Origin of the sequence: Paraburkholderia sp. USG1 (assembly GCF_031570135.1) — a bacterium.
In the GTDB taxonomy this organism is placed as follows: domain Bacteria; phylum Pseudomonadota; class Gammaproteobacteria; order Burkholderiales; family Burkholderiaceae; genus Paraburkholderia; species Paraburkholderia dioscoreae.
In genome coordinates, this window is sequence record NZ_JAMWXW010000018.1 from 1 (window position 1) to 114,864 (window position 114,864).

The following is a 114,864-nucleotide window of genomic DNA, read 5'->3' on the forward strand; positions in this document are numbered from 1 at the left end:
GTTGTGGCGGCGCTGGTCGTGGCGGGGGCGTGGGTCGTGCCGGCGCTGGTCGTGCCGGCGGCGGAGGTCGTGCCGACTCTGCTAGTGCCGGCACTGGTCGTGGCGGAGTGGGCTGTGACGGCGCGGGCCGTGGCGGCACTCTTGATGCCCGCTCCCTTGATGACAGCTGGCTTATCGGCGTCGTCCCTGGTGGCGGCCGGCGCGGTATTGGAGCCCGCCACGCGAGCACCCGACCCATTTCCGCGACCACTAAACACCGGCCAAACCGCAATCGACAGAACAGCGCCAACGAGCCCAAAACCGAGCCATCCCATCGCGGGCCCGTACCCATCCGCCACCGTGACCAGCAGGCCCGTTCCGACGATACCCGCGCCCGGCCCCGTATAGATCACCCCGCTCCACTCAGGCGCGCCGAGTTCGGCGAGCCGCCGCAAGCCCCACTGCGATGCGAAAACGAACGTCATCGCACTGACCGCCCCGGCGAGGAAGCGCACGGCGGCCCACACCCAGAACTGCCCCGTCACGCCCATTGCCAGCGTCAGCAGCACTGTCGCGGCGAGCCCCACGCGCACCATGCGCGCCGGTTCGATCCGCAGCGCCGCACAGGCGACCGCGCCGACGAAATAACCGGCGTAATTGAACGACGCGAGCCAGCCGCCATGCTGAATGTCGATCTGCGGCTGGCCGAATGCGCTGCCATGAAGCATCAGCGGCAGGAGCGGCGTGAACGCAAATCGGCCGATGCCGAGCGCGACCGCCAGCGTGACCATGCAGGCAAGCGCGGCGCGGCGGGCGGCGTGGCGTCCCGCAAGGCTGCCGTGGGCGAGGGAGGCTGATTGATTCATGAGCAGGCGACGATGGATTCAGTCAACGAGTGGGATGGCTGAATTCATGGTAACTTGACCTTTCAATCACGAAAAATGAATAATTCGGATACCATCCATCGCCAGGAGAGAATCATGGATCTGGCCGCCCTGACCATTTTTCGCGCGGTCGTGCGGGAAAACGGCGTGACGCGCGCTGCTGCCAAGCTCAATCGCGTGCAATCGAACGTCACCACGCGCATCAAGCAACTCGAAGAGCAACTGGGCACCGACCTGTTCATCCGCGACGGCCGCCGTCTCGTGCTGACGCCCGCCGGCGAGACGCTGCTGCCCTACGCCGAGCGCCTGCTCGCGCTCGCGGATGAAGCGCGTCATGCGGTACGCGAGGATCGCCCGAACGGGCGCCTGCGTTTGGGCACGATGGAAAGCGTCGCGGCAACGCGTCTTCCTGCGCTGCTCGCGCGCTATCACCAGCAGTGGCCCGCAGTCGCGCTGGAACTGGAGACCGGCACGACCGGCAAGCTGATCGAGCGGGTGCGCGAATTCGAAGTGGATGCCGCGTTGGTGGCGACGCCGTTGGACCCCGCAGCGCTCGGCGAATTATTCGAATGGGTGCCGGTGTTCACGGAGGAACTGGTAATGCTGACGCCTCGCGGGCACCGGCCGATTCACGACGTTCAGGACATTGCGCTGTCGACGCTGATCGCGTTCGAGCGCGGCTGCGCTTACCGGGCTTATATCGAGAAGTGGTATCTGGAGCACGGCGTGAGGCCGGCGCGAGTGCTGGAGCTGGGCTCCTATCATGCGATCGTGGCTTGCGTGGCCGCTGGCGCGGGCGTGGCGGTGGCGCCACGATCAGTGCTGGATCTGCAGGCCGACGCCAGCAATATCGCGGTGCATGAACTGCCCGATATCGGAATGGTCGAGACGCTGCTCGTCTGGCGGCGCGGGCATTTTTCGTCCGCACTGAATGCGCTCAAGCAGGCGATGGTGGCACCGGAAAATGCCGCGAATTTGCCCGAACTCGCCGCTGCGGCGGAAGGGTCTTCCTGATCTGAACTCAGGCCACGCGGCGCGCCCACACTGCCGGCGCCCCGCGTGGCCCGATCATGCCCGAATCAAAGCTGGCTTTCGACCCAGCCCTTGACGCCGGCCAGTGCCGCCGGCAGATTCGCCGGCTCGGTGCCGCCAGCCTGCGCCATATCCGGACGGCCACCGCCCTTGCCGCCGACTTGCTGCGCCACGAAGTTGACCAGTTCGCCCGCCTTGACCTTCTTGCTTGCGTCTGCCGTGACGCCGGCAATCAGGCTCACCTTGCCGCCTTCGACCGACGCCAGCACGATCGCCGCGCTCTTGAGCTTGTCCTTCAGCTTATCGACGGTTTCGCGCAGCGTCTTGACGTCCGCGCCTTCGAGCGTAGCCGCCAGCACGTGCACGCCGCCGACTTCGATCGCCTGACCAGCCAGTTCGTCGCCCTGGCTCGACGCCATTTTCGACTTCAGCGCGCTCAGTTCCTTTTCGAGCGACTTCACCTGGTCCTGCACCTGCACGATGCGCTGCGTCAGCTCCGACGGCTGCGCCTTCAACACAGCGGCAGCCGCGTTGATGCGCGCGTCGAGGTCCTGCACGAAGCGCACGGCGTTGTCGCCCGTAATCGCTTCCACGCGACGGATGCCCGCCGCCACGCCGCCTTCCATCACGATCTTGAAGAGGCCGATGTCGCCGGTGCGATGCACGTGCGTACCGCCGCACAATTCACGCGAGAAGCCCAGGTCGAGCACGCGGACTTCGTCGCCGTACTTCTCGCCGAACAACGCCATTGCGCCGCCCTTCACTGCCTCGTCGAACGACATGACGCGCACGATGCCCGGCGCGTTCGCCAGCACCTCGGCGTTGACGATTTCCTCGACACGGCGGATCTGCTCGTCTGTCAACGGCGCGTTGTGCGCAAAGTCGAAACGGGTCTTGTCCGCGTCCACGAGCGATCCCTTCTGCTGCACGTGCGTGCCGAGTACTTCGCGCAACGCCTTGTGCATCAGGTGCGTGGCCGAGTGGTTGCGAGCCGTGCGGGCGCGGCGCACCGCGTCGATTTCCGCTTTGACGACGTCGCCCACTTTCAGCGTGCCCTGTTCGAGCGTGCCGTGATGGCCGACCACGTCGGCCTGCACCTTCAGCGTATCGCTCACCGCGAAGCGCACGCTCGCGTTGGCCAGCACGCCCTGGTCGCCGACCTGGCCGCCCGACTCCGCATAGAACGGCGTGTGATCCAGCACGACGACGGCCTGCTGCCCCTGGCTTGCCTGCTGCACCGAAGCGCCCTCCACATACAACGCGATCACCTTCGCGTCGTCGAAAACGATTTCGTCGTAACCGTGGAACGTGGTCTTCTCGCCCGAGTATTCGAGCCCTTGCGCCATCTTGAACTTGCCTGCCGCGCGAGCCTGTTCGCGCTGACGCGTCATGGCCTCGTCGAAGGCGGCTTCGTCGACCGTCACTTCGCGCTCGCGGCACACGTCTGCCGTCAGGTCCAGCGGGAAGCCATACGTGTCGTGCAGCTTGAATGCGAGTTCGCCGTCGAGCGTCTTGCTGCTCCCGGCTTCGAGCTCGGCGAGCGCGCCTTCGAGAATCGACATGCCGTGTTCGATGGTTTCAAAGAAGCGCTCTTCTTCCTGACGCAGCACGTCGGTCACGCGTTGTTCGGCGTCCTTCAGTTCCGGATACGCGGCGCCCATTTGCGCGACGAGGTCGGCCACCATGCGGTGGAAGAACGAGCCCTTCTTGCCCAGCTTGTAGCCGTGACGGATTGCGCGGCGCACGATACGGCGCAGCACGTAGCCGCGGCCTTCGTTGCCCGGAATCACACCGTCGACGATCAGGAACGAGCACGCGCGAATGTGGTCGGCAATCACCTTCAGCGAGTTGTTGGTCAGATCGCTCACGCCGGTTTCACGCGCGGCCGCCTTGATGAGCGCCTGGAACAGGTCGATCTCATAGTTGCTGTGCACGTGCTGCAGCACCGCGGCGATACGCTCCAGACCCATGCCGGTGTCGACGCACTGCTTGGGCAGCGGCGTCATGTTGCCTTGCGCGTCGCGATTGAACTGCATGAACACGAGATTCCAGATCTCGATGTAGCGGTCGCCGTCTTCTTCAGGAGACCCCGGGGGGCCGCCCCACACGTCCGGGCCGTGGTCGTAAAAGATTTCCGAGCACGGGCCGCACGGGCCGGTGTCGGCCATCTGCCAGAAGTTGTCCGACGCGTAGCGCGCGCCCTTGTTGTCGCCGATGCGGATGATGCGCTCGACCGGCACGCCCACTTCTTTCGCCCAGATGTCGTGCGCTTCGTCGTCTTCGTGATAGACGGTGACCCAGAGCTTGTCTTTCGGCAACTGGTACACGCCCGTCAGCAGTTCCCACGCGTAGTGGATCGCGTCGCGCTTGAAGTAGTCGCCGAACGAAAAGTTGCCCAGCATTTCGAAGAACGTATGGTGACGCGCGGTGTAGCCGACGTTTTCCAGGTCGTTGTGCTTGCCGCCGGCGCGCACGCTGCGCTGCGCGGTCGTGGCGCGCGAATACGGACGCGACTCCGCGCCGAGGAACACATCTTTGAACTGCACCATTCCCGAATTGGTGAAGAGCAGTGTCGGGTCGTTGCCGGGCACAAGGCTCGACGAGCGAACGATCGTATGGCCCTTCGATTCGAAGAACTTGAGGAATTTCTCGCGGATTTCGGCGGCTTTCATAGCGTGCGGGGGACGGGTTTGCCAGTTCCCTGGCTGTTACCGGCGGCATCGTGAGATGCGCCAACTGTTTGTTTCTTAAACGACTGATTATACGGGATCGGCGCCCTCGCGCGGCAGCGCGCCCTGCATGGTTGGCCGTTCGGCCAGGTTTGGCCGGGCCGCGCCGTTGATTCCGCAGAGCGTTGTTTGTCCTATGTCGTTCGGCTGACTGCGCCCGCGTGCCGGAATCGCTTAAGATTGCCCCCATTCGCGGCGTCTTGCGCGCCGCCTGGCTACCTAGGAGACATCTACGAACATGGGCGCTCTCAGTCATATCCGCGTGCTGGATCTCACACGCGTGCTCGCCGGCCCCTGGTGCGCGCAGACCCTCGCCGATTTCGGCGCCGACGTGATCAAGATAGAGCGCCCGGAAGTCGGCGACGACACCCGCCACTGGGGACCGCCGTACCTCAAGACGCCGGACGGCGCGGATACGCACGAGGCCGCGTACTACCTCGCGGCGAACCGCAACAAACGCTCGGTCACCGTGGACATCGCGTCGCCCGAAGGCCAGCGGATCATCCGCGAACTGGCCGCGCAGAGCGACGTGGTGCTGGAGAACTACAAGGTCGGCCAGTTGAAGAAGTACGGCCTCGACTACGCGTCGCTCAAGGAAGTGAAGCCCGACCTCATCTACTGCTCGGTAACCGGCTTCGGGCAGACCGGGCCGTATGCCCAACGCGCCGGGTACGACTTCATCGTGCAAGGCATTGGCGGCTTCATGAGCATTACCGGCGAGCGCGACGGCCAGCCGGGCGGCGGCCCGCAGAAGGCCGGCGTGGCGATCGCCGACCTCATGACCGGCATGTATTCGACCATCGCCGTGCTCACCGCCCTCACGCACCGCGACCGCACGGGCGAAGGCCAATACATCGACATGGCGCTGCTCGATGTGCAGGTGGCGATGCTGGCCAACATGAACTCGAACTACCTGGCGAGCGGTCAGCCTCCGGTGCGCTGGGGCAATGCGCATCCCAACATCGTGCCGTACCAGACTTTCCAGACGAGCGACGGCTGGATCATCGTCGCGGTCGGCAACGACGGGCAGTTCCGCAAATTCGTCGAAGCGGGCGGCCGTCCGGAACTGGCAATCGACGAACGGTTCGCCACCAACCCGGCGCGCGTGCGGAATCGTGACATCCTCGTGCCGATTCTCGCGGACATGGTCCGCCTGCAGGGCAAGCAGCAATGGATCGCCGCGCTCGAAGCGGCAGGCGTGCCGTGCGGGCCGATCAACGATCTCGGCGAGGTGTTCGAGAACGAGCAGGTGGTGGCGCGCGGGTTGCAGGTCGATCTGCCGCATCCGTCGGGCGCCACCGTCAAGCTGGTGCGCAATCCGATCAGGATGAGCGGCACGCCGCCCGAAGCGCTGGCGCATCCGCCCACGCTCGGAGAACACACTGCGAGTATCTTGCGCGACGTGCTCGGATACGACGAAGCGAAGATCGCGGCGTTGCGCGCGCAGTCGGTGATCTGAGCGGGCCGGCGGCGCAGTTCAGGCCTTCGGGCCTTCAGGCCGCCGCGCCGAACGACGCCAGCCACTTGCGCCCTTCGTCCCAATCGCCAAGGCCGCTGTCCGCATTGATATGGCCGCACGCGCCGATATCGATCCAGCGGCTGCCCCACGCATTCGCGCAGGTCCGTGAAAACGGCACGCCGCCGTAGGGGTCGTCGCTGCTGGCCACGACAATGGTCGGAAACGGCAGGCGCACGAGAGGCACAGGCGCGAAACCGCGCGCGTCCTGCGGGAAGTGGGCCCCGGCGGGATCGGGCGGAGCGACTAGCAAAGCGCCCGCCACCTTCGCAAGCTGCGCGGCGCTCGCGTACTGCGACGCCCAGAAGGCCACCGTCAGGCAGCCGAGACTATGCGCGGCGAACACCACGGGCGCAGCGGCGGCGGCTACGGCTTCATCGAGCGTGCGGCACCAGGCGTCGCGTTCGGGGTGATCCCAGTCCGGCATCTGCACGCGTTCGAATGACGGATTCAGCGCTTCCCAGCGCGTCTGCCAGTGGCCGGCGCCCGAATTCTGGTAGCCCGGCAACACCAGCGTTCTCAATCGTTCCTGTACGCTCATCGCGTTCCCCGTCGTTGGTCGTTGTTCGCAGTTTATTGTTTTCGACCGCGGTTTTGGCCTGCGGTTTTGGCCCACCCCGCCGGCCCCTTCAATGCATCACGCGCGCCACGCCCACGCCGCGAGGGTCCGCCGCCGGTTCGGGCGTCGTGCCCTCGATGCGGATCATCTGCACGTCACCGTTGAACGACTGCCCCTCGAGCGTGTAGCCCTTCGCTTGCAACTGCTCGGCCAGTTCCCCCGTGATCGGACGATACGGCTCGAAATAGATCGTCTTCTGCGGCAACAACTGATGGTGAAAGCGCATTGCGGCGAGCGCGTCGGCGGGCGGCATATTGAAGTCGTACAGGTCGGTCATCACCTGGAAAATCGACGTCAGAATGCGCGAGCCGCCTGGCGTGCCGATCACGAGCGACACCTTGTCGTCCTTCAGCAGAATGGTCGGCGTCATCGACGACAGCGGGCGGCGGCCGGGCGCCACCGTGTTGACTTCGGCGCTGCCCGCACCCGACGGGCTCGCACCGGCCGGTTTGGTGACGAAGTCGTCCATCGCATCGTTCAACAGGAAGCCGCCGCCATCCACCACCACGCCTGAACCAAAGTCGCCATTTAACGTGTACGTGTTCGACACGGCATTACCCCACTTGTCGACCACCGAAAAATGGGTGGTTTGCGCCTTCTCCGGCGCGGCGCCGCCGAGGCCAGGCTTCACCGGCGCCGCGCCCGGCACTTCGTCGGGTTTGACTTCGTCGGCGCGTTGCGCGAGGTAGGCGTCGTCGATCAGTTTGTCGACCGGCACCTTGAACGAATCAGGATCGCCCAGGTATTGCTGCCGGTCGGCGAACACACGGTCCTCGATCTGGGCGATCAGATGGATATACGGCGCGGAATTCAGGTCGAGTCCGTCGAACGCCGGCTTCAGATCGGCTTTCATCTTCAGCATCTGGATCAGCCCGACACCGCCCGAACTCGGCGGCGGCGCAGTGACGACCCGATAGCCGTTCCACTCGGCGGTGAGCGGCTGACGCCACACCGCCTTGTATTGAATCAGATCCTGCTTCGTGACGAGGCCGTGGCCGTACATCTGCTGGGCGATCAGATCCGCGGTGCGGCCCTCGTAGAATTCGCGCCCGCCGTCGCTCGCAATACGCGACAGCGTCTGTGCGAGTTCCGGCTGGCGGTACGTCACGCCCGCCTTCAGACCGGAAAAGTAGGCGTCGAAATTGGTCTTGCCGGCGAAGCTTTTCGTCGCCGCGTCGCGGCGCTGCTGCAACCACGGCTCGACCTGGAAGCCGTCGGTCGCATAGCGGATCGCGGGCGCCAGCACCTGCTTCCACTTCAGCTTGCCGAAACGCTGCTGCGCCTGCCACATGCCCTCCACCGTTCCCGGCACGGCTACGGCGCGATGGCCGACGGCGCTCATGCCCGGCAGCAGATTGCCCTTGTCGTCGAGGTACATGTCGCGAGTCGCCTGTTGCGGCGCGCGCTCGCGATAGTCGAGGAAGTAGGGTTTGCCGTCCATGAACACGGTCATGAAGCCGCCGCCGCCGAGGTTGCCCGCGTCCGGACAGGTCACGGCCAGCGTGAAGGCGATTGCGACCGCCGCATCGACTGCGTTGCCGCCAGCCGCGAAGATCTGCTGCGCCGTGTCCGCGCTGTAGCGGTCCGGCACGGCCACCGCCGACGCGTCGAATACAGCCTTGGGCGGCGGCGTTTTCGCGAGCGCGGCCGTGGGCGCGAGCGCGCCGCCGGTGAACGCGGCAAGCATTGCCGACACCGTCAGGATCCGGGCGAAACAAAGCGAGGCGAAAGGCGCGCGAAGCGCGCCATGTGTCGGGACAGACATCCGAGAAACTCCGGCAACTGAGGGCGCCATGTTGCACGAACCGCAGGAATTCGCGCAAGGCGACAAAGGAATGTACGGCCTGAGTACGGGAGGCACACGACCCGGTGCGGCGCCAGAAAGCCTAACGCAGGCATAGCGCGCGCGAGCAGACGAGGCCGCGCCGCTCGCATCGTATGTCGGCCGCGAACGCAGCAACAAACCGTTTTACCTCCTGTTACAGCGCCGGCCCGGCCGCGGAATTTGCCTCAAAACCGCTCAAACGTTGGCGGCATGCCGCACTCGCCTGCCGCAACGGGGCTCGTCAGGTAGAATTGTCGGATAAGAGGGCGCATTGCGCGCCCCCGACAGACTTTCACCTTCTCGCATGAATACCGAACGCAACGACGCGCCAGCGGCATCCAATTTCATCCGCAACATCATTGACGAAGACAACCGCACCGGCAAGTGGGGCCAGCGCGTCGAAACGCGCTTTCCGCCCGAGCCGAACGGCTATCTGCATATCGGTCACGCCAAGAGCATCTGCCTGAACTTCGGCGTGGCGCGCAGCTACGGCGGCGTGTGCCATCTGCGTTTTGACGACACCAACCCGGAAAAGGAAAGCGTCGAATACGTCGACTCGATCATCGACGCCGTGCGCTGGCTCGGCTTCGAGTGGGAAAAAGACGGCAAGGAGCAGCTCTACTTCGCGAGCGACTACTACGACAAGCTGTACGAATTCGCCGAACTGCTGATCCAGCGCGGCAAGGCGTACGTGGACAGCCAGTCGGCCGAGGAAATGCGCGCGACCCGCGGTTCGGCCACGGAGGTCGGCACGCCCTCGCCGTTTCGCGAACGTTCGGTGCAGGAGAACCTCGACCTGTTCCGCCGCATGAAAGCCGGCGAGTTCAAGGAAGGCGAGCACGTGCTGCGCGCGAAGATCGACATGTCGTCGCCGAACTTCAACATGCGCGATCCGGTCATCTACCGGATCCGCTTCGCGCATCACTACCGTACCGGCGACAAGTGGTGCGTGTACCCCATGTACGACTACACGCACTGCATCTCGGACGCGCTGGAAAACATCACGCATTCGCTGTGCACGCTCGAGTTCGAAGATCATCGTCCGCTGTACGACTGGATCCTGAACGAGCTCGCCGAAGCCGGCATTTTCACGCGCCCGCTGCCGCAACAGATCGAATTCTCGCGCCTGAACCTGACCTACGCGATCACCAGCAAGCGCAAGCTGTTGCAACTCGTGACCGAGGGCCATGTGGACGGCTGGGACGATCCGCGCATGCCGACCATCGTCGGCGTGCGCCGGCGCGGCTTCACGCCGGAAGCGATCCAGTTGTTCTGCGAGCGTATCGGCATCACCAAGGTCGATTCGTGGATCGACATGAGCGTGTTCGAAGGCGCACTGCGCGACGATCTCGATGAGAAAGCGCCGCGTACCGCCGCCGTCCTCGATCCGGTCAAGCTGATCATCGACAACTTCCCGGAAGGCGTAACCGAGCCGTGCAACGCGCCGGTCCACCCGCATCATCCGGAAATGGGCGTGCGGGAGTTTCCGATTTCGCGCGAACTGTGGATCGAACGCGACGATTACAACGAAACGCCGCCGAAGGGCTACTTCCGCCTGTTCCCGGGCAACAAGGTGCGCCTGCGTTACGGCTACGTGATCGAATGCATCGGCGCCGACAAGGACGAGAACGGCAACATCGTCGCGGTTCACTGCAACTACTTCCCGGACAGCAAATCGGGCACCGAAGGCGCGAACAACTACAAGGTGAAGGGCAACATCCACTGGGTCAGCGCGGCAGCCGCGTGCCCGGCCGAAGTGCGTATCTACGACCGTCTGTTCAAGGAGCCGCAACCGGACGCCGGCGGCCGCGATTTCCTCGAAGCGCTGAATCCCGATTCGAAGCGCGTGGTCAACGCCTACCTGGAACCGGGCGCGCGCGAGGCGCTGCCGGAGCAACGCTATCAGTTCGAGCGCCACGGCTACTTCGTTGCCGATCGCGTCGATTCGAAGCCGGGCAAGCCCGTATTCAATCGCATCGTCAGCCTGCGCGATAGTTGGGGCAAGCCGGCGTAAGCCGGAGCGCGAGCTTGCGTAGCGCAGTTGACGTTGAATACGGCGTGCGTCCTGTCAGAAAGATGCACGCCGTTTTGTTGCATCATGTTCCATCGACAGTGACGGCGCAGTGTTTGCGAGCGCCAGTCCCGGAGGTCCGATGAAAGTTGCAGCCCGCCACAGGGCAAGTATCGAGCACACCACGCCGACCTCAGCGCAGCCCGCAGCAGGGCACGCAACGGGCAGTACCGCGCGTGCCACGCGCGGCAGCGCCTGTGGTGCGCGTGGCGCACTCATGGCGCTGGCCGCGTTCGGCGCGCTGTCGCTGGCCTGCTCCGCGCACGCGGACGAACTCACCGGCACGCTGAAGAAAATTCACGACGACGGCGTAGTCGTACTCGGCGTGCGTGAAGCGTCGATTCCGTTTTCCTACTTCGACGGCCAGGGCACGGTCGGATACTCGCAGACCATCGCGCTGCAAATCGTCGACGAGATCAAGAAAACGCTCGGCATGCCGCAACTGAAGGTGCACGAGATCACGGTCACCTCGTCGAACCGTACGCCGATGCTGCTCAACAACCAGATCGATCTGGAATGCGGCTCGACCACGCACACGGTGGAACGCGAAAGTGTGGCCGCGTTCTCCAACAGTTTCTTCCAGTACGCCGTGCGCATGATCGCGCGCAAAAGCAGCGGCATTACGGATTTTCAGGATCTGGCCGGCAAAACGGTCGTGACGACGGCGGGCACCTCGGATGAACGTCTGCTGCGCCGTCTGAACACCGACAAGCACCTGAACATGCGCATCACCAGTGCGCGGGATCACCTCGAAGCCTTTGGCGCAGTCAAGGACGACCGGGCGGTAGCCTTCGTGATGGACGAGCCGATCGTGTACGGCTTCAAATCGACCGATTCGCGCCCCGACGACTTCGTGGTGACCGGCACGCCGCTTGGCTATGAAGTCTATGCGTGCATGTTCCGCAAGGGCGACGAGCCATTTCGCAACCTCGTGAACGGCGTGATCGCGCGCGGCCAGACTTCCGGTGAAGCGGAGCGTCTGTACAGGCAATGGTTCACGCAGCCCATTCCGCCGCACGGCATCAATCTGAATTTTCCGCTCTCGGAACAGAATCGCGCCCTCTTCGCCCATCCCAACGACCGCGCACTCGACTGAGCCGCCAGGCGGCCTATGCAGTCGCCGGCTTTCCCGTTATAGCGACCGGTGCAATTCCGCGAGCGACAGCGTGGTCTGAAAGAGCTGCGTGAGACTGCGGCTCGCATACCTGTCGACTTCGTCCGGCGCAGTCCAGCGGTAGGCATCCATTTCCGGAATCAGCGTGCCGTCGGAGCGGCGTGGAAAGAGCGACGTGCAGGTGCACACGCTCAGGTCGAGTTCGTCGGCGGTGGCACGCGCGCCGAACAGATGCAGATCCTTGTCGCGCCGGTAGACGAACAGGCCAAGATCTTTGAGGCGCGCGGGCTCGATGGCGATACCGGTCTCCTCGACCATCTCGCGCAGCGCCGTGACATGCGGCGCCTCGCCTGCTTCGCCGTGCCCTTTCGGAATGTCCCAGTGCGATGTCTCGGTGGCGTGCGCGAGCAGCACGCGGCCGTCCGGGTCAAGCAACACGATGCCGCATGAGATCACCCGCGCGTTCATTGCGACACCGCTTCAAGCGAACGCGAACCCAAGCTCAAACGCACGCGCAAGGCTTCGAACCGCTGCGGCAGAAAGCGGACACGCGCCGCATTGACCGCCTGCATGCTCAATGCTTTTTCTGCAATTGCCAGGTGCCGCTACCCTGCTTGCAGAATTGCGGGCGCAGGTTCATGGATTGTCCCTTGGCACTCAGCACGACGCCGACGTCACGGCAGGTGCGTTCGCCGTCTTTGGCCGTGCTCGCGACCGTGATCGCCGCGTCGATCTTCACGCTATTGCCGGTGCCTTCGTTGACCCAGTTCGTGGTTTCCCCGTCCTGCTTGCCGTTCAGTGCGGAGACGACCGCCTTTTTCACCGAGTCGATGTCGCGCTGTTTCATGTAGCTAAGCGGCGTGTCGTTCAGAAAGCCGAGGTTCGCTGCCTGCGCGCCGATCGCGCCGGCCAGCAACAGACTACCGGCGCTCAGGTGACACAGGGCACGGGTTCTCATCGACATGAAGGGTTCTCCTCGAAAGTGTTCGGACGGTCTCGAGCGCACTCATGGCGTCTCGTGATCTGGACCCCAAAAGCATAGCATGTCGCCCCCAGAGCGACAGTGAGAAACGGCTGAGCTGTGAGCCAGGGCAAGCCCCCGTGAACCGGGCATGCGTACCGCACCGCTCGCCGAATCATGCGCTGGCGCCGATGGGCGACCAAACCCCATTTTAGGACGTCTCCCATTCCGGGCAGCAGAAAGCTTTCTTAAGATGGCCTGTCGCGCTTCCGCAGCGATCGAAACACGCTCAAGACCTCTCGCCATGCACATCCTGCCCGCCCTGGAACTTTTCGCTGCCGCGCTGGCGCTGCTTTGTGTCGCGCTCGTGCCGGTGGCTATCCGTCGCGATCCAGGGCTCGCGCGGCCCATCGTGCGAATGGACGCGTTGCCTCGCGCTCGCTGGCCCAATCTGCTGATGCGCGGCGGCATTGCTTGCCTGCTATTGTCCTTCGCCTGGCTGCTCGTCGGCTGCTATTACTTGCTGGCGAGTGCAGGAGATTGAGCGTGGCTTGAGCGGCGGACCATGCCGGCGCCGTAGCCGTCGCCTCACCTTCGGCCACGCCTTGATTCGCTTCGTTCCGCTTCATTTCGCGGCTAGTGAATTGGCCGATCCGCCACCCGCCTTGTATCCGTCCGTCAGCGTGTTCAAAAACGCGACCACGTCCTTGATTTCAGCTTCGTCGAACACCGGCTTGTCGCCCGGCTTGCGGTCGAACGGCGGGTCGGTATTCAGATTGGCCCAGTACTTCTGCGGCAGATCGTCGAACTTCTGCACCTTGCCTTTCGACACCGAATAGAACTTCTCAGGGTTCGTGTCGCGCGCCGCATAGAAGCGCACCACCTGATCGAGCGAATGATAGATGCCGTTGTGGAAGAAGCTCTTTTTCAACGCCACATTGCGCAGCGTCGGTGTGCGGAAAATGCCGCAAAACTCGGCACGGCCCTTCAGATCGGTTCGCTCCGGCCCGCACGCGCCGAGGTCGTAGAAATGCGGATCGCGATTCACGGGCAGCGCGCGATTGCGCGGCACGCCGATCGCAATCAGACCAAAGTCGCTGAACTGCGGTGGCGCACCGTCCCTGGTGCGCTGGCTGATGTGGCAGCTCGCGCAATTGCCTTTCTGTTCGTCGTTGAAGAGCTGCAGGCCGCGAAGCTCGGCTTGCGTCAACTGTGCGTTGCCCGCGAGATACGCGTCGTACTTGCTGGTGTACGGATAGAAGATCTCGGGCGTCTGCTCGAAGGTTTCGAGCGCTTGCAGCACAGCCTTGAAGGTGGCATCGTCGCTATCGAAAACGTGTTCGCCGAAAGCCGTGCGGAAAGCGTCGGCGTACGGCGCGGCCTTGACCGCCGCGGCGACCTTGGCCGGCGTACTGCCCATCTCGAACGACGACAGCAGCGGAATACGCGCCTGGTCAGCGCCGCGGTCGACCCGGCCGTCCCAGGTCAGCCCGCCGGTCGGTCCCGCGTCCACGCTTTCATCGCCTTCGTCATCCGACTCGTGATAGTGCTCGGCGAACGCCGGCACCGATTGCAGATACTTCAGCGTCGGCGCGGCGCGCATGCCCGTGCGGTGCATATCGCTACCGCCCAGTTGCACCGATAACGCGTTGGCTGGCGAAAACGCATGGTCCGGACTATGGCAGGACGCACAAGCGAGCTTGCCCGAGCCGGAGAGCGACGCATCAAAAAACAGCTGCTTGCCGAGCGCTGTCATCTGCCGTACGGATTCGTAGACCTGCGCGCGTGTCTGTCCCGCTTGATGGGCAGCGGCCGGCACCGCCGCTACCGGCACGGACGCATGCGATGCGCCAGCGCCCGTGCTCGCCGCTTCACTCGCGACGGCCGCCGTATCCGGCGCGCCCGCATCACACGCGGCAAGGCTCATGGTCATGGCCGTCAGCGCGAACGCCGCCGCGAGCCGCACGCGCATCGACGTGCGCCCGGCACAACGCCGCACCTCGACTCCAGCGATTATTTTTCGAATTCCCGACAGACCTGGCCGCATAGGAAAGATGTGAGTTTGCGATAGTGAAGTCGGCGAGCGTATTTCATTAGCATGTCTTTAAAATGACATGTAGCCAACGGAATCTTCATATCAGAAGCAATTCGTAATTAATTACATCTTTCTGTCAAATTGCCTGGCCAAACTTTCTCTGGCGGCCGTCCGTGTAAGGAATACACGCGGCCCGTCCCCAACGCGAGAGAGAGAAACCACATCAAATGAACAAGAAACTGATCTGCGCGACGCCTATCGCAATCGCAGCAGCGCTTAGCCTTTATGCCTGCGGCGGCAGTGAAGTCACGCAGCCGGACATCACCTCGATCAAGACGGTCGTGGTGATTTACGCGGAAAACCGCAGCTTCGACAACCTGTACGGCAATTTCCCGGGCGCGAACGGTTTGCAGAACGTGACGACGGCGAGCGCCACGCAGGTCGACCGCAACGGCACGCCGCTCGCGACGCTGCCGCAGGTGTGGAACGGCCTCACGCAAACCGGCGTGACGCCGGTGGTCACCCAGGCGATGACGGCGAATCTGCCGAACAGCCCGTTCGCGATCGACGACCCGAAGGGCTTCAATACGCCGATCACGGCCACCACACGCGACCTGTATCACCGTTTCTACGAGAACCAGATGCAGATCAACGGCGGCAAGAACGACAAGTTCGCCGCGTGGGCGGATTCGGGCGGTCTCGTGATGGGTCACTACACGCTCGATGCCGACAAGCTGCCGCTGTGGAAGATCGCGCAGCAGTACACGCTCGCCGACAACTTCTTCATGGGCGCGTTCGGCGGCTCGTTCCTGAACCACCAGTGGCTCGTGTGCGCGTGCACGCCGACCTATCCGAACGCAGACAAGAGCCCGGCGGCCGGTTCGATCTCGTCGGTGGAAAGCGACGGCGTCACGCTGAAGGTCGCGGGCAACTCGCCGGCTTCGGCGCTGAGCGGCCCGCCGAAATACGTGAATTCGGGCAACCTCACGCCTGACTTCTACGCGATCAACACGATGCAGCCGCCGTATCAGCCGAGCGGCAACAAGGCGGCAACGGGCGGCGACGCGAATCTCGCCGATCCGACCCAGGCCACCACCCTGCCCGCGCAGACGCAGCAGCATATCGGCGATCTGCTGAACAATGCGAAGGTGTCGTGGGCGTGGTACGGCGGCGCGTGGGGCGCGGCGGTGTCGGCGGCGCAGAACGGCACGTCGAATGTGATCTACGGTGCGAATCTGACGGCGCCGAACTTCCAGCCGCATCATCAGCCGCTCAATTACTTCGCCGATCTTGCGCCTGGCACCGCGAACCGCACGCAGCATCTGCTCGACGGCGGCCTGGCCGGCTCCGAGTTCATCAAGGCGATCGACACCGGCACGCTGCCGCAAGTGTCGTTCTACAAGCCGCAGGGCAACCTGAACGAACACCCGGGCTATACCGACGTGGCTTCGGGCGATCAGCACATTGCCGACGTGATTTCGCATCTGCAGAAGAGTCCGCAGTGGAACAACATGCTGGTCGTCGTGACCTACGACGAGAACGGCGGCTTCTGGGATCACGTGGCGCCGCCGAAGGCCGACCGCTGGGGTCCGGGTACGCGCATCCCGGCGCTGATCATCTCGCCGTACGCGAAGAAGGGCTACGTCGACCACACGCAGTACGACACCACCTCGATCCTGCGCTTCATCACGCACCGCTTCTCGCTGCCGACGCTGCCGGGTATCGCGGCGCGCGACGCAGCGCTCGTGAGCAACGGCAGCAAGCCGATGGGCGATCTCACAGGCGCGTTGGACATCCGGCCGTAAGGCAACGCGCGGTCGGTATCGGGCGGTCGGCGTTGAGCGTCAAGCAACAACACGCCGCCTGAGGGGAAGACTTTGACGGGCAGCTTCGGCTGCCCTTTTTTATGCCTGCCGCGCGGCGTCCGACGCATTTTCACGAGCGGCGTATGCTTCGACCCAAGACGCGATCGTCTCGTCGACGGCGGCTCAATACTGTCCGCCAGACATTGCAGGCTTGTTCACCCATTCAGGAGTTCGACAGCATGGCTGAAAAAACCATCAAGGTGCCCGGTCCCGATCATCCGATCACGGTCGAACCGGCCAAAGCGCGCGTGGTCGTGACAGTCGCCGGCAAGGTGATCGCCGACACGCAGAAGGCGCTGGTGCTGCGCGAAGCGTCGTATCCGGCGGTGTATTACATTCCGCGCAACGACGTGGAGATGACGCTGCTGGAGCGCACCGATCACGCGACCTATTGCCCGTACAAGGGTGATTGCGCGTACTACAGCATTCCGCTCGGCGGCGAGCGGACGCTGAACGCGGTGTGGACTTATGAGTCGCCGTACGCGGCGGTGAAGGAGATCGCGCAACATCTCGCGTTCTATCCGGACCGCGTCGATTCGATCGATGTGAAACCGGCAGCCTGACAGCAGTTGCCTGGCGAGGGGCGCGCGGTGTGCGGCTCCCGCTGAGGAGTGCCGGCGCGAGCCGCAGCAGGCCACGCGGCGTTGCGTGGCCTTGCTCACTCGCAAACATGAAAAGTACGGCAGGAGGGACTCGAACCCCCCACCCTCGGCTTAGAAGGCCGATGCTCTATCCAGCTGAGCTACTGCCGTAATGACGTGAGGCGATGCAACAACGCACAGCATGCATCGCCCGCAATGAGAACCCGCTTCCGGGCATTGGACCCCGTGCATCAGCAAGCCACAAGGTTCGCGGAATACCGAAATTCTAACTGACCGGGCCGGAGACGGGAAATCCACACTCGCGCCGGGCAGACTACGCGAACCGGCGCGAACGCCGCCGCAAGTCATGGTCCTCAAACAGACGGGCCCGGCAGGTTGAGCCGGGCCCGGATTATAACCGATCGCTCCCTGCCCGCCAGCACGCAACGGACATGGCGAACGCCATCAGACCGGTTGCGGATGCAGCAGGAACCAGCCGAGGAACACGATCCCCGCAATCACGCAGTACACGCCGAACGAAGCCAGACGTCCGCGGCCTTCGAAATAGCGCATCAGGAAACGCACGCTGAGATACGCGGCGATCGCGGTCAGCACGCCGCCGAGCAACGCGTCCGCGAGTTGGCCCGGTGCATGGAACAGCTTCGGCAGTTCGAGCACACCGGCTGCGAAGATGATCGGCGTGCCGAGCAGGAACGAGAACTCCGCCGCCTTCTCCGCCGTCAGGCCGGCCGCATTGCCGGCGATCATCGTCAGACCGCTGCGCGAGAAGCCCGGAATCAACGCGCCGATCTGCGCGAGACCAACGAAAAACGCCTGACGGAAAGTCAGCTTCTCCGGCGCCTGATGCGCACGCGTACGTTGCAGGCGGTCACCGAACCACAGCAGTACACCGTTGACGATCAACGCGATCGCGACGATCCGCAAATCGTGAAAAATCCTCTCGAGCCGCTTTTCCAGCAGCAGTCCGACGAGACCCGCCGGAATCGTGCCGATGATCAGCGCCCACATCATGTGCGCGTCGTCGTTACGGCGCCCGCCGAACGACGCGAAGAAACCGCGCACCAGCGCGCACCAGCGCTTGCGGAAGTACCACAGCAGCGCGAACGCCGTGCCGAGATGCAGTGCGACGAGGAACGGCAGCAATTGCGGCGCGTGTTTGTCGATATGCATACCGAACAATGCGGGCACGAGCAGCGTATGGCCGAGGCTGCTCACCGGAAACAGTTCGGTGACGCCTTGCAGCACGCTCAGGAAAATGAGAAACGACAGGTTCACGCGGCAGATCCTTGTAAGGAGAATGTCGGGGACTTGCGCGCCGGACAAGGAATCTGCGGGCGCGTCAAAAGCGCACCGATTATGCCTGGCTGCAATGCCAGCGCCAAGCGTTTGCGCCGCGATAGGGGAAATATTGTGCGCCGCGTCACAACTCGAAACCGTTGTTACGCGGCGGAAAAAGAATAGGCGCCGTGAGTGGCTGCCTTATGTGGTCTGCAGAACGATTTGCCTGATGGGACGCTCAGCAGGCGGGTCGCCTGCCGGGCGCTTCTTGATGAGCGCACCGCGCAATATGGCGACTGCGGATCAGCGTTCGAGCTGGTAAAAAAAGTAGACCGTGCTTGCTGCGAACATGCCGAATAAAGCCACACCCATTGCCATTGCGAGATCCATACAGCCTCCTGAGCCGGTCTCGCCCGGTCGTCGAAGAAACCGGGCAGTCAGACGAATTATCAGAAGGATGGCCTTCCGGCGACACCCGCAATTTCCCCAGAAGGGTTTCCCCGTAGCGGAAAGCAGCGCAAAATCGTTCTTCTCGCGGCTCGACGCGCGGCGATTTCCGACGTTCAACAGCGCTCGCAGCGCCGCGATTGCACCGCCGGCGGGTCACCGTCCGCCCGCCTTCAACCTCTTACTGATCAGCCCATCGACCATGCCCCTCTCCCCGCAACAGGACATTCTCGAGATCGACCAGGACGCCTCCGTGCTCCGTTTCGCGCCGCAAGCCGGTGGCCGTCTGATGTCGTGGACGATCGACGGCGAAGCGGTCATCCATTGGCCGGAGCACGCCGACTGGAGCCAGCCCGCGCGGATTCGCGGCGGCAATCCGCTGCTGTTCCCGTTTCTCGGCCGGCACAGGGTGGACGGCAAGATCGGCTACTGGCGCGACGCCAAAGGCGCCGTGCGCGAACTGCCGATGCACGGCTTTGCCCGCGACCTGCCGTTCGAAGCCCACGCCGACGTGCACGGCGCCGGCCTGCGCATGACCCTGACCGACAGCAAGGCGACCCGCCACGGCTATCCGTTCGGCTTCCGGTTCGAGGCCGCTTACTGTCTCGCGGATGCGCGCACGCTCGACGTCACCTTCACCACCACCAATACCGGCGACGCACGCCTGCCCTCGCGCCTGCCCTATTACGCCGGGCATCATTTCTACTTCACGCTGCCGCACACGCAGCGCGCCGCGACCTCGCTGGAGTTGCCGCGCACCGAGCGGCGCTATCAGCAGGACGACGGGTCGATCAGCGCCGCCGAACCCGGCGAAGCGCGCTATACGCTCGACGAGGCGCGCATTCACGATCGCTTCCACTGCCTCGCAGGCACGCCGGATCAACCCGTGCGGCTCATCGCGCCGGGTCTTGACCGGATCGTCACGATCGACCTGCAGCGGCCCGACTCGATACCCTGGTACGCCGTGACGACGTGGACCGAAGCCGCGGAATCGGACTTCTACTGTGTCGAACCCTGGCTCGGCCTGCCGGACGCGATTCACAACGGCATGGGTTTGCGCTGGCTCGAACCGGGACAAACCGAGGTCGCGGCGCTGCGCATCACCGTCGACAAACTGGGTTGATCGCGGGAATCCACACGTAGACTCGGCGCCGGATTTGAAGCGGGTTTTTGGGATCAGGTTCGCAGCGGGTTTCATCGCATTTCGTCGCATTTCGTCGCACATCGCCCCGCGCGAGCCTGCCGCGCTGCCCGCTTTTCGTCTGCTGCAACGCAAAACCGTTAGAATCGGACGCTTTGTATCCATCTGCCGCGTGATCGGGATCGGCGCGCGGCAGCGCTTTGCGAGGTCCAATGCTCAGCAGAAGAAAAATGATGAAACGGCTCGCCTGCGCGTCGTTGGTGGCACTGCTCGCCGCGTGCGGGTCAGCACCGGTGGGGCCGGGCTTTTATCGGGTGGAACGGGGCGATACGCTGTCGAAGATCGCGCGCAGTAACCGGCAATCGGTGCAAAGCATCGTGCGCTGGAACAATCTGACCAATCCGGACAGCATCGAGGTCGGCCAGGTTCTGCGCGTCGCGCCGCCGGGCGGCGCTGTGCGCAGCAGCGGCAACGGCAGCGCTTCGCCGGCACCGCGCCCGGCGCCCGCGGACAGCGCGCCGCCCGCGGCGCCGGCTTCGACGATCTCGCTGGTATGGCCGGCCGACGGCACCGTCATCCGGCGTTTCGACGGCAGCAATTCGAAGGGCATCGATATCTCGGCCGCAGCGGGCACGCCCGTGGTCGCGGCGGCGCCCGGTACGGTGGTCTACGCGGGCAATGGCTTGCGCGGCTACGGCAATCTGCTGATCCTCAAACACAACGCCGAGTATCTGACTGCCTATGCGCACAACCGCGTGTTGCTGGTCAAGGAAGGCCAATCGGTCACGCGCGGCGAGAAAATCGCCGAGATGGGCGACACGGATACCGACCGCGTGATGCTGCACTTCGAACTGCGTTATCAGGGCCGTTCGATCGATCCGTCGCGGGCGCTGCCGCCTCGCTAAAGGTTGTCATCGAAGCGTGGACTGGCGGGCGGCTCGCCAGTCCCGATCGGGCTTGCGCCGTCCCTGTGCGCCCATGAAGCGCGCGTCGTCCCGTGTCTGGCACGCGCCGTGCAAGGCGGCCTTGGGAACCCGGCGTGCTATAAAACGCCCAATCAGGACATGACGTGGCCTCAGTCCACGCCCCTCTCCGTCATTTGTAAGGAACCTCTATGAAGAGCGTATGTGCGTCCGCCGCGGCGGCTGCGGCGATCGGTCTCGGCCTGCTGACGCTCGGCAGCCTTGGCGCCTGCTCCAGCACCACCACCATGACCTACCTGCCGAGCGGCGACACCGGCTTCGCAATCAACTGTAGCGGCAGCGACGCAAGTTCGAGTTGGGCTGAGTGTTACAAACGCGCGGGCGAAGTCTGCGGCAACTACGGCTACGACGTCGTTTCGAAAGATGTCGACAACGGCGCGACTTCGGGCGGCACGGTCGGTGGGATCTTCGGCGCCAACGTGAAGAACCGGTCGATGGTGGTTCGCTGCAAGCAATAAAAAAAACGCAGCGCGGCGCGCAGGCGCGACCGCGCGGCCTAACGGCGGCGCCAGCGTCCCGAGCGCGGGTCGATGCGCGCGGCGAAGGCGAGCAGCACGCCGAGCGCGATCGGCCAGATGCCAAGGAAGATAAATAACCCTGTCATGCTCGGATAAGGAAGAGTAAGTTTTCATGATCCGCCGCACGTGTGAATCCGCAGTGACTCGGGCGTGAATCCGGCGAAAAAAAGCCCGGCACGGGGCCGGGCTAACGGGGGTTCGGCGCATATCGGCAAAGGACCGGTTCACCATGCGCCAGAACGAAATCTAACAACCCGCTTTTACAAGCGCAATATATTAATTTCGCATGCAATGTGATGCGGCGTACGGATTCCGCGCTACGTGAACGGGAGAAGTCGGAAATAAACAGGCTCGATGCGCCCGGCGTTTCAACTGGAACGCCAGTAATGCGGCAACTCTCAATCGATGAATTGCCCGGCGCGCCGCATAGCGCCTGCATCTGGCCGAAAAACGCCGGCAAAAGCCTGAGGAAAGGCCGCTGACCGATTTCGACTAACCCGTCCAGCATGTTTCGGACGCTTTGCGTCTTGCGTAGCTTTAGTGCGCCAACGCACTCTTTCCGGCAATTGACGGTAATCGACAGATATTGGCCAGATCGAATAAATCAGCCGACTTCTTCACAAAAAAATTCGCGAATAGCGAAAATAATAAAAATCCAGAATCCACCGACAGATTGCGCGCCGGTAAATCGACTGGCATTAATCGCTCGACCAGTCGAATCATAATCACGGGCAGCAAATCGTTCAAGCTGGCCGAATGGCTAAAAAGCGGCAGCTCGGAACGCGCGTCTACATGACGCGCAAACCCAATTCGGTAACGAGCACGGCCGCCTGGGCATGCGAGATCGTCGCGCCCTTGAAGAGCGCTGCATCGACGAGCCGCACGCCGCTCAGGTCGGCTTCGCGCAGATCCGCGCCGTCGAAGCGCGCGCCCTTCAGATGCGCGTCCTTCAGGCTGCCGCCGTCGAAGATCGCCTCGCGGAAATCGACCCCGGCGAGGTCGGCGTCGGAGAAATCCAGCTGATGCAGGGTGGCTTTGCGAAACGACAGGCCGCGCAAATGTGCGCCGACCAGCAGGGTTTCGACGAAGCTCAAACCCAGCGCCGCACATGCTTCGAAATTGGCGCCGGTCAGCTTGCAACCGTGAAACGACGCCGAGGCAAGCTTGGCACGCCGCCAACTGGTGTTGTTCAGGTCACTTGACTGAAACTGCGCGTCGACCAGATCGGCCGACGCGAAATCCGCCTCGCGGCCACGACAGCGTACCCAGTGGGTATGCGAGAGGTTCGCGCCGAAAAACGAAGTCTCGACGATCGTGCAGCGATGAAACCCGGCGCCGCGCAGATCGAGCCGCGACAGATCCACGCCCTCGAAATCACAGTCGGTGAAACGGAGCGGCGCCTGATTGCCGGCGCCGCTCGCCGCGATGAGTTGCTCCACCTCGGCGCGCGTGAGCGTGGCGTCGGCCACGATCGGAGCTTGGGCACCCGCAGCCGGCGCCGTTGAATCGAAAGACATGAAGGTTAGAATCAGTTCCGGGAACCCCATAGCCTACCGGAACGGGCGCCGCGCTGGCGGCCCGCGCTGATGGTTTATAGTAACGGCCCCGTCAGAACATGCTTACGATGACTTCCAACGACGCCACCCATAGCCCGCTGTACGCCAAGCTGCTGGCCGAAACCGCCAAGATCGGCTGGCCCGAACTCGAACGCTTTTTTGCGCGCGGCATGCTGTTGCGCGTCGCGCGCGACCTCGACCTGGTGAGCGTTGCCGAAGCCATCGCCAGCGACGACACCACACAGGTCGCGCAATGGCTGTCCGCCGGCCTCGTCGAGCGTGTGCAGGCGGAAACCGCCGCCGACTTCGCCGCACGCGACCCGGATCTCTGGGCGGTCGTCGTCTCGCCGTGGGTGTGCGTGCAGGAACGCAATTGAGCGACGCCGCGCACGACGCGGACACGTCGGCAGCGGCGCCCGCCGTTCCCGTGCGCTGGCACCGCCGGGTGCTGGCGCTGGCTTTTCCCATCGTCCTCGCCAATCTGACGCAGCCGATTCTCGGCGCGGTCGACACGGCCGTCGCCGGTCATCTGGACGGCGCTTCGTATCTCGGCGGTGTGGCGCTCGGCGGCCTCTTTTTCAACTTCGTGTTCTGGGGCTTCGGCTTCCTGCGCATGGGCACCACGGGTCTGGTCGCGCAAGCGCACGGCGCGAACGACCGGGCCGGGTTGCGCAACAACGTCGTACGCGCGCTGCTGCTGGCGGCCGCGATCGGCGCCGTGGTGCTGGCGCTGCAAATGCCGCTGATCGATTACGCGTTGCGCGTGATCGGCGGCAGCGACGCGGTGCAACGCAACGCACGGCTCTATTGCCACGCGCGCATCTGGGCGGCCCCGCTCGCGCTCGGCAACTACGTCGTGCTCGGCTGGCTGCTCGGCACGCAGCAGGTGCGGCTCGCGTTGCTCTCGCAGGTGTTTATCAACAGTGTGAACATCGTGGCGGTGCTGCTGTACGTGTACGTGTTCGATCGGAGCGTGGCCGGCATCGGCGCGGCCACGGCCACCGCCGACGCACTCGGCTTCGTGCTCGGCGCCGCGCTGTTATGGTACGGCAGGCCGCGCGGCCTGCCCGCGCTGAACCGCGCCGCGTTGTTCGACGCGGCCGCCCTCAGGCGGCTGGTGGTGCTCAACCGCGACATTTTCATACGCACGGTGTGTCTGCTCTCGTCGTTCGGCTGGTTTGCGCATCTGGGCGCGCGGCAAGGCGACGCCACGCTCGCCGCCAATGCGCTGCTGCTCAATTTTCAGACCTTCATGGCCTACGGACTCGACGGCTTCGCGCATGCCGCCGAAGCGCTGGTCGGCGCGGCGATCGGCGCACGCGACCGGCATGCGTTCACCCAGGCGATCAAGGTGACTGCGCTGTGGGCCACACTCGGCGCGCTGGGGTTCTCGCTGGTGTATTGGGGCGCGGGCTCGTGGATCGTCGAACGTCTGACGGATCAGGCCGCCGTGCGCGCGACCGCAGAGATGTATCTGCCGTGGGCCGCGCTCTCGCCGGTGGTGTCCGTGTGGGGCTTTCTGCTCGACGGCGTGTTTATCGGCGCGACCCGCACGCGCGAACTGATGACGTCGATGGTGGTGTCGTTTGCGCTGTTCGTGGCGGCTTCGTGGGCCTTGCTGGCGCTCTACGGCAACCACGGCTTGTGGGCCGCGATGCTGCTTTTCATGGCGCTGCGCGGTCTCACGCTCGGCCGCTATGTGCCTGCTGTCGTACGCGGTATGGCCGGTGCAGCGGCATAAACGCTGCGCGTTTCGCATCGCGGCAACCAGTTACGGCTTGAAACAAGCGCACACATATCCGGCGCAGCGCTCGCCTAGAATGACTTCAGCCCGCGCTCTCCGCGCGAACAGTCTGCGCGGGTCAGAGGTGCCGGCGTGCCCGCGCCGGTGCTTCGCCTTTACCAGCCGGCAGGCTCGCCATGTCGTTTCCGGTCGGCGCTCAAGGCGTGACCGGCGCAGGCACCATCGCGGGCGGACGGGTGTCGGTGGGCACGCCGTGATAGTCGACGGGGTCGCGCGGCGGCGGTCCGCCGTGGTGGCCGGACGGGTCGTTCGCACAGCCGGCAAGGCCGGCAATCAGCAGCAACGCAGTCATCGGAATGCGGATCATAAACAGTGGTCTCCCGGTGCAGAACGAAAAGCGGCAGCTAGCCAGTGAGCCTGCTGCCGCGGGCGCCGAGAGTCTACCCGCAAAGCGCGTTCCGCGATGCCGCGGCAGGCAGGGGGCTCCTCCCATTTTGTCGTGCGTGACCTACTATGAAGTCACCGCCGCATGTCAAAGGAGGCTGCCATGGACGCTGAAACGATCGCGGGTCTGATCGGACTCGCAATAGGCCTGCTCGTGCTACTCGCACTGTCGATTTTCGAAGCGAGAACGTATCGGCGCGAACACGACGGCGAAGGCATGGTGCATCACTGGCTGACGCATCAGCATATGCCGCATTGGATGCGTCGCCGGCACTGAACGGGAATTGGCCGCCTGGCGATAATGCAGGCAGCGGTCTTATCGTGGCAGGCGGGTTTGATCGCACCAGCGCGCTTGAAGCGAGCGCGGTGGTCATGCTTTGACACATTGTGCGATGACGGCCGCCATCGCCATCGCCACGCGAGTTTTTCCTGTGCGCCATTCGTGCTGTTGCGTCGTCTCCCGGCGCCCGCACGCACCGCACGCCCCTTTTCCCTTTCGTCCCTTACCACCCTTTAGGCACACGCCTTGCTGATCTTCAGCCTGCAAAGGCGCGCAGGCTGCGCGTGGAGCGTCCCGGCGTGAATGCGCCGAACCAACCAGACTAACTGGCTTTAAAAGCTGGATAAGGAGAACCAGAATGACCATCGGAACCATACTGCTCATCGTGCTCATCCTCCTGCTGATCGGCGCGCTACCAAGCTGGCCTTACAGTAGCGGCTGGGGCTACCGCCCAACCGGAGTCCTGGGCGTCGTGCTGATCATCGTGATCGTATTGCTGCTGATGGGCCGCATATAACGCGGCCGAACTGCGCATTCGAGTGTTCGTTCCGGTCCGGCGCAAATCGTGATTGACTCTGGCACCCAATGCCACGTAGAATCTCGGATTCGTCGGAGCGTAGCGCAGCCTGGTAGCGCATCTGATTTGGGATCAGAGGGTCGAAGGTTCGAATCCTTTCGCTCCGACCACGAAAAAAGCAGTAAAAACAAGGGGTTACGCCTAAATCGCGTAGCCCCTTTTTTCATTTCTACGCCCTGCATTCCTGCCGTGTCCGAAGGGTGTCCGAAGCCGTTCCGGTGTCCGGGCATCGTTGCATCGGCCCGTTGTCATCAAGCTACACGCGGGCGAAAAAATTCTGGCGGGCGTCAGGCGACCTACCCCGACACGCTACGCAATTGATTGCGCGGTGGCCCCTGCCCGCGCGACCACTATATGCCAAAAGAATGTTCACCCAGCCAGATATACGCCAAACGATAAGAAGGTATTTTCGGGTCGATTTAGGTGGTTTTTTATCGAGTTGAGATTTTCCAGCGATTTTGCATTAGCGAACGCAAGTCTTAATATCGTTATATGCAGTTCAGTAACCATACTACTTGCGGAGAATCTAATGGAATCCCTAGAAGCCGGTACTACATGCCTTAAACTGCCTTTCGTGCTCAAGCAACGAATGGGCGAGCGCAGCCGGAAATCCGGTGTGAATCAGTCTGAAATCATCCGGCGCGGTATTGCCATGTATCTGGACGATGCTGACAGGATCGAACAACAGATTGCGCAATTGATTGCGCCAACCAGCGGGGGTGACAAATGAGCGGACTAAAGAAAACGCTGGTGGCTTTCCTGTTGACGCTGTTAGCAGAAGCGCTGGCCGTATGGATTGCACTGGCTCTCACTGGAAGTTTTACGGCTATTACGATGCTGTTATCAGCAATCGCAATCCTGCTGTTTATGGGCGTGGTGGCCGTGGTTTATGTGGGCAGACCGGTAGCCGGTCATGTTCGCAGCTAGAGTAGTTGCTGGTGTTTTACCTTTGCCGTTGCGAGAATTAGCCCCCGAAATCAGGGGGCATTTTTTCCACACTGAATATTGAGACGGCGTAATAATCACGTAACGGCATCGGCAACCGTTAAGTGCGTGGAAGTAACAGAGAAACCCCGGATAGAGTTTTTTGAGGGTGAAAGTTGGTGCGATCCTCCCCACGTATGGATTGCATCATGGCTTGCCAAAGCCCGCCCTCAAAATGCTTTACTGGGGTTTTTGCATTCTGGCAGCACAAAGAAAAACGCCGCTGGCCCCGGAGAAGGACTTAGCGGCGTAAAAAATATATCAGGTGACTGGATTATAACGTCACCTCACAGACTAGGTAAAGGACTTTTACTTAAACCTTGTCAAATATCAGGTGAAGCAATGAATACCAGTTTCGCAGAAAATCTGGCCGTCGCCAGCACCGCGCAATCAATTGCGCAAACTCCCGATCTTAATATCCACCGACAGGACGACACGCGCTGTTTTTCGATGGCCGATGTTCGCGCATGCGGTGGTGATCTTGAATCCGCCATTGTGCTGGGCCAGATTCGCTACTGGTGGCCGAAAAAAAATGCCAAGCATCGGGGCGTGAAGAAAAGCTATGCAGACTGGAAAGCCGAACTGGGCATGTCTAAAGAGAAAGTGCAGCGTATCAATGACGTGCTGATGAAGTGCGGCATGGTCGAAATCTATTTCGATACGTGGGGCCACTACAAAAGCAAGGCTACGTTCTACGTTCTCACTGCCAAAGCACTGGCGGTAAAGGCACAGGTGGGAAACTCACCTATGGTATCGGTAGCACAGGTGGAAAAGTCACCTATGGTTTCAAAAGCACAGGTGGGAAACCCGCCTATAACAGAGAGTACTTATAAACCTACAGAGAAAGAAGAAACAAAAGCAGTGGACGAAAAAACGCCCACGTTACCCGTCAATTCTCAGACGCTTTCAGGCAAAGGCAAGTCAACCCCGAAAGAACCCCTGAAAGCGTTCGAAGTCTGGAAGAAAAACGTAAAACAACATTTCCCTGAAAACTACATTGAACCGCAGGCGACCGATATAAAGAACCTTGGTCCGAAAATGCGACGATTGTACAAATCGGGCGTAACTGATTATTTGGCGCTTCTCGAATGGATCACGACCGAGGAAGGGTTCGACCACGTGCGTTACGAATGGAACGGCATTTGGGATGGTGACGTTAACAAGCTGGCGAATCCGCCCATGTGGCCTAACCTGCCTTTCCTGCTGAATGAGCGCAATCTGGCCGTGGCCGTTGCAATCTACCGGCACGTGACGAAGCCAGCACCGACAGCCGAGCAGCAACAGCAGGAACAGGCGGCGTACGAAGCCGAGTATCAGGCGCACAAGGCCGAACAGCAGGCAGCAATTGCCAAGGCCAATGCGGAAATCGAAGCACTGCAAGCCGAGAAAGCCAAAACGACAGTGCCGAAGAAACCTAGCAGCATCGTGCAGGCCGTGCAGCAGATCACCACGCCCGCCGTTGAGCCGGTGGTGTTGCACGTGCTGACAGCGGACGATTACGAGCCGTGCGACGAACCGCCAGACGACTATGTAAAGGCCACGCCCACGCAAAAAGAATTGCTGGCCGCAGTAGCCGCGCAGCAGGCAGCGAAGCAGGCCGCGAAGAACAAAGCAACGATGTTCCAACCCAAGCACGTGAAGACCAGCGCGACCGCGTAGGCGGGTTTTGTCCGGCCTGCTGCATGGTGGCCGGTGTGGTTGTGAGGGTGCGCAGCGTCAGGCCGTCACAGAGGCGGAATTCGAATGTGGTTGTGCGCGCAATCAATTGCGCAGAGGCGGCGGATAAAAAACATTTGACAATCCTAACGATTGCGTGTCACTGAATTGTGATCCGCGTAAACTTCACTTAACAACTGTCAATCACGCGGACTACAGCCATGAGTGAAGCAGTCACACCCCGCAGACTCACGCCGGATTCGGTGGTTATCGGAATTCTTGCGGCGGTGGCAACGGGCCTGCCTTTGGACGTTGCGTGCAGGAATGCAGGAACAACCCGCCAGAGTTTTTACACGTGGATGCGAGACGAACCGGAACTGGTGGACCGCTACGCACACGCTGTACAGCAGCAGACTCACAACCGTTTCGCTAGGAGCTAACCATCATGGCTATCCGTTCTAAATTTTGGGAACCGGCACCGCGTGATCCAATTTTCGATGGGCCTTTCGACAAGCCGAAACAACGACTCACAGCAGCGGGCGAGGCGTTCGTGCGCCAGCACCGTTGCATGCCACCGTCCGAGGACGACACGCGCGCCGATGCCGCAAACGTTGGCAGTGGCCTGAAAATGACCGAGACGTTGGACGGCGCAAATCGACCGATCCGCACGTTTACGAACACTGGCAACAAAAAAATGTGGATGCGCGACTTCATGAGTCCCGCTTACGAGATGTTGAGGCTTTGCAGCAACCCGCAAACACCCCAACAAAATGCAGCATGGCTCGCGCGACGTGTAACGCCCGAGCAATTGGCATCAGGAAATTTCACCCTGCCGGAGTTTTAAGCCATGAGCGCTCACCAGAACCCCGCAGTAACCGCCGAGTACGAACGCGTAACCGCCGAGTACATCGCGCCTGTTCAGATCGCTGGCCTAGGTGTGGGCCTTCTCGACATTGTTAGGGACAATTCCGCGACGCCTGACGCATACCGCCGCGCGTTGACGCGACAGCTACAGCACACGCTACCGCGCACCGTGTCTGCCTCAGTGCGTGCCGATGCCAGCAGTGCGCCCGCCGCCGAGTTCACCAAGACAGAGCAGCGCGTGAAGGCCGCCGTTATCGAAGCCGCGCATGAGTCGGAAACGTTGCGGCCTGTGCTTACGCGTGATCGCAGTGGGCGCGAATGCACCGAGTTTTTCGGTAAAAAAACATGGATGCGCCCATACCAAGCGCCCGCCATGCTGGCGAAAACCATCGGCGGTGAGCCGGTGCGACTGCCGGTAGTGCTTTGAATTGATGGTGGCCGATCATGATTAAGCCGCTCACCAAAAAATGCTCGACATGCAGGCAGATCAAGCCGCTAGTCGCATTCGGTCAATGCCGCGCCCGCGCAGATGGATTGCAACCGCAATGCCGTGAATGCAGGATTGAACTGGCCGCAGAGTACTACGCGAAACATCGCACCGAGATTCTGGCGAAGCACGCGCAACGGCAAGGGAGCAAGTCATGAGCGCACGATCACGTACAGGCTGGCCGCAACCGATACCGCGCCAAGCAGTTAAACCGCGCCGTGTCGAACCCGCGCCGGGTAGGTCATTTGATCGGTTGTTCGCGCCCGGTCGTGCTGGTGTATCAGTGGCGGAATTCTGGAAGAAACGAGGTGTGAAATGACGGCACTCGACACGGCGCAGATTGCTGCACTTTGGAATGTCGCGGTAGATATTGCTGGCGAACGCATCCCGGCTTTCTATGCGCGATACGGCGCGGGCGCGGAAGTGGAACAGAACGTTATCGGTATGATGCGCGCGGCGCTCGATTGCATGGAGCGCGCTACCGCGCTGGCTGTTGCACACGAACCGACCCGCGCGGCAATGGAAAGACGTGTACAGAGAATGCGCGACCATATTGCAGAGCATGAAGCGCAGCTTGCGGCGTGGCTCGACGTGCCGATGCTGATTGCGATTGATGAAGCGGAACACGCAACCAAGCATTGAGCGACAGACAGATAGCCTTAGTGCATCAGCAACCGGATTGCTAGAATTTAGGAGTGCAACATGGCTGGTGAAGGAAACGGGAAGAAAATTCTGGAAATTCCGATTGACTCAAGTCAGTGGGACGCGTTCGTTACGTCTTTCCACAATTGGCAAGGCGAGTTAGAAAAGCAAAACGGCGCATGGGCCGGAACCAACCGGGGTATCAAAGAAGTAAAGACCGCCTTTGATGACGTGGAAAGCACGTTCTCTGCACTTGTCGATAAGTCCATCAACCCCAAGTTTATAAAGTCGTTCGGGGTAGTTGAAAAGACCTCGAAGGAAACCGCGAAGTCATGGCAGAACATCGCGCGTGATATCGAAAAGACTACGCGCGGAGTAAATGCCATTGCGCGTGGCAATCTGGGTGCGCTGGTGAGCGGGGCCGGTGGTGTGGCCGGATTGCTTGCAGCACTTGCCGCAGGCGCGTACGGGGTCACGCGTGAGACCGCCGCTGACGTTGCACAGCAGAACCGTTCAGCCGGTGGCCTTGGGCTTGAGATTGGGCAGGAACAGGCATTCGAGCTATATGGCAAAAACAGCGGCCTTGACCGTGACACACTCGAAAAGATCGAGAATGCAAAGGGCGACGTAACGCTACAGACGCCGTTTATCAATGCTGGCATCAGTCAGTATCAGATGCAGAATGAGGCCGCGCCTGACCTCGCGTTTGACGTTGCCAAGGCGATGGGCCAGCAGTTTGCGCAGTGGCAGAAAACCAGCCCTGCATTCGCGTTGAATCAGGCGCAAGCGTATGGGTACACCGATGTTTTCAGCCCCGATGAACTGCGTTTGCTGGCGAAGCGCACCGCCGATGGTTCGCTTGATAAAGAGCATGCACAGTACGGCCAGAACTGGCAAAAGATGGGCTTGGATCAACAGGCCGCAGATCACCTATCGGACTTCGATGAACACCAGCGCGCGAACTGGAAAGAAATTTCCACCGCGTGGGATAAGGACGTAGAGAAACTAACGCCAGCACTCGACCGGTGGAGCACCGCCGCAACGAATCTGGTAACCAGCTTTCTCGACAAGGCCACCGACACCGTTGCAGACCTCGATACCGCAGGCCAGAATCCGTTTCCACCGGGCACGGAACCGCCGCCCGCAAAACCGGATGACTATGGCGCGCGCATCACGCGCGGGGCAGCAATCGCGGGCCAGTGGTTGCAGGCGCATGGGTTTAACAACCCGTTCAACGGAACAGGCACGCAAGGGGGCCAACAGGGCTTCACTGCTGACCCTGACAAAGACACGCACATGGCAGCACTCGAAAAGCTGGCGGGCATGCCCAAGGGCTTTTTGATGGCAGAGGAAAACATTGAAAGCAGCGGAGGGCGTAACAACATCAACCCGAATAATCCTAACGTACTGGGTGCATTCCAGTTTGATGAAGCGACGGCGAAGCGCTACGGTGTAGACCGGCACGACGAGTACAGCAGTACCGTGGGCGCTGCACGCTACCTTGCCGACCTAAAAAAGAAATATGGGTCATGGGATAAAGCCGCCGCCGCGTACGATGGTTTTGGTGGGCTTGATGCCGATATCAAAAAGTACGGCGACGACTGGAAAAAACACATCAGCGAATTCCAGAAAAGCGGCGAGACCGAAATGTATTTGCGGAAACTCGCATGGCAGGGGATCGACCTTAACAGCAGTCAACCGGCCACGCCGTTTAACGACAGCAAGGCCATGAAAGCCGCGAAGGATGCAGACCGCCTGAACACCGACCCGCAGATTGTGCCGTTCGATAGCGTAGATCAGCACGCCGCAGATACCCAACCGCAAACGCATGCCCAAGGAAATCAGGACTACGTATCAGGGTCGCTGACCGACCGGCTAACGCGGGCGGCTGGCGTAGTTAGTGGATGGTTTGATGAGGGCGGTGGTGCGGCCTTGCGTACTCCCGATAGTCCGACCAAAACGACACCCGGCACGCAGCATGGGCCGTTTAATATCAGTGTCACCGTCACCTCACCGACTGGCAGCGACGTGCAGGTAACGGGCGCAAGCCTGGCCCAATAGAGGACATGCGATGCGCTATTACCAGATCACCGTAACCGATCAGGATGCAAACGTGCTGGTGCAGAGTACGAACCCGCGCGATGGGTTCTCTTTGTCTCAAGACCTTCCCGCCAGCACGTGGACTAGCCTGAATGCCGGAATGTCGGTCGATCAACTGGGATCAACCAACTACGCGGCGCAACGCATTGAAGTGGATTTGACGGCAACGCCGCTGCATGCACCCGATGCGAAGGCAAAGCCGTACGTGAAGATTCACGGTGTGACGTTGCCGCAGATCAGTTCAGCCAGTAACCTGAATGGCAAGTTTGTTGCGATTTACGGGGGCATGGCAAAGGGCTTGCCGCTGGCAAATCCCCAGCAAGCGGGCCTGCTGGTGGCCGGTCAAATTCAGCAATGCATTGGCAACTGGATTGGCGTAGAGCAATCGCTAACGCTGTACGTTATCCCCGGTGGCAGCGCGAGCGCGTACAACCAAGCCGCGAATGGTCAAACGCTCGATACACCGGTTACGCCAACGTCACCGGCCAATCTGATTTTCCAGTGGAGCAAAGGCCAATCGCTGGTAAGCGCTATCCTGCAAACGCTCAACAATGCCTTTCCTCAACTGGGCATTGCCGGGGCAATCAGCACGCAACTGGTGTGGGGCAGCGACGTACCGAAAACCGCGTATTTCCAGACCTTGCAGCAGTTCGCGCAGTTCGTGCATGAGACAAGCGTATCCGTACTTGCTGGCCCAGCGCCCGCAAACAACACATATGGTTTCTCGATCAATACGCCGTATCAGGGCGTGACGATGACCCTACAGGGCGGGATTATCACGTTGTTCGATAGCAGCACGCAGACCAACCCGATACAGATTGGCTTTAACGACATGATCGGCCAACCGACATGGGGCGCACCGGGCAAAGTGCAGCTAACCACGGTCATGCGTGGTGATATCAGTGTGGGCGATTTTGTGCAGCTACCGCCGACCGTGGGCGTTACGTTGCAAGGCGCGTACAGCCAGAGTGGGGTAAGCCCATTCAACACCCCGTTTCAGGATAACAGCGCATTTGCAGGTGTGTTTCTGGTGCAGAAGTGCCGCCATGTTGGCGACAGCAGGAACGCCGATGGTACTGCATGGGTAAGTGTTTTTGAACTGGCATTCCAACAGCCTGCACAACAGACCGTAGCGGGGTTTCCATCTATCTACAAGGGTGCGGGCAACGTGTACGGGTTCAAGTCATGAGCAATCTAACGCACCTGAAAACACCGCTGGTTACCACCCTGCCATTCGGTGTGCGCGGGCAGATTGATGACGCGCTGCAATTGCTGGGCAAGGGCTTGCCGTGTCACGTGATAGAGGCCGCTGGCCCGTTGATTACCGTTGCATTCGACGTGACAAGCCTTTTCACGTTGCCACAGATCACGGTTCCACTTTTTGGGCCTGAATATATTCGTTATCCTATCCAACCGGGCGATAAGGGTTACGTGATTCCTGTTGAGTGCCCGGTGGGATTCAGCAGTGGGCAGGCCAGCAGCCCGCCTGACCTGAGCGCACCGGGTAACCTCGAAGCGCTTTATTTCCAACCTATCGGCAACGCCAAATGGCAGACTGTAGACGGACAGGCCGTAGTGATCTATGGGCCGAACGGTGTAACGCTGAGAGACACGAACAGCGGGGCCGTGATTGTCCTGCATCCGGCTGAGATTACGGTAACCATCGGTAGTTGCACGATCACTATGGACGCCAGCACCATCAGCATGAACGCGCCTAGCAAAATCACGCTGACAGCGCCGGAAATTGAGCTAGATGGACAGATGACACAAGGCACCAGCGCGGGCGGATATCCGGCCACGTTGCAAGGCCCGGTGACTGTTGTTAATGACGTGACAGCGGCGGGTACATCGGTACACGGTCACGTACATGGTGGAGTAACCACAGGTGGCGACGACACCGGCACGCCGGTTTGAGTCACGCAATCAATTGCGCAGAGGCGAGAAATGAACGTGCATGAAATCCGATACGAAGGCCGGGAAAGAACGGACAAAGATCGGCTTGATTTTGCAGAGGGCACCTTGATAGGCGCGCTGAAATTGCTAGTGCGCGTGCGTTTTGGCTGTAGTTCAGAAGTGCGCGGTAATTGCCGGTGCATCGCAACGTGGTTGCGCGCGGTAGCGCAACAGATGGACGAACTAGCAGAGAAACACGAATAGCAGCACCGACGATCAACAGGCATGGAGGCCACCGACATGAATAGAGGGGTGAGCCGTGCCTGTGAAGTTTACGAACAAGCCCGCGCAATCGCAGATTGCCACGCAATCAATTGCGCAGAAGCCGGAAGCGCAGAAGGCTAAGAAGTCGCGCAAGCGCATCACAAATGTTGGCTATGACGATTCCGTCTTTGAACGGATTCTGCATTTCGTTGCAGCAGGCGAGACAGTAGCGGAAGCGTGCAGGCGTCCGGGTATGCCTCACCCGGTTACGCTACGCCGCCGCCTAGCCGTTGATGACGCGCTGGCCGATAAATTCCGTACGGCAGAAGGTATCAAACTCCGTGGAATGGTTGAGGGCATCCAAGGTGCGGGGGCACGTGCGATTGCTGAGGCCGAAAGAAAAGGCCAGAAGGTTAGCACGGCAGATCGTGTAGCAGCGGCGAAACTCGACACCGATACCGTTAAATGGGCCGCGCAAAAACTGCTGCAAGAATACCAAGGCTTTGAGGATGGCGGCGGTACGGTCACGCTGAATATCCTGAATGCACCTGACGCACTGCCAGCCGGTGCGCCCGCCGCACCCTATGTGCCAGCCGGTGCGCCTGTGCTAAAGATCGTAGGCGGGCCGAAGTCTGACGACAGCGAGGCAGTACATGGCTGACGTTCGTTTGATGCCGCTGCATGCGGGCCAGCGTGAAGTCTATAGCGGGTTGAGCAAGCGCACGGTGTTGCGTATTGGCCGCCGTTTTGGCAAGACTGCCTTGCTTGAGGTTATCGCAGAGTACGCGGCTTTGCGTGGTGAGCGTATCGGGTTTTTCTTTCCCGACCTCACCCGCGCCCAGCCGGTGTACGCGTCTATCGTCAACACGCTGAAACCTGCCATCAAGTCACAAAACAAAACCGATTTGATGATCGAGTTGATTACGGGCGGGCAGATTGAAATGTGGACCTTGCAGGATGAGCATGCAGGCCGGTCCCGCTGGTATCACAAGGCGCTGATTGATGAGGCTTCGCTAGTACCTGACCTCGAAAGCATTTTCAATCTTTCGATTGCACCGACACTGCTAGATAGAAACGGCGATGCGATCATTGCAGGTACGCCACTAGGCGCGGACGATACCGCATTCTTTTACAAGGCATGCACGATCAAAGAGCCGAACGCGAAATGGCCGGTGATATGGAAAGAGTTTCACAAGCCTACCTCCTCGAATCCGTTGCTCAATGCCGATGCAGTGGCCGCGTTGAAATTGCAATATCCGCCGCTGGTGTATCAGCAGGAATATGAAGCGGAGTTCGTTAGCTGGGCCGGTGAGTCTCTATTCAAGTTGCCTTCTCTGCTGGTGGACGGTCATGGGTGTGCAATACCACCCGTCTGCGAAATGGTGTTTGCGACGGTGGACACCGCAGTCAAAGACGGCGCGACGAACGATGGAACGGCAGTGATTTTCTGGGCAATCAACAAATTCGGTGGCGGCGCACCACTCATTGTGCTGGATTGGCAAATTGAACAGATCACCGCTGATATGCAAGTCAACTGGATGCCGAGCATCTTTAAGCGGCTTGAAGTACTGGCGAAGGAATGCCGCGCACGCTATGGCTCGATTGGCGTTTTTATCGAAGACAAACAGACAGGCAGCATGCTATTGCAACACGGTGAGAAAGCAGGATGGGATACGCACGGCATACCGGGCGAGCTAACGCAGATTGGTAAGAGCGGACGTGCATCGCTTTCTAGCGGGCCGGTGTTTCAGGAACGCGTAAAGCTATCTCAATACGCGTTCGACAAGGTGACCGAGTACAAGGGCATCACGCGCAACCACCTGATTACGCAAGTCACGTCTTTCAGCTTAGGTGATAAAGAGGCATACAAGCGCGCGGACGATCTAGCCGATGCGTTTTTTTACGGGGTACTGGTGGCGCTGGAAGGTGAAGCGCCTTTGTTTGATTAAATTTATCAGTAGTACTACATGGAGAGCGTCATGAGTGACACCTATATCTGTAGCACCAACGTACCGTTTCCGCCTGCACGTTGCGCAGTTCCCTATGAGCTTGCGGCGGGTACGGTCACCAAGGTTGAGTGCAATGGGCCTTGCAGTGCAAGCGTATTCAACGCTCAAGGCGCGCTGCTTTTGGCAATCGAAACAGCAGGGAAATTTAGCTGGCCGGTTAGCTGGGCCTTCACCGGGGGTGCGCCGTATGTAGTACAGCAGACCCCTAGCGATATCACTTTCACTATCACGGAGTAAATCATGAGTGACAAATCGTCAGGCCGTAACCCGGCAACCAACAGCGGTTCCGATTCGGCAGTACATCACAAGGGCACTGCGCACAGCCAGTACAGCGACACCGCCAAGGTAGAGCGTAGTACGCCGGTCACCAACCGGCATCCAAACGGTGCGGTGGGCAATGGCAAGCCCGGTAAATCGAGTGATCGCAGCGACGTGCGGAGCTAGACATGTCTACTCCGTTTGTATCAGGGCCACCCGGTACGGCCAGCTTTACGTACTTCGATGGTGCGGCGAGCCGGTTGCTAAAGACCGGGCCGGGTAGCTTGCGAGCCGTGATAGTTGGCGTGCCCTCAGTGAGTGGGGAAGTCACGTTGTATGACGGACTCGACACGTCCGGCAAGGTGATTGCCGTACTCGACGCCACCGAAGGCCGCAACGTTGATTTTTCATGCGCGTTTTTCACCGGCCTGTATGTGGTGGTGGCAGGCGCGACTAACACCACCATCAGTTTTTTCTAAGGAGCAGACCATGACTAATTACGTAGCATACGTTGCAGGGCCACCCGGCACGGCCAACTTAGCGTTCATCGACACCGCAGGCACCATGTTGTTAAAGACCGGCCCCGGCTCTTTGAAAGGGGTTTCCATCGACGTACCAGCAGCCAGCGGGACCGTCACGTTGTATGACGGCATAGACGATACCGGCAAGGTGATTGGCGTGTTGGATGCCAGTGTGGATGTGTATTTGGATTACGGTTGCCAGTTCAACACCGGCTTGAACGTGCAGGTGGTGGGCAACCCTGAGGTAACCATCTCGTTTTTCTGAGAGCAGAAAATGCGCCGAGAATCGATTTTGAGTATAGCCACCGCTGCACGCCGTAGCGGAAAAATCACGGTGGTGGTGGGCAAAGAAAACGATCGTATCGACTGCGAACACCACGCAGACCGTAACGAATTCCGCTGGTGGTGGAATGGCTTTCCTACGCCCTGCCACAAAATTTCTTTCCTGCTGGATGACGCACAAGGGAGCAGACCATGAACGGTTTTTTGTATTCGGTTGATGAAACCATTGATGCACTACTGGCTATCGCGCGTGCGCGTGGTACGGCAATGGTGGCTGTTCATCCTATCTGCGCGGAAGTGGATTTTGTACGGGGGGAGACCCATTGGTATCTCGACGGCGACCGAGCGACCGAGCAGCAGGTACGGGAAGCATGGGCGAAGGCCAGAGCAGCGCGAGCAGTGCCCGCGTATGAACGCCGCGAACGCGCAGCGCGCTAACAGCGCAGGGGCCAGCGATGGAACAGACACGCATGCACGTTGTGCAATCAATTGCGCGCGCACGGCTAGTGCAGTTCGATGGACAGCCCGTAGCACCGTGGACGACCGGACAAGGCCAATCACTACCCCCGCCGCCCGACAAGCCAAAGAAATCAGGGAAGAAGATTAAAGCGACGACAGCAGAGGCAGAAGCAAGGGCCGTTCAAATGCGGGAACTGCTGGCGCAAGGGCTATCAACGAAAGCCATCGCAGATGCACTAGGCTTTAGCGATTGCCAGACCGTGTACAGCATAAAATCAAAGCTAAAGCGTGCGGGCCTGCTGGTGGCGTCAGAAACAGAAGTACAGCAGCTAGTGCCAGCAACAGCGCGACAGCCCGTAGTAACGCCTGTGCGCCTGCCACGCGCGCAAGAGCCACAGCGCACGCACGTACTCGACTGGGCAGCACGGTTAGCCCGTATGGAATTTGATGGTGAACCGGGAGCGGGTAAGCCCGTGCGTGCGAAGTCGCGCAGCAAGTGCAGCAGGGCAGATTTTAGAAGCGTCTACCCATGCCCCTATGTATCCGCGCCCGCGCGCATCAACCCTGTTCGCGCAATCAATTGCGTAGCACCAGCGCGCCGCTCACCATTCGATTGAACTGTAGACCCGCTAAACCCCGCATATACCACCCATATTGACCAAAATTTTGCGGGGGCGGCGAAGCCGCGAGAGAAGGTTTTGACGTACTACGCTATAGCGTATTAGAAGGACTTAAGCACGTACAAACGCATGGGATAGCGCGCACGGTGCAAACACCAGCACGCGCCCGTACGAATACCGCATGTGCTGTTTCACCAGCGATTGATAGCCCGTACGCGGCACCGGCACCACTCGCCCCCTGTAGTACGTCCACGTGTAGCGAAGTCGTTCGTTATTCAATCCCGCCGTTAGTGGACCACCCCCGCGCGTCCGCGCTGGAAAATTTTCAGCCCGCCACCAACCGGATGCACACCGCCGTCACCGCATACCTATCAGTTTGATAGGTGGGCGAAAACGACCATATGCGCCCACGTATATAGATGCTCGTTGAGTATGGGCTAAATATAGGGTTTTCTACTTTCGCACATGGGCTATACTATGTACTCGTATTAGCCCAGTAGCACAGCCAACGGAGTGAATCGTGGTCACCAGTAGCTATTTCTCCAAACCAGCGGGCCAACTGCCCACGCTCAAGCCCACTGAACTGCATGTGTACCCCGGTCACATCATGTTTGAAATGGGTATCACGCAAACCGAATTGATCGGCCTGATAGAGGCTGGCAAATTTCCCCCGCCTGAAGGGCAGGATACGGTAGGGAGTGACGCTAGTGGCTACTGGTGGCGCTTTCAGACGGTCGCACAAGCCATCCTTGATAACCTGCATGGAAGTCCATCATGAGCCGCGTATTCTGTTATTGCCGGGTTAGCACCGCCGATCAGCACCCGGAGAACCAAGTGGCCGAAATCAAGGCCGCTGGGTTCGATATCAAGCCCTCGCGCGTGATTACCGAACATATCAGCGGTAGCACACCCGCACGTGAGCGCCCGCAGTTCGCGCTGCTGCTGCAAAAGATCGAAGCGCAAGACGTGCTGGTGGTGACCAAGCTAGACCGGCTGGGCCGCAATGCGATGGACGTACGGCAGACCGTGGAGACGCTGGCAGGCGCTGGCGTACGAGTCCACTGTCTGGCGCTGGGTGGAGTCGATCTAACCAGCAGCGCGGGTAAGATGACCATGCAGGTACTGTGCGCCGTGGCCGAGTTTGAACGGGATTTGCTGATTGAGCGGACCAACAGCGGATTAGCCCGCGTGAAGGCCGAGGGCCGCAAGCTGGGCCGTCCATCCGCGCTGACGGACGAGCAGCAGGCACAGGTACTGCGCAAGCTGGCTGAGGGAGCCACGGTGTACGCGCTGGCCCAGCAGTTCAACGTAGACCGCCGTAGCATCAGGCGCGTACGTGATAACTCCACTGCTGACGCTTGATCCTCACGCAATCAATTGCGCAGCTATGCCACTCCGTTGCGCGCTGTCGCCACCACGTGTGCGTAGCTACCGGCAAGTCAGGTATATGGCAGACCCAGTGCCCGCCTACGTGCTCGCCACGCCTTACACCATGCGCTGTAACGTTCGCGGTTTTCCTCACGCCATTTGCGGGCGCGTGCCCTACGCTGTTCGGGGTGCGTGGCTTCGTACAGCTTGGCTAGTTCCGCACCACATGCCTTGCAGCGCGCGTAATACCTGCCCGCATTCCTGCCAGAGCAGTATATGTAGTAGTCCGATAGCGGCTTGACCACGCCGCACCGGCTACAGGGCTTGCACAGCACACCACCTGCATAGCTGTATGTGATTGTCATGGCTACACCTCTAGCGCGTCATACACGGCGAATACGCGCGTTTCCACCGCCAGCGGTAACACCGTGGGCGCGCGCTGTACAGGCCAGTACTCAAAGGGGTCTACCTGTTGCCCTAGCGTGGCCTGTGCCGTTGATCCTGTGCGGCCCAGCGCAACCACCGTACCGGGGATAGACGGCCATGCGCGTGCGCTGGCTGTACTGCCTGTGCCTGCACGCGCTGCTACGGCAATTGATGCCCGCAAGTCCGCACGCGCTGCATTGCCCGCACTACCGCTGGCCTTGAATAGCTGCTGGCCTATCAGATTGGCACGTGCGCCGCTGGCGTTGCCTGCACTGGCCCGCGCATTGATTCCGCCGCCAAGGGCCGCACGCGCTGCGCTACCGGCACTGCTGGCCCCGCTGGTGGTAATCGACGTACGCAACGCCACAGCAGCAGCAACGGACATTTCAGACAACCGCGCTACCAGCGGGATATCGGTAGACAGCGCCGCGCTGGCCTGCACGCGCACCGGGCCTTGCGCAATCAATTGCGTAGACGTACCGAGGGCCGCGCGTGCTGCGTTCGACGTACCGCCACTGGCCTTGAACAACTGCTGGCCGACGAGGTTAGCGCTGGCCGTACTGCCTGCACTGCTGCTACTGCCTAGCACCGTATCGGTATCGAGCGACGCACCCGCACTAGCGCCTGTGCTACCCGCACCCGCAACAGGAATGGCCGTATCGAGCGCAGCGCTGGCGCTGCTAGTCATGTGCGCTGCTGCACGTGCCTTGATAGACGTACTCAGGGCCGCACTGGCATCGCTCGCCGTACTGGCTGGCTGTGCAAACAGCGGTTTCGGGATAACCAGCGATGCACTGGCCGCGCTGTATGCCGATGCTGGCTGTAACATCAAGTCATTGGCAAGCGTCGCACGCGCGCTGCTGCCTGTGCTGGCTTGCGCCGGGAACAACGGGAATGGTGTATCGAGTACCACGCCCCCGGTCTTTAAAGAAAAACCGTGGACTAGCCAGCACGTGTACCAGCGCATACGACAGCGGCAACAGCACGCACCACCATGCAATCAATTGCGTGGAGTTCATTGCACACCCCCACTCAGGTATGCGCGCAACGTCTCGACACGCCAATACACCATGCCGCCGTCCCGACCATCGGGTTTTGGGTAACGACCTGTTTTAATACCCTGATAAAACGTCGATTTAGATACGCGCAACAGCCCAATCACGTCTTTAGCGCGTAGACGCCCTATAGCGTTCAACTCAATAGAGATAGCCATAATCCGATCCAAAACGGACGCAGTAGCGCCTATTAATGAACCGGCGTAATCCGCAAGGGGATATGTTGCGCCGGAGTGCAGCCGACCCATTGCGGGACAACCTAGGCTTACGCCTTACGCACTCCATTGCGATAGGATTCCATTATAGGACGGTTTTGTCCGATACGGTCAAGATAATCAGGCCGACTGTGCGAAATTACCGACAATCACATTATTGCCAAGCAATGCATCCAGCTTGTCACCTAGGGCACACCATGCGGCTTTCATGTCATCCTCATATTCAAACAGCAAATACACGGCATCCAGCTTATTAATCGGTGCGTGGTTCAGACAGCGATGCACGATTTCCGGCTTAATTCCGGCGACTTGCATTTGCGTTGCCCCGGTACGCCGCAAGTCATGACATTTCCATGTTTCCGGGTTAGCAAGTTTCAGCGCGTCCGTCTTTTCGGTGCGCCCTTTGATCGGTTCACCGTCACCCCGCTGGCGGTCGGCAAGGGCTTTGCCCACGGTCTGACTATTCAGTGGCTTTGCGCGGTCAGTGCGAGACGGGAATACCCAGTCACTACGTTTTTCAACGTCCAGTTTTTCGCGTGAAACCCATAGCGCCTTAAACTGCCGCAGCACAAAATCTGACAGGTGGACCACGATAGCGGTTTGAGTCTTTGTGTTTTCTTTCGGAATTGACCAAGTGCGGGCCTGCAAATCGACGTGCTCCCAGCGAGCCGCTACAGTTTCGCCCACACGCGTCATGCAACCCAGCATTACCCATATCGCGGCCTTGACGACAGTAGTTAATCCGCTGTCTGGCATCTTGTCACGTAACAACACGATTTCCTCTGCACTGAGAACGCGCGTGCGCACGTTGTTATATTCGCCGTGAATCACATCCTCGTCGTCAATCGACAAAATGTCAGACTCACTTAGCAACCGTTTATAAGGCTGATTCTTTTCACCGTAGCGAAACATCTGCTTGGTGTCGCGCAGGAGCATTACCGCCAATCTATTGTGGCCCCGGTCACTAACACGTCGAATTGCTGCAAGCACATCGTTTTTTGTGATTTGGGTCAATAACGTCTTTCCAATGAACGGCAGTACGTCTTTTTCGAGTGCCCGCGTGGTTTCTCTGCCACCATCACCGCGCCCCCTCTTTCCACGTTTTACAGATATTTCGCCAATCCAGATGTTGAATAGGTCTTGAACGGCGAGGGCTTCAGTTAGTGCCTGAATGTGAGCCTTTTCTTTTTCCATGCGGGCATCAACGAGTGACGCCGGGTAATCGATACCTTGGCGTGCCAGCGCCTGAATATGCGCAGCGCGGGCCAGTGCGTCTTTCAATGACAGGTAACCATCGCCACTGCCGTAGTTTTCAGGCAACCGGTATTGCTGTTCTTTCCCGCCCTTGACGGTGAAGCGCACCAGCCATGATTTGCCGCCGTCTGTCGCCACCCGTAATTGCAAGCCGTTGCCTGCCATGATCTTATAGGGCTTGTCGCGCGGCTTGGCTTTTCTGAGCATTGCGTCCGATACCGCTTTATCGCCGCCCAAGCTTTCAACTGCTTTCATTGTAAGGTTTCCCATTTGTCCGCTCTCCCGTGTCCGAACCGTGTCCGAAAAAAGTCTGGATTTCAGTGTAACGAGATGGACAACATGGGACAACACAAATCGGCTGTAATCCTTGCCAGTACTGGGATAGCGGGAGTTTATTGGAGCGTATCGGACAGCATCGGAAGCGTTGTTTTTTTGCTTTGGGATCAGAGGGTCGAAGGTTCGAATCCTTTCGCTCCGACCACGAAAAGCAACATGAAACCCGCGTAGCCTTCGGCTTCGCGGGTTTTTGCTTTTTGGGTTCGCCCTTGCGATATGCGGTGGCGCTTGCAGGCGGTGGCGCTTACAGTCCTCCCAAAAATACGTCCGCCTGAATGATTCGCCTGAACCATCGCCTTGCGGCCGCACGACGCCGCATGCGACAGTGATCGAAACCCGGCGCATGCCTGAGCAGGCTCAAGCGCCGCAACCAGAGTCAAGGAGACACGCATGGATCTGATTCTCTGGCGTCACGCCGAAGCCGAAGACATTGCCAGCACCGACCTCGCGCGAGCGCTCACCACCCGGGGCCGCAAGCAGGCGCAAAACGTCGCCAAATGGCTGCGCACGCGGCTGCCCGACGACGCCCTCGTGCTCGCGAGTCCGGCTGTGCGCACCATCCAGACCGCCGAGACCTTGAGCGACCAGTATCGCGTCGTACGCGAACTCGCGCCCAACGCGAGCGCGGACAATGTGCTGGACGCAGCCGGATGGCCTGGAGGCGTCGCGCAAACGGTGGTGATAGTCGGCCATCAACCAACGCTCGGCCATGTTGCCGCGCGTCTGCTCGGCAATAGCGAAGCAAGCTGGCCGCTCAAGAAAGCCGGCGTATGGTGGATTGCAAGCCGTGAACGCGACGGCGACGACCAGGCCGTGCTGCGCGCCGCGATAAGCCCCGATCTGGTCTGATCCGGTTCAACCGGGCCTGCGCCAGCCCACACGGCGCACGAACGCTGCCGCGCCGCTCGCATCGGTCAGGCACCTCATCTCACTGCGCCGGGACCACATCGTCCCGGCGCTCCAACCGCGCCGGACCAGCGCGCCACTCCCCGCCTTTCGCGCGGGAACAACACTTGCCGACACCAGTCGCGAGATTACAAGCCGCAGGCACGCAGCTTACGCACAGTCATCCAATCGTCATGGCTTTGCCATGCGAGCGTCACCAGGCGTTACTACATTGGCGAAAAAAGAAATCTCCCTTTTTTCGACCAGGATCCCCCATGCGAGAACTGCCGACGCCTACCCTGCCCCTCGCTTCGATCTTCGAGTCGCGCCGTCTGCCGCGCGCCGAAGAAACGGTCACCGCCCAGCATCGTCTGCAGGTTACGTGGGCGCGTACCGACGAAGAACTGCGCGAGGCTCAGCGTCTGCGCTACCGCGTGTTCGCCGACGAAATGGGCGCACGCCTGACGGGCCCTGCGGGGCTCGACGTCGATCCGTTCGACTCCTACTGCGATCACCTGCTGGTGCGCGATCTCGACACGCTGAAAGTGGTCGGCACGTATCGCGCGTTGCCGCCGCATCAGGCCGCGCGCATCGGCCGCCTGTATGCGGAAAGCGAATTCGACGTGTCGCGCCTGACGCACCTGCGCGCCAAGATGGTCGAAGTGGGCCGCTCATGCGTGCATCCCGACTATCGCAGCGGCTCGGTGATCATGTCGTTGTGGGCGGGCCTTGCCGCCTACATGAAGCACAACGGCTACGAGACGATGCTCGGCTGCGCGAGCGTCGCGATGGTCGACGGCGGCCACTATGCGGCGAATCTGTATTGCTCGGTGCGCGACAACGCGCTGACGGCGCCGGAATATCGCGCGTTCCCGCACACGCCGCTACCGGTGGATGAATTGCAAACGGGTGCCGAAGTGGCACCGCCGCCGCTGGTGAAGGGCTATCTGCGGCTCGGCGCGAAGATTTGCGGCGCACCGGCATGGGATCCCGACTTCAATACCGCGGACTTTCTGACGCTGTTCCGTTTGTCCGATATCAATGCACGTTACGCTCGCCATTTCCTCGGCGACGCCTTGCCGCGCTGAACGGGCTAACGGCCGTAAAAAAAGCCCGGCGACATGCCGGGCTTTCTCATTCATGCGCCTCGCACGAGGCTTTAAGCGGCTTCAATCGTCCGTATAGACCACACGATACGGAATGCCAACCTTTTCCCACTCCGCGGCCTCCTGAATCAGGCTGTAGTCGGTAAGCGGATTGTTGCCCACCCACTCGTTCGGCAAACGCGCCTCATAACCATTGTTGACCTGTGCCACCGAAATTCCCGGCAAGCCGACATCGGCACGCCGACGGCACAGCAGCGCCGCGAGTCGCAGGCAGAACAATAGCGGCCACTCCACTTCGCGCGTTTGCGAGAGCTTGCCGAGTTTGCCCGCATGGCCGAGCACGAGCGCGGCGAGCCGCGCCTGGTCGGTGCGCGAAAAGCCTGGCATATCCGCGTTGCTGGCAATGTAGGCCGAATGCTTGTGATACGCGCTATGCGAGATGGACAGACCAATTTCGTGCAACGCTGCCGCCCAGCCGAGAAACATGCGGTTTTCCGCACGGCGCTCCTCGTCGGGTTCCGCGAACTGATCGTAAAAGCGCACCGCGAGTTCGCCGATACGCCCCGCCTGCGCCCGATCCACGCCATAGCGGCGCATGAAGCCCTCCACCGTCACCGTGCGCATGTCTTCGTGTTGCGAGCGGCCCAGCAGGTCGTACAGCACGCCCAGACGCAGCGCGCCGTCCGTGGTGTCGACGTATTCGACGCCCAGTTCGTCGAACACCGCGATCATGATCGACAGGCCACCGGCCAGCACCGGAATGCGATCGCCCTTCAGCGCGACGAGCTTCAGCCGATTGACGTTCTCCGCCTTGATCAGCGCGCGTTTGAGCCGTTCGAGCCCACCGCGCGAAATGCCGTGCGTGATGCCCGCGTCGTTGAAGCCGTTCGCCTCGACCAGTTCAGCGAGCGCGCGCGCCGTGCCCGACGAGCCGATCGCCTGCTCCCAGCCGGTTTTCTTGTACTCGGCGGAAATGATCTGGATTTCGCGCCCCGCGGCAAGCTCGGCCTGGCGCATGGTGTATTCGTCGACATTGCCGGCCGGGAAAAATGCACGGCTATGGCTCACGCAGCCGATATACAGGCTCTCCATCTTGATCGGCGTGTAGTGCGAACCGATGATGAATTCCGTCGAGCCGCCGCCGATATCGACCACGAGGCGTTTGCCGGGACTCGCGGGCACGGAGTGTGCGGCCCCTGCATAGATCAGGCGCGCTTCTTCACGTCCGGCGATCACTTCGATCGGGAAGCCGAGCGCGGCTTGCGCCTCGCCGAGAAATTCGCCGGCGTTCTTGGCGATGCGCAGCGTATTGGTGGCGACCGCGCGGACGTGATCGGGATGAAAGTCGCGCAGACGCTCGCCAAAGCGCTTGAGCGCGTCCCAGCCGCGCACCTGCGAAGCGCGGTCGAGCATCTTGTCGCGCGACAGGCCAGCGGCAAGACGGACCGGTTCGCGCAAGGCGTCGACCTGATAAATCTGGCTGCCCGCGTCGGTTTCCTCGACCCGGCCGACGATCAGCCGGAAGCTGTTCGAGCCGAGATCGACGGCAGCGAGGAGTTGTGGCGTAGTGACCATCGAGTAAGCGGACTCCATGCGCGCAAGCGCGGCGGCGGTGGATGCATTGGGAGCCGGATGTCCATTCGACGCCCTGGACGCCTTCTGGCCGGCCGCGCTGTTCAAAGACGCCATTCTAAGCGTACCGGACCTCACGATGTCACCTCGCAGCGTTGGGGGGAACTATGGTCCCATATGAACTGCGTCATATTGACGACACGCAGCGAATCCGGCGTAAAATTTAAAAGATCGAGAATGTCATAACAACGTCATCATACTGTGAGAATTTCCGAGCGTCTTTCCGCCTCTCTTCCTGACATTCCATTCTCGCTGCCGATGTCCATCCGCTACCCCTTATTGAATCGCGAGCTGGGCATTCTGGGTTTCAACGAGCGTGTGTTGGCACAAGCTGCCGACCCAGCCGTCCCTTTGCTCGAACGCCTGCGCTTCATCTGCATCACCAGTAGCAATCTCGACGAATTCTTCGAAGTCCGCATGGCCGGACTGCAGGAGCAGATGCGCGACAACCCCGGCGCGCTGTCGCCGGACGGCATGTCGCTGCAGCACGTGTACGACCTCGTGGTCGAACGCGCGCAGAAGCTCGTGCATCGTCAATACACCATGCTGCACGACACGGTGCTCACCGCGCTCGAAGCGGAAGGCATCTATTTTCACGGCACCGAAGCGTGGAACGAAGCGCAGACCGAATGGGCGCGCAACTACTTCTTCGACGAACTGTTGCCGGTGCTCACGCCGATCGGTCTCGATCCGGCGCATCCGTTTCCACGCGTGCTCAACAAGAGCCTGAACTTCGTGGTCGAACTGGAAGGCAAGGACGCGTTCGGCCGTCAGGCGATGATGGGCATCGTGCAGGCGCCGCGTGCGCTGCCGCGGCTCGTGCGCATGCCGCAAGAGCTATCCGGCTACCCGCATGGCTTCGTGCTGCTGAGTTCGCTGTTGCAACGCTTTGTCGGCGAACTGTTTCCGAATCTCGTCGTGCGCAGTTGCAATCAGTTTCGCATCACGCGCAACAGCGAACTGTTCGTCGACGAAGATGAAATCACCAACCTGCGGGTCGCGTTGCAGGGTGAGTTGCCGGCTCGGCATCTAGGCAACGCGGTGCGGCTCGAAGTGTCGGCGGAAACGCCCACACATGTGGTGCGGCGCCTGCTCGACGAAAGCAGCCTTTCCGACAAGGACTGCTATTACGCCGACGGCCCTGTCAATCTGGTGCGGCTGATGCAGTTGCCGGAGATGGTGGACCGCCCCGATCTGAAGTTCGTGCCGCACATTCCCGCCATTCCGCCGCAGATCGCCAACAGCGCCAGCATGTTCGACGTGATCGATCAGGGCGACGTGCTGCTGCATCATCCGTACGAGAGTTTTCAACCGGTGCTCGAACTGTTGCTGCAAGCCGCCAAAGATCCGAACGTGGTGGCCATCAAACAGACCATCTATCGCACCGGCACCGATTCGCCGCTGATGGACGCGCTGATGCAAGCCGCGCGCAACGGCAAGGAAGTCACGGTGGTGGTCGAACTGCTCGCGCGCTTCGACGAAGAAACCAACATCAACTGGGCCTCGCAGCTCGAAGCGGTCGGCGCGCACGTCGTGTACGGCGTAGTCGGCCACAAGTGCCACGCGAAGATGATGCTGATCGTGCGGCGCGTGTCGACCGGCGGCAAGACCACGCTCAAGCGTTACGTCCATCTCGGCACCGGCAACTATCATCCGCGTACGGCGCGTCTTTACACCGACTTCGGCCTGATGACCGCCGATCAGAAAATCTGCGAAGACGTGCATCACGTATTCCAGCAACTGACCGGCATTGGCGGCGAACTGAAGCTGCACGAGTTGTGGCAGTCGCCGTTCACGCTGCATCCCAAACTGGTCGAGGCGATTCGCGCCGAAGCCGAGCATGCGCGCGCCGGCAAGAAAGCGCGCATTGTCGCGAAGATGAACGCGCTGCTCGAACCCACGGTGATCGCCGAGTTGTATGAAGCCGCGCAGGCCGGCGTGAAAATCGATCTGATCGTGCGCGGCGTGTGTTCGTTGCAGCCGGGCGTGGCGGGCCTCTCGGAGAACATCACCGTGCGCTCGATCGTCGGGCGCTTTCTCGAACATCACCGCATCTTCTACTTCTACGACGACGGCCGGGAACAGGTGTATCTGTCGAGCGCCGACTGGATGGACCGCAATTTCTTCCGGCGCGTGGAAGTCGCGTTCCCGGTCAACAACCGGCGCCTCAAGCGGCGTGTGATCGCCGAAGGTCTGTCGGCATTTCTCGGTGACAATCAGTCCGCCTGGCTGATGCAAAGCGACGGCCATTACCGGCGCCGCCGACCGGGCAAGTCTTCGCGCAACGCGCAGATGAGTCTGCTGGGGAAATTCTGTTCGTGATGATCAGGCTCGCTTCGGCGAGTTGTGAGTTGGCAACAACACTCGCCACACGCCGTCGAGCACGTTCCTTCCCGCGCTTTGAAAGGAGCTTTCCCGGCGGCGGGCAACGTCAGCCCCAAAATCACCTGCATGCGGCAATTCAGGACGGAGATGGTATCCGCTCATGATTTGAGTCGATTAAACGCTCAATCGACTCACGGTGGGCTACGCGAGCATACCGACGAACCAATGCAAACGATACATGGGCGCTCAAACCGGCGCCGGTTGCCGGCGCGCCGTGCGATACACCGGAAAGCGCACCGTGAACGTGCTGCCGCGTCCCTCTTCGCTCTTCACGTCGAGCTGTGCGTCGTGACGCTGCAGCACATGTTTGACGATCGCAAGACCGAGACCCGTGCCGCCGGTGTCGCGTGAACGGCTACGATCGACGCGATAGAAGCGCTCGGTCAGCCGCGGAATGTCCGCAGTGGGAATCCCCAGTCCACTGTCCGTCACGGAAAACACCGCATTGCCGCCTTGTGCGTGCCACGACACCCGGATCGCACCGCCGTCCGGTGTATAGCGGATCGCATTCGTGACCAGATTGCCGAATGCACTGAGAATTTCCGTTTCAACGCCCGTGACGGTGAGTCCTTCGTCGACATCGAATACGATCTTGTGATGATCGCTCGACAGGCTCTGCGCGTCGTCGCGCAGATGCCGCAACACCGCGCGCATGTCGATCATCTGATCGCTCGGCGGCTTGTTGTCGCCTTCGAGTTTGGCGAGCACCAGCAGATCGTTGACGATATGGCGCATGCGCGAAGCCTGTTGCTCCATCAGTTCGAGATAGCGTGAACGTTCACCCTCGCTCAGCGGCAACTCGCGCATGGTCTCCAGAAAACCGGAGAGCACGGTGAGCGGCGTCTTCAACTCATGCGAAACATTGGCGACGAAGTCGCGCCGCATCGCGTCGGTCCGCTCGAGTTCGGTGATGTCTTGCGAAAGCACCAGCTTGCGGTTCTCGCCGTACGGAAACACCTGCACCGAGAGCACGTTCTGACGCTTGTCGCCCATGCCGCGCATGATCAGCATCTCTTCGTACCGATGCGAATTCAGGTAACGGACGAAATCGGGCTGACGCACCAGATGCGTGATGTGCTGGCGCAGATCGCGCTTCGCATCCAGCCCGAAATGGAGTTCGGAGATGGCGTTGCACCACTCGATCTGGTCATGATCGTCGAGCATCGCCACGCCGTTCGGCGAAGCCTGGATCGCCTGGATGAAACGCGAATGCTGCTGCTCGACCTGGCGCACCTGGGCGTGCCAGCGCTTCGCGAGCTTGTGCAAACGGTAGTAGATTTCGCCCCAGATGCCGGGAGCGCTCGGCACTTCGCCGTAGACTGGCGCGTCGAGCAAACGCCACAGACGCTGTTTATGGAAGGTGCTGAAGACGCTCTGCGCGAGCAGCATGATAATCGCAAGAACGAGCGCTGTCTTGACGTTCACGAGTGCGCCGACCACCACGCACAGAACAGCCAGCAGCACGACCGACACGATGGAGCGCGCCCAGATGATGTTCATGGTCTAGCGATCGAAGAGAAAAGCCCATGCACCGGAATGTGAATCACGGCGCCTGACATTGCGAAGGGTGACAAAGCGTTGCGACGATGACGTATCCGGCGCGTGCGGCCCGCACGCCGCAACCGTGAACGTCGCTCAGGCGCTCTTCGCGAGCCGGTAGCCGCTGCCGCGTACCGTCTCAATCATAGCATCGCAGCCGGCCGGCTTAAGCGCTGCGCGCAGACGCTTGATATGCACATCGACCGTACGCTCTTCGACGAATACGTGATCGCCCCACACCTGATCGAGCAATTGCGTGCGGCTGTGCACGCGCTCCGGATGCGTCATGAAGAAATGCAGCAGACGGAATTCGGTCGGGCCGAGATCGAGCTTGATCTCGCTGCCTTCGGCATGCGCGGCCACACGGTGGGTTGCCGGATCGAGCTTCAGACCGTTGATCGCGACCACGTCTTCGGTCAACTGCGGAGCACGGCGGCGCAACACCGCCTTGATGCGCGCCATCAGCTCTTTCGGCGAGAACGGTTTGGTGACGTAGTCGTCGGCACCGATTTCGAGGCCGAGCACCTTATCCTGCTCGTCGCCGCGCGCGGTCAGCATGATGATGGGGATATGCTTCGTGCGCTCGTTGTTGCGCAGATCACGCGCGAACGCAATGCCCGATTTTCCCGGCAGCATCCAGTCGAGCAGGACGAGGTCGGGCAATACGTCGCTGATCAGGTTCTGCGCCTGCTCCGCGTTGTACGCGCGAATCGGGCAGTGTCCGGCGTGTTGAAGATTGACCGAAATCAATTCGGAAATGGCGGGCTCATCTTCAATGACGAGAATGCTGCTGGGCATCGGCACCTCTGGTCCTTATATCTGGATTAACTGAGTGCTTCGCGTTCGAGCGCGTCGCGTGACTTGTGCCGCACGTCCGTACCCTTGACGATGTAAATGATGAACTCCGCGATATTCTTCGAATGGTCGCCGATCCGCTCGATCGCCTTGGCGATGAACAGAAAGTCGAGGCCCACCGAGATCGAACGCGGATCTTCCGTCATGTACGAGATCAGCTTGCGCACGAAAGCGCGGAACTCTTCGTCGATTGCCTTATCGTCGCGCACGATCTGCGCGGCGGCGACCGTGTCGAGGCGCGCGAACGCGTCCAGCGCGCGGCGCAGAATCGACACCGCCATTTCGCCCGACAGCTTGATTTCCGCGATGTTGATGGTGCGCGAAGCGCCGTCTTCCATCAAACGCTTGGTGCGCTTGGCGATCTTTTCGGCCTCGTCGCCGGCACGCTCGAGATTCGTGATGGTCTTCGAAATCGCGATCAGGAGGCGCAGGTCACGCGCGGCCGGCTGACGGCGCGCGATGATGTTGCTGCACTCTTCGTCGATTTCAATTTCCATTGCGTTCAGGCGTTCTTCCGCGGCGATCACCTGTTCGGCGACGTCGAGATCGAAATCGTTGAGCGCCTGCATGGCCTTGACGATCTGCGATTCGACCAGGCCGCCCATTTCGAGCACCTTGGAGGAAACCAGATTCAGGTCGGCGTCGAACTGGCTGGACAGGTGTTTGTCGGACATGTCGTACTCCCTTTTTTAGCTCGGCGACTTAGCCGAAGCGGCCAGTGATGTAATCCTCGGTTTCCTTGCGGACCGGCTTGATGAAGATCTTTTCGGTGTCGCCGAATTCGATCAACTCGCCGAGGTACATATAGGCAGTGTAGTCCGAACAGCGTGCCGCCTGTTGCATGTTGTGCGTGACGATCACCACCGTGTAATCGCTCTTCAGTTCGGCGATCAGCTCTTCGATACGGCCCGTGGAAATCGGGTCCAGCGCCGAACACGGCTCGTCGAGCAGCAGCACTTCCGGACGGATCGCGATTCCGCGCGCAATGCACAGACGCTGCTGCTGGCCGCCCGACAGACCGTAGCCGCTCTGGCCGAGCTTGTCCTTCACTTCATTCCACAACGCGGCCTTGGTCAGCGCCCACTCCACACGGTCGTCCATTTCCGAGCGCGGCAGCGTCTCGAACATCTTCACGCCGAACGCGATGTTGTCGTAGATCGACATCGGAAACGGCGTCGGCTTCTGGAACACCATGCCGATCCGTGCGCGCAAGAGCGAAATATCGCGCTTGGTGGTCAGCAGGTTTTCGCCGTCCATCAGGATCTCGCCTTCGGCGCGCTGCTCCGGATAGAGCGCGTACATCTTGTTGAGTGTGCGCAACAACGTGGACTTGCCGCAGCCCGACGGACCGATGAAGGCGGTCACCTTGCCTTCGGGAATCTGCAGGTTGATGTTCTTCAGCGCGTGATACTTGCCGTAGAAGAAATTCAGGTCGTTGATCTCGATCTTCGGGCGCGACGGCGCTTGCGATTGACCGCTCTGGGCGGGGTCGAAACCGGCGGGCGCGGTGGGACGCGCGATCGGATTGAGTTGAGTTTCTGCCATATTCATCGGATTACACTCCGCCCTTACTTGTTCGTGAAGATCGTGCGCGCGAGGATGTTCAGTCCCAGCACCGCGAGCGTGATCAGGAAGACGCCGGCCCACGCGAGCGATTGCCACTGCGCGAACGGGCTCATCGCAAACTTGTAGATCGTGACCGGCAGGTTCGCGACCGGCTGGTCCATGTTCAGCGAGAAGAACTGGTTCGACAGCGCCGTGAAGAGCAGCGGCGCGGTTTCACCCGCGATACGCGCCACGCCGAGCAACACGCCGGTGACGATACCCGCGATCGAAGCCTTCAGCGTGATCGACAGCACCATCTTCCACTTCGGCGTGCCGAGTGCGAAGGCTGCCTCACGCAACGCGTTCGGCACCAGTTTCAGCATGTTTTCCGTGGTGCGGATCACGATCGGAATCTGCAGCAACGCAAGCGCGAACACGCCGGCCCAGCCGCTGAAGTGGCCCATCTTCGCGACAACCAGTGCGTACACGAAGAGACCAACTACGATCGAAGGCGCCGACAGCAGAATGTCGTTGATAAACCGCGTGAAGCTCGCGAGCCAACCCCTCTGGCCGTATTCGGCGAGATACACGCCGGCCAGAATGCCGATCGGCGTGCCGACGAACGTGGCGAGCCCAACCAGCATCAGACTGCCGACGATCGCATTGGCGAGGCCACCGCCGTCGGTGTTCGGCGGCGGCGTCGATTGCGTGAACAGTTCGACGGACAAACCGCCCACGCCGAGGCGCAAGGTCGTGTACAGAATCCAGATCAGCCACACCAGACCAAACGCCATCGCGGCGAGCGACAAGGTCAGCGCGACCGCATTCTTCATGCGGCGGCGGCCTTGCAGACGTACGCGCATGGCTTCGAGCGCGGCGGCGTCGGTCGAACCCGGCATATTCAAAGTGGGCTGGCTCATTTCGCGCCCTCCCCTTTTTCGAGGCGAAGCAGCATGATCTTCGAAATCGCCAGCACGATGAAAGTAATCACGAACAGAATGAGGCCGAGTTCCATCAACGCCGACGTATGCAACCCCGGATCCGCTTCGGCGAATTCGTTGGCGAGCGCCGACGTAATGCTGTTGCCCGGCGAAAATAGCGACACGTTATCGAGCAGATTGGTGTTGCCGATCACGAACGTCACGGCCATGGTCTCGCCGAGCGCGCGGCCGAGGCCCAGCATGACGCCGCCGATCACGCCGCTCTTGGTGAAGGGCAGCACGATCTTCCACATGACTTCCCACGTCGTGCAGCCGATGCCGTAAGCCGACTCTTTCAGCAGTACCGGCGTGACTTCGAACACGTCGCGCATTACCGATGCGATGTACGGGATGATCATGATCGCGAGGATGACCCCGGCGCACAGTATGCCGATGCCGATCGGCGCGCCCTGAAACAGCGCACCGACTACCGGAATGCCGCCGAGCACGGCGCCGAGCGGCTTTTCGAACCACGTCGCGAAGATCGGCGCGAACACGAGCAGACCCCACATGCCGTACACGATCGACGGAATCGCGGCGAGCAGCTCGATCGCGATGCCGAGCGGCCGGCGCAGCCACGCGGGCGCGAGTTCAGTCAGGAAAAGCGCGATGCCGAAGCTGACGGGCACCGCGATGATGAGTGCAATGATCGAGGTGGCGATCGTGCCGTAGATCGGCACCAGGGCGCCGAACTGCTTGCTGGGTGGATCCCAGTCGGCGGTCCACAGGAAGCTGAGACCGAATTGCCTGATCGACGGCATGGACGCGACGATCAGCGAAACGATGATGCCGCCGAGCAGCAACAGGGTGACGATGGCGGCGAGGCGCGCGAGACCGCCGAAGATCACGTCGCCGGCTCGGCTGGGCGCTTTCTGCTGCGATGCGCTGCCGGGCGGGGTGGACCTGCTCGCGCCGGACGCTAATTGGATATCGGACATGAGAGCCTGATGGACCTGTTTCCAGTTGCCGTATGACACGTGTCGTGCGGCCGGTGGTGCCGGAGGGTTAAAGCCGTTGGCCGTCCCCACAAGAGGACGGCCAACGTGTTACGTACTGCGGATGCTGTGCGCCTGACTTACTCGGCGATTGCCTTGCCCGAAGCGTCCTTCACCTTCGACTTCCACTGCGTGCGGATTTCCGACACGACCGAATCCGGCAACGAGATGTAGTCCAGATCGTTCGCGGCTTGCGTGCCGTTCTTGAATGCCCAGTCGAAGAACTTCAGCGTTTCGGTGCCTTGCGCCGGCTTGTCCTGTGCCGTGTGAAGCAGCACGAACGTCGCGCCGACGATCGGCCATGCGTTCTTGCCCGGCTCGTCCGTCAGGATCTGGTAGAACGACTTCGACCAGTCCGCGCCTGCTGCCGCTGCCTTGAATGTTTCCGTCTTCGGCTCGACCACAGTGCCCGACGAGTTCTTCAGTGCGACATACGTCATGTGGTTCTGCTTCGCGTACGCCCATTCCACATAGCCGATTGCGCCCGGCAGACGTTGCACGAAGGCCGCGACGCCGTCGTTGCCCTTGCCGCCCGTGCCCGTCGGCCAGTTGACCGTCGAACCTTCACCGACCTTCGACTTCCAGTCGGCGTTGACCTTCGACAGGTAGTTCGTCCAGATGAAGCTGGTGCCCGAACCGTCGGCGCGGCGAACCACGGCGATGTCGGTATCCGGCAGCTTGACCTTCGGGTTCAGTGCAACGATCGCCGGATCGTTCCACTTCTTGATCTTGCCCAGATAGATGTCGCCGAGCACTTCGCCCGACAGCGTCAGTTCAGCCGGCTTCACGCCCGGCACGTTGACGACCGGCACCACGCCGCCGACCACCGTCGGGAACTGGAACAGGCCGTCCTTGGCCAGCTCGTCGTCCTTCAGCGGAGCGTCCGAACCAGCGAAATCGACGGTCTTCGCGACGATCTGCTTCACGCCACCCGACGAACCGATACCCTGATAGTTAACCTTGCCGCCACCCGACTTCTGGTAGGCGTCAGCCCACTTGGTGTAAATCGGTGCTGCGAAGGTACTGCCCGCGCCGGTGATGTCTGCGGCTTGCGCTGCGATCGCGAAAAGCGCGCCAGCGACGCCAGCGAACACGGTGTGCATCAATTTCATGAGACCTCCAAGGTGTGAGCGGTGTGAGCGAGTAATACGAACACCGCGAAGCTTAGGGTCTCTTTGTGACAAAAACGTGACTTACCGTGAAACGGATGTGACAGTGGGATTACTAAGGTGAAAGGCGCTTGGACGGAAAATCCGCCGGTTTGGCTGAGGGTGGGTGCGCCGCTCTACAGATTAGACGAAAAAGACGGGGCGCGAACGTTTGCGTGTGAGAAGTTGGCGAGCGTGGCGCCGACGGCGAAAGGTGGGATGTTGAGCGCGGCCCGAAAGCTAGCTGACGCAGCCGACGGTTTGGCGGTGCTTCTTTGCCGGCGGACCAGCCGACCGGCGGCGGAACGATCTTGCGATGTCCCGCCGCGCCGCGCCCAAGAAAGGGGCTGGCTTACGCAGTGGCTTGCTTCACCGCGCTGGCGATCGACTCCGCATATTGAACCGCGTCGGCGACATTTTCCGCTTCCACCATCACGCGCAGCACCGGCTCGGTGCCGGACGCGCGGATCAGCACGCGGCCGCGCCCGTTCAGCGCGTCTTCAGCCTTGGCGATGGCGCGGCGGATCACGTCGCTGCCCTTCCAGTCCGCGTCGGGCTTCATACGCACGTTGATCAGCTTTTGCGGGAACAGCGTGACGCCGCCAAGCAACTCGGCGAGCGTCTTGTCACTGCGCTTCATGGCCGCCAGCACCAGCAGGGCGGAGACGATGCCGTCGCCCGTGGAATGGCGGTCGAGAGAGAGAATATGGCCGGAGCCTTCGGCCCCGAGCTGCCAGCCGTGTTCGCGCAACTGCTCGAGCACGTAACGGTCGCCGACCGCCGCGCGTACGAACTTCACGCCGGCTTCCTGCAGCGCCACTTCCACCGCCATATTCGTCATCAGCGTGCCGACCGCGCCCTCCACCTTGCCTTCGGTGGCGATGCGGTCCTTGACGAGGATGTACAGCAATTCGTCGCCGTTATAAAGACGGCCTGCGGCATCGACCACTTGCAGGCGGTCGGCGTCGCCGTCGAGCGCAATGCCGAGGTCGGCATGATTCGCCCGCACGGCGCGCACCAGCGCATCCGGTGCGGTCGCGCCGACTCCGTCGTTGATATTGAAACCGTTCGGCGCGACGCCGATCGGAATCACATCGGCGCCGAGCTCATGGAACACGTGCGGCGCGACGTCATACGCGGCGCCATGCGCGCAGTCGACGACCAGCTTCAGACCGCGCAGATCGAACGCGGCTGGGAAGGTGCTCTTGCAGAACTCGATATAGCGGCCGGCCGCGTCGTCGAGACGCCGCGCCTTGCCGAGTTGCTCCGATGCCGCGCAGGCGAGCGGCTGATCGAGCTGCTCTTCGATCTGCGCTTCCACTTCGTCCGGCAGCTTGTTGCCGTCGGCGGAGAAAAATTTGATACCGTTGTCGTAGTACGGGTTGTGCGACGCGCTGATCACCACGCCCGCGGCGAGCCGCAGCGCGCGCGTCAGATAGGCGATACCGGGAGTCGGCATCGGGCCGGCCAGCATCACATCCACGCCCGCCGCGGAAAAGCCCGCTTCGAGCGCCGCTTCGAGCATGTAGCCCGACACCCGCGTGTCTTTACCGATCAGCACGGTTGGCCGCGTGCCCGTCTTCGCCCAGCGGTCCGCGCCCGCCAGCACCTTGCCGGCCGCGTAGCCGAGCCGCAATACAAATTCCGGCGTGATAGGTCCTTCGCCGACTTTGCCCCGAATGCCGTCCGTTCCGAAATAACGACGTGCCATGTTTTATATTCCTCCTTGGCTTGTGGGCTCAACCGCGCGCGCGGCTGTGATTCGCCGCTTCGCGCATGGCTGCCCAGACTTTCAATGCATCTACTGTTTGCGCGACGTCGTGCACGCGCAGAATCGCAGCGCCCCGTTCAGCGGCGCACACCGCCGCTGCAATACTGCCCGCGACGCGTTCCGGCGCCGGGCGTCCCACCACCGCGCCGATCATCGACTTGCGCGACATGCCGGCAAGAATCGGATACGGCGGCTCGGCCTGCGGCGCCGTATCCGGCAGGTGCGCGAGCAGCGCGTAATTATGCTCGACCACGGCCTTGCCGAAGCCGAAACCCGGATCCACGCTAATGCGGGCACGCGCGACGCCCGCCTGCTCGAGCGTGGCGACCCGCTCCTCGAGAAAGTCCCGAACCGCGCTCACCACGTCGTCATAGACAGGCTCGCCGAGTTGCATGGTCTGCGGCTCGCCAAGCATATGCATGACGCATAGACCGCATTCACTGTCGCACACCGCGCCGATTGCGCCGGGCATCCGGAAACCCCAGATGTCGTTGATCATATCGGCACCCGCGGCCAATGCGTGGCGCATCACTTCGGGCTTGTATGTGTCGACCGATAGCGGCACATTCGCGCCGCGCAATTGCTCGACGAGGGGAATCACCCGCTCCAGTTCATCGTTGAGCGGCACCGGCGGCGCGCCCGGCCGCGTCGATTCGCCGCCGATGTCGATGATGTCCGCGCCGTCGAGCATCATGCGCTCGGCCTGGCGCAACGCATCGCCGCGCATTGCGTATTGGCCGCCGTCGGAAAAAGAATCAGGGGTGACGTTCAGAATGCCCATCACCAACGGACGTTCGAAGCTCAGTTTGAAGCGGCCGCACTGTAACGGCTCGGGAATAGGCAGAGAGGGGAATTCGACTTTCGACACGTGGCGGTGCTTCGCGCAAACGGATAAATGCAAAACGGGCCGGTGTGAAACACACCGGCCCGCACTTTCTACTGGTCGCCGATCAGGCCGGCGCCGTTGCGCTACCGGGCTTGACCTCGGTACCCGGACTGCCGCCCGACGAGGCGTCGGTTGCCGACGGCGTCGAGCTCTTCGGCGAACGCGGCGGACGGCCGGCCATGATGTCGTTGATCTGATCGGCGTCGATCGTTTCCCACTCCATCAGCGCGGCGGTCATTGCTTCGACCTTGTCGCGGTTCTCGTCCAGCAGGCGCTTCGCGAGGTTGTACTGCTCGTCCAGCACGCGGCGGATTTCGGCGTCGACCTTCTGCTGCGTTGCTTCCGAAATGGTGCGCGTGAAACCACGCCCGAACGGCGTTGCGTCGTTTTCGTCGTCGACGTAGACCATCGGTCCGAGTGCGTCCGTCATACCAAAGCGAGCCACCATTGCACGCGCCGTTTGCGTCGCCTTGTTGAAGTCGTCCGACGCACCGGTGCTGATCAGGTTCAGGAACAACTCTTCCGCCACCCGGCCACCGAACAGGATCGCGAGACGATCCAGCAGGTAGTCCTTCGAATACGTTTCGTTGTCATGCTCCGGCAACTGCCACGTCACGCCCAGCGCACGGCCGCGCGGAATGATCGTGACCTTGTGCACCGGATCCGCCTTCGGCAACAGCTTGGCAATCACCGCGTGGCCCGACTCGTGGTACGCCGTGGCACGCTTCGATTCTTCGCGGATCACAGCCGACTTGCGCTCCGGACCCATGAAGATCTTGTCCTTCGCGTCTTCGAAGTCCGTCATCTCGACGATCCGCTTGCCGCGGCGTGCCGCGAACAAGGCCGCTTCATTCACGAGATTCGCGAGATCGGCGCCCGAGAAACCCGGGGTGCCGCGTGCGATCACCGCTGCGTCGACGTCGTTCGAAATCGGCACCTTGCGCAGGTGGACCTTCATGATGTGCTCCCGGCCGCGAATGTCCGGCAGGCCTACATACACCTGACGGTCGAAACGGCCCGGACGCAGCAGCGCCTTGTCGAGCACGTCCGAACGGTTCGTTGCAGCGATCACGATCACGCCCGAGTTCGCTTCGAAGCCGTCCATCTCGACCAGCATCTGGTTCAGCGTCTGTTCACGTTCGTCATTACCGCCGCCCATGCCGGCGCCGCGATGACGGCCGACCGCGTCGATTTCGTCGATGAACACGATGCACGGCGCGTGCTTCTTGGCTTGTTCGAACATGTCGCGCACACGAGCCGCGCCGACACCCACGAACATTTCGACGAAGTCCGAACCCGAGATGCTGAAGAACGGTACTTTCGCCTCACCGGCGATGGCCCGCGCCAGCAGCGTCTTACCGGTTCCCGGCGGGCCGACCAGCAGCACGCCGCGCGGAATACGGCCGCCCAGCTTCTGAAATTTCTGCGGATCGCGCAGGAAGTCGACCAGTTCGGAGACTTCTTCCTTGGCTTCGTCGCAACCGGCGACGTCGGTGAAATTGATTGCGTTGTTGTTTTCGTCGATCAGACGTGCACGGGATTTACCGAACGAGAACGCACCGCCTTTCCCGCCTCCCTGCATCTGTCGCATCATGTAGAACCAGAAACCGATGATCAGGATCGTCGGTCCGAGGTAGTACAGCGCGGACACCAGCGCATTGGGTTCGTCATCAGCCTTGCCGCTCACCTGAACGCCATACTTCATCAGATCGCCGACCATCCAGATGTCGCCGGGCGACACGATCTGGTACTTCTGGCCGTCTGCTGGAGTGACCGTAAGGTTCCGCCCCTGGACAATGACGTTCTTGACTTTGCCGTTCTTTGCGTCGTCCATGAACTGCGAATAGGAAACGCCTTCCTGGACACGGGGCTTGTCGAACTGCTTGAACACCGTAAACAGCACCAGTGCGATAACCAGCCACACTGCTGCTTTCGAAAACATATTGTTGTTCAAAGCACCACTCCTTCACTTAGACGGGCGCCTACATTTTCCTTGCGGCACCACGAAAGCATTCTAATCCAGTCCGCAGACCCCTGCCATAAGGTTTCACTACCACAGAAATAGGACAACGTGCCATTGCAGCACCCATTCCCGAGGCCATGATCGCATGGCGGCAGAGGCTGAACCGTTCTGCAGCCCCCTATGCGGGCCGCTTGAGATGCTTACCCAAAATAAACGTTTCTGACGACTTGTCCCGCGAGGCTTTCGGCTTGCGGGCCGCCACCACCTTGAACTGATGCTTGAACTTTTCGACAATCTGGCTGTAACCGCTGCCGTGAAAGCATTTGACTAAAAGGGCACCATCCGGTTTCAGGTGATTTTGCGAGAATTCCAGTGCGAGATCGCAGAGATGCTCGATCCGCGCGGCATCCGCCACCGCCACTCCCGACAGGTTGGGAGCCATATCCGAAATTACAAGGTCAACCTGGCGTTCTCCGACCAATTCTTCCAGTTGCGCGATAACCGAGTCTTCGCGAAAGTCGCCCTGAATGAAGTGGACGTCGGCGATCGGCTCCATTGGCAGCAGATCCAGCGCGATGATCGTGCCGTCGATCCCGCCTTCGCGCTCGGCGTCGCGCTGAGCGCCTTTGGCAAGCTTGTTGCGGGCGTACTGGCTCCAGCTGCCCGGCGTCGAGCCAAGGTCGACGATGACCTGCCCCGCGCGGATCAGCTTGTCCTGTTCGTCGATTTCCTTGAGCTTGTAGGCGGCGCGGGCGCGATAGCCTTCCCGCTGCGCCATTTTCACGTACGGATCGTTGATGTGGTCATGCAGCCACGCGGTATTGAACTTGTTTTTTGCCATTAAACGTTGAACTCTTGCTGCGTGATGTCACGCTTTAGCGGATAATACGCGGTTAATTCGCGCGGCCACCGCCAAAACTGGCGGCCATCCGCGATTCTGTTGTTCTGACGCGCCGCCCTGCCGGATCGCCTCGAATCAAGTCAATCGAACGACTGAACCGGGGAACGCAGGTGTCGCCATTTTAGTCGAGTCTCCCACTTTCCATGCCCGCCCTCAAAGTCTCTTCCGATCAACGCGCCGAGTTGCGCTCCCAGGCACATGCGCTCAAACCGGTCGTGCTCGTCGGCGCCGAAGGCTTGACCGACGCTGTGCTCTCCGAGATCAAGGTTCACCTTGGCGCTCATCAGCTCATCAAAATCCGCGTGTTCGGCGACGAACGCGAAGCGCGCCTTGCGATCTACGAAGAAATCTGCGAGAAGCTGAACGCGGCGCCGATCCAACATATCGGCAAGCTGCTGGTGATCTGGAAACCGGAAGCCGCACAACCGGCGGTGAAGGCCAAACGCGGCGCGCTGCCGAGCGCGCGCGAAGCCGCTGTGGAAGCCAAACCGGGCAAGGGCCGCGCGCCGCGCGTCGTAACGGTCGTGAAGCCCAGCGAAATCCCGATGCGCAAACCCAAGGCCAAAGCGGTCGTGGTGCGCGGCAATGAACGTGTGACTCAAGGCGGCAACATCAAGCGCGCCAAGAAGCGCCAAAGCAGCGCGAAGCGCGCCCATCAGTCGTCGAAATAAGCGAAAGATGAGGGGTGCGGGCAAATTCCGCACCTCGGCGCTGACTGCCAGCCATGACCTGCAAGCTCTACATTGCTCGTGCAAATCGCCAAGGCGATTTGCACGCAAACCGGAGAGTCTCCGCCAGTCAACCGCGTTGGCCCGTGACCTTGCCCGCCGTGCCGCAGGCACCGTGCTCCGCCGCAGCACCGCTTGCACCCGCGGGTAACTTCCACACCAGCGCCACGCCCAGCAGGCTTTCGATCAGATAGAACAGACTCGACACGCCGTGCAAAATGCCAAAGCGCGTCGCATAAGCCGAATGTCCGACATCGCTGCCCGCTTCGAGCGCGGCAACGCGCATTGCATTCATGAACGGCTGCAACGCGAAATAGCCGATCAGCACGCACACCAGCATGCTCGCGATCAGCCAGCGCAACCGGCGATAGGTGTCACCGCCGCGGCGAACCAGTACATTCGCGAGACCCAGCAGCAAAATGCCGCACACCGCCCCGAGCACCCCTTCAATGCGGAACAGTTGCGCCGCGACCGCGCCCGCCGTCATCCGGTCGAGTGAGGTGAACAGCACGGGCGCGACGGCATAGCCGATAGTCAGCAGACTGCCGACCCATACCACCGTAAATAACCGGAATAGTCGATGTGGCATCTGGGGCACCAGCGGCGCGTTCAAACGTAGCTGACCGCGATGATTTCGTATTCGCGCACGCCACCCGGTGCCTGCACCGATGCAACGTCGCCCTCCGACTTGCCGATCAGGGCACGCGCAATCGGCGAGCTGATCGAGATCAGACCGTGGTCGATATCCGCTTCGTCGTCGCCGACGATCTGATACTTGACGGACGCACCCGAATTCAGGTCTTCCAGCTCCACCGTTGCGCCGAACACCACGCGACCGTCCGCTTCCACCGCCGCCGGATCGATCACTTGCGCGCCGGCCAGCTTCGATTCAATTTCGGCGATCCGGCCTTCGATAAAGCCCTGCTTTTCCTTCGCCGCGTCGTATTCCGCGTTTTCCGACAGATCGCCCTGGGCACGCGCTTCCGCGATCGAATTGATCACCGAGGGACGCTCAACCGATTTCAGGCGCTGCAATTCATCGCGCAACATTTCCGCGCCGCGCTTAGTCAATGGAACAGTGCTCATAAACAACTCTATGCAAAAAACAGCCGTAAAAAAAATCACCGCGGTTAAGTGCATTCCGCGGGGGCAGAGCACCGGGCAAAACCCGGCGCCAAGCACCTGCGGAACGCCGCTTAACCGCGGCACTTACATCTTGGACAGGTATTCGAAGCCTTAGTTTAGGCGAGCGTGCAGGCCTTGTAAATCATAGACTTCCAGGTCCTTCAAATAGCGCAAACCTTCCACTGCTGCGCGCGCGCCGGACATGGTCGTGTAGTACGTGACCTTGTTCGCCTGGGCGCTCATGCGGATCGAACGCGAATCGGCGATCGCGGCACGGGTTTCGTCGACGGTCGTGAAGACCAGCGCGATTTCCCCGTTCTTGATCATGTCGACGATGTGCGGACGGCCGTCCTTCACCTTGTTGACGACCTTGACGGGCACGCCGGCCGCTTCGATCGCGGCGGCCGTACCCTTGGTCGCGACGATCGGATAACCGAGCTCGTGCAGCATGCGCGCGACTTCGACGGCCTTCGGCTTGTCCGCGTCCATCACGGTCAACAGCACCGTGCCCGACTCCGGCAAACGCGAACCCGCCGCGAGTTGCGATTTGAACAAAGCTTCGCCGAACGTCTGGCCCACGCCCATCACTTCGCCGGTCGAACGCATTTCCGGTCCGAGCACCGGATCGACGGCCGGGAACTTGACGAACGGGAACACCGCTTCCTTCACGCTGAAGTACGGCGGGTCGATTTCCTTCGTCACGCCTTGCTGCGCGAGCGTCTGGCCGACCATGGCGCGCGCCGCGATCTTCGCGAGCGGCAGGCTGGTGGCCTTCGACACGTACGGCACCGTGCGCGAAGCGCGCGGATTCACTTCGAGCACGTAGATGACGTCTTCTTTCGAACCGTCCGCCTGCGGCACCTGCTGGATCGCGAACTGCACGTTCATCAGGCCGACCACGTTCAGCGCCCGAGCCATTGCGCCTGTCTGGCGCTTCAGCTCAGCCACGGTTTCCTTCGACAGCGAATACGGCGGCAGCGAGCACGCCGAGTCGCCCGAGTGAACGCCGGCCTGTTCGATGTGCTCCATCACGCCGCCGATGAACACCGCCTCACCGTCGGAGATGCAATCCACGTCGCATTCGATCGCGTCGTTCAGGAAGCGGTCGAGCAGCACCGGCGAGTCGTTCGACACCTTCACGGCCTCGCGCATGTAGCGCTCGAGGTCGCGCGGCTCGTGGACGATTTCCATGGCACGGCCGCCCAGCACGTACGACGGACGCACCACCAGCGGATAGCCGATTTCGTCGGCGAGCTTGAGCGCTTCGTCTTCGGCGCGCGCGGTGCGGTTCGGCGGCTGACGCAGACCGAGATCCTGCAGCAGCTTCTGGAAACGCTCGCGGTCTTCCGCGGCGTCGATCATGTCCGGCGACGTGCCGACGATCGGCACACCGTTCGCTTCGAGATCGAGCGCGAGCTTCAGCGGCGTTTGACCGCCGTATTGCACGATCACGCCGACCGGCTTTTCCTTGTCGACGATTTCGAGCACGTCTTCGAGCGTCAGCGATTCGAAGTACAGACGATCGGACGTGTCGTAGTCGGTCGAAACGGTTTCAGGGTTGCAGTTGACCATGATCGTTTCATAACCGTCTTCGCGCATGGCGAGCGCGGCATGCACGCAGCAGTAGTCGAACTCGATGCCCTGGCCGATCCGGTTCGGGCCGCCGCCCAGCACCATGATTTTCTTGTTGTTCGTTGGGTTCGCCTCGCACTCTTCCTCGTAGGTCGAGTACATGTAGGCCGTTTTCGTGGCGAACTCGGCCGCGCACGTGTCGACGCGCTTGTACACCGGGCGCACGTTCAACTCGATACGACGTTGACGCACTTCCGCCGGCTTCGCGCCAAGCAACTTCGCCAGACGACGATCCGAGAAGCCGCTCTGCTTCAGATACTTCAGCTCCTCCTTCGAAAGGCTCGCGAGCGTGCGGCCGGCCAGCGCCTTTTCCTTCAGGACGATCTGCTCGATCTGCGCGAGGAACCACGGATCGATCGAGGTTTCTTCGAAAATCTCCTCGGCCGTCATGCCGACCCGGAACGCGTCGCCCACGAACCAGATACGGTCCGGACCGGCTTCGCCGATCTCGCGGATGATCTCGTCGCGGTTATCGGTCTTTTCGTCCAGACCGTCCACGCCGACTTCCAGACCGCGCAGCGCCTTCTGGAACGACTCCTGGAAGGTGCGGCCGATCGCCATCACTTCGCCAACCGACTTCATCTGCGTGGTCAGGCGCGAATCGGCTTCGCGGAATTTTTCGAACGCGAAACGCGGGATCTTGGTAACGACATAGTCGATGGTCGGTTCGAACGACGCCGGGGTCTGGCCGCCGGTGATTTCGTTCTTCAACTCGTCCAGCGTATAGCCCACCGCGAGCTTGGCCGCGACCTTGGCAATCGGGAAACCCGTTGCCTTCGAAGCGAGCGCCGACGAACGCGACACACGCGGATTCATTTCGATCACGATCATCCGGCCGTCTTTCGGATTGATCGAGAACTGCACGTTCGAACCGCCGGTGTCGACGCCGATCTCGCGCAACACCGCGAGCGATGCGTTACGCAGGATCTGATATTCCTTGTCCGTGAGCGTTTGCGCCGGCGCGACGGTGATCGAGTCGCCGGTGTGGATGCCCATCGGGTCCAGGTTTTCGATCGAGCAGACGATGATGCAGTTGTCCTTCTTGTCGCGGACCACTTCCATCTCATACTCTTTCCAGCCGAGCAGCGACTCTTCGATCAGCAGTTCGCGCGTGGGCGACAGATCGAGACCGCGCTTGCAGATCTCTTCGAACTCGTCGCGGTTGTACGCGATGCCACCGCCCGAACCGCCCAGCGTGAACGACGGACGAATCACCACCGGATAGCCGCCGCTGCCGGTTTGCGCAGCGATTTCCGCTTGCACCTGGAGCGCTTCTTCCATGGAATGCGCGGTGCCCGATTTGGCCGAACCGAGGCCGATCTTGGTCATCGCGTCTTTGAACTTCTGGCGGTCTTCCGCCTTGTCGATGGCTTCCGGCGACGCGCCGATCAACTCGACCTTGTATTTCTCCAGCACGCCGTGCGCGTGCAGATCGAGCGCGCAGTTCAGCGCGGTCTGGCCGCCCATCGTCGGCAGGATCGCGTCGGGGCGCTCCTTCGCGATGATGCGCTCGACCACTTCCCACGTGATCGGCTCGATGTAGGTCACGTCGGCCGTGTTCGGGTCGGTCATGATCGTCGCCGGATTGCTGTTGACGAGAATGACCTTGTAGCCTTCCTCACGCAGCGCCTTGCATGCCTGCGCGCCCGAGTAGTCGAACTCGCACGCCTGGCCGATGATGATCGGACCCGCGCCGATAATGAGGATGCTCTTGATGTCTGTCCGCTTGGGCATAACGCTCTCGCTAATGTATTCCTGAATTCTTTCCGTCGGCGCGCGTCGCTGCTACGTTGCGCGCGCTCTGCTCTGTCTGGTCCGGCTCGCCGCTTGTGCGTCGCTGTTCGCCGTTGTGCGCAGCGTGTGCGCCGGTCACGCGCGGCGCGGTGTGAACCGTGCGCCGCCGGGACGTGTCTGCCGCCTTATGCCGCCGCGGTCTTGCCGGCCTTCTTCGTGTCCATCAACGCCGTGAAGCGGTCGAACAGATAGGCGATGTCGTGCGGACCGGGCGACGCTTCCGGGTGGCCCTGGAAGCAGAACGCCGGCTTGTCGGTCAGCGCGAAGCCCTGCAGCGTGCCGTCGAACAGCGAGACGTGCGTGACGCGGGCATTGGCGGGCAGCGTGTCGGCATCGACCGCGAAGCCGTGGTTCTGCGACGTGATCACCACGCGGCCGTCGTCCAGATCTTTCACCGGATGGTTCGCGCCGTGATGGCCGGTCTTCATCTTCATGGTTTTGGCGCCGAGCGCGAGGCCCATGATCTGATGGCCGAGGCAGATGCCAAAGGTCGGAATGCCGCGCTCGATCAGTTCCTTCGTGGCGCGAATTGCGTAGTCGCACGGTTCCGGGTCGCCCGGACCGTTCGACAGGAAGACGCCGTCCGGATCGAGCGCGAGCGCGTCAGCGGCGGAAGCTTCCGCCGGCAGCACGGTGACGTGACAGCCGCGTTCGGCCAGCATGCGCAGGATGTTGTACTTGACGCCGTAGTCGAACGCCACCACGCGGTACTTCGGCGCATTTTGCGTGCCGTAGCCGCTGCCCAGCCGCCATTCGGTCTGGGTCCACTCATAGGATTCCTTCGTCGACACGACCTTCGCGAGGTCCATGCCCGAAAGGCCCGGGAACGAGCGTGCGAGTTCGACGGCGCGGGCTTCGTCGTCCGAACCGGCGAGGATCGCGCCGTTCTGCGCGCCCTTGTCGCGCAGAACGCGGGTGAGCATGCGGGTATCGAGACCGGCGATGGCAACCACGCCTTCGTCCTGCAGGTATTGCTGGAGCGTGCGCTCCATGCGGAAGTTCGACGCGAGAACCGGCAGATCGCGAATGATCAGGCCGGCGGCATGGACTTTCGTAGCTTCGACGTCTTCGGCGTTCACGCCGACGTTGCCGATATGCGGATACGTGAGGGTCACGATCTGGCGCGCGTAGCTCGGGTCAGTCAGGATTTCCTGATAGCCGGTGATAGCGGTGTTGAACACGACTTCGCCGATGGTATGCCCGGGGGCGCCGATCGAGTAACCACGAAAGACCGTGCCGTCGGCGAGCGCGAGCAGAGCGGGAGAAAATGACGGCAACACGGGAGACTCCTTGGGGAACACCCTGTTGCCGACCTGTCTATCCGACTGCGAGCCGCAGCGAAACGCATCCACGGGATGCGCGCGCAGACTCGCTCGCGAACTGCCGTTGACGTTGCAAGGCGCGCGATGGGTCCATTGTGTGGACGGATCGGCTGGGGAACTGGTCCTCGGGCCCTGCTTGCTACGCCAGCGGCGCGCGGCGGATGAACGGTATGGGAGAGGTAGGCGCTAGGGTGCGGGTTGATAAGCTCAAACCTTGAAATTATAGCGCGAAAGTGTCCTTCCTTCCAAATCCGAGATGGCGTGCGCGCGTGGGAAGGCCTCTCTCAACGTCGCTCAAAGCGCTGCTGGGGGCTGGCGCAGACGGCGCTGGACGTGATGCACACGGCCCCGAATCGGGATAGCGCACCGGGTAGCGACGACTGCCGGGATAGCGCTGGCGCGGGGTGCTCACGGTCTGAGAATCGGCGCGCGAGGCGGCATCAGGACGGGCGCGCGACAGACTCGCCCGAACTCAAGCGCCCTGTTCCGCGTGAACTTCGGCCGGGCGAACCAGCTCGCGGCCAGGCAAAACGTACCAGATCGCGCTCAACACCTGCAGCACGACCAGAATGCCCCAGGCGCTCAGATGCGCGGCCGCCGGATAATGGCCACCGCTCGCGGGCCAATGCGAGAGCACGGCACCGACGCCGATCTGGAAGCCGAAAATCAGCAGGAAGATCAGCAACGTCAGCGTGGTATTCACCCGCCCGATCATTTGCGCCGGGAAGTGCCGGGCCATCACCGCGTAGCTGAGAATGCCGGTGCCGCCGAAGATCCCGTACGCCGCCCACAGGAGAGCTGCGGGCAGCGGCGCCTTGAACATGATCAGCAACTGCGTCAGAACGAACAGCGCCATGCCGACGCCGCAAAACGCATAGAGCGAGATGCCGCGCCGCTCGAGACTGCGCGCCGCCGCGCCGAAGCCCACGCAACCGGCCATCATCGCGAAGCCGAGAACCGAGACGAGCGCCGCGGCTTCGCGCGGCTCGAAACCCTGCACGTCACGCAGCCACGCGCCGACCCAGAGCGACTGCATGGCATAGAACACGCCTTGCGTGACGACTGAGAACGACGCGATCTTCCAGAACGCCGCGCTGCGCAAGATATGCAGCGTGCCTTTGAACTGCGCGCCGAGACCGGCCTGGTGACGCGTTTCCTTCGTGTCCGGCGCGAGCGTCCATTGCGCCAGCGCGACCAGCACGGTCAGCAAGCCCAGCCCGACGCAGACGGTCCGCCAGCTCGCGAACGTCAACACCCACGTCAGCGGCGAGCCGACCATCACGCCGCCGAAGCCGCCGATCGCCATCACCAGTCCGTTCATCAGCGGCAGGCGCGCCGGCGCGAAGTGCTGGGCCAATGCCTTGAACGCGGCGCCAAGACAGACAGAGACGCCGATGCCGATCAGCAGGCGCCCCACCATCATCATGCCGACGCCTTGCGCGGCGCCGAACACCCAGATGCCGAGCGCGGCAAACAGCAGCGTGGCAGCCGTGACCCGCCGCGTGCCGAAGTGATCGAGCAGCACACCGGCCGGAATCTGTGCACCCGCGAAGCCGAGAAAGTAGAGACTGGTGAGCAGCCCCAGATCCGCAGCCGAGAGGCCCAGATCATGGGTAATGAATGGCGCGAAGCCGAGGTTGACGCCGCGGAACACGTAGGAAACAAAATAACCGGCAGAGAACAGCAGGAAGACACGCAACTGGGTCGACGACATGAGCTTTTGAATTAGGCGGCTAGCCGAATCGGTTTGACCAAAGCACGAAAGATAAAGGAAAAGCGCCGGCTTTACCTGAAATGCTCTGCACAATGAAAAACGCCGTCACCACGGGTGACGGCGTCGGAAAAAACACGGTACGTGATCGGAGCGCGATTCATGCGCCGCCCCACAACGCATGTGGCCACTACCGTGTGAGCCGCTGTTGGTCTACTTACCCTTCTTTGCGTTGGCCGCAGTCTTCGGGCGGTTCTCTACCGCAGCCTTCGGCGCCTTGCTGGACGTGGAAGCCGATACCTTGGTCACTTTGCCCTTGCTGGCGCTCGACGCTGTCGGCTTGCTGAGTTTGCCTACCGGCTCGGAGACCTTCACCACGGCTGACCGGCCACGACCCTTTCGTTTATCGTAGCGCGAATCGCTTCTCGTGTCCGCGATGCGGGTGCCGATCTTCTCCACACCGCCGCCCTGCACGTCCGTCGCGATGCGCTCAGGACCAGGCTCGCTCGGCATGGCCTTGCCGACCGGCACGTGCAGCACGATCACCTGGCCGCGCGAAACGCTGTCCCGATGGGTGCGGTTCCATGCCTTCAACTGACCGATCGACACGCCGTAACGCACGGCAATGGCGGCCAGAGTCTGATTGCGGCGCACGCGAATCAGCATCTTGCGGGTATCGGGAACGTCGGGCTCCATCGCCAGCACGGCGCTTTCAGCCACGTCGGCGCTGATGTCTTCGTCGTCGTCCGAACCGCGCGGCACCACGATCGTGGAGCCGGGTTTCAAACGCATGCCGACCGGAATCTTGTTCACTTCCATCAGCGTGTCGGCGTCGACCCCGATCTTCTGCGCGATCGCCGCCGGCGCTGCGCGCTCGGTGACCGTGTACGTGGTCCACGACGACAGCGAGCCGGAGTACGTCTTCAGATTGCGCTCGAACGCGCTGGCGTTGTCGAACGGCAGCAGGATCTGCGGCTGCGTGGCGCCGAGAATGACCGGCTTTCTGAACGACGGGTTCAGCGAGCGGAACTCGTCGGTGGAGAGATTCGCGAGCTTGGCCGCCATGTCCACGTCGATATCGTGCGAGGTGGTCACCGTCACGAAATACGGGTGGTTCGGAATGGACGGCAGCGCGAGCCCGTACATTTGCGGGTTCATCACGATGTTCTTCACCGCCTGCAGCTTGGGCACGTAGTTGCGTGTCTCGTTCGGCATGCGCAGGCTCAGGTAGTCGGTGGGCAGGCCCGCCGCCTCGTTGCGTGCAATCGCGCGCTGCACGTTACCCTCGCCCCAGTTGTACGCCGCGAGTGCCAGCTGCCAGTCGCCGAACATGTCATGCAGACGCGACAGATAGTCGAGCGCGGCGCTGGTCGACGCCAGCACGTCGCGGCGCTCGTCCTGCCACATGTTCTGCTTGAGATTGTAGGTACGGCCCGTGCCCGGCATGAACTGCCACATGCCGGCCGCCTTCGCTACCGACAAAGCCTGCGGGCTGTACGCCGATTCGATGAACGGCAGCAAGGCTAGCTCGGTCGGCATATGGCGCGCCTCGAGCTCTTCGACGATGTGGTACAGATACTTCTGCGAGCGCTCGGTCATGCGCTGCACGTAATCGGGACGCTGCGCATACCAGTTGACCTGCATGTCGACGAGGTCGGTTTGCAGATCCGGCATCTGAAAACCACGGCGAATACGGCCCCAAAGATCGGCGTCGGCGCTCGTCAACTGCGAGACGGAGCCCTGGTCGACGTTGATCGTCTCTTTGGCGGTGGCGCTCTTGCGAAGGGCGTCAGCTACGGCTTGCTGACTGGCGGGGTTGGTTGCGGTGGAAAGGCTGCTCGTCGTTGGTCCCTGACTCGCGCAGGCGGCGAGCGTCAGGACCAGCAACGCACTGAAGATAAATCGCATGAACGTCTCGGCTTCCACAAGGGCTGGAATTTGCAGCCGATAGTACGAAACGGCAACGTTTACGTCAATCGGAAAATTACGAAAAAATCAAGTAAATCTTGGGCTTGGCGAATTTTCCCGATTCTTCGCGTGAGGAATACCCTGATCTGGACCGGGTCAACGGAAGCGGTTTTTCCATTCGCGCATCAACGTAAAGGCCGTCAATCGATCGGGCACTTTTTCGTGCAGTTGCTCCTGCAGAGTTGCCTGCACCGCCGGATTGCCGGCGCGCAAAAACGGATTCACCGCGCGTTCGTGGGCGATCGTGGTGGGCAGCGTCGGCACCCCGCGCGCGCGCAATTCGCCAGCTTTATCCCGCCAGGCTTGCAGTTCGGCGTTGGCCGGCTCGCAGGCGAGCGCGAAGCGGATATTCGAAAGCGTGTACTCGTGCGCGCAATGAACCTCGGTCGCGCCGGGCAGCGCGGCGAGCGCGTCCAGCGAGGCGAGCATCTGCTTCGGCGTGCCTTCGAACAGCCGGCCGCAACCGCAGGCGAACAGCGTGTCGCCGCAAAACACGTGCGGCGTGCCGCGCGGGTCGGCCGCCTGGAAATACGCAATGTGGCCGCTCGTGTGGCCGGGCACGTCGAGCACGCTCAATTCGAGCGCGGGGGCCACGATCGACACGTGATCGCCATTTTTCAGACGGTGCGTGAGATGCTCGATCGCCTCGCCAGCGGGGCCGTAGACGGGCACGGCCTGGCCATTCAGCAGATCGGCCACCCCGCCGACGTGGTCTTGATGATGGTGCGTGAGTAAAATAGCGCTCAGCCGCCAACCCCGTTTCGCCAGATAAGCTTGCACGGGGGCGGCCTCACCCGGATCGACGACAACTGCAGAGTGTCCGTCGGAAACGACCCAGATGTAATTGTCATCAAACGCCGGGACCGGTACGTACTCGAGCGCATTCATAGGCGACGTATTCTCTGATATGACTGATCGAGCGATTATAGACTGGCCTGCCTGGACCGATTCGCCGCCTGGCCGCTACGTGCTCGAGTGGGAACAGACCCAGCTCGACCGCGTGGTGTCGGACGTGTTCGGTTACCATGCGCTGCAACTCGGCCTGCCGCAGCTCGACGCCTTGCGTGAAAACCGCATGCCGTGCCGCGGGCTCGTGCTCGACGCCGCGAGCGGTGCGAGCGCGCCTTACGCATTTCCGCGCGGCGCGGGGCACGCCGGCGGCAATGGCGCCCGCAACGGTTCGAACAACGGCGCAGCACAAGGCGGGCTTGCCGGCCTGCCCGCGCCGGCCGGGCGCAGTGCCGTGTGGTGCGACCTGCTGGACTTGCCGTTCGAAGCACAAAGCGTCGATCTGATCGTGATGCCGCATACGCTGGAGTTCACGAGCGATCCTCACCGTCTTCTGCGTGAAGCCGAGCGCGTGCTGATGCCCGAAGGCCAGTTGATCATTCTCGGCTTCAACTCGCTGTCGCTTTGGGGCGCGCGGCAGTCGGTCGGCAAGATGACCGGCCGGCCGTTCGTGCCGGCGGCGGTCGACCTGATCGCCTTCACGCGCCTGAAAGACTGGATCAAACTGTTGGGCTTCGACCTTGAACGCGGGCGCTTCGGCTGCTATCGTCCGCCGCTCGGCAGCGAACAATGGCTGTCGCGCTACGGTTTCATGGAAGCCGCCGGCGACCGCTGGTGGCCGATTTTCGGCGCCACCTACATGATCAAGGCGATCAAGCGCGTGCGCGGCATGCGCCTCGTCGGCCCGCTGAAAGTGAAGAAACCCGTCCTCGCCGCGGGCCTCGCGCCCGCCGCCACACCGAATACACGCAACCACACTCAATGACTTCCGATCTCATCGATATTTATACCGACGGCGCCTGCAAGGGCAACCCGGGCCCCGGCGGCTGGGGCGCGTTGCTGCGCTTCGGCGACCAGGAAAAAGAACTGTTCGGCGGCGAAGCCAATACCACCAACAACCGCATGGAATTGATGGGCGTGATCGCCGCGCTCGAAGCATTGAAGCGGCCCTGCAAGGCGGTCGTGCACACCGACTCGCAATACGTGCAGAAAGGCATCAGCGAGTGGATCCACGGCTGGAAAAAGAAAGGCTGGATCACCGCCGCGAAGCAGCCGGTGAAGAACGCCGATTTATGGAAGCGGCTCGATGCGCTCGTCGCGCAACACGAGATCGAATGGCGCTGGGTGCGCGGGCACAATGGGCACCCGGAAAATGAGCGCGCCGATCAACTGGCCAATCGCGGCGTCGCGTCGCTGGCGCAGCTCTGACTCCCGCTGCGACGCCGCACCGTCTCGCTGCGCGCGCCATTTTTTTGCTACAAATTTCTGAGGCAGGCTAATCCGACATGCGTCAACTCATCCTCGATACCGAAACCACCGGCCTGAATGCCCGCACCGGCGACCGGATCCTCGAACTCGGCTGTGTCGAACTGGTAAACCGCCGGCTCACCGGCAACAACCTGCACTTCTACATCAACCCGGAACGCGACAGCGATCCGGGCGCACTGGCCGTACACGGCCTGACCACTGAATTCCTGAGCGACAAGCCGAAGTTCGGCGAGATCGCCGATCAGTTCCGCGATTTCATTCAGGGCGCGGACCTGATCATTCACAACGCACCGTTCGATATCGGCTTTCTGGACGTCGAATTCGCGTTGCTAGGCTTGCCGCCGGTGAGCACTTACTGCGGCGAAATCATCGATACGCTGGCGCGTGCCAAGCAAATGTTCCCCGGCAAGCGCAATTCACTCGACGCGCTGTGCGATCGTTTCGGTATCAGCAACGCGCACCGCACGCTGCACGGCGCGCTGCTCGACTCGGAACTGCTCGCCGAAGTCTATCTGGCAATGACGCGCGGCCAGGAAAGCCTCGTCATCGACATGCTCGGCGAATCGCACGCCGGCGGCGATGCGCGCGCACCGCGTGTCGCGATCGATTCGCTGGATCTGGTCGTAATCGCCGCCAGCGACGACGAATTTGCCGCGCACCAAGCCGTGCTCGACGGTCTCGACAAAGCGATCAAGGGCACGAGCGTGTGGCGCCTCGAACCGGCACCGGCCGCGGATGAGCAGACCGCTTAAAAAGTGCTGGACGAGCATAAAAATCCCTGACATAATTCGGCTCTCTTCGGGTGGTTAGCTCAGCGGTAGAGCACTGCCTTCACACGGCAGGGGTCACTGGTTCGATCCCAGTACTACCCACCAGAATTTTGGTGTGTCGATCACCGAAGACAAAAGGGCTTACGCAGAAATGCGTAAGCCCTTTTTCATTTGCTGTTGTGACCTGTTGCGTGACCTGTTACCGCGCGCCGAAAACCGTACGGAATGCCAGGTAGATTGCGGTTATCCGCCGCGGAGCGCCCAAGTGCTCGCTTCGTTCCAGATGATTCGCGCCGAACAGTTCGATGCATCGTCATGCGCGCAGGCGTCGGGCTTTGTCGTCAACACCGAATCTCCGTACGTTTGCGGGCACCAAATACTGCTGATATAGTTGCTGCTCGGGCATTCGCCCCGTCCTTTTTCTTCACCTCATTCGACCATAGGGAGGCGTCACATGTTTGCAATGCGTATCGCCGCCCCTGGCATGGTCTCGCGAGCGTTGTCGCGACCTTAAGCTGTTCAGGTCGCCCATTCGCTGCTCACGCGGTTCCGCCTGAAAAGGCGCTCCGCGCAATTCCCAGACAGTCCGCAGTTCTATCGCCAATGCATTTCGGCGCGTTCTGACTGTCTCGTCCTTTCGCTTCTGACTGGAACCTCGGTGCGCTCCTGCGCCACCGGGTCGTGGCAAATGACCAGAAAAAAACTCGACTTTCGCGGACAGGCCTTCAAGGACGTCCTCGGCTTTACCTTCCATCACTGGGCGCAGCAGCCCTGGCGCATCGTCGTCATCACGGCGCTGGTGCTGCTCTCCGCATTGGCCGACGTGCTCACGCCAATGTTCGCGGGACACCTTGTCGACGCCATCGCGTCCGGCGCGGCCAGCAACGCCATTGCCTGGCGCGCGGCGGTGACGGCTTTCTGCGTGCTGGGCGCGCTCGGGCTCGGCGCCACGCTGCTGCGGCAAGGCGTGTACTTCAACATCATCCGGCTCACGCTCAAGATGATGAGCGAAATCGCCGCGAATGCGTTTCATCGCGTCCAGCGTTTTTCGACCGACTGGCACGCCAACAGCTTCGCCGGCTCCACGGTGCGCAAGATCACGCGCGGCATGTGGGCGCTCGACCTGCTCAACGACACGCTGCTGATCGCGCTGTTCCCGTCGCTTGTCATGCTGGTCGGCGCCACGGTCCTGCTCGGCTGGCGCTGGCCGATGATGGGCGCGGTCGTCGGCATCGGCTCATTGCTCTATATCGCGGTAACGGTGGCGATGTCGCTCGGTTTCGTCGCGCCGGCCGCGCGGCTCGCGAATGCGTGGGACACGCGCATGGGCGGCGCGCTCGCCGACGCGGTCAGTTGCAACGGCGTGGTCAAGGCGTTCGGCGCGGAAGATCGCGAAGAAGCGCTGCTGGCGCGCGTGATCGGCAAGTGGGGGCACCGCACGCGCCGCACGTGGATGCGCGGCACGATCAACGGCGGCGTCCAGGGCGGCATGCTGGTAGCGATCCAGGCCGCGATTCTCGGCGCGGCGCTGCTGTTGTGGGCGCGCGGCGAGGCGAGCGTCGGCGACATCACGTTCGCGCTGACCATGTTCTTCATGCTGCAAGGCTATCTGCGCGACGTGGGCATGCATATCCGCAACCTGCAACGCTCGGTCAACGACATGGAGGAACTCGTGTCGCTGGAAAGCCAGCCGCTCGGCATCGAGGACCAACCCAGCGCGGGCCCGATCGCGATCGGCAAAGGCGAGATCCGCTTCGAGCACGTCACCTTCCATTACGGGGCGAATGGCCAGCCGCTCTACGACAACTTCTCCGTGCGCATTGCGCCGGGCGAGCGCGTCGGACTGGTCGGGCATTCGGGTTCCGGGAAGACCACGTTCATCAAGCTGATCCAGCGGCTCTATGACATTTCGGAAGGCCGGATCACGATCGACGGTCAGGACATCGCCAAGGTGCGGCAGGCGTCGTTGCGCAGCCAGATCGCGATCGTTCAGCAGGAGCCGGTGCTGTTTCACCGCTCGCTCGCCGAAAACATCGCGTATGCGCGGCCCGGCGCGAGCCGCGCCGAGATCGAGCGCGCCGCGAAGCTTGCGAGCGCGCACGATTTCATCGCGGCGCTGCCCAATGGCTACGACACGCTGGTCGGTGAACGCGGCGTCAAGCTGTCGGGCGGCGAACGTCAGCGCGTCGCCATCGCGCGGGCATTTCTCGCCGACGCGCCAATCCTGATTCTGGACGAAGCGACGTCGAGTCTCGACAGCGAAAGCGAAGTGCTGATCCAGCAGGCCATGGAACGGCTGATGATGGGCCGCACCACGCTGGTGGTCGCGCACCGTCTTTCCACCGTGCGTGCACTGGACCGGTTACTGGTGCTGGATAAAGGCAAGGTGATCGAGGAAGGCAGCCATGAGGCGTTGATCAGACTCGAGAACGGCCTCTACCGGCGATTGTTCGAGCGTCAGGCACTGGAGCTGATCAAGGGGCTGGGCGAGCCGGAACTTGCAAATCAGACCGCACGGCTGAGCGCGAACCGTACGGATGATTCCAGCTTGCTGGTCGGGAAGTAAATGACGCCGGGTGTGCGGGACGTCGGATGGAAACCGCCGGTATGCGCCGGCGGTTTCTGGCGGCGTCCCGTCACAAACTTTTCAAGCCGTCGATAAAAGGAACGGACGCGCCGCGCCGTCCAAACGCTCACGGACTCCCCCGCTACACCACACCCGCAGGCAGTCCGACTCCGCGTGCCATCCCGGTGGCGGCAAACACTATCAGGACCATCAATATCGTCTGGATCACGCTGAAGCGCGCATAGGAACGCGCCTTGTGCAGATCGGGCGCGGCGCCTTTCCTGATCGCGGCCCGCCAGCGCATCAACGCGAGCATCGACGGAACCTCGAGGATGATAATGACCACCAGCAGCGTCATCTTGAGATGAAACAACGGCTCGTGAAGGTAGTAGTCGGCGCCCTTTTCGAAGCCGCCGAAAGCGCGCATCAGCCCGGTGACGATCAGCACCAGCGCCGAGATGCCCCACCCCGTATCCGCGCGGAAAACGGATCGCAGCGCGGCGGGCACAGTGGCGCGGCGTAGTGCCCACGTGCGCCGCAGAATCGACGCGAGCGCGAAGCCATAGGCAAGCAGATGGATGGCGGCAAGCAACCAGCGAACCAGCATGGCGACTCCTGCAAAGGACGCAATACGATCGTTGTAGGTCTCACTCGCCCGCGCTGAAGCAACGGGCGCCATGACTTCATTATCGACTACCGTTCAATTTACAACGCCTGCTTCGGCCACGGGGTGTGGCCAACTGCACAAACCGGCAGATTCAGACCTGCTGCAACGACGTGTCAAGCGCGCGGGCGGCGACCCGATCGCCTTCGGTCGTCAGCGCCGTGCGGAATACGGTTTGCCGGTTGTGACCCGCCGCGGCCGGCGAATCCCACAGCAACTCGATTTTCGGACGGCGGCCGAAGGCGCCGCGCGCCAGCGAAGGCGCGGCTGCCGTCCCTACCGACGCGCCGGGGCCACCCGCCTCGCCCACGGCACCGAACGCCACTGCCGGCGTGGGTGTCGGCGTCGGGCGCGCGCCTTGAGCTACGGCCCAGCGCACGGACAATTCGCGCGCGTCGTACTGCCCCACTTTGCGGCGCTCCGCCCACACGATCACCGTTCGCGTGACCGGATCGAGCGAGACCGCATAGCGGCCGATCGCAAAGCGGCGTGCGGCGATATTGGTCCGCCACAGCGCGCGCGGCCGGCAGATCCACAATACAGCCGCATACAGCGCCGGCGCAACCAGCAGCCAGCCATTGGAAGCCGCCACCGCATTGGCGGCGCGGCGCCAGCCGGCGCTCGCCGTGAACGCGCCGACCGACCACACCGCAAACAGGAAGCCGAGGAAAGCGAACAGACGCAATGCTTGCCGCAGCCATTGCGGCAGCGGATGAAACGGACGCTCGGCCACGGCACGCGCGCCCGGCAGGAAAATCAGAAGGAACAGAAAGACGAGGTTGATGCACGCCCACGGCGAAGACACCATAGCCAGCAGCGATGCGCCCGCATCCATCTGCGCCATCGAAAATAGCCAGCGAGCGAGGAGCACGAGACCGATGGCGCGCAACGCGAAAATCGTTCCGGCGCCGGGCGCCGCGTTCGCACGCGTCTCTTTCGTTCTCGCCAAGGCATCCTCCTGTCGTCGGCGGCGCCGCAGCCAAATTTGCGGCACGGCCATTATAGGGATATTACGGAGAGGGACTCATTCTTACCGGTCGAAACTCAGCAGTTTCGTCCGTTCATTGGGGAAAACGCAGCGCGCTTGCAACAACGCCCCGTGGGCGGATAGCACACGGGGCGTTGCTGTGGTGGCTGGCGGAACGCCGCGAAGCGCTCCTTGAACCGGATTCGACTCTTTATCTGTAGCGCATTGGCCTGCGTTGATCAGCCTGCGTTGACTTCGCGCAGCACCGTGCGATGCTTCTGACGCAGCAGTTCTTCATACGTGGCGACGTAGTTCCGCGCCATGACCTTCGACGAGAAGCGCGACTCGAACGCCTTGCGCACGTTGGCGCGCGGCAGCGTGTGCAAACGCTTCAATGCGGCGACCGCGCTGATTTCGTCTTCGACGACAAAGCCCGACACGCCGTTTTCGATCACTTCCGGCACTGAACCGCGGTTGAACGCGATCACGGGCGTACCGCACGCCATCGCTTCGATCATCACCAGACCGAAGGGCTCCGGCCAGTCGATCGGGAACACCAGTGCATGCGCGTTGCCGAGGAACTCACGCTTTTCGGCTTCGCCGATTTCGCCGATGTACTCGACGTGCGGGAGCGCCATCAACGGCTTGATCACTTCTTCGTAATAGGCGCGGTCGGCCTTGTCGATCTTGGCGGCGACCTTGAGCTTCATGCCTGCCTGGCCGGCGATGCGGATCGCGCGGTCGAGACCCTTCTCCGGCGAGACGCGGCCGAGGAAAGCGAGGTAGCCCGGCTCGACGTCCTTGATCGGCGTGAGCACGTTTTCCGGCAGGCCGTGATAGACGGTTTGCAGCCAGTTCGCCTGTTGCAGCGGAATGCGCTGGTTGTCCGAAATCGACACCACCGGCACGTCGCTGAACGTATTGAAAATCGGCTGCAGTTCTGGCAGGTCGAGACGGCCGTGCAGCGTGGTGAGGAACGGCACAGGCTGGCGGGCGAACAGCGAGAACGGGTAGTAGTCGATATGGAAATGCAGCACGTCGAATTCGTCAGCGCGGCGGCGCACTTCTTCGAGCAGCAGCATGTGCGGCGCCATCACGTCGCGGATGGTCGGGTCGAGGCGCAGCGCCTGCGGCCAGAAAGCTTCGAGTTTTGCCGAGGTTTGCGAATCGCCGCTCGCAAAGAGCGTGACGTCGTGGCCCTGCTCGACCAGAGCTTCGGTCAGATAGGACACCACACGTTCCGTACCGCCATACAGCTTGGGAGGAACCGCCTCGTGCAACGGAGCGATTTGAGCGATTCGCATAATGAAGAACTCCTCGTAAAAAATCAGGCAAAGGTACTGCGTTTGGTAAAAGCGACTCGCTTGCTCGCCAGGGCAGTCTGGCCGGACTTGCCGGCGCGGGTCTGATTCTTTCGAGAAATCCTGCGATGGATCGCTTGGGTCGTGAGCCCAGACCGGCGGTCACCGTCTGCGCATGTGCCGGTAAACGCACACATGACACCTACGTTGACAAACTGTCAGAAATTTCGGTGGGCCTACAGAGCATGCATTATCGGTGCCGGGATTCTCGCTGCACCACAACATTTCAAAGTCTTTACGTTGTTACAAAGGCGAAACACTTTGCAAACCCTTGTTTTCTAAGACAGTTCTACAGTGGCAACTGGCCTGCGGCCCGCAACCGCCAACATGGCGCCGTAAGCGCCCGCGTCAACTTTGCCGGCAAGCGTTGAAGAAATGCCGCATCGCAGTTGAATGCAATTTGTAATTATATCCTGAAATGGTTGCGCGACCTGCGTCAACCTGACCCGCTGGCGGCCCGGGCAACAGCAGGTCGCGGACATCTATCGCGAAATCAGTCGCGCCAAGGCCCGGATACACAGGGCGCAATCGCTTTTGCATGTTTACAATGCGAAGCATCGGCTTCGCGGCGAACCTTTTTCACGTGGCCCGCGCTTTGCATGCACAACCCCAAACACATCGACCTTCACGATCAATTGGAACATTTAACCGTCGCCCAGCGTAATGCCCAGGACGCAAAGCTCGCGAGCTATGCGCACCGGCCGCTCGCGTTTCTTTTCCGCTTTATCCGCCGCCATCCGCTCGCGCACGCGATCGTCCTGTGCAGCGTATTCGCGGCCGTGGGCTGTGCGCTCGCTTCTCAATATGCGATCAAGCATCTGATCGACGTGCTCGGCGAAGGCCGGCATCATCCCGGTCCGCTGTGGGGCGCGTTCGCCATCCTCGTCGCCCTGATCGCCGCCGACAACCTGCTGTGGCGTGTCGGCGGCTGGGTGGCCGCGCATACGTTCGTGGCCGTGACCGGCGACCTGCGGCGCGACCTGTTCCAGTATTTGAGCGGACATTCGCCGACCTATTACTCCGAGAAGCAGCCTGGCATGCTCGCGAGCCGGATCACGGCCACCTCGAACGCGGTCTACACGGCGGAGAACACCACCGCCTGGAACGTGCTGCCGCCGTGCATCGCGGTGCTCGGCGCGATCGTCATGATCATTGCGGTGAATCCGCTGATGGCCGGCGGCCTGATGCTGTGCTCGGCGATTCTGTCGGTCGTGCTGTACAAGCTGGCCGGCCGCGGCTCGGCGCGTCATCACCATTTCGCCACCCGGGCCGCTTCCGTGGACGGCGAGCTGGTCGACGTGATCAGCAACATGGGCCTCGTGCGCGCGTTCGGCATGACGTTTCGCGAGCAGCAGCGGTTCGGCGCCACGGTCAAGGCCGAGATGGACGCGCGCCAGCAAAGCCTGCTGTATCTGGAAAAGCTGCGCCTGCTGCATGCCGTGATCACCGCGCTGCTGTCGGCGGGCTTGCTGGGCTGGGCGCTGTGGCTGTGGGATCAGGGCAAGGCGACCTCGGGCGACATCGTGCTCGTCAGCTCGCTCGGCTTCACGATCCTGCACGGCACGCGCGATCTGGCCGTGGCGCTCGTCGACGTCACGCAGCACGTGGCGCGGCTCGCGGAAGCCGTGCGTACGCTGCTCGAGCCGCACGGCATGCCGGACCGCGACGATGCGACCGAACTCGTGCCGCAGGGCGGCCGCATCGATTTCGAAAGCGTGACGTTCGCCTATCCGCGCCGCCGCCCGATTCTCGATCATTTCGACCTGCATATCGAACCGGGCCAGCGGGTCGGCCTGATCGGCAAGTCGGGCGCGGGCAAATCCACGGTGCTCGCCCTGCTGCAGCGTTTCTACGAGACGCAGGGCGGCGCGATCAGGATCGACGGCCAGGACATCGGCAGGGTCACGCAGGACAGCCTGCGCCACGCGATCGCCGTGGTGCCGCAGGACATCTCGCTGTTCCATCGCACGGTGTACGAGAACATCGCCTATGGGCGCCCGGAGGCGACCCGCGAAGAGGTGCTCGCAGCCGCACGCGAGGCGCGTTGCGCGGATTTCATCGAGGCCATGCCGGAAGGCTACGACACGATCGTCGGCGATCGCGGCGTGAAGCTGTCCGGCGGACAACGTCAGCGGATCGCAATTGCCCGCGCCATCCTGAAGAACGCGCCGATCCTGCTGCTCGACGAAGCGACCTCGGCACTCGACAGCGCGTCGGAAGAAGCCATTCAGAAGGCGCTCGACCGGCTGATGGTCGGCCGCACGGTGGTCGCGATTGCGCACCGTCTGTCGACGCTGAACAACTTCGACCGGATCATCGTGATGAGCGCCGGCAAGGTGATCGATGACGGCAGCCCGGAAGAGCTGCGCCAGCGCCCGGGCCTGTACCGCGATCTGCTCTCCAAGCAGTATGGCAAGGGCACGACGCTGCATATCGGCGGCAAGAAGGTCGACGAACAGCACGTGGTCTGAGCCCGCGCGGGAGGCAGCGAGCCGCTTCTCGACACCAAAGGAAAAGCCGCTTCGAAAGCGGCTTTTCTGTTTTTTACACGTCATGCCCGTCGGCCGGTATGGACCTACCCGGCCTGCGTTTCGCGCGCCGCCTTTTTCCCCGACACTGCGCGCGCCTTCCCATTTCGGGTGCTCTTTGCACCAGCGACGCCCTGCAGATCGCGCATGAAGTTATCGCGCCACACCGACACATTGTTCTCGCGCAACTGCACCATCATGTCGCGATGACGCGCCTGACGCTCCGCGAGCGGCATGTCGAGCGCCCTCGCGAGCGCCTCGGCCATGCCGTCGATGTCGACCGGATTGACGATCAGCGCGCCGTCCAGTTCCTGCGCGGCGCCGGCAAAACGTGACAGCACGAGCACGCCGGGGTTCTCCGGGTCTTGCGCCGATACGTACTCCTTGGCGACGAGGTTCATGCCGTCACGCAACGGCGTGACATAGCCGACATGCGCGGTGCGGAACAGCGCGGCCAGCACCGAGCGCTCGTATTGCTTGTGGATGTAGAGAATCGGTGTCCAGTCCAGTTCGGCGAAGCGCCCGTTGATGCGCCCCGACTCCCCTTCGAGCTGCAAGCGGATGTCCTGGTAGGCGTGCATGTCGGCGCGCGTCGGCGGCGCGATCTGCAGGAACGACACCTTGTTGCGTTGCGCGGTGGAATGTTCGAGCAGACGCTCGAAGGCGCGAAAACGTTCGACCAGTCCCTTCGAATAATCGAGCCGGTCCACGCTCATGATCAGCTTGCGCGAGTGCAGCGTCGCCTTCATCGTGCGCACCGGTTTGCCGCGCTCGCCCGCTTTTGCGAGTTCGGCGATCTCGTCCGGATAGACGCCGATCGGATAAGCCGCCGCGCGCAGCGTGCGGCCAAACGCGTGGATCGTCAGCGGACCGCTTGCCGATGCGTCGACCGTGCCGTTCGCCTCATTGACGATGTAGTCGCAGAACGCGCGCAAATCCGGCGCCGTCTGGAAACCGAGCAGATCGAACGAACACAGCGCTTCGACGAGTTCGCGATGCGGCGGCACCGCCAGCAGCACCTGCGAAGCCGGAAACGGAATGTGCAGGAAAAAGCCGATGCGATTTTTCACGCCCGCCGCGCGCAGCGCCTGCGCAAACGGAATCAGGTGATAGTCGTGGACCCAGATCACGTCGTCTTCGCGCAGCAACGGCACGAGTTGTTGCGCGAGCCAGCCATTGACGCGCCAGTAGCCCTCGAAGTCGTGCCGGTCGTATTGCAGCAGGTCGGCGCGATAGTGGAACGCGGGCCACAGCGTCGCGTTCGAGAAGCCACGGTAGTACTGATCGTAATCGCGGCGCATCAGCGCGATCGTCGCAAAGGTCACCGGGCCGCGCTCTTCGACCTTGATCTGCGGCTGGCCCGAACTGAGCACGTCGCCGCTCCAGCCGAACCACATGCCGCCGGTTTCCTTCAGCGCGTCGTACACGCCGACCGCCAGACCACCCGCTGCCGGGCCGCCCTCCGAGATCGGCGCAACCCGATTCGATACGATGATCAGTCGGCCCATGAAGCGCGATTCCCGAGGCAGTAGGTTGTTTGCTTTGAGCGATGCGGCATGGCCATCATGCCGTGCGCGCGGCCGCGACGATCGATGCCAGCCAGTCGAGCAGCGCCGGAACCGAGTCGATGCGCGTTCGCGCCATCGTCTCGCCCGGGCCGACCTTGATCGACAGCCCGCCGCGTTCGTTGACGACCGCGAAGCCTTTCTCGTCGGTCAGATCGTCGCCGGCAAAGATCGGCTGGCGGCCGACGAAAGGCGGCTCGTCGAGAAAGGCGCGCAGCGCGCGGCCCTTGTCGACATCTTTCGGTTTGATTTCGTAGACCATCTTGCCCGGCTGCAGCACGTACGAGCCGGCGTAATCGGCGACCAGCCGGCCGGTCGCCTCGCGCGCCACCGGCTCGCGGTCCGGCGCATTCCGGTAGTGCAGCGCCACGGCCGCGCCCTTGATCTCGAGCAGCATGCCTGGGTTTTCGTTGACTACCTGCGCAAGCACCTGCTCCATGCGCAGGAGCCGCTCGTCATGAAAGCCAATGCGTTGCGTGTCGCCGTTCGCGTCGCGCCGCTCGGCGCCGTGCAGACCGGCAATCGGCAAATCGGGCATGCCCAGAAAACCGTCGATGCTGTCGATACCCCGGCCCGACACAACCGCGACCGCACCGTTCGTCAGGTTGCGCAACTCGTTCAGCAAGTCGATTACGCGAGGTTGCACCAGCACGCCGTCCGGCGTGGAAGCGAGTTCGACGAGCGTGCCGTCGAAATCGAAGAAAAATGCCGTCTCGCCTGGAGACAGAACAGCCGGGAGTGCTTGCATCAGTTGATTATGCCTTTCAGCCTCTTGCGGCCGGAAAAGTGTGCGCATCTTACCGCGCATCCATCAATTTTTCGAGAAAGTAAGGCTGGACACAAGCCCAGCCGGGCGCCACCCGGGAGCACCGCCGGCGATTGCGTTCAAAAAGACAACAATCCGGCTTCATGCAGCTTTCAGCCGCCTGCGTCAAATTGCCCCGCAAAACGCGCGCCCGTGGGCGCTGCGCGACGTCGTGAGCGATTTTGCGCTACAGTCGCAGCCACGCAGATCATTGCTGTTACGACCATATTTGCACACTATGACGGCCCGCGCGTTACGCGCAAATCGAGCCGCGCCACTCACGGTCCCACGGGCGCCGCAATTCAATCGAGTAACTGAACCCTGCTTTGTTCCCGATCTTCTCATCCAGGTATTCGCCAACGCACCTCGCATCCTCACGCGGGCCGTGGTCCGCGCGCCTGTTTGCATTGACGGTCATGCTGGGCGCGCTCGCGGCGCTTGCCGGCTGCACGCATCGCCAGGAAACGTGGCAGTTGACCAATGTGACCGGCCACCTGCCGGATCTCGATTTCACGCTGACCGGCGACGACGGCCGCGCCGTCAACGCCGATTCGTTCAAGGGCCGCACGTCACTCGTCTATTTCGGCTACACGCATTGCCCGGATGTCTGTCCTGAAACGATGGGCCGGTTGATGCAGGTGCTCGGCAAGCTCGGCCCCGACGCGCAGAAGGTGCGCATCCTGTTCATCACTGTCGATCCCGCGCGCGACACGGCGCAAGCGTTGCATGACTACGTCGGCGCCTTCGACCCGCAACACGCAGAAGGGCTGACCGGTACCGACTGGCAGATCGAGTCGCTCGCCAAGCGCTACCGCGTCGCCTATCAGATGGAAAAACACGACCCCCACGGCAACTACGAGGTCACCCATAGTTCCGCCGTCTACGTGTTCGACAGCCAGGGCCGCGCGCGCCTGCTGGCCACCGACCACGACACGCCCGATGCGATCGCAGAAGACCTGCGCCGTATCATTGAAGACCGTTCCTGACCTTTCCCGAGTTCATTCATGTCGATCAAGATCAAAACGTTCGCTGCATTGAGTTGTGCCCTCGCCCTCTCGTTCGGTGTCGCATCGACCGTGCAAGCCGCGGGCGCCAACGCGGTCAGCGCAAAGGACGCGTGGGTGCGCTGGCTGCCCAACAACCTGCCCGCCGCCGGCTATGTGACGCTGGTCAACGCGAGCAACAAACCGGTCGACCTCGTCGACATCTCCAGCAACGACTATGGCGACGCGATGCTGCATCAGACCGTGTCGAACGGTTCGTCGCAGAAAATGGTGATGGTCGACAAGCTGACGGTGCCGGCGCACGGCCAGGTCGCCATCGCGCCCGGCGGCTACCACGTGATGCTCGAAGATGCGAAGCACAAGATCGCGCCGGGCGACACCGTGCATCTCACGCTCAAGTTCTCCGACGGCGAAACGCTCGATACGCCGTTCGCCGTCAAGTCGCCGGCGCAGACGAAGTAACCTGCCGCGATGAACCTGCTCTACTGGCTCGACCCCTGGGAGTTTTCGCCGACCGTCGTGATCGCCTTGCTGGTGCCGGCGATCCTCTTCGTGCGCGGTGCGCGCAAGGCGAAGGTATCGCTCGCGCGGCGTCTCTCTTTCTGGTTCGGGCTGGTGGCGTTGTATGTCGCGCTGCATACGCGTCTCGACTATTTCTTCGAGCATGAGTTTTTCATGCATCGCGCGCAGCACCTGGTGCTGCATCACCTCGGGCCGTTCTTTATCGCGCTGTCGTATCCGGGCGCCGCGTTGCGCGCGGGTATTCCGTTCAGTTGGCGGCAACGCTTCGTGCGGCCCGCACTCGAGACGCCGGTCGTGCGCAAGCTGCTCGACGTGGTGATGCATCCGGTGGTCGCGGTGACGTTGTTCGTCGGGCTGATCTACTTCTGGTTGATGTCGCCCATTCATTTCGTCGCGATGCTCGACTGGCGGCTGTATCGCGTGATGAACTGGAGCATGGTGATCGATGGCCTGCTGTTCTGGTGGCTCGTGCTCGATCCGCGTCCCGCGCCGCCGGCGCGTCTGTCGCCGGGCAAGCGCGTGCTGGTGGTGATCGCCGCGATTCCGCCGCAGATCATTCTCGGCGCCTTCATTTTCTTCACGCCGCACGAGTTGTATCCGATCTACTCGATCTGCGGCCGCGCATTTACGTGGTTGAGCCCGATGCGCGATCAGCAGATCGGCGGACTGTTGCTGTGGATTCCGGGTTCGATGATGAGCGTGATCGGCGCGCTATTGGCCTTGCGCCACTGGATGCGGCTGTCGGCACGCGGCCGCCTGCGCGGGGAACGGCACGCGAAAGCGGCACACGCAATCGCGAGCACCGCTTCGGCGCCTGCCGGCAATCACGGCTGATATCCCGTGGTTCGCAACGATCGACGATTGCGGCAAGCCCGGCGCGCCCGCGCCGAGGCCGGCGTTGTTTCGCCGCTTCAGGCCGAATGCATCCAGATGTGCGGGATGCCGTCTTCTTCATGGACTTCCGACACCGGCGCAAAGCCGAACGCACCGTAAAAGCCTTGCAGATGGGCCTGCGCATGCAAACGGATCGGCGTGCCAGGCCATTGCGCGCGAATGTGCGTAAGCGAGCGTTCGAGCATCGCATTGCCCAGACCGATGCCGCGGAACTCCGCGGTCGTAAGCACCCGGCCGATGCGAATGTCCGTGTCGTCCGCATCGGGCAGCAGCACGCGCAGATAACCCGCGAGCGGCGGCTGTTTTTCACCGGAATCGTGACCATAGGCCAGCAGATGCCACGCGCCCGTATCGAGCCCGTCGATATCGCCATACACACAGTTCTGCTCGACGACGAACACCGCGCTGCGCGCGCCCAGCATCGTATAGACCTCGAGGCTCGTGAGGTCGTCGAAGGATTTCCAGCGCCAATCGAGTTGTGCCAGCCGCGTGGCGGCGCTTTGCTGCGGTTCGGTCATGACAACGTTCTATAGAAAGGAGCGCACCGCACACACAGCGGTAATGCGAGATTATGCCGCACACGACCCGTTTCGGGCCGCGCGGCGACGCGCATGCTATGGGTTGACAAAGACCGGCTCGACGGGCCGCGCGAGACATTCGATCAGGTTGCCGGGCCCGCACAAATGCAGCGCGCCGACGACCACCAACGTGCGCTCCGGCCGTGTGAGCCACTCGGTCAGGCGCGCAGCCCATGCGCGGTTGCGCGCGTCGAGAATCGCGTGCCGGATGCCCGGCAGATTGAACATCGGCGACTCGACGGCAATGCGGTGCACGGCGGGCAGATCGCCTTCCAGCCAGGCCGCATGCATGCGCTCGAGCGTGCGCTGCGGTTCGTCGAGATCGGCCATCAGCAGGCCGAGTGCCGCGCCGAGCGCTTCGAGCGGGATCGAATCGAGCGCCACCGCCACCTCCTGTGCGGTCTCGAGATACCGATACGGTTTGGCCTGCGCAATCGCCGAGCGCAACATGCGCGGCTCGACACCTTCGACGACCTGCTGGAACAGCGTCGGCGCGACGATCAGCGCGGCCCACGGACGCAAATCGACAAGCGGTGCCAGCGGTCCATCAACAGGCCACGCGGCTTGAAGCTGCTGCCATGCGTCGGCGGATAGCAGCGCCTGCAACCGGGCGGCGCCGTCTTGCCCGGCGGCCTTCAGCAACGGGAGGATCGTCGGCGGATCGGACTCGAAGACCAGCGCTTCGGCCCAGTCATACGCTTCAGCGATCCACGGCGGCGTTCTGCGGTTCGTCGCGGGAAAGAGATGCATCGAGCCGAGCAGGCGAACTTGAGTGCCGGTGAGTTGTAGGTACATGCAACCTCGGAGTGGACAGACAGTGACGCAGAAAAGCAGGCGCGCTGCTCAATCGAACAACTGCGGTGTCGCGCGTGACGTGCGCGAGGCCACCATAGTCCCACCCGAGGCTGTGCGTCAACGCCACCTGCAGATGCGCTCAGGCGGCCGCAGCCAGCGCGCGGACAATGTTCCGCATGGACATTTCCAACCAGGGTTTGAATAAAAAATACAGCCCCAAACAACGAGGCTTTTCTGGCACAGAAAAATCCGCTGCCGGATAAATCGCATCTCGCATGCGAAGCGCTTATTCGGCGCTTCTTTTGAACGACTCCAATTCACTCGTATAACGCTCGTTTCGCACGCCATTGCTGGCGTAATACTCCTCCACCGATTTTACCCACCGGCCGATTTCCGGCACATACCAGATCGCTTTATAAGTACGCCCGGTCGCCTGAACAGGGCCGGTTTTCTGCGCATGAGTGACCATCGCGGTATCGCCCTGCTGGACCTGCACGGCCTGCGTAACGGTCTGCGTCGGTTCGAGTTGCGCGGTCCAGTTGCCTTCCGCTTCGACCTTGATCGCCTGGAATTTGCCCGCCGGCACCTCGACGGTTTCCGTATCCACAACCCGATATTGAGTGCTCCATTTTTCCGAAGCGTGCATCTTGTTCGGATGCTGTTCCGCGTAGTCGATGCTCCAGGTTTTGCCGGGCGATAGCGGAAACGCGAGCGGCCGGTTCACCACCACTTCCGTGCCATTCACACTGCGCTCGCGACTCCAGTCGGCGCCCGCGATCAACTCATTGGGCGCCTGAGTCGAGCCCACCGGCTTCGACGCGTAGTAAATGTGGGCCGACGTGGCGCGCAAGACGCTCACCTCGTCGTGGGTCTGGCGCCAGACTGAAGGCGCTTTCTCAAACGTGTTGACGTAAGTCCAGGTGTCCCCGGTCTTAAGGGCCGGAGGCGGCGCCGACTGAGCGATAGCCAGCATCGGCAAGCCGACGGTGAACAGCACGGCTGCAGTTATGATTTTTTTCATTGGTCGAGATGTAGTAGTTGTAGCGGGTGTTACCTTGCCCCGTACTTTCGCGCTGAAAAGGCACCGCCATTCATTGAATCAGATGGCTGCCACCTTTATAAATGCGCGAATTGGCTTTGGCTACTGTACATTATCGGCAATTACCGATGGCAATCAAAACCGCAGACTTGAGGTAATGGGCAATTGCCGGAACGGACATGAAAGACAATAAAATAAAAATGAAAGTGTTAGAGAATAGATTGGTAAACAACGCAGGATCTTATCCGTCGGCGCCGCGCTGCTTCTGACCCGATGAGGAAGAGGTTCGCCGGATGTGTTCGGGATCGGCCGCAAGCAAAAGAATGGGTATGTACCGAACACGCTGTTGATCGCGAGGGCCGGCCGGCGTGCAGATACGTCGCGTGTCTCGGCACAAGACCGCTACCGTATCCGCATCTGTGCAGTCGGAAAACGCACAAAAAAGAAAAGCCCCGACTGGCGGGGCTTTTCAATACATCAACTACTGGAGGCGCGAGCCGGAGTCGAACCGGCCTAAACGGCTTTGCAGGCCGCTGCATAACCGCTTTGCTATCGCGCCGCAAGCGGACTGGAACCTAGCAACAGATTCGCAGATTCTGTCTGGCGGGCAACCGGAAGGACCGGCCCACCAAACAAAAAGGGAAGCGCTGCTTCCCCTTATGTATGGAGCGGGAGACGAGGCTCGAACTCGCGACCTCAACCTTGGCAAGGTTGCGCTCTACCAACTGAGCTACTCCCGCATTGCACTGCTTCACAACGCCTTGCCTTTTTACTTCTTCGCCAAACAACGCGTTGCTTCAAATTTGGAGCGGGAGACGAGGCTCGAACTCGCGACCTCAACCTTGGCAAGGTTGCGCTCTACCAACTGAGCTACTCCCGCATTGTGCTGCTTTTGCCGTGCTATCTGCTGCCTTGTTACTGCAACTACACTCTTACTGCCACCGACGTCTCAAACTGCGTGCATCGGAGAAACGAGATTATGGAGAAACGACTGAAACGTGTCAACCCCTTTTGCCAATCTCTTTTACTGAACAGATTTCACTCATGCATCAGCGAAGTTCGGGCATGCAGCAGGCGTCTTCCACCGTGAACGCAAATCAGGCCGCACCGCTGCGTTCGCGAATCTGCGGCCATGCGAGCTTCATGTAGTAGAGCATCGACCAGATCGTCAGGAACGCGGCAAGATAGATGAGCCACAAGCCCCACACGCGCGTATCGAGCACCAGGCCGCCGCCGAACGGCAGCGGACCGTAGAACAGCAGCATGGGAATCGCGACCATCTGACAAACGGTCTTGAACTTGCCGAGTGAATTGACCGCAACACTCTTCGACGCGCCGATCTGCGCCATCCACTCACGCAGCGCCGAAATCGCGATCTCGCGCCCGACGATCACCAGCGCAATTGCCGAATCGATTCGTGCGAGTTGCACCAGCACCAGCAACGCGGCGGTCACCATCAGCTTGTCCGCGACCGGATCGAGGAACGCACCGAACGCCGAGGTCTGATTCCACTTGCGCGCCAGAAAACCGTCGAACCAGTCGGTCAACGCCGCGAGAATGAAAATCGTCGCGGCCGCCAGATTGCGGTGCGCGGGGCTCATCATCATGTCGGGCAAATAGAACACGCCGACGACCAGCGGAATCAGGACGATCCGCAGCCAGGTCAGGAAAATCGGGAAATTAAACGGCATGGGCAGGCGCAGCGTCTGACGAGTGAGATGCAATTGTGCCGTGTCACAGGGCCTGCCACAAGCAAAGCGGCGCGCGGACCCTCGTACGCACGCCGCTCGGCAGGGAATCGGCGCCCGGCCGGACCCGTCGCGCTCAGTGCAACTGACGGTAAATCTGCTCTGCGAGCGCCTGCGAAATACCTTCGACGCTCGCCAGATCTTCGACACTGGCCGCAACCACGCCGCGCAGTCCGCCAAAGCGCGCGAGCAGTCGTTGGCGCCGCTTTGCGCCCACGCCTTCGAGTTCTTCGAGCCGCGAGGTCTGGCGCGTTTTGCCGCGCTTCGCGCGCATGCCGGTAATGGCGAAGCGGTGCGCTTCGTCGCGGATCTGCGCGACCAGCATCAGCGCGGCGCTTTCCTTGCCGAGTTCGAGCGGCGCGCGGCCATCGGCGAAAATCAGGGTTTCGAGGCCGACCTTGCGCCCCTCGCCCTTCGCGACACCGACCAGCATGCCGGTATCGAGACCCAGTTCCGTGAAAACCTGGCGCGCGATTTCGACCTGGCCCTTGCCGCCGTCGATCAGCACGATGGTCGGCAAGACGCCGCCGGCCGCGACCGGCTCCGCGGCGTCCGGCGCGAGCGACGGGTCCACGGCTGCGTCGCTTTGCAATTCGGCGGCTTCGTCGGCGGCATTCGCGGCGGCTTGCGCGACCATCTTTTCGTAGCGGCGCGTGAGCACCTGGCGCATCGCGGCGTAATCGTCGCCGGGCGTAATGCCGGTGATGTTGTAGCGGCGGTATTCCGAGGACTGCATCTTGTGATGGTGATACACCACGCACGAGGCCTGCGTCGCCTCGCCCATGGTGTGGCTGATGTCGAAGCATTCGATGCGCAGATGCGCAAGATCGTCGCATTCCATGCCGAGCGTGTCGGTAAGCGCGCGCGTGCGCGCCTGTTGCGAGCCCTGTTCCGAGAGCAGGCGCGCGAGCGCGAGCCGCGCGTTCTGCTCGGCCATGGCGAGCCATGCACGCCGCTGTCCTTGCGGCTGACGCAGCACGGTCACCTTATGGCCGGCCTGCTCGATCAGCACGTCGACCAGTTCGCGTGTGGCGGGCGCGTGGCTGACTACCAGTACCGGCGGCACGCGATTGCCCAGGTAATGCTGGGCGATGAACGCTTCGAGGACTTCGGATTCGATGCCGCCGGTTGCGCGGCCTTTGCGTGGCTTTGCGGCGTCGGCGTCGGCTTCGGTGTCCGCTTCGGAGTCTGCGTCTAAGTCCGCTTCGGACTCCGCCTCTTCAGGTTCGCCGTCCGGTTCGTCCTGATCGTCCTGATCGTCTTCCGGCGGCATATCTTGCGCGATCGCCAGAGCGTCGGCGGTATCGGCCGGCCCCGCCTCACCACCCACATTCTCTTCAGCGAGCGAGACCGGTCCGGTGGCGGCATCGGCCAGCCCCTCGCCGCCTTCTTCCAGTCCGCCCTCATCCACCGTCAACGCGCTTTCCACATGCGCCGGAAAGTATGCCTTGTCGCCCAGATGCCGTCCGCCGCGCACCATCGCGAGATTCACGCAGACGCGGCCGCCCAGCGCGACCACCGCGAGAATATCGACGTCGCTGTCGCTGCCGACTTCGATCGCCTGCTGATGCAGCACTGTCGACAGCGAACTCATCTGGTTCCGCACCGCCGCTGCCTGCTCGAACTTCAGCTCGCTCGCAAACGCGTGCATCTTCTGTTCGAGCTCGCTCATTACCTCGCCCTGGCGGCCGAGCAGAAAGCGCGAAGCGTTGGCGACGTCGCGCGCGTAATCCTCTTCGCTGATGGCCGCGACGCACGGCGCCGTACAGCGGCCGATCTGATGCAGCAGACACGGCCGCGTGCGGTTGTTGAACACGGAGTCTTCGCAGGTGCGCAACTGGAACACGCGCTGCAGGATCTGGATGCTCTCGCGCACTGCCCACGCACTGGGAAACGGACCGAAGTACTGGTTTTTCCGATCCACCGCGCCACGGTAATACGCCATGCGCGGAAACTTGTGCCCGGTGAGCTTGAGATACGGATACGACTTGTCGTCGCGAAACAGAATGTTGTAACGCGGCGCGAGCGCCTTGATCAGATTGTTTTCGAGCAGAAGCGCTTCGGCCTCGGAGCGCGTGACCGTCGTCTCGACGCGCGCAATACGCGTGACCATCATCGCGATGCGCGGCGACAATTGCGTCTTCGTGAAATAGCTCGAGACGCGCTTCTTCAGATCGCGTGCCTTGCCCACGTAAAGCACCGCGCCGTGCGTATCGTAATAGCGATAAACGCCGGGCAGATGCGGCAGTTGGGTGAGCACTTGTTTCGGCTCGAAAACGTCGGTTGCTTCGGGTTCAGTCATGCAGAATCGGTTGGGTGGGACGGTCTTGCAAAGCCTTGCCCCGCGTGCCGCGCGCCTGGGTGAACCGGAGTATGCCTCACGCGCGCAATCGTGAACGGGTGCTTTAGAATCGCCAGTTTAGAACATTCCACGCGCGTTCGAACCCTGTTGCCTCGAATCAGGCCGGGCGTCGGCGGCAGCTGGCGGCACTGCGGCGCAGCGCGTCCAGATAGCCCGAACTTCGCCACCCTATCCATCCGTTCGAATCCGCGATCCAGGCCACCATGTCTTCCGCCACGCCCCTCTCTGAGCACGCCGCTGACGCGTCCACGGCAATCGCCTGCGATATCTTCTGCGCGGTGATCGACAATTTCGGCGACATCGGCGTGTGCTGGCGACTTGCGCGCCAACTCGCGAGCGAACACGGCTGGCAGGTGCGCGTGTTCGTCGACGACCTGCATGCGTTTCAGAAGCTGTGCCCGTCGCTGTCGCTGGAGCGCGCTCGCCAGACGGTGAGCGGCATCGTCGTCGAACACTGGCACGAGCCGGCCCATGCGGGCGACACGCTCGAAGTGGCCGATGTGGTGATCGAGGCGTTCGGCTGTGAACTGCCGCCTGTCTACGTCGCCGCGATGGCGGCGCGCGAGCGCACGCCCGTATGGCTCAACCTCGAATATCTGAGCGCCGAGGACTGGGTCGCGGATTTTCATCTGCGGCCGTCGCCGCACCCGCGCTACGCGCTGACCAAGACCTTCTTTTTCCCCGGCCTCGGGCAAGGCACCGGCGGCGTGCTGAAGGAGCGGCATCTCGACAGCGCACGCGCGGCTTTCGAAGCGTCGCCCACCGCGCGCGAGGCGTGGTGGCGGCAAGCCACCGGCCACGCGCCTCCGCCCGCCGAGGCTACCGTCGTCTCGCTGTTCGCCTATGAAAATCCCGCCGTCGACAGCCTGCTCGAACAATGGCGCGACAGCGCCGGCCCGGTCGTGCTGCTGGTGCCCGAAGGCCGCATTTCGGGGGCGCTCGCGCGCTTCTTCGGCCTGCCTTCGTTCGCCGCCGGCTCGCACGCCGTGCGCGGAAATCTCAGCGCACACGCGCTCGCCTTTACCGATCAGCCCGGCTACGACGCGCTGCTGTGGGCAAGCGACATCAATTTCGTGCGCGGCGAAGACTCGTTCGTACGCGCTCAATGGGCCGCCAAACCCTTCGTCTGGCACATCTACCCGCAAGCCGACGACGCCCATCTGCCGAAGCTCGACGCGGCGCTGGCGCACTACGCGCGCATCTTGCCCGCCGATGCGCGCGACGCCCTTGGGCGCTTCTGGCACGCGTGGAACGGCGCGGGCACGCCGGACTGGGCGCAATTGCAGCGTCACTTCCCGGCGCTCAGGCGCCGTGCAGCCGAATGGGCGGACGAACTGGCTCAAGTGGGCGACCTCGCCGGAAATCTGGCCTTGTTCGCAAAAACTCAGTTAAAATAAACGGTTATCCAACGGCCGACGACGCAAGCGCGGCCCGACCGCAGCGGCGAAATCCGGCAATTCGCTTGACCGGCTCGCCTATCCCGCCTCGAAAGATGCGAGACAGTCCCCACATCAAGGTGTGAACGACAGAAATGTCAGACCAGGACGTGTGTTGCGGACGGCGCCACTCGTGTACACGCCCGCACAGGGTAAAAAGCAGGTAACGGATTGCCGGGAATGACGCCGGCCGCAGGTCGCGGCCCGGAAGTCGGTCCCGGCGGCAAGCCGGCCGCGCTTCGCTCGCAACCCGCCGGGCCGCTTCAGGCGGCGCGGCGCAGTGAGCGAGGCGCCGAAGCCGCTTGCGCCGTATGCCGTTGAGCAAAAGTTGAAGCTAATTATTTCGTACAGGACAGTTTTATGAAGACCGCACAGGAACTCCGCACCGGTAACGTCGTGATGATCGGCGCAGACGCAATGGTTGTGCAAAAGGCCGAATACAACAAATCGGGCCGCAACTCCGCCGTCGTCAAGATGAAGTTCAAGAACCTGCTGACCGGCGCAGGCATGGAAAGCGTGTACAAGGCAGACGACAAGTTCGACGTCGTCGTGCTGGAACGCAAGGAAGTCACGTATTCGTACTTCGCTGACCCGATGTACGTGTTCATGGACGCCGACTACAACCAGTTCGAAGTCGAAAGCGAAATGATGGGCGACGCCCTTCATTACCTCGAAGACGGCATGGCTTGCGAAGTCGTGTTCTACAACGAGAAGGCCATCTCGGTCGAACTGCCGACCACGCTGGTCCGTGAAATCATCTACACGGAACCGGCTGTCAAGGGCGATACGTCGTCGGGCAAGGTGTTGAAGAACGCCAAGCTGAACACTGGTTTCGAACTGCAGGTGCCGCTCTTCTGCAACATCGGCGACAAGATCGAAATCGACACGCGTACGCATGAGTACCGCAGCCGCGCTTAAGCGCCCTGCTCGCCGAAATCCTGCGCCGTTGTTGCGGCGCTGAGAAAAAAATCGAAAAAAAAGCGCCCGGATTGGGCGCTTTTTCTTTTTCTTGCTGCCGTGTATGGTTGAGGAAAACTTTACCGGCGCTCTTCTCCGAATTGCACATCAATCCCCCACATTTCCCCTACTTCGCTCAGCAAACCATTGATTATTCTAATCAAATCTTGTTGGCACAGTCCATGCTTAATCTCGAATATAGACCGGTACGGCTTTATTTTCAACTCGGGAGATGCGACATGAATAACGACATCGCTGAAGGCAAATGGAAGCAGATGGTCGGCAAGGCCAAGACCGCATGGGGCGAACTGACGGACGATGAATTGACCAAGGCCCAAGGTCGCGCCGAGAAGCTTGTCGGCCTGATCCAGGAGCGCTACGGCAAGACGCGCGAACAGGCGGAACTCGAAGTGCGCCGTTTTTTCGATAGCAACCGGGATTTCTGACAGCCCGAGTGAAGGAAATACAGGTGCCCGCCCAGGCTTGCAAGACGTGGGAAAGGGCTCCGCAGTGTGATTGATAACGCAAAGGACCAGAAGTACTTGAATCGAATCGCCGCCTGCCTGGTGTTGGACGCGCCGCACGGCCAGCCTACGCAGTGCGGCCGCTCCTGCACCGCGCAAGCGAAGGCTGCGCGCGTGGCGCTGATTCGCTCGACAGTACCGGCCAGCATCGCGCCCGTGGCGCGCGCCAATGTATCGGCGCAGCGCGTTGGGTATTCCATCCATCTAAAAATTGCGCTCGCCATGCCACACGCCCTGATTGTTGAAGACGATCCCAATAGCCTGTCAGGCCTGTCCGCCATCCTCGCCGCCGACGGCTTCTCCGTCGACACGGCGACTACCCTCGCGGAGGCCCGGGCCGCATTGACGCGGTTCATTCCCGATGTCGTACTCGTCGACCTGAATCTGCCGGACGGCAGCGGGCTCGATCTGCTGCAACATCTGCCCGCTCATCCGCCCGGCGGAGATTTGCCCGTGATCGTGATGACGGGTAATGCGACGGTGGAAAGCGCCATTGAAGGTTTACGGCACGGCATCTGGGACTACCTTCTGAAGCCGGTCAACATTCCCCGTTTGCGCAGTCTGCTCGCGCGCATTCCACGCCCGTACGAACTGACCGAAGAAGTGCAGACGCTGCGCGCATCGCTGCGGCAGCTTGGACGTTTCGGTTCCATGCTCGGCCGAAGCAGCGCGATCCAGCATGTGTACGACACGATCGAGCACATCGCGCCGACTGAAGCCGCCGTGCTGATTTCCGGCGAGGTCGGCACCGGCAAGCAGATGGCGGCGCGCACCATGCACGACATGAGCCGGCGCCGCAAAGGGCCGTTCGTCACGTTCGATTGCCGGACCGCCGGCAACCTGGGTGCGAATCGCTCGCTCGACAGCCTGATGTTCGGCCACGAACGCGGCGCGTTTAGCGGCGCCGAGCAGCGCGAGCCGGGCCTGTTCGAACAGGCGAGCGGCGGTACGCTGTTCATCGACGAAATCGCCGAATTGCCGCGCGACCAGCAGGAAGCGCTATTGCGTGCGCTCGATTCGCAGACCTTCATGCGCGTCGGCGGCACGAATCAGGTCGTGACTGACTTCCGGCTGATCGCCTCGACGCGCAAGGTGCCGCGCGCGGCGGTGGCCGACGGCAGTCTGCACGAGGATCTCGCGCTGCGCCTCGAAGCGGCCGCCGTGACGCTGCCGCCTCTGCGGGAGCGCGGCGAAGATCCGGCGTTGATCGCCCAGGCAATCGTCGACGAGTTGAATCACGAAGGAACCACGCGCGGCACGCTGGAGGCCGCCAAGCAGGTCGGGCCGAACTTTCTGCGCGAGTGCCTCGCGTATGAATGGCCGGGCAATGTGCGCGAGTTGCACGACCGCGTGCGGCGCGCGTATCAGGCGTCCGGCGACGTGCTGGAGTCGCTGCGCGCCGACGAGGCGGGCTCGGCGAACGGCCGCGATCTGAACGGCAGCCGCGTGCAGGTCACGGTGGGCACGCCGCTCGCGGACGTCGAGGAAATGCTGATTCGCGCCACGCTGGATGCGGTCGGCGGTACGCGTCACCGGGCGGCGTCGCTGCTCGGCATCAGTCCGAAGACGCTGTACAACAAGCTGCAACGCATGCGCTTGAACTGAGTGCTGGCCGGGCCGGCTTGAGGCTCCAGCCTCGCATGGTTAAAAAACGGCACCTTCGTTTCAAGGTGCCGTTTTTCCTGCCTACCCGCCCGCCTGTCTGTCGCCGCAGCGACTCAGGCGAACGCGCTCCGTAGCAGCGCTTGCGCCTGCAGGTATTGCGGCTCGGCGACCAGCTTGCTCCACTTCAAAGCTTTACCGCGCGGCCGCATGCGTTTGAGCCGGCGCTGCGATTCCTTCGACGGCCTGAAGCGCAGCGCTTCCAGCACCTTCTCTGCTTCGTCCGGCTGATTGCAGATCAGCACCATGTCGCAGCCGGCTTGCAGCGCGGCGGTGGCGCCCTCGGTCAGCGTGCCGCCCTGGCGCGCGGCTTCCATGGAAAGATCGTCGCTGAAAATCGCGCCCTCGAAGCGCAGCTTGTTGCGCAAAATCTCCTGCAGCCACACGCGCGAGAAACCCGCCGGCTTCGAATCGACCTTCGGATAAACCACGTGGGCGGGAATGACCGATCCCAGCGACAAACCGAGCCAGTCGTACGGCGCGGTATCATCGCGCAGGATTTCGTCGAGCGAACGGTCGTCGACCGGCATGGCGACATGCGAATCCGCCCGCGCGAAACCGTGCCCCGGAAAGTGCTTGCCGCAATTGCTCATGCCGGCCAGCGCAAGTCCGTGGTTGAGGCTCTTCGCGAGCAGGGTCACCACGCGCGGATCGCGGTGGAACGAGCGGTCGCCGATCACCTGCGACTGCCCGTAGTTCAGGTCGAGCACCGGCGTAAAGCTCATGTCGATACCGCACGCGCGCAACTCCGCCGCGAGAATGTAGCCGACAGCCGTCGTCACTTTGGTGGCGTGCAATACATCGCTGTCCCACAACGTGCCGAGCTTGCCCATTGCCGGCAGCACGGTGAAGCCGTCGGTGCGAAAACGCTGCACGCGCCCGCCTTCATGATCGACGGCGATCAGCAGATCCTCACGGATCGCGCGAATCGAATCGGTCAACGCGATCAGTTGCGCGCGGCTCTCGTAGTGGCGCGCGAACAGGATCACACCGCCGGTCATGGGATGGGCAAGGCGGCGCTTGTCGTCGTCGTTCAGCGTTTTGCCGACCACGTCGAGCATCACCGGTCCGGGAATGGTTTTCATCGATTTCCGCTGGAAAAAAGCCTGAAGCAAAAGAAGACGCGGCCGGCGTGCACCGCGTTCAAAGTATTTTTTATCTGGCGGCGCCGAGGGCCGCTGCTTGCGTTGATGGCGCCGTCTCCACCGTTTCCGCGATCACGAACGACACCGCGTAATCACGCTCGTCGCTGACAGTGACGCGCGCCGTGATGCCGCGCGCGTCGAGCCATTCGGCCAGTTCGCCGGACGCGACCACCATCGGTTCGCCGCTCGGCTTGTTGAGCGTTTGCAGCGCACGCCACGTCATCGGCCAGCGCATGCCGAGGCCGATCGCTTTCGAGAACGCTTCCTTCGCCGAGAAGCGGGTGGCGAGAAACGCGAGCCCACGCGCCGCCGAGCGGGCGTGCCGCGCGTGATAGACGCGCAGTTCGTCCGGACCGAGCACCTTTTCGGCGAAGCGGCCATGGGTGCGCGTCATGACCGCGGCCACGCGGCTGACCTGAACAATATCCGTACCGATGCCGTAGATCGCCATACGCGAGATCGCCGCCTCAGGTTGCGTCAGGAGCGCGCGCCGAGACGCGCGGCGACCATGATCGCCTTCATCTCGCGCACCGCGTTGTCCCAGCCGGCGAAGATCGCGTGCGCGACGATCGCGTGGCCGATATTCAATTCGTCGATGCCCTCGATCGCGGCAATCTGCTGGACGTTCGTATAGTGCAGGCCGTGGCCGGCGTTGACCTTGATGCCGAGCTTCGCGCCGAATTCGACGGCGCGCACCACGCGCTCGAACTCGCGCTGCTGTTGGGCGGGATCGTGGGCTTCGGCGTAACGCCCGGTGTGCAATTCGATCACCGGCGCGGCGGCTTCGTGCGCGGCGCGAATCTGCGCTTCGTCCGGATCGATAAAGAGCGACACGCGCGAGTTCGCTTCGGCGAGTTGCCTGCACGCGGCACGCACGGCTTCGAACTGGCCGGCGACGTCGAGCCCGCCTTCCGTCGTCAGCTCCTGACGCTTTTCCGGCACGAGGCAGACGTCGTGCGGCTGCACTTCGCAGGCGATGTCGAGCATTTCCTGCGTGACCGCGCACTCGAGATTCATGCGCGTCTTCAGGAGCGGACGCAGCTTGCGCACGTCGGCGTCGACGATATGACGCCGGTCTTCACGCAGATGCAGCGTGATGACGTCGGCGCCGGCCTCTTCGGCCATCAGCGCGGCGCGGATCGGATCGGGATACGAGGTGCCGCGCGCGTTGCGCAGCGTGGCGACGTGATCGATGTTCACGCCCAGGTCAATCACATTCGGCGACGTAAGAAAGAAGCTCATAAGTTCTGCAGGTCGATCAGGATCTGGCGCGTCGCGAGCGGCGTGCCGCCAAGGTAAGTGTTGAGCAGAAAGCGCATCAGCGTTTTGCTTTGCGCCACGGTCTGCGCTCGATGGTAGTCGTCCTGTTCCATATCGAGCAAGGTTTGTCCGGCGATGACCGGCCATTGCGCGGGCAGATCGTCGGAAGCCTCGCGCACGCCGCGCTCGGGGTCGAACACGTAGCGGCCTTCGGCCAGCACCGCCTTGCGCGCGACGGTGCGGTCCAGCGCCATCGCGTAGCCGGTTTCGCGCAGGAGCACGCGCTCGAACGAACGCAGCACCTGCACGGGCGGCTCGTCGTGCGCGAGACGCGTCATCGTGACGACGTAGTGGTGGAACAATTGCGGATGCGGGTCTTCGCGCGCGCAGAACTTGACCAGCAGTTCGTTGACATAGAAGCCGCACAGGAGCGCGTCGCCGGCCAGCGGCAACATGCCGCCGACCCACTCGGCGCCGGTCAGCGTGCGCACTTCGGACTTGCCCGACCATGACAGCGCGAGCGGCTGGAACGTCTGCAACACGCCGCGCAGCGCGGAGTGCGGACGCTTCGCGCCCTTCGCGACGAGCGCGAGGCGGCCGTGATCGCGCGAGAGCACGTCGATGATCAGACTGGTCTCGCGATACGGATAGCTGTGGAGAACGAATGCAGGTTGCTCCGCGATCCGGTAGTCGGACGCGGAGGTGCGCGGCGCGCGGCGGGCCGGCGCTTTACGTGGCTCGCCTTCGGCGCCCTGGGCGCTTTTGGTCGATGAAGATTTTCTGGTGCTACGAGCGGGTTTGGACGCGGGTTTGGACAAATCGCGTGCCGGCGCGGCCGGCTCCGGGTCGTCCGGGTCGGCGTCGGAATTCAGCGTCATCCACGCGTCATTCGTACCCATACGCACGGAGCCCGGCTTCGTTGTCGGCCCAGCCGCTCTTCACCTTGATGAAGGTTTCCAGATACACCGGACCGTCGAACAGCCGTTCCATGTCGAGGCGCGCTTCGGTGCTGATCTGCTTCAGCTTCGCACCCTTCTGGCCGATGATCATTGCCTTGTGCGTGTCGCGGTCGACCATGATGGTCGCGAAGATGCGGCGCAGGCGCCCTTCGGTTTCGAACTTGTCGATCAGCACCGTGCTCGTGTAGGGCAGTTCGTCGCCGGTCCAGCGGAACACTTTCTCGCGCAGGATTTCCGCAGCCAGGAAGCGCTCGCTGCGATCGGTCAGGTCGTCTTCGCCATAGATCGGCGCGCCTTCCGGCAGGAACGGCTTGACGGTCGCCATCAGACGCTTGATGTCGTCGGGATGTTTCGCCGACAGCGGCACGATCTCGGCGAACTTGTGCAGCGCGCTGACCTGCTGCATGAACGGGAACAGCGAGTCCTTATCGGACACGCGATCGAGCTTGTTCGCGATCAGCAGCGTGGGCACCGACGGCGGAATCAGGTCGAGCACTTTCTGGTCGTCCGGGCCAAAGCGGCCGGCTTCGATCACGAACAGGATCGCATCCACCGAAGTCAGCGTGGACGTGACCGCGCGATTGAGCGAACGGTTCAGCGCGCCGCTGTGCTTGGTCTGAAAACCAGGCGTGTCGACAAAAATGTATTGCGCGTCTTCGAGCGTATGAATGCCCGTGATGCGATGGCGCGTGGTCTGCGCCTTGCGCGACGTGATACTGACTTTCTGGCCGACCAGCGCGTTCATCAGCGTGGATTTGCCGACGTTGGGGCGGCCGACGATCGCGACCATGCCGCAGCGAAAACCAGTGGGAGTGGGAGCGTTCATATTCGGGCTACGGCAAGTTCAGATCGACACGCGCGATAGGCGCGCCGATGGCAATCAATGGCCCGCGTCGGCGACGCGCGTTTGCACCGCGTCGGCTACGCCGGGTTCGTGTTCGGTCGGCGCCGCTGCGCCGGGTGTGGCGTCGCGGTTGCGAAGTTTGTCGACGCCGCGCGCGGCCGCGGCTTCCGGTTTGGCTTCGGCCGTTCTGGTTTCGGCCGTTCTCGCGTCCACAGGCTTTGTATCGGGTTTTTCGGCGGACTTCTCGGCGGGTTTATCCGCCGCTGCCGCTCCGGCTTTATCAGTGGACCTGTCGCTCGCGTGGGCGGCCGTCTTCTCCGCTTTCTCGGCCTTATCGGCGCGTTCGGCTTTGTCCTGCCCGCTGTATTCCACATGCGCGGCGCGAATCACAGCCAACGGTGCGGCTGTGACGCCCAGCGTGGGGCGCTCGCTTGCGGACTCCGCCGTGGCCGTTGCGCGGGGTTCACCGCGCCCTGCTCCACGCTCGCTCTTGCGATCCGGGCTGCGCAAATCCAGCGCGGCTTGCACGCCGGTGACGCCAGGTACGATCTCCGGCTCGACGTTCTTCGCCGCGCGGGCACTTTTCGAGCGCTTGGGTTTGCCGACTATGGCGGGCGCCGCGGCCATCACTTCGTCGAGCGCTTTCTTGGCCGCCGCCTGCTCCGCAGCGCGCCGGCTCGCGCCGGAGCCGGAGACTTTCACGTCCAGCTTCGGCACCGTGCATTCGACTTCGAATTGTTGATTGTGCGCCGCACCATGCGTAGCCACAACCGTATAAGTAGGCAGCGCGATCTTGTGACCCTGCAAATATTCCTGGAGCAGCGTCTTGGCGTCCTTGCCGAGCGTGCGCGGGTCGATATGATCGAGAATCGGCACGTAAAGACGCTTGATGACCGTCTGGGCGGCCTCGAAGCCGCCGTCGAGGAACACCGCGCCTAGCACGGCTTCGAGCGTGTCAGCGAGGATCGAGGGGCGGCGGAAGCCGCCGCTGCGCAACTCGCCTTCGCCCAGCCGCAAGCCTTCGGAAATATTGAGGGCCTGAGCGATTTCGTAAAGCGACTGCTGTTTGACCAGATTGGCACGGACGCGCGACAGATCGCCCTCGTCCAGTTTGCCGAAACGTTGGAACAAAAGCGCAGCCACCGCGCAATTCAGAACGGAGTCGCCAAGAAACTCGAGCCGTTCGTTATGCGTGGAACTGTGACTGCGGTGCGTTAAAGCCTGGCGCAGCAATTCCGCATTGCGAAATTCATAGCGCAGACGGCTTTCCAACGGAGATAGGGGCATGGGCAGAGTATAACGCGGGCGTCCGACCCGGCGACAACGCGGGACGGCCAGCGGAAAAAGCGTGGTGAAGCGACGTTACCGCGGGATCTTAAAGTAGCATGACAACACGCCGCGGCTCGTGTGACCTCTGTAACGGTCAACCTCGGGTTAACCGAAGCCCAACCGCGCGGCGTGTCGTGCAATCAACGCATATGAACTCAGTTGAATGAGCCGATGCGTTTCAGATTGCTGAAGTTCATCCAGATAAAAAACGCGCGGCCGACGATATTGGCATCCGGCGCAAAACCCCAGTACCGGCTATCCGCGCTGTTATCGCGGTTGTCGCCCATCATGAAGTAATTGCCCGGCGGCACTTTGCAGATCACGCCGCGTGCGTTGTACGTGCAATTGTCACGGTACGGATAATCTTCCGCGCCGACGATGAACGGCGGCACAGCGGGATTGTTCAGTATCGCGTTCTTGCGGCCGTCAAGATCTTCTTCGAACTGCTTCGCGTAGCCCATTCGCTCGTCGTCGAGATAATCGGGCAGCGGCGTTTCAGGCACCGGCTTGCCGTTGATCGTGAGCTGCTTGTCCTGATACGCGACGGTGTCGCCCGGCAGGCCGATCACACGCTTGATGTAGTCCACCGATTCGTCTTTCGGGTAGCGGAACACCACCACGTCGCCGCGCTGGAGCGGACGGCCTCCGGTGATCTTGGTGTTGCTGATCGGCAGACGGATGCCGTAGTCAAATTTATTGACGAGGATGAAGTCGCCCACCAGCAGCGTCGGCACCATCGAGCCTGAAGGAATCTTGAACGGCTCGACCACGAACGAGCGCACCACGAACACCACCAGAATCACCGGGAAAAAGCTCGCAGAATATTCGAGCCACCACGGTTGACGCAGCTTGTCGTCACGCAGACGCGCACGCGTTTGTGCCGCGTTTTCGTCGGCGAAACGCTCGCCGATTCGTGCCTGCTGGCGGTCGAACTCGGCGACCGCGGCTTCCGCCGCGCGGCGCCGTTGCGGCATGAAAACCAGTTTGTCTGCGACCCATGCGACGCCCGTCAAAATGACGAGCACAAAAAGAATCAGCGCAAAATTCATAGGGTTCCGTTGTTCGTCTTATTTGTCTTCGACACGCAGAATGGCGAGGAAAGCCTCTTGCGGAATCTCGACCGATCCCACCTGCTTCATTCGCTTCTTGCCTGCCTTTTGCTTTTCCAGCAGCTTCTTCTTACGAGAAATGTCGCCGCCGTAGCATTTTGCCAGCACGTTCTTACGCAACGCTTTAATGTTTTCGCGCGCAATAATGTTCGCACCGATGGTGGCCTGAATCGCCACGTCGTACATCTGACGCGGAATCAGTTCGCGCATTTTCGCCGCCACTTCGCGGCCGCGATACTGGCTTTGCGAACGGTGCACGATGACTGACAACGCGTCCACCTTGTCGCCGTTGATCAGCATGTCGACCTTCACGACGTCTGCCGCGCGATATTCCTTGAACTCGTAATCCATCGACGCATAGCCGCGCGAGATCGACTTCAGGCGATCGAAGAAATCGAGCACGACTTCGCCCATCGGGATCTCATAGGTCAACTGGACCTGGCGGCCGTGGTACTGCATGTTGATCTGCGTGCCGCGCTTTTGCGTGCACAGCGTGATCACCGAGCCGACATAGTCCTGCGGCATATACAGATTCACGGTGACGATCGGCTCACGCACTTCTTCGATCTTGGACGGCTCCGGCATCTTGGCCGGATTCTCGACCATGATGGTCGTGCCGTCGCGCTGCAGGACTTCGTACACCACGGTCGGCGCCGTGGTGATCAGGTCCATGTCGAATTCGCGTTCCAGACGCTCCTGCACGATCTCCATGTGCAGCAGACCAAGGAAGCCGCAACGGAAACCGAACCCGAGCGCCTGGGACACTTCCGGCTCGTACATCAGCGAGGCGTCGTTCAGCTTCAGCTTTTCCAGCGAATCGCGCAGCGCGTCGTACTGGTTCGCTTCGACCGGATAGAGACCGGCGAACACCTGCGGCTTCACTTCCTTGAAGCCCGGCAGCGGTTCGGCGGCCGGACGGTTCACCAGCGTGACGGTGTCGCCCACCTTCGCCGCGGCCAGTTCCTTGATGCCGGCGATGATGAAGCCCACCTGCCCAGCCGACAGCGATTCGAGATTCTTCGACTTCGGCGTGAACACGCCGATATGTTCGACCGGATACTGCGCGCCGGTCGCCATCATGCGGATCTTGTCTTTCGGACGCAGCGTGCCATTGACGATACGCACCAGCATCACGACGCCAACGTAGTTGTCGAACCACGAGTCGATGATCAGCGCCTGCAACGGCGCTTCCGGATCGCCCTTGGGCGGCGGCACTTTGGCGACCAATGCTTCGAGCACGTCTTCGACGCCGAGGCCCGTCTTCGCGCTGCAGCGCGTGGCGTCGGTTGCGTCGATGCCGATCACGTCTTCGATTTCGGCGATCGCATTTTCGGGGTTGGCAGCCGGCAGATCGATCTTGTTCAGTACCGGAATCACGTCGACGCCGAGTTCGATTGCCGTGTAGCAGTTGGCCACGGTTTGCGCTTCGACGCCCTGGCTCGCGTCGACGACCAGCAGCGCGCCTTCGCATGCGGACAACGAGCGGCTGACTTCGTACGAGAAGTCGACGTGGCCCGGCGTGTCGATCATGTTCAGGTTGTAGACTTGCCCGTCACGGGCCTTGTACGTCAGTGCGGCGGTTTGTGCCTTGATGGTGATGCCGCGCTCGCGTTCGAGATCCATCGAATCGAGCACTTGAGATTCCATCTCGCGATCGGACAGGCCGCCGCAGATCTGGATGATGCGATCGGCGAGCGTCGACTTGCCATGGTCGATGTGCGCAATGATCGAGAAGTTACGAATATGATCCATTCAGTACCGATCAAGCGAAAAAGGCGCGCTCGGACAATAGCGGAGCACGCCTTGTAAGTAGGTGAAAAACCTATCTATTTTAGCCGAAAAGGCTATCGCCCGGCGCATCTTGCGAAGCTCAGGCGGAAAAGACGGCTCAGCGACTATCTTGCATGGGACCAGAGTGAGGCGCTAACGCGCCAACTCTGATGGACGGGAAACGCGTGAAACCCTGGTGTGGATGACGCAGCCTTTATGCAGCCTTTTATGCTGCCTTCGCGCCCTTCTTGAGCCAGGCTCAGGATGCTGCCGCGACCCGGGCGGCGAGCGCGGCACGAACCCGCGCCGCGTCGAGGTGATAGTGACACAGTTCGACGCCGTCACAGACCAGAACCGGCACCTGTTCGTTGTAACGGGCTTCCAGCATGGGATCAGTATCGACGTCGACCACCTCGACAGTAGCGCCGAATTCGGCCAGCAAAGGCGCGAGCGCGGCGCGCATGTCGTCGCAAAGATGGCACCACGCGCGCCCATAGAGCGTGAGCGGTGCCGCCTTCGTCATTTCTGAACGCTACGCGGGCGGATCGGCACGAACTGCGTGTTCTCGCCGCGGCGAACCAGCAGCGCGACCATCTTCTGCGAATCGAGGTGCGAACTCACGTCGTCGAACTGCTTCGCGCTCGTGATGTCCGTGTCTCCCACCCGCAGAATGATGTCGCCCTTTTGCAGGCCGACACGCGCCGCCGGACCGTCCACGGCGTCGATCTGCACGCCGTTGTGCAGCTTGAGCGCCTTCAGCTGATCGGCAGGGATGTCGCTGACGGCCACACCCAACACGTTCGTGGCGCGCTGCTTCGGCACCGGCGGCTTCTTCTGATCCGCTTTGATCGTCTTGTCCGGCTGCATTTCGGCGATCGTCACCGGCAGATCGCGCGTCTGGCCCTTGCGCCAGATCGTGATCGTCGACTTGGTGCCCGGCTTCGTGTCGCCGACCATGCGCGGCAGGTCCGTTGCGGTGTCGACCGAATGGCCGTTGAACTTCAGGATGATGTCGCCCGGCTGCACACCGGCTTTATCCGCCGGGCCGCCCGGTTCGACGCTGCTGACCAGCGCGCCTTGCGCCTTCGGCAAACCAAGCGAGTCGGCCACGTCTTTGGTCACTTCGCCGATCGCCACGGCGATCCGGCCGCGCACGACCTTGCCCGACGCCTTCAACTGGTCGGCCACGCGCATGGCCTCGTCGATCGGAATCGCGAACGAAATGCCCATGAAACCGCCGGTGCGGCTGTAGATCTGCGAGTTGATGCCGATCACCTCGCCCTGCATGTTGATCAGCGGACCGCCCGAGTTGCCCGGATTGACGGCCACGTCGGTCTGGATGAACGGCAGATAGTCGCCCGTGTCGCGCCCCTTGGCGCTGACGATGCCGGCCGTCACCGTGTTCTCCAGGCCGAACGGCGAGCCGATCGCGACCACCCACTCGCCCACGCGAACCTTGTTCGAGTCGCCGATCGTAATGGTCGGCAGATTGGCGGCACTGATCTTCACGACGGCGACGTCGGTGCGATCGTCCACGCCGATCAGCTTTGCCTTGAATTCGCGCTTGTCGGTGAGCGTGACGTAAATGGTGTCCGCGTCGTCGATGACGTGCGCGTTGGTCATCACGTAACCGTCCGCCGACAGGATAAAGCCCGAGCCGACTCCGCTGTTCTGTTCCTGATCGCTGTTGTCCGGCGAGTCCTGGCTGCCGCCACTGCCGCCGTTGTCGCCGCCGCGGGGTGAACCCGAACCCGGGGAACCCGGCGATTGGGGCGACTGCGGCAACGGAATGCCGAAGAAGCGCCGGAAAAATTCCGACATATCGCCGTCGTCCATGCCCGGCGGCAAACCGCTGCGGGCACCGCTGCTCGACACGCGTGTGGTCGTGCGAATGTTGACGACCGCCGGGCCGACCTTGTCGACCAGGTCAGTGAAGTCGGGCAGATTGGCGGCGGGAGCGGCCGACGCCATATGCGGCACGAGCGGCAAACACGCCGCTACCACCGCGGCCGCGAGGAATTTGCGCACCGAGAAAGTCGTCATATCGTAGCAAGCCGAGGGATTCAGGATTCGGAGGATTACTTCGGAGCTTTGTATTCTATGGCAGACGCAAATTGCTGCAATGTGGTCTGAGGCACTTCACCAAGCAGAGTAATCCAGAAGTCTCCGCGCCGCTTGACGAGCACGTGCGTTGCGCCGCTGCTGCCCGCGCCTTCCTTGCGCGTGTTGTTCTCGACCGGCTCGACGAACACCGAGATGGCCGCGAGGCCGTCCGAGAACACCGCCTGATCCACCGGAATGGTCGGCTGGCCCGGATCGCGCGCAGCCATAGGACGGCGCAGTTCACGAATCTTGCGGAAACCCGGCACCGTCGGCGTGATCTGCCAGCCTTGCGCGGCCATGTCGACCGGCTCGACCGGCGGATGGACCACGGTCCACCCCGCCAGATTACGAATAACGTTGACGATGCCGGCCTTGTCCACCGGCACGCCGATGCGAATCTGCGAAAACGACAGTTGCTCCAGCACCTGACCGTTCGGGTCGAGCGTCTGGGCACGCAGCAGGAGACCGGTTTTCTTGTCGGCCCACAGCTTGTAGGCGAAGCGATAGGCGTCTTTCGGGTCGAGCTCGATCACCTGGCTGTCGACACCCGCGACACGGTCGTCGCCAAGCAGCTTGGGCTCGTAGACCGACAGCACCTGCTCGCCGCTCACGGCCAGCAACGCAGGGAACGAGTCCTTGTTCTGGCGCTTCTCGACAACGCACAGATGCCGCTCCGGCACGAACGTGTAGAGCTCTTCGTTATGGCGCAGCATTTTGCGCGGCTTGCCGTCGAGGCTTTCGAGCTGCTCGAATTCGCCGTCCGAACGCGTGGCATAGTGCGCGATCCGCGACGTTTGAACGAAATTGCCGCGCTGGTAGACGAACGCGCCCTCGTAATTTTGCTGCTGCGCGGCCTGATGGATGCGATCGAGCAGATCCGCGGCCGTGCGACGGGCGACGAGCGGATCGTCGGTTTGTGCAAAGACCCGCGGTGTGGCGGACAGCAATACGGCTGCGCAGAACAGAAATGCCGGCAGCCGCCCCCAGATAGTCGTTTTATTCAACCGCGGAGTCTGCATCAAACTATTGGCCTTGCGTAGAAACAGCGGCAGCGCGAATCAGCGGCATCGAGCCCGGCATGACCGGTTGTTGCGCGAATTGCTGGTGAGCTTCCAGATACTGGTCGAGACTGGCGTCGCGAATAATGTTGGCGTCTTGCGCGACCGGCTGCACGGTAGCCGCCGGCACCGAAGCCATAGCCACGCGTTGCAGCGCGTCGCCATGCGACTGGACCGACGCGAGTTGCGCCGTGCCCGGGCCGCCTGGCACGCCTTGCAGTTGCGGCACGACGATCCACGTCAGCGTGGCGGCCGCGGCTGCGACGGCAAAGGCCGGCACGACACGGCGGCGCAGCGCCAGCAAACGGCGTGCGACCGGCATGGCGGCGGGCGCCAGCACGTGCGGCTCATTGTCGAAGCGCGCGGCAAAACCGTTCAGGAACGCGCTGCTCGCCGCCGGGCTGACCGCCAGATCGTCGGAACGCAAGGCGTCGCCGATCAGGTGATAGCTCGACCAGGCGGCGCGATCCTGGCCGTCCAGTCCGGAAATAAACGTGTCCAGATTCAGATGCTCTTCGCCGACCAGCTCACCGTCGACAAAAGCGGACAGACGCTCGCCGCGCGAGCTGGCTTGCGATTGCATCGAGACCGACCCCATGATGCTCCCCATCTTACAAATACCCCGTAGTGACACCACTAATCCAGATATTGCACCCGCGCCCCGCCCGGCCGGCTGGTCGTTCACCAGCGCTTGCCTTCAGGTGTGTCAAGTAACGGACGCAATTTTGCCGCAATGGCTTCGCGAGCGCGGAAAATTCGTGATCTGACCGTGCCGATTGGGCAACCCATCATCTCAGCGATTTCCTCGTAGCTCAAACCTTCAATTTCACGAAGAGTAATGGCGGTGCGCAACTCTTCCGGTAAAACCGCCATCGCAGCATTGACCGTCTCAGCGATCTGCTTGCTCATCAACATCGACTCAGGCGTGTTGATATCCCTTAGTTGGTCCGCGTCCGAGAAAGTTTCAGCTTCTTCAGCATCTGCTTCGGTCGAGGTCGGCGCGCGCCGCCCTTGGGTCGCAAGGTAGTTCTTTGCCGTGTTGACGGCAATCCGGTACAACCACGTATAAAAGGCCGATTCGCCGCGAAACTGCGGCAACGCCCGGTACGCCTTGATAAAGGCGTCCTGAGCGACGTCCTCCACCTCGGCGGGATCCCTCACGAGGCGCGAGATCAGGCGCAGAATCTTACGGTGGTATTTGGAGACCAGAAGCTCGAACGCGGCCTTGTCGCCCTTCTGGACGCGCTCGACCAGCACCTGATCAATTTCTTTTTCGCTCACCTGATAAATCCGTTAACTATAGGGCGCATGGCGGGGGACCATTGTAGCGTTCCCGTCATTCGGGCACGTTACGCCGGTAACAGCGGTTACAGTCGTTACAGTCAGCCGCCGGCGCCACGTCGGCCCAGCACTGCCAGTTCGCGAAAAATGGGGGCCGGGAGGGCGTCGGCGGTGAACAGTAAAGTGCGCGAACAGCCCTGCTCCGGCATCAGCGCCAGAATCAGCAGGCGGCCGCTCCACTGCGAACAGCCGGCGATGCGCCCTTGCGCCAGCAGCGCACCTGTCCGGCCCCAGACGGACAACCCGTCCGGCCCGATTTTCAGCGCGACGGGTTGCGCGCGCTGATACCGGAGCGCGCAAAGCGCGAGCCACGCCCACACAGTGAGCGTCAACGGGACCGCTTGCCACGTGCCCAGATGCCACGCGAGACAAGCAAAGACGGCCGACGTCGCCGTCAGAACAAAAACCCCCAACGCCGCCCACATAGCGACGGAGCGCCGCAGCGCAATGCGCTGCGGCGCTCCGTCAGGCGTTGCCGATTCAGGGGAGCGCGCCGGCAGAACCGGCGCCTTCGACTGGCGCGTCACCAACTATCTATCAGGCGCGCTTGAAAACCAGCGTGCCGTTCGTGCCGCCGAACCCGAACGAGTTCTTCAGCGCGACATCGATCTTCATCTCCCGCGCGGTATTGGCGCAGTAGTCCAGATCACAGGCCGGATCCTGGTTGAAGATGTTGATCGTCGGCGGCGATACCTGATGATGCACGGCCAGCACGGTAAACACCGACTCCAGACCACCGGCGCCGCCCAGCAGGTGCCCGGTCATCGACTTGGTCGAGTTCACGACCATGTTTTTGGCGTGATCGCCGAAAGCGCGCTTGATGCCGGTGGTTTCTGCCAGGTCGCCGAGCGGCGTGGACGTGCCATGCGCGTTCAGATAATTCACCTGATCGAGGTTGATGCCCGCGTTCTTCAGCGCCGCTAGCATGCAGCGGCGCGCGCCGTCGCCGTCTTCCAGCGGCGCGGTCATGTGATAGGCGTCGCCGCTCATCCCATAGCCGCTGACTTCCGCGTAAATCTTCGCGCCGCGAGCCTTCGCGTGCTCGTACTCTTCGAGCACCATGACGCCGGCGCCCTCGCCCAGCACGAAACCGTCGCGATCCTTGTCCCACGGCCGGCTCGCCGTGGCCGGATCGTCATTGCGTTGCGACAGCGCGCGCGCCGCCGCAAAGCCTCCGACACCGAGCGGCGACACGGTCGATTCCGCACCGCCCGCGATCATCACGTCCGCGTCGCCGTATTCGATCAGGCGCGACGCCTCGCCGATACAGTGCAGACCCGTGGTACAGGCCGTGACGATAGCCAGATTCGGACCCTTGATGCCGAACTTGATCGACAGATGGCCGGAGATCATGTTGATGATCGACGCCGGCACGAAGAACGGCGAAATACGGCGCGGGCCGCGATTAAGCAGTTCGGTTTGCGTCACTTCGATCATCGGCAAGCCACCGATACCCGAACCGACCACTACACCGATACGCTCCGAATTCTCGTCGGTGACTTCGAGGCCGCTGTCCTGCATCGCCTGGATGCCTGCAGCCACGCCGTAATGGATGAATGTATCCATGTGGCGCGCTTCCTTACCGGGGATGTAGTCCTCGATATTGAAGCCCTTCACCTCGCCGGCGAAGCGAGTCGAAAAGTTCGACGCATCGAATTTCGTGATATTGGCAATACCCGACTTGCCGGCGACCAGATTGGCCCAGCCGTCGGCAACATTATTGCCAACAGGCGAAATCAGCCCCAGGCCTGTAACAACAACACGACGGCGGCTCACGGTAACCCCTTTTTCATAGATGACAAAAGCAAAAGCCACAGCGGCCACAGGAACGTGCCCTGTGTGCCCTGTGGCTGTTAAGCGCCCCCACGCCCGGTGCTTCGCACCAAGCCACCCCGAGGGGCGAAATCCCCCAAGGGGACTTCCTGCTGGGCGGAAAACGCGGGGCGGCCCGGCGTTTTCTTGAAAGTCGGCAATCGCGCGAAAAGTTGCGCTGTCAACATCGCTTGCTCCTGCACGGCAAAAAGCGCCAACCCTGCTGGCGTCGGCAACCGACACGGCAGGGCGTCATACGCCGCCAACGCAGAAACGCAGGCGCGAATGACCTTAGGCCTTGACGTTTGCGCGAGCGTAGTCGATCGCTTGCTGAACGGTAGTGATC

At 61.9% G+C, this 114,864-nt stretch carries 106 protein-coding genes and 7 tRNA genes (1 of these 113 only partly in view); 52 read left to right on the forward strand and 61 right to left on the reverse strand.

Annotation, left to right across the window (positions count from 1 at the left end):
• Positions 1–845, reverse strand: an 845-nt coding sequence (locus NE850_RS22980; protein ID WP_310699429.1) for a YbfB/YjiJ family MFS transporter, incomplete at its 3' end; no start/stop codon positions are given.
• A gap of 114 nt (positions 846–959) precedes the next feature.
• Here NE850_RS22980 and NE850_RS22985 point away from each other — a divergent pair.
• A complete protein-coding gene (locus NE850_RS22985) occupies positions 960–1,877 on the forward strand; it encodes a LysR family transcriptional regulator (protein WP_007181055.1) in 918 nt (305 codons plus the stop codon).
• A gap of 65 nt (positions 1,878–1,942) precedes the next feature.
• Here the strand turns inward: NE850_RS22985 and alaS are convergent, their stop codons facing one another.
• Entirely contained in the window at positions 1,943–4,567 is a 2,625-nt protein-coding gene (gene alaS / locus NE850_RS22990; RefSeq protein ID WP_007181054.1) for an alanine--tRNA ligase, read from the reverse strand.
• A gap of 295 nt (positions 4,568–4,862) precedes the next feature.
• Between alaS and NE850_RS22995 the strand changes: the two genes are divergently transcribed.
• A complete protein-coding gene (locus tag NE850_RS22995; RefSeq protein ID WP_007181053.1) occupies positions 4,863–6,083 on the forward strand; it encodes a CaiB/BaiF CoA-transferase family protein in 1,221 nt (406 codons plus the stop codon).
• 34 nt (positions 6,084–6,117) lie between these two features.
• Here NE850_RS22995 and NE850_RS23000 read toward each other — a convergent pair whose 3' ends face one another.
• The gene (locus NE850_RS23000) at positions 6,118–6,681 is read right to left on the reverse strand and encodes an alpha/beta hydrolase (RefSeq protein WP_007181052.1); all 564 of its coding nucleotides are present in this window, start codon (positions 6,679–6,681) and stop codon (positions 6,118–6,120) included.
• Between the two features lie 88 nt (positions 6,682–6,769).
• Entirely contained in the window at positions 6,770–8,524 is a 1,755-nt protein-coding gene (gene ggt / locus NE850_RS23005; RefSeq protein WP_007181051.1) for a gamma-glutamyltransferase, read from the reverse strand.
• 364 nt (positions 8,525–8,888) lie between these two features.
• On the opposite strand from ggt, the gene NE850_RS23010 reads away from it, so the two are divergent.
• Together NE850_RS23010 and NE850_RS23015 are read left to right on the forward strand one after the other, a co-directional pair.
• Entirely contained in the window at positions 8,889–10,598 is a 1,710-nt protein-coding gene (locus NE850_RS23010; RefSeq protein WP_007181049.1) for a glutamine--tRNA ligase/YqeY domain fusion protein, read from the forward strand.
• A gap of 139 nt (positions 10,599–10,737) precedes the next feature.
• On the forward strand, positions 10,738–11,751 hold the full coding sequence (locus NE850_RS23015; RefSeq protein ID WP_007181048.1) for a transporter substrate-binding domain-containing protein: 1,014 nt from the start codon (positions 10,738–10,740) through the stop codon (positions 11,749–11,751).
• Positions 11,752–11,787: 36 nt separating this feature from the next.
• Here the strand turns inward: NE850_RS23015 and NE850_RS23020 are convergent, their stop codons facing one another.
• Both NE850_RS23020 and NE850_RS23025 read right to left on the reverse strand, forming a co-directional pair.
• The gene (locus tag NE850_RS23020) at positions 11,788–12,237 is read right to left on the reverse strand and encodes an NUDIX hydrolase (RefSeq protein WP_310699430.1); all 450 of its coding nucleotides are present in this window, start codon (positions 12,235–12,237) and stop codon (positions 11,788–11,790) included.
• A gap of 106 nt (positions 12,238–12,343) precedes the next feature.
• Complete coding sequence (locus NE850_RS23025) at positions 12,344–12,733, reverse strand: RT0821/Lpp0805 family surface protein (RefSeq protein ID WP_007181046.1); 390 nt, start codon at positions 12,731–12,733, stop codon at positions 12,344–12,346.
• Between the two features lie 301 nt (positions 12,734–13,034).
• On the opposite strand from NE850_RS23025, the gene NE850_RS23030 reads away from it, so the two are divergent.
• Positions 13,035–13,274, forward strand: coding sequence for a hypothetical protein (locus NE850_RS23030; protein ID WP_007181045.1), 240 nt, complete (start codon positions 13,035–13,037; stop codon positions 13,272–13,274).
• A gap of 81 nt (positions 13,275–13,355) precedes the next feature.
• Here the strand turns inward: NE850_RS23030 and NE850_RS23035 are convergent, their stop codons facing one another.
• Positions 13,356–14,702, reverse strand: a complete 1,347-nt coding sequence (locus NE850_RS23035) for a cytochrome-c peroxidase (RefSeq protein WP_405044899.1) — start codon at positions 14,700–14,702, stop codon at positions 13,356–13,358.
• Between the two features lie 290 nt (positions 14,703–14,992).
• Between NE850_RS23035 and NE850_RS23040 the strand changes: the two genes are divergently transcribed.
• Both NE850_RS23040 and NE850_RS23045 read left to right on the forward strand, forming a co-directional pair.
• Positions 14,993–16,570, forward strand: coding sequence for an acid phosphatase (locus NE850_RS23040; RefSeq protein WP_007181043.1), 1,578 nt, complete (start codon positions 14,993–14,995; stop codon positions 16,568–16,570).
• A 239-nt stretch (positions 16,571–16,809) separates the two neighbouring features.
• Complete coding sequence (locus NE850_RS23045) at positions 16,810–17,193, forward strand: DUF427 domain-containing protein (RefSeq protein ID WP_165186707.1); 384 nt, start codon at positions 16,810–16,812, stop codon at positions 17,191–17,193.
• 115 nt (positions 17,194–17,308) lie between these two features.
• On the opposite strand, the gene NE850_RS23050 is transcribed toward NE850_RS23045, so the two are convergent.
• A tRNA-Arg gene (locus NE850_RS23050) sits at positions 17,309–17,382 on the reverse strand.
• 294 nt (positions 17,383–17,676) lie between these two features.
• Entirely contained in the window at positions 17,677–18,507 is an 831-nt protein-coding gene (locus NE850_RS23055; RefSeq protein ID WP_007181041.1) for an undecaprenyl-diphosphate phosphatase, read from the reverse strand.
• 652 nt (positions 18,508–19,159) lie between these two features.
• On the opposite strand from NE850_RS23055, the gene NE850_RS23060 reads away from it, so the two are divergent.
• The 3 genes from NE850_RS23060 to NE850_RS23070 all read left to right on the forward strand — a co-directional run bounded on the left by NE850_RS23060 (position 19,160) and on the right by NE850_RS23070 (position 21,539).
• A complete protein-coding gene (locus tag NE850_RS23060; RefSeq protein WP_007181040.1) occupies positions 19,160–20,080 on the forward strand; it encodes an aldose 1-epimerase in 921 nt (306 codons plus the stop codon).
• 230 nt (positions 20,081–20,310) lie between these two features.
• Positions 20,311–21,003, forward strand: a complete 693-nt coding sequence (locus NE850_RS23065; RefSeq protein ID WP_007181039.1) for a peptidoglycan DD-metalloendopeptidase family protein — start codon at positions 20,311–20,313, stop codon at positions 21,001–21,003.
• Between the two features lie 209 nt (positions 21,004–21,212).
• Positions 21,213–21,539, forward strand: a complete 327-nt coding sequence (locus tag NE850_RS23070; RefSeq protein ID WP_310699432.1) for a hypothetical protein — start codon at positions 21,213–21,215, stop codon at positions 21,537–21,539.
• An 848-nt stretch (positions 21,540–22,387) separates the two neighbouring features.
• Here NE850_RS23070 and NE850_RS23075 read toward each other — a convergent pair.
• Complete coding sequence (locus NE850_RS23075) at positions 22,388–23,116, reverse strand: pentapeptide repeat-containing protein (RefSeq protein WP_035517970.1); 729 nt, start codon at positions 23,114–23,116, stop codon at positions 22,388–22,390.
• A gap of 107 nt (positions 23,117–23,223) precedes the next feature.
• On the opposite strand from NE850_RS23075, the gene NE850_RS23080 reads away from it, so the two are divergent.
• Positions 23,224–23,532, forward strand: a complete 309-nt coding sequence (locus tag NE850_RS23080; protein WP_035518530.1) for a DUF2288 domain-containing protein — start codon at positions 23,224–23,226, stop codon at positions 23,530–23,532.
• A complete protein-coding gene (locus tag NE850_RS23085) occupies positions 23,529–24,896 on the forward strand; it encodes an MATE family efflux transporter (RefSeq protein ID WP_310699433.1) in 1,368 nt (455 codons plus the stop codon). Before NE850_RS23080 ends, NE850_RS23085 begins: the two co-directional genes overlap by 4 nt.
• 199 nt (positions 24,897–25,095) lie before the next feature.
• Here the strand turns inward: NE850_RS23085 and NE850_RS23090 are convergent, their stop codons facing one another.
• A complete protein-coding gene (locus NE850_RS23090; RefSeq protein WP_007181034.1) occupies positions 25,096–25,266 on the reverse strand; it encodes a hypothetical protein in 171 nt (56 codons plus the stop codon).
• 180 nt (positions 25,267–25,446) lie between these two features.
• Here NE850_RS23090 and NE850_RS23095 point away from each other — a divergent pair, with 180 nt between their 5' ends.
• The 22 genes from NE850_RS23095 (at position 25,447) to NE850_RS23195 (ending at position 40,601) form a co-directional block, all read left to right on the forward strand.
• The gene (locus NE850_RS23095; RefSeq protein WP_007181033.1) at positions 25,447–25,620 is read left to right on the forward strand and encodes a hypothetical protein; all 174 of its coding nucleotides are present in this window, start codon (positions 25,447–25,449) and stop codon (positions 25,618–25,620) included.
• A gap of 361 nt (positions 25,621–25,981) precedes the next feature.
• A complete protein-coding gene (locus tag NE850_RS23100) occupies positions 25,982–26,140 on the forward strand; it encodes a DUF3309 family protein (RefSeq protein WP_007181032.1) in 159 nt (52 codons plus the stop codon).
• Between the two features lie 93 nt (positions 26,141–26,233).
• Positions 26,234–26,310: transfer RNA gene (locus NE850_RS23105), tRNA-Pro, on the forward strand.
• Positions 26,311–26,729: 419 nt separating this feature from the next.
• Positions 26,730–26,930: a hypothetical protein gene (locus tag NE850_RS23110; RefSeq protein WP_310699434.1), complete on the forward strand. Its 201-nt coding sequence runs from the start codon at positions 26,730–26,732 to the stop codon at positions 26,928–26,930.
• Positions 26,927–27,127, forward strand: coding sequence for a hypothetical protein (locus tag NE850_RS23115; protein WP_310699435.1), 201 nt, complete (start codon positions 26,927–26,929; stop codon positions 27,125–27,127). The genes NE850_RS23110 and NE850_RS23115 overlap by 4 nt, the downstream gene beginning before the upstream one ends.
• 399 nt (positions 27,128–27,526) lie before the next feature.
• Positions 27,527–28,843, forward strand: coding sequence for a hypothetical protein (locus tag NE850_RS23120; RefSeq protein WP_310699436.1), 1,317 nt, complete (start codon positions 27,527–27,529; stop codon positions 28,841–28,843).
• 218 nt (positions 28,844–29,061) lie between these two features.
• The gene (locus NE850_RS39535; protein WP_405044896.1) at positions 29,062–29,280 is read left to right on the forward strand and encodes a hypothetical protein; all 219 of its coding nucleotides are present in this window, start codon (positions 29,062–29,064) and stop codon (positions 29,278–29,280) included.
• A gap of 5 nt (positions 29,281–29,285) precedes the next feature.
• The gene (locus NE850_RS23125) at positions 29,286–29,684 is read left to right on the forward strand and encodes a hypothetical protein (protein WP_310699437.1); all 399 of its coding nucleotides are present in this window, start codon (positions 29,286–29,288) and stop codon (positions 29,682–29,684) included.
• A gap of 3 nt (positions 29,685–29,687) precedes the next feature.
• Positions 29,688–30,131: a hypothetical protein gene (locus tag NE850_RS23130; protein ID WP_310699438.1), complete on the forward strand. Its 444-nt coding sequence runs from the start codon at positions 29,688–29,690 to the stop codon at positions 30,129–30,131.
• A 375-nt stretch (positions 30,132–30,506) separates the two neighbouring features.
• Entirely contained in the window at positions 30,507–30,833 is a 327-nt protein-coding gene (locus tag NE850_RS23135) for a hypothetical protein (protein WP_310699439.1), read from the forward strand.
• A gap of 60 nt (positions 30,834–30,893) precedes the next feature.
• The gene (locus NE850_RS23140) at positions 30,894–32,894 is read left to right on the forward strand and encodes a transglycosylase SLT domain-containing protein (protein ID WP_310699440.1); all 2,001 of its coding nucleotides are present in this window, start codon (positions 30,894–30,896) and stop codon (positions 32,892–32,894) included.
• Between the two features lie 10 nt (positions 32,895–32,904).
• Positions 32,905–34,122: a hypothetical protein gene (locus NE850_RS23145; protein ID WP_310699441.1), complete on the forward strand. Its 1,218-nt coding sequence runs from the start codon at positions 32,905–32,907 to the stop codon at positions 34,120–34,122.
• Positions 34,119–34,847 carry a phage baseplate protein gene (locus tag NE850_RS23150; protein ID WP_310699442.1) on the forward strand — a complete coding sequence of 243 codons (729 nt, stop codon included), beginning with the start codon at positions 34,119–34,121 and terminating at the stop codon, positions 34,845–34,847. The genes NE850_RS23145 and NE850_RS23150 overlap by 4 nt, the downstream gene beginning before the upstream one ends.
• Positions 34,848–35,151: 304 nt before the next feature.
• The gene (locus tag NE850_RS23155) at positions 35,152–35,751 is read left to right on the forward strand and encodes a hypothetical protein (protein WP_310699443.1); all 600 of its coding nucleotides are present in this window, start codon (positions 35,152–35,154) and stop codon (positions 35,749–35,751) included.
• Positions 35,744–37,039, forward strand: a complete 1,296-nt coding sequence (locus NE850_RS23160; protein WP_310699444.1) for a hypothetical protein — start codon at positions 35,744–35,746, stop codon at positions 37,037–37,039. Before NE850_RS23155 ends, NE850_RS23160 begins: the two co-directional genes overlap by 8 nt.
• Before the next feature lie 30 nt (positions 37,040–37,069).
• Positions 37,070–37,336 (forward strand): hypothetical protein, encoded by a 267-nt coding sequence (locus tag NE850_RS23165; RefSeq protein WP_310699445.1) that lies wholly within the window; start codon positions 37,070–37,072, stop codon positions 37,334–37,336.
• Positions 37,337–37,339: 3 nt separating this feature from the next.
• Positions 37,340–37,543, forward strand: coding sequence for a hypothetical protein (locus NE850_RS23170; RefSeq protein ID WP_310699446.1), 204 nt, complete (start codon positions 37,340–37,342; stop codon positions 37,541–37,543).
• 2 nt (positions 37,544–37,545) lie between these two features.
• Positions 37,546–37,836, forward strand: coding sequence for a hypothetical protein (locus NE850_RS23175; RefSeq protein WP_310699447.1), 291 nt, complete (start codon positions 37,546–37,548; stop codon positions 37,834–37,836).
• Between the two features lie 10 nt (positions 37,837–37,846).
• The gene (locus tag NE850_RS23180) at positions 37,847–38,143 is read left to right on the forward strand and encodes a hypothetical protein (protein ID WP_310699448.1); all 297 of its coding nucleotides are present in this window, start codon (positions 37,847–37,849) and stop codon (positions 38,141–38,143) included.
• Between the two features lie 209 nt (positions 38,144–38,352).
• Positions 38,353–38,598, forward strand: coding sequence for a hypothetical protein (locus NE850_RS23185; protein WP_310699449.1), 246 nt, complete (start codon positions 38,353–38,355; stop codon positions 38,596–38,598).
• A gap of 1,161 nt (positions 38,599–39,759) precedes the next feature.
• On the forward strand, positions 39,760–40,017 hold the full coding sequence (locus tag NE850_RS23190) for a hypothetical protein (protein WP_310699450.1): 258 nt from the start codon (positions 39,760–39,762) through the stop codon (positions 40,015–40,017).
• The gene (locus NE850_RS23195; RefSeq protein WP_310699451.1) at positions 40,014–40,601 is read left to right on the forward strand and encodes a recombinase family protein; all 588 of its coding nucleotides are present in this window, start codon (positions 40,014–40,016) and stop codon (positions 40,599–40,601) included. Before NE850_RS23190 ends, NE850_RS23195 begins: the two co-directional genes overlap by 4 nt.
• A 373-nt stretch (positions 40,602–40,974) precedes the next feature.
• Here the strand turns inward: NE850_RS23195 and NE850_RS23200 are convergent, their stop codons facing one another.
• Both NE850_RS23200 and NE850_RS23205 read right to left on the reverse strand, forming a co-directional pair.
• The gene (locus NE850_RS23200) at positions 40,975–41,721 is read right to left on the reverse strand and encodes a hypothetical protein (protein WP_310699452.1); all 747 of its coding nucleotides are present in this window, start codon (positions 41,719–41,721) and stop codon (positions 40,975–40,977) included.
• Positions 41,722–42,423: 702 nt separating this feature from the next.
• Positions 42,424–43,827 (reverse strand): tyrosine-type recombinase/integrase, encoded by a 1,404-nt coding sequence (locus tag NE850_RS23205; RefSeq protein ID WP_310699453.1) that lies wholly within the window; start codon positions 43,825–43,827, stop codon positions 42,424–42,426.
• Positions 43,828–43,953: 126 nt separating this feature from the next.
• On the opposite strand from NE850_RS23205, the gene NE850_RS23210 reads away from it, so the two are divergent.
• The 3 genes from NE850_RS23210 to NE850_RS23220 all read left to right on the forward strand — a co-directional run bounded on the left by NE850_RS23210 (position 43,954) and on the right by NE850_RS23220 (position 45,866).
• Positions 43,954–44,038, forward strand: a tRNA-OTHER gene (locus tag NE850_RS23210).
• A gap of 245 nt (positions 44,039–44,283) precedes the next feature.
• Positions 44,284–44,742 (forward strand): phosphohistidine phosphatase SixA, encoded by a 459-nt coding sequence (sixA, locus tag NE850_RS23215; protein ID WP_007181031.1) that lies wholly within the window; start codon positions 44,284–44,286, stop codon positions 44,740–44,742.
• Between the two features lie 311 nt (positions 44,743–45,053).
• Positions 45,054–45,866, forward strand: a complete 813-nt coding sequence (locus NE850_RS23220) for a GNAT family N-acetyltransferase (protein ID WP_007181030.1) — start codon at positions 45,054–45,056, stop codon at positions 45,864–45,866.
• 81 nt (positions 45,867–45,947) lie between these two features.
• Here the strand turns inward: NE850_RS23220 and ppx are convergent, their stop codons facing one another.
• Positions 45,948–47,573: an exopolyphosphatase gene (ppx, locus tag NE850_RS23225; RefSeq protein WP_035517967.1), complete on the reverse strand. Its 1,626-nt coding sequence runs from the start codon at positions 47,571–47,573 to the stop codon at positions 45,948–45,950.
• Positions 47,574–47,774: 201 nt separating this feature from the next.
• Between ppx and ppk1 the strand changes: the two genes are divergently transcribed.
• The gene (gene ppk1 / locus NE850_RS23230; RefSeq protein WP_007181028.1) at positions 47,775–49,838 is read left to right on the forward strand and encodes a polyphosphate kinase 1; all 2,064 of its coding nucleotides are present in this window, start codon (positions 47,775–47,777) and stop codon (positions 49,836–49,838) included.
• Positions 49,839–50,087: 249 nt separating this feature from the next.
• On the opposite strand, the gene phoR is transcribed toward ppk1, so the two are convergent.
• The 11 genes from phoR to NE850_RS23285 all read right to left on the reverse strand — a co-directional run bounded on the left by phoR (position 50,088) and on the right by NE850_RS23285 (position 62,424).
• On the reverse strand, positions 50,088–51,401 hold the full coding sequence (phoR, locus tag NE850_RS23235) for a phosphate regulon sensor histidine kinase PhoR (RefSeq protein ID WP_007181027.1): 1,314 nt from the start codon (positions 51,399–51,401) through the stop codon (positions 50,088–50,090).
• A gap of 135 nt (positions 51,402–51,536) precedes the next feature.
• Positions 51,537–52,238 (reverse strand): phosphate regulon transcriptional regulator PhoB, encoded by a 702-nt coding sequence (phoB, locus tag NE850_RS23240; RefSeq protein ID WP_006051991.1) that lies wholly within the window; start codon positions 52,236–52,238, stop codon positions 51,537–51,539.
• A gap of 26 nt (positions 52,239–52,264) precedes the next feature.
• Complete coding sequence (phoU, locus tag NE850_RS23245) at positions 52,265–52,969, reverse strand: phosphate signaling complex protein PhoU (RefSeq protein WP_007181026.1); 705 nt, start codon at positions 52,967–52,969, stop codon at positions 52,265–52,267.
• A 28-nt stretch (positions 52,970–52,997) separates the two neighbouring features.
• Positions 52,998–53,846, reverse strand: coding sequence for a phosphate ABC transporter ATP-binding protein PstB (gene pstB, locus NE850_RS23250; RefSeq protein WP_007181025.1), 849 nt, complete (start codon positions 53,844–53,846; stop codon positions 52,998–53,000).
• 17 nt (positions 53,847–53,863) lie between these two features.
• Positions 53,864–54,760 carry a phosphate ABC transporter permease PstA gene (gene pstA, locus NE850_RS23255; RefSeq protein WP_007181024.1) on the reverse strand — a complete coding sequence of 299 codons (897 nt, stop codon included), beginning with the start codon at positions 54,758–54,760 and terminating at the stop codon, positions 53,864–53,866.
• Positions 54,757–55,758, reverse strand: a complete 1,002-nt coding sequence (pstC, locus tag NE850_RS23260) for a phosphate ABC transporter permease PstC (RefSeq protein ID WP_007181023.1) — start codon at positions 55,756–55,758, stop codon at positions 54,757–54,759. Before pstC ends, pstA begins: the two co-directional genes overlap by 4 nt.
• 137 nt (positions 55,759–55,895) lie before the next feature.
• Positions 55,896–56,927: a phosphate ABC transporter substrate-binding protein PstS gene (gene pstS, locus NE850_RS23265; RefSeq protein WP_007181022.1), complete on the reverse strand. Its 1,032-nt coding sequence runs from the start codon at positions 56,925–56,927 to the stop codon at positions 55,896–55,898.
• Positions 56,928–57,315: 388 nt separating this feature from the next.
• Entirely contained in the window at positions 57,316–58,674 is a 1,359-nt protein-coding gene (glmM, locus tag NE850_RS23270; protein WP_011489247.1) for a phosphoglucosamine mutase, read from the reverse strand.
• A 28-nt stretch (positions 58,675–58,702) separates the two neighbouring features.
• Positions 58,703–59,515 carry a dihydropteroate synthase gene (gene folP / locus NE850_RS23275; protein WP_232064265.1) on the reverse strand — a complete coding sequence of 271 codons (813 nt, stop codon included), beginning with the start codon at positions 59,513–59,515 and terminating at the stop codon, positions 58,703–58,705.
• A 169-nt stretch (positions 59,516–59,684) separates the two neighbouring features.
• The gene (ftsH, locus tag NE850_RS23280; protein WP_007181019.1) at positions 59,685–61,574 is read right to left on the reverse strand and encodes an ATP-dependent zinc metalloprotease FtsH; all 1,890 of its coding nucleotides are present in this window, start codon (positions 61,572–61,574) and stop codon (positions 59,685–59,687) included.
• A 187-nt stretch (positions 61,575–61,761) separates the two neighbouring features.
• Positions 61,762–62,424, reverse strand: a complete 663-nt coding sequence (locus NE850_RS23285; protein WP_007181018.1) for an RlmE family RNA methyltransferase — start codon at positions 62,422–62,424, stop codon at positions 61,762–61,764.
• 203 nt (positions 62,425–62,627) lie between these two features.
• Between NE850_RS23285 and NE850_RS23290 the strand changes: the two genes are divergently transcribed.
• Positions 62,628–63,155 (forward strand): YhbY family RNA-binding protein, encoded by a 528-nt coding sequence (locus NE850_RS23290; RefSeq protein ID WP_007181017.1) that lies wholly within the window; start codon positions 62,628–62,630, stop codon positions 63,153–63,155.
• A 127-nt stretch (positions 63,156–63,282) separates the two neighbouring features.
• Here the strand turns inward: NE850_RS23290 and NE850_RS23295 are convergent, their stop codons facing one another.
• From NE850_RS23295 to gloB, 7 genes are all read right to left on the reverse strand, one after another.
• Positions 63,283–63,801, reverse strand: coding sequence for a DUF4149 domain-containing protein (locus NE850_RS23295; protein WP_310699454.1), 519 nt, complete (start codon positions 63,799–63,801; stop codon positions 63,283–63,285).
• Between the two features lie 20 nt (positions 63,802–63,821).
• Positions 63,822–64,298 (reverse strand): transcription elongation factor GreA, encoded by a 477-nt coding sequence (gene greA / locus NE850_RS23300; protein WP_007181015.1) that lies wholly within the window; start codon positions 64,296–64,298, stop codon positions 63,822–63,824.
• A 150-nt stretch (positions 64,299–64,448) separates the two neighbouring features.
• Positions 64,449–67,703: a carbamoyl-phosphate synthase large subunit gene (gene carB, locus NE850_RS23305; RefSeq protein WP_007181014.1), complete on the reverse strand. Its 3,255-nt coding sequence runs from the start codon at positions 67,701–67,703 to the stop codon at positions 64,449–64,451.
• 185 nt (positions 67,704–67,888) lie between these two features.
• Positions 67,889–69,043 (reverse strand): glutamine-hydrolyzing carbamoyl-phosphate synthase small subunit, encoded by a 1,155-nt coding sequence (carA, locus tag NE850_RS23310; RefSeq protein ID WP_007181013.1) that lies wholly within the window; start codon positions 69,041–69,043, stop codon positions 67,889–67,891.
• Positions 69,044–69,557: 514 nt separating this feature from the next.
• Entirely contained in the window at positions 69,558–70,799 is a 1,242-nt protein-coding gene (locus NE850_RS23315; protein ID WP_007181012.1) for a nitrate/nitrite transporter, read from the reverse strand.
• Positions 70,800–71,009: 210 nt separating this feature from the next.
• On the reverse strand, positions 71,010–72,704 hold the full coding sequence (locus tag NE850_RS23320) for a transglycosylase SLT domain-containing protein (protein WP_007181011.1): 1,695 nt from the start codon (positions 72,702–72,704) through the stop codon (positions 71,010–71,012).
• Positions 72,705–72,860: 156 nt separating this feature from the next.
• Positions 72,861–73,652 (reverse strand): hydroxyacylglutathione hydrolase, encoded by a 792-nt coding sequence (gene gloB / locus NE850_RS23325; RefSeq protein ID WP_007181010.1) that lies wholly within the window; start codon positions 73,650–73,652, stop codon positions 72,861–72,863.
• Positions 73,653–73,671: 19 nt separating this feature from the next.
• Between gloB and NE850_RS23330 the strand changes: the two genes are divergently transcribed.
• The 5 genes from NE850_RS23330 to NE850_RS23350 all read left to right on the forward strand — a co-directional run bounded on the left by NE850_RS23330 (position 73,672) and on the right by NE850_RS23350 (position 78,377).
• Positions 73,672–74,538 (forward strand): class I SAM-dependent methyltransferase, encoded by an 867-nt coding sequence (locus NE850_RS23330; RefSeq protein WP_007181009.1) that lies wholly within the window; start codon positions 73,672–73,674, stop codon positions 74,536–74,538.
• Positions 74,535–74,981, forward strand: coding sequence for a ribonuclease HI (rnhA, locus tag NE850_RS23335; RefSeq protein ID WP_007181008.1), 447 nt, complete (start codon positions 74,535–74,537; stop codon positions 74,979–74,981). The genes NE850_RS23330 and rnhA overlap by 4 nt, the downstream gene beginning before the upstream one ends.
• Positions 74,982–75,058: 77 nt before the next feature.
• Positions 75,059–75,793, forward strand: coding sequence for a DNA polymerase III subunit epsilon (gene dnaQ, locus NE850_RS23340; RefSeq protein ID WP_007181007.1), 735 nt, complete (start codon positions 75,059–75,061; stop codon positions 75,791–75,793).
• 48 nt (positions 75,794–75,841) lie between these two features.
• A tRNA-Val gene (locus NE850_RS23345) sits at positions 75,842–75,916 on the forward strand.
• Positions 75,917–76,499: 583 nt separating this feature from the next.
• Positions 76,500–78,377, forward strand: a complete 1,878-nt coding sequence (locus NE850_RS23350) for an ABC transporter ATP-binding protein (RefSeq protein WP_165186721.1) — start codon at positions 76,500–76,502, stop codon at positions 78,375–78,377.
• A gap of 142 nt (positions 78,378–78,519) precedes the next feature.
• Here NE850_RS23350 and NE850_RS23355 read toward each other — a convergent pair whose 3' ends face one another.
• From NE850_RS23355 to NE850_RS23365, 3 genes are all read right to left on the reverse strand, one after another.
• On the reverse strand, positions 78,520–78,984 hold the full coding sequence (locus NE850_RS23355; protein ID WP_007181004.1) for a DUF2214 family protein: 465 nt from the start codon (positions 78,982–78,984) through the stop codon (positions 78,520–78,522).
• Between the two features lie 151 nt (positions 78,985–79,135).
• Complete coding sequence (locus NE850_RS23360) at positions 79,136–79,990, reverse strand: hypothetical protein (protein ID WP_007181003.1); 855 nt, start codon at positions 79,988–79,990, stop codon at positions 79,136–79,138.
• Positions 79,991–80,247: 257 nt separating this feature from the next.
• Positions 80,248–81,312 (reverse strand): glycosyltransferase family 4 protein, encoded by a 1,065-nt coding sequence (locus NE850_RS23365; RefSeq protein ID WP_007181002.1) that lies wholly within the window; start codon positions 81,310–81,312, stop codon positions 80,248–80,250.
• Between the two features lie 656 nt (positions 81,313–81,968).
• On the opposite strand from NE850_RS23365, the gene NE850_RS23370 reads away from it, so the two are divergent.
• Positions 81,969–83,840, forward strand: coding sequence for an ABC transporter ATP-binding protein (locus tag NE850_RS23370; protein WP_007181001.1), 1,872 nt, complete (start codon positions 81,969–81,971; stop codon positions 83,838–83,840).
• Between the two features lie 104 nt (positions 83,841–83,944).
• Here NE850_RS23370 and otsA read toward each other — a convergent pair whose 3' ends face one another.
• Positions 83,945–85,405 carry an alpha,alpha-trehalose-phosphate synthase (UDP-forming) gene (otsA, locus tag NE850_RS23375; protein ID WP_007181000.1) on the reverse strand — a complete coding sequence of 487 codons (1,461 nt, stop codon included), beginning with the start codon at positions 85,403–85,405 and terminating at the stop codon, positions 83,945–83,947.
• Positions 85,406–85,460: 55 nt separating this feature from the next.
• The gene (gene otsB / locus NE850_RS23380; RefSeq protein ID WP_035518528.1) at positions 85,461–86,210 is read right to left on the reverse strand and encodes a trehalose-phosphatase; all 750 of its coding nucleotides are present in this window, start codon (positions 86,208–86,210) and stop codon (positions 85,461–85,463) included.
• Positions 86,211–86,683: 473 nt separating this feature from the next.
• Between otsB and NE850_RS23385 the strand changes: the two genes are divergently transcribed.
• Genes NE850_RS23385 through NE850_RS23395 form a run of 3 tightly spaced genes read left to right on the forward strand, consistent with a single transcriptional unit; the run spans position 86,684 to position 88,627 of the window.
• Positions 86,684–87,253 (forward strand): SCO family protein, encoded by a 570-nt coding sequence (locus NE850_RS23385; protein WP_035517963.1) that lies wholly within the window; start codon positions 86,684–86,686, stop codon positions 87,251–87,253.
• A gap of 18 nt (positions 87,254–87,271) precedes the next feature.
• Complete coding sequence (locus NE850_RS23390) at positions 87,272–87,733, forward strand: copper chaperone PCu(A)C (RefSeq protein WP_310699455.1); 462 nt, start codon at positions 87,272–87,274, stop codon at positions 87,731–87,733.
• A 9-nt stretch (positions 87,734–87,742) separates the two neighbouring features.
• Positions 87,743–88,627, forward strand: a complete 885-nt coding sequence (locus NE850_RS23395) for a cytochrome c oxidase assembly protein (protein WP_007180996.1) — start codon at positions 87,743–87,745, stop codon at positions 88,625–88,627.
• A gap of 77 nt (positions 88,628–88,704) precedes the next feature.
• On the opposite strand, the gene NE850_RS23400 is transcribed toward NE850_RS23395, so the two are convergent.
• The 8 genes from NE850_RS23400 to uvrC form a co-directional block, all read right to left on the reverse strand.
• Positions 88,705–89,205 carry a GNAT family N-acetyltransferase gene (locus tag NE850_RS23400; RefSeq protein WP_007180995.1) on the reverse strand — a complete coding sequence of 167 codons (501 nt, stop codon included), beginning with the start codon at positions 89,203–89,205 and terminating at the stop codon, positions 88,705–88,707.
• A 96-nt stretch (positions 89,206–89,301) separates the two neighbouring features.
• Positions 89,302–90,060, reverse strand: coding sequence for a TraB/GumN family protein (locus tag NE850_RS23405; RefSeq protein WP_007180994.1), 759 nt, complete (start codon positions 90,058–90,060; stop codon positions 89,302–89,304).
• A gap of 286 nt (positions 90,061–90,346) precedes the next feature.
• A complete protein-coding gene (locus tag NE850_RS23410) occupies positions 90,347–91,081 on the reverse strand; it encodes a hypothetical protein (RefSeq protein ID WP_310699456.1) in 735 nt (244 codons plus the stop codon).
• Positions 91,082–91,584: 503 nt separating this feature from the next.
• A tRNA-Cys gene (locus NE850_RS23415) sits at positions 91,585–91,658 on the reverse strand.
• A gap of 105 nt (positions 91,659–91,763) precedes the next feature.
• Positions 91,764–91,839: transfer RNA gene (locus NE850_RS23420), tRNA-Gly, on the reverse strand.
• Positions 91,840–91,903: 64 nt separating this feature from the next.
• Positions 91,904–91,979: transfer RNA gene (locus NE850_RS23425), tRNA-Gly, on the reverse strand.
• A 217-nt stretch (positions 91,980–92,196) separates the two neighbouring features.
• Complete coding sequence (gene pgsA, locus NE850_RS23430; protein WP_007180992.1) at positions 92,197–92,790, reverse strand: CDP-diacylglycerol--glycerol-3-phosphate 3-phosphatidyltransferase; 594 nt, start codon at positions 92,788–92,790, stop codon at positions 92,197–92,199.
• Positions 92,791–92,923: 133 nt separating this feature from the next.
• Complete coding sequence (gene uvrC / locus NE850_RS23435) at positions 92,924–95,149, reverse strand: excinuclease ABC subunit UvrC (RefSeq protein WP_007180991.1); 2,226 nt, start codon at positions 95,147–95,149, stop codon at positions 92,924–92,926.
• A 263-nt stretch (positions 95,150–95,412) separates the two neighbouring features.
• Between uvrC and earP the strand changes: the two genes are divergently transcribed.
• The 4 genes from earP (at position 95,413) to NE850_RS23455 (ending at position 99,731) form a co-directional block, all read left to right on the forward strand.
• Positions 95,413–96,606, forward strand: a complete 1,194-nt coding sequence (earP, locus tag NE850_RS23440) for an elongation factor P maturation arginine rhamnosyltransferase EarP (RefSeq protein ID WP_165186726.1) — start codon at positions 95,413–95,415, stop codon at positions 96,604–96,606.
• Positions 96,607–97,005: 399 nt separating this feature from the next.
• Positions 97,006–97,563 (forward strand): elongation factor P, encoded by a 558-nt coding sequence (efp, locus tag NE850_RS23445; protein ID WP_007180988.1) that lies wholly within the window; start codon positions 97,006–97,008, stop codon positions 97,561–97,563.
• Positions 97,564–97,841: 278 nt separating this feature from the next.
• A complete protein-coding gene (locus tag NE850_RS23450; RefSeq protein WP_007180987.1) occupies positions 97,842–98,048 on the forward strand; it encodes a CsbD family protein in 207 nt (68 codons plus the stop codon).
• A 300-nt stretch (positions 98,049–98,348) separates the two neighbouring features.
• Complete coding sequence (locus NE850_RS23455; RefSeq protein WP_035518527.1) at positions 98,349–99,731, forward strand: sigma-54 dependent transcriptional regulator; 1,383 nt, start codon at positions 98,349–98,351, stop codon at positions 99,729–99,731.
• A gap of 113 nt (positions 99,732–99,844) precedes the next feature.
• On the opposite strand, the gene nagZ is transcribed toward NE850_RS23455, so the two are convergent.
• The 16 genes from nagZ to acpP all read right to left on the reverse strand — a co-directional run.
• Positions 99,845–100,873 carry a beta-N-acetylhexosaminidase gene (nagZ, locus tag NE850_RS23460; RefSeq protein WP_165186728.1) on the reverse strand — a complete coding sequence of 343 codons (1,029 nt, stop codon included), beginning with the start codon at positions 100,871–100,873 and terminating at the stop codon, positions 99,845–99,847.
• A 70-nt stretch (positions 100,874–100,943) separates the two neighbouring features.
• Positions 100,944–101,384, reverse strand: a complete 441-nt coding sequence (gene acpS, locus NE850_RS23465; RefSeq protein WP_007180984.1) for a holo-ACP synthase — start codon at positions 101,382–101,384, stop codon at positions 100,944–100,946.
• Between the two features lie 26 nt (positions 101,385–101,410).
• The gene (gene pdxJ, locus NE850_RS23470; protein ID WP_007180983.1) at positions 101,411–102,175 is read right to left on the reverse strand and encodes a pyridoxine 5'-phosphate synthase; all 765 of its coding nucleotides are present in this window, start codon (positions 102,173–102,175) and stop codon (positions 101,411–101,413) included.
• Positions 102,172–103,092 (reverse strand): DNA repair protein RecO, encoded by a 921-nt coding sequence (gene recO / locus NE850_RS23475; RefSeq protein WP_310699457.1) that lies wholly within the window; start codon positions 103,090–103,092, stop codon positions 102,172–102,174. Before recO ends, pdxJ begins: the two co-directional genes overlap by 4 nt.
• Positions 103,079–103,978 carry a GTPase Era gene (gene era / locus NE850_RS23480; protein ID WP_051058999.1) on the reverse strand — a complete coding sequence of 300 codons (900 nt, stop codon included), beginning with the start codon at positions 103,976–103,978 and terminating at the stop codon, positions 103,079–103,081. Before era ends, recO begins: the two co-directional genes overlap by 14 nt.
• A 54-nt stretch (positions 103,979–104,032) precedes the next feature.
• Entirely contained in the window at positions 104,033–105,283 is a 1,251-nt protein-coding gene (gene rnc, locus NE850_RS23485; protein ID WP_007180980.1) for a ribonuclease III, read from the reverse strand.
• Between the two features lie 197 nt (positions 105,284–105,480).
• A complete protein-coding gene (gene lepB / locus NE850_RS23490; RefSeq protein WP_165186733.1) occupies positions 105,481–106,374 on the reverse strand; it encodes a signal peptidase I in 894 nt (297 codons plus the stop codon).
• A gap of 18 nt (positions 106,375–106,392) precedes the next feature.
• The gene (lepA, locus tag NE850_RS23495; RefSeq protein ID WP_007180978.1) at positions 106,393–108,186 is read right to left on the reverse strand and encodes a translation elongation factor 4; all 1,794 of its coding nucleotides are present in this window, start codon (positions 108,184–108,186) and stop codon (positions 106,393–106,395) included.
• Positions 108,187–108,463: 277 nt separating this feature from the next.
• Positions 108,464–108,727: a glutaredoxin family protein gene (locus tag NE850_RS23500; protein ID WP_007180977.1), complete on the reverse strand. Its 264-nt coding sequence runs from the start codon at positions 108,725–108,727 to the stop codon at positions 108,464–108,466.
• The gene (locus NE850_RS23505; protein ID WP_007180976.1) at positions 108,724–110,247 is read right to left on the reverse strand and encodes a DegQ family serine endoprotease; all 1,524 of its coding nucleotides are present in this window, start codon (positions 110,245–110,247) and stop codon (positions 108,724–108,726) included. Before NE850_RS23505 ends, NE850_RS23500 begins: the two co-directional genes overlap by 4 nt.
• 35 nt (positions 110,248–110,282) lie before the next feature.
• Positions 110,283–111,326, reverse strand: a complete 1,044-nt coding sequence (locus tag NE850_RS23510) for a MucB/RseB C-terminal domain-containing protein (RefSeq protein ID WP_310699458.1) — start codon at positions 111,324–111,326, stop codon at positions 110,283–110,285.
• 4 nt (positions 111,327–111,330) lie between these two features.
• Positions 111,331–111,963, reverse strand: coding sequence for a sigma-E factor negative regulatory protein (locus tag NE850_RS23515; protein WP_165186738.1), 633 nt, complete (start codon positions 111,961–111,963; stop codon positions 111,331–111,333).
• A gap of 83 nt (positions 111,964–112,046) precedes the next feature.
• The gene (gene rpoE, locus NE850_RS23520; RefSeq protein WP_006051939.1) at positions 112,047–112,646 is read right to left on the reverse strand and encodes an RNA polymerase sigma factor RpoE; all 600 of its coding nucleotides are present in this window, start codon (positions 112,644–112,646) and stop codon (positions 112,047–112,049) included.
• 101 nt (positions 112,647–112,747) lie between these two features.
• Entirely contained in the window at positions 112,748–113,233 is a 486-nt protein-coding gene (locus tag NE850_RS23525; RefSeq protein WP_310699459.1) for a hypothetical protein, read from the reverse strand.
• A 10-nt stretch (positions 113,234–113,243) separates the two neighbouring features.
• The gene (gene fabF, locus NE850_RS23530) at positions 113,244–114,482 is read right to left on the reverse strand and encodes a beta-ketoacyl-ACP synthase II (protein ID WP_035517961.1); all 1,239 of its coding nucleotides are present in this window, start codon (positions 114,480–114,482) and stop codon (positions 113,244–113,246) included.
• Between the two features lie 327 nt (positions 114,483–114,809).
• Positions 114,810–114,864: the end of an acyl carrier protein gene (acpP, locus tag NE850_RS23535; protein WP_004197638.1), read on the reverse strand. The gene runs 185 nt beyond the window's last position; the window shows 55 of its 240 coding nt (coding positions 186–240); its start codon lies off the right edge, out of view; it ends in the stop codon at positions 114,810–114,812.

Coding starts and splice junctions, on each gene's coding strand:
- NE850_RS22985 (WP_007181055.1), top strand. CDS start 960: ATGGATCTGGCCGCCCTGACCATTTTTCGCGCGGTCGTGCGGGAAAAC.
- alaS (WP_007181054.1), bottom strand. CDS start 4,567: ATGAAAGCCGCCGAAATCCGCGAGAAATTCCTCAAGTTCTTCGAATCG.
- NE850_RS22995 (WP_007181053.1), top strand. CDS start 4,863: ATGGGCGCTCTCAGTCATATCCGCGTGCTGGATCTCACACGCGTGCTC.
- NE850_RS23000 (WP_007181052.1), bottom strand. CDS start 6,681: ATGAGCGTACAGGAACGATTGAGAACGCTGGTGTTGCCGGGCTACCAG.
- ggt (WP_007181051.1), bottom strand. CDS start 8,524: ATGTCTGTCCCGACACATGGCGCGCTTCGCGCGCCTTTCGCCTCGCTT.
- NE850_RS23010 (WP_007181049.1), top strand. CDS start 8,889: ATGAATACCGAACGCAACGACGCGCCAGCGGCATCCAATTTCATCCGC.
- NE850_RS23015 (WP_007181048.1), top strand. CDS start 10,738: ATGAAAGTTGCAGCCCGCCACAGGGCAAGTATCGAGCACACCACGCCG.
- NE850_RS23020 (WP_310699430.1), bottom strand. CDS start 12,237: ATGAACGCGCGGGTGATCTCATGCGGCATCGTGTTGCTTGACCCGGAC.
- NE850_RS23025 (WP_007181046.1), bottom strand. CDS start 12,733: ATGTCGATGAGAACCCGTGCCCTGTGTCACCTGAGCGCCGGTAGTCTG.
- NE850_RS23030 (WP_007181045.1), top strand. CDS start 13,035: ATGCACATCCTGCCCGCCCTGGAACTTTTCGCTGCCGCGCTGGCGCTG.
- NE850_RS23035 (WP_405044899.1), bottom strand. CDS start 14,702: ATGCGCGTGCGGCTCGCGGCGGCGTTCGCGCTGACGGCCATGACCATG.
- NE850_RS23040 (WP_007181043.1), top strand. CDS start 14,993: ATGAACAAGAAACTGATCTGCGCGACGCCTATCGCAATCGCAGCAGCG.
- NE850_RS23045 (WP_165186707.1), top strand. CDS start 16,810: ATGGCTGAAAAAACCATCAAGGTGCCCGGTCCCGATCATCCGATCACG.
- NE850_RS23060 (WP_007181040.1), top strand. CDS start 19,160: ATGCCCCTCTCCCCGCAACAGGACATTCTCGAGATCGACCAGGACGCC.
- NE850_RS23065 (WP_007181039.1), top strand. CDS start 20,311: ATGCTCAGCAGAAGAAAAATGATGAAACGGCTCGCCTGCGCGTCGTTG.
- NE850_RS23070 (WP_310699432.1), top strand. CDS start 21,213: ATGAAGAGCGTATGTGCGTCCGCCGCGGCGGCTGCGGCGATCGGTCTC.
- NE850_RS23075 (WP_035517970.1), bottom strand. CDS start 23,116: ATGTCTTTCGATTCAACGGCGCCGGCTGCGGGTGCCCAAGCTCCGATC.
- NE850_RS23080 (WP_035518530.1), top strand. CDS start 23,224: ATGACTTCCAACGACGCCACCCATAGCCCGCTGTACGCCAAGCTGCTG.
- NE850_RS23090 (WP_007181034.1), bottom strand. CDS start 25,266: ATGATCCGCATTCCGATGACTGCGTTGCTGCTGATTGCCGGCCTTGCC.
- NE850_RS23095 (WP_007181033.1), top strand. CDS start 25,447: ATGGACGCTGAAACGATCGCGGGTCTGATCGGACTCGCAATAGGCCTG.
- NE850_RS23100 (WP_007181032.1), top strand. CDS start 25,982: ATGACCATCGGAACCATACTGCTCATCGTGCTCATCCTCCTGCTGATC.
- NE850_RS23110 (WP_310699434.1), top strand. CDS start 26,730: ATGGAATCCCTAGAAGCCGGTACTACATGCCTTAAACTGCCTTTCGTG.
- NE850_RS23115 (WP_310699435.1), top strand. CDS start 26,927: ATGAGCGGACTAAAGAAAACGCTGGTGGCTTTCCTGTTGACGCTGTTA.
- NE850_RS23120 (WP_310699436.1), top strand. CDS start 27,527: ATGAATACCAGTTTCGCAGAAAATCTGGCCGTCGCCAGCACCGCGCAA.
- NE850_RS39535 (WP_405044896.1), top strand. CDS start 29,062: ATGAGTGAAGCAGTCACACCCCGCAGACTCACGCCGGATTCGGTGGTT.
- NE850_RS23125 (WP_310699437.1), top strand. CDS start 29,286: ATGGCTATCCGTTCTAAATTTTGGGAACCGGCACCGCGTGATCCAATT.
- NE850_RS23130 (WP_310699438.1), top strand. CDS start 29,688: ATGAGCGCTCACCAGAACCCCGCAGTAACCGCCGAGTACGAACGCGTA.
- NE850_RS23135 (WP_310699439.1), top strand. CDS start 30,507: ATGACGGCACTCGACACGGCGCAGATTGCTGCACTTTGGAATGTCGCG.
- NE850_RS23140 (WP_310699440.1), top strand. CDS start 30,894: ATGGCTGGTGAAGGAAACGGGAAGAAAATTCTGGAAATTCCGATTGAC.
- NE850_RS23145 (WP_310699441.1), top strand. CDS start 32,905: ATGCGCTATTACCAGATCACCGTAACCGATCAGGATGCAAACGTGCTG.
- NE850_RS23150 (WP_310699442.1), top strand. CDS start 34,119: ATGAGCAATCTAACGCACCTGAAAACACCGCTGGTTACCACCCTGCCA.
- NE850_RS23160 (WP_310699444.1), top strand. CDS start 35,744: ATGGCTGACGTTCGTTTGATGCCGCTGCATGCGGGCCAGCGTGAAGTC.
- NE850_RS23165 (WP_310699445.1), top strand. CDS start 37,070: ATGAGTGACACCTATATCTGTAGCACCAACGTACCGTTTCCGCCTGCA.
- NE850_RS23170 (WP_310699446.1), top strand. CDS start 37,340: ATGAGTGACAAATCGTCAGGCCGTAACCCGGCAACCAACAGCGGTTCC.
- NE850_RS23175 (WP_310699447.1), top strand. CDS start 37,546: ATGTCTACTCCGTTTGTATCAGGGCCACCCGGTACGGCCAGCTTTACG.
- NE850_RS23180 (WP_310699448.1), top strand. CDS start 37,847: ATGACTAATTACGTAGCATACGTTGCAGGGCCACCCGGCACGGCCAAC.
- NE850_RS23185 (WP_310699449.1), top strand. CDS start 38,353: ATGAACGGTTTTTTGTATTCGGTTGATGAAACCATTGATGCACTACTG.
- NE850_RS23195 (WP_310699451.1), top strand. CDS start 40,014: ATGAGCCGCGTATTCTGTTATTGCCGGGTTAGCACCGCCGATCAGCAC.
- NE850_RS23200 (WP_310699452.1), bottom strand. CDS start 41,721: ATGACTAGCAGCGCCAGCGCTGCGCTCGATACGGCCATTCCTGTTGCG.
- NE850_RS23205 (WP_310699453.1), bottom strand. CDS start 43,827: ATGGGAAACCTTACAATGAAAGCAGTTGAAAGCTTGGGCGGCGATAAA.
- sixA (WP_007181031.1), top strand. CDS start 44,284: ATGGATCTGATTCTCTGGCGTCACGCCGAAGCCGAAGACATTGCCAGC.
- NE850_RS23220 (WP_007181030.1), top strand. CDS start 45,054: ATGCGAGAACTGCCGACGCCTACCCTGCCCCTCGCTTCGATCTTCGAG.
- ppx (WP_035517967.1), bottom strand. CDS start 47,573: ATGGCGTCTTTGAACAGCGCGGCCGGCCAGAAGGCGTCCAGGGCGTCG.
- ppk1 (WP_007181028.1), top strand. CDS start 47,775: ATGTCCATCCGCTACCCCTTATTGAATCGCGAGCTGGGCATTCTGGGT.
- phoR (WP_007181027.1), bottom strand. CDS start 51,401: ATGAACATCATCTGGGCGCGCTCCATCGTGTCGGTCGTGCTGCTGGCT.
- phoB (WP_006051991.1), bottom strand. CDS start 52,238: ATGCCCAGCAGCATTCTCGTCATTGAAGATGAGCCCGCCATTTCCGAA.
- phoU (WP_007181026.1), bottom strand. CDS start 52,969: ATGTCCGACAAACACCTGTCCAGCCAGTTCGACGCCGACCTGAATCTG.
- pstB (WP_007181025.1), bottom strand. CDS start 53,846: ATGAATATGGCAGAAACTCAACTCAATCCGATCGCGCGTCCCACCGCG.
- pstA (WP_007181024.1), bottom strand. CDS start 54,760: ATGAGCCAGCCCACTTTGAATATGCCGGGTTCGACCGACGCCGCCGCG.
- pstC (WP_007181023.1), bottom strand. CDS start 55,758: ATGTCCGATATCCAATTAGCGTCCGGCGCGAGCAGGTCCACCCCGCCC.
- pstS (WP_007181022.1), bottom strand. CDS start 56,927: ATGAAATTGATGCACACCGTGTTCGCTGGCGTCGCTGGCGCGCTTTTC.
- glmM (WP_011489247.1), bottom strand. CDS start 58,674: ATGGCACGTCGTTATTTCGGAACGGACGGCATTCGGGGCAAAGTCGGC.
- folP (WP_232064265.1), bottom strand. CDS start 59,515: ATGGGCATTCTGAACGTCACCCCTGATTCTTTTTCCGACGGCGGCCAA.
- NE850_RS23285 (WP_007181018.1), bottom strand. CDS start 62,424: ATGGCAAAAAACAAGTTCAATACCGCGTGGCTGCATGACCACATCAAC.
- NE850_RS23290 (WP_007181017.1), top strand. CDS start 62,628: ATGCCCGCCCTCAAAGTCTCTTCCGATCAACGCGCCGAGTTGCGCTCC.
- NE850_RS23295 (WP_310699454.1), bottom strand. CDS start 63,801: ATGCCACATCGACTATTCCGGTTATTTACGGTGGTATGGGTCGGCAGT.
- greA (WP_007181015.1), bottom strand. CDS start 64,298: ATGAGCACTGTTCCATTGACTAAGCGCGGCGCGGAAATGTTGCGCGAT.
- carB (WP_007181014.1), bottom strand. CDS start 67,703: ATGCCCAAGCGGACAGACATCAAGAGCATCCTCATTATCGGCGCGGGT.
- NE850_RS23315 (WP_007181012.1), bottom strand. CDS start 70,799: ATGTCGTCGACCCAGTTGCGTGTCTTCCTGCTGTTCTCTGCCGGTTAT.
- NE850_RS23320 (WP_007181011.1), bottom strand. CDS start 72,704: ATGCGATTTATCTTCAGTGCGTTGCTGGTCCTGACGCTCGCCGCCTGC.
- gloB (WP_007181010.1), bottom strand. CDS start 73,652: ATGAATGCGCTCGAGTACGTACCGGTCCCGGCGTTTGATGACAATTAC.
- NE850_RS23330 (WP_007181009.1), top strand. CDS start 73,672: ATGACTGATCGAGCGATTATAGACTGGCCTGCCTGGACCGATTCGCCG.
- rnhA (WP_007181008.1), top strand. CDS start 74,535: ATGACTTCCGATCTCATCGATATTTATACCGACGGCGCCTGCAAGGGC.
- dnaQ (WP_007181007.1), top strand. CDS start 75,059: ATGCGTCAACTCATCCTCGATACCGAAACCACCGGCCTGAATGCCCGC.
- NE850_RS23350 (WP_165186721.1), top strand. CDS start 76,500: ATGACCAGAAAAAAACTCGACTTTCGCGGACAGGCCTTCAAGGACGTC.
- NE850_RS23355 (WP_007181004.1), bottom strand. CDS start 78,984: ATGCTGGTTCGCTGGTTGCTTGCCGCCATCCATCTGCTTGCCTATGGC.
- NE850_RS23365 (WP_007181002.1), bottom strand. CDS start 81,312: ATGCGAATCGCTCAAATCGCTCCGTTGCACGAGGCGGTTCCTCCCAAG.
- NE850_RS23370 (WP_007181001.1), top strand. CDS start 81,969: ATGCACAACCCCAAACACATCGACCTTCACGATCAATTGGAACATTTA.
- otsA (WP_007181000.1), bottom strand. CDS start 85,405: ATGGGCCGACTGATCATCGTATCGAATCGGGTTGCGCCGATCTCGGAG.
- otsB (WP_035518528.1), bottom strand. CDS start 86,210: ATGCAAGCACTCCCGGCTGTTCTGTCTCCAGGCGAGACGGCATTTTTC.
- NE850_RS23385 (WP_035517963.1), top strand. CDS start 86,684: ATGCTGGGCGCGCTCGCGGCGCTTGCCGGCTGCACGCATCGCCAGGAA.
- NE850_RS23390 (WP_310699455.1), top strand. CDS start 87,272: ATGTCGATCAAGATCAAAACGTTCGCTGCATTGAGTTGTGCCCTCGCC.
- NE850_RS23395 (WP_007180996.1), top strand. CDS start 87,743: ATGAACCTGCTCTACTGGCTCGACCCCTGGGAGTTTTCGCCGACCGTC.
- NE850_RS23400 (WP_007180995.1), bottom strand. CDS start 89,205: ATGACCGAACCGCAGCAAAGCGCCGCCACGCGGCTGGCACAACTCGAT.
- NE850_RS23405 (WP_007180994.1), bottom strand. CDS start 90,060: ATGTACCTACAACTCACCGGCACTCAAGTTCGCCTGCTCGGCTCGATG.
- NE850_RS23410 (WP_310699456.1), bottom strand. CDS start 91,081: ATGAAAAAAATCATAACTGCAGCCGTGCTGTTCACCGTCGGCTTGCCG.
- pgsA (WP_007180992.1), bottom strand. CDS start 92,790: ATGCCGTTTAATTTCCCGATTTTCCTGACCTGGCTGCGGATCGTCCTG.
- uvrC (WP_007180991.1), bottom strand. CDS start 95,149: ATGACTGAACCCGAAGCAACCGACGTTTTCGAGCCGAAACAAGTGCTC.
- earP (WP_165186726.1), top strand. CDS start 95,413: ATGTCTTCCGCCACGCCCCTCTCTGAGCACGCCGCTGACGCGTCCACG.
- efp (WP_007180988.1), top strand. CDS start 97,006: ATGAAGACCGCACAGGAACTCCGCACCGGTAACGTCGTGATGATCGGC.
- NE850_RS23450 (WP_007180987.1), top strand. CDS start 97,842: ATGAATAACGACATCGCTGAAGGCAAATGGAAGCAGATGGTCGGCAAG.
- NE850_RS23455 (WP_035518527.1), top strand. CDS start 98,349: ATGCCACACGCCCTGATTGTTGAAGACGATCCCAATAGCCTGTCAGGC.
- nagZ (WP_165186728.1), bottom strand. CDS start 100,873: ATGAAAACCATTCCCGGACCGGTGATGCTCGACGTGGTCGGCAAAACG.
- acpS (WP_007180984.1), bottom strand. CDS start 101,384: ATGGCGATCTACGGCATCGGTACGGATATTGTTCAGGTCAGCCGCGTG.
- pdxJ (WP_007180983.1), bottom strand. CDS start 102,175: ATGAGCTTCTTTCTTACGTCGCCGAATGTGATTGACCTGGGCGTGAAC.
- recO (WP_310699457.1), bottom strand. CDS start 103,092: ATGGGTACGAATGACGCGTGGATGACGCTGAATTCCGACGCCGACCCG.
- era (WP_051058999.1), bottom strand. CDS start 103,978: ATGAACGCTCCCACTCCCACTGGTTTTCGCTGCGGCATGGTCGCGATC.
- rnc (WP_007180980.1), bottom strand. CDS start 105,283: ATGCCCCTATCTCCGTTGGAAAGCCGTCTGCGCTATGAATTTCGCAAT.
- lepB (WP_165186733.1), bottom strand. CDS start 106,374: ATGAATTTTGCGCTGATTCTTTTTGTGCTCGTCATTTTGACGGGCGTC.
- lepA (WP_007180978.1), bottom strand. CDS start 108,186: ATGGATCATATTCGTAACTTCTCGATCATTGCGCACATCGACCATGGC.
- NE850_RS23500 (WP_007180977.1), bottom strand. CDS start 108,727: ATGACGAAGGCGGCACCGCTCACGCTCTATGGGCGCGCGTGGTGCCAT.
- NE850_RS23505 (WP_007180976.1), bottom strand. CDS start 110,247: ATGACGACTTTCTCGGTGCGCAAATTCCTCGCGGCCGCGGTGGTAGCG.
- NE850_RS23510 (WP_310699458.1), bottom strand. CDS start 111,326: ATGCAGACTCCGCGGTTGAATAAAACGACTATCTGGGGGCGGCTGCCG.
- NE850_RS23515 (WP_165186738.1), bottom strand. CDS start 111,963: ATGGGGTCGGTCTCGATGCAATCGCAAGCCAGCTCGCGCGGCGAGCGT.